Source organism: Paenisporosarcina sp. NPDC076907 (assembly GCF_050269735.1).
Classification (GTDB): Bacteria; Bacillota; Bacilli; order Bacillales_A; family Planococcaceae; genus Paenisporosarcina.
The window spans coordinates 461,372-576,714 of sequence record NZ_JBNNIX010000002.1; the positions used below are offsets into that span (position 1 = coordinate 461,372).

A 115,343-nucleotide genomic window follows, 5' to 3' on the forward strand; every position below is an offset into this window, starting at 1 on the left:
TCCCGTATTTTGGATGCTGTTTAATTTGGCCTGTAAAGCGGTATGTTTCTTCATTCATCAAAGGAGGGAAATAACCGGTTACAATGATTTCTTTATCTTCATATGTAGAGTTTGTTTCGTTGATTTTAAGTTTTACGATGGTGAATAAGTTAGAGGAATTATGAAAAATGGTGACGACAGGTTTGCCTGTAATATACATCGGTTCTTGTTGAAATAAATCGATTTGATTTGGCAAAGCTGTCGCCTCCTGAATTGGTTAATTTCTTAATGCAATCATGTCATACACATAACGTGCTTGATCAAAATTAGGTTGCAGCGTATACGCCTGTTTTAAATGATACAACGCATCATCCGTACGTTCAGTGGAAACAGCGTATAACACACCCAAATTATAGTGAGCATCTGCATTGTTCAAGTCTTCATGAATGACATACATAAATTCTGGTTCAGCTTCCTTGAACATTTCAAGAGCTGCTAACCCAATGCCGTAAGACAGACGAATTTGAACGTCTGTTGACTCTAGTTCCGCTGCACGTTGTAAATAAGGCAATGCAAGTTTAGGATTTCCTAAACGTTCGAAACATTTTCCTAACATAAAGTAAGCGTCGGCACCTTGAATACCAAACTGAATTGATTTCTCATAAAGCTTCGCCGCTTCTTCATAACGTTCCTGCTCGTAATATAAATTAGCTAATCCATAGAATGCTGTCGCCGCTTGATCATCCAATGTAATGGCTTTTTGGAAGAAGCGTTCAGCACGTTCTGTTTCATTCATGCGTGCCAATAGGTTTCCAAAGTTAATATAGCCAAGAGGGTTATTTGGTTCCTCTTCAATTGCATTATTGAAATGCACCACTGCTTGTTCGTAATCTTTATTTTGAATGGCTGCAATGCCAAGTTCTAGTTCTTTCATCTTCTCACTCCTTGTTCATTAGCCGACGTATGTCAATTTCTCGCCGTTTTTAATGACTTCGTCAATTGTTCCGCCACCAAGACACACATCCCCGTCATATAAAACAACAGCTTGACCAGGTGTGATTGCACGTACAGGCTCTGCGAAAGTAATAATCGCTCCGTTATTTCCCGTCAATTCTACTTCAACTTTAACGTCTTCCTGACGGTATCTGAATTTCGCTGTACATGAAAATGTTTTGTCTTTTTGTGCATTCGTTGTAAAGCTCATATTTACTGCTGTTAATTGATCAGAAAATAGCGCTTCGTGATGGATGTTTTGACCCACTAGCAATTCGTTATTCTCAAGATTTTTCCCAAGAACAAACCAAGGGTCTCCAGCTCCACCAATGCCCAATCCATGACGTTGGCCGATTGTATAATACATTAGACCATCATGACGGCCCATGACTTCCCCGCCCATTGTCACCATATTACCAGGCTGTGCCGGTAAGTATTGGCTCAAAAATTCCTTGAAGTTCCGTTCGCCGATAAAACAAATGCCTGTTGAATCTTTTTTCGTTGCGGTTGCTAATCCAGCTTCAGCAGCGATTTCACGCACCAATTTCTTTTCGAGATGACCAATTGGGAACATCACTTTCGATAATTGCTCCTGATTCAATTGATTCAAGAAATATGTTTGGTCTTTATTGTTATCGAGTCCGCGAAGAAGTTGAGTTTCTCCATCCACATCTTTGACCTGTGCGTAATGTCCGGTTGCCAAATAATCGGCACCTAAACTGATCGCATGCTCGAGGAATGCCTTGAATTTAATTTCTTTATTGCACATTACATCAGGATTTGGGGTTCTGCCTGCTTTGTATTCTTCCAAAAAGTAAGTGAACACTTTATCCCAGTATTGTTTTTCAAAATTCACTGCGTAGTACGGAATACCGATCTGATTGCAGACCTTGATTACATCGTCATAATCTTCAGTCGCTGTACACACACCGTTTTCATCGGTGTCATCCCAGTTTTTCATGAAAATCCCGATGACGTCGTACCCTTGTTCTTTCAATAAATATGCTGCAACGGACGAATCAACGCCGCCCGACATGCCGACAACGACACGTGTTTCTGCAGGGCTTTTTAGTTGTTGCATTTCTTTCACCTTTTTCTACATTTATTTCACAAGTCTATTTAATACGGTAGCAGTTTTCGTCGCAGCTTCCGTTATATCTTCTTCTGTTACACCATAGCCAAAACTGAAGCGGATCGAATTACGAAGTTCATCTGCATTTTCGCCGAACATTGCAACCAGAACATGAGATGGGTCAATTGAACCTGCTGTACAGGCGGAGCCGCTTGATACAGAAAGTCCGGCCATGTCCAAATTGACCAAAAGTGCTTCTACATCTGTTCCTTTAAAGCTAACGTTTAAAATATGCGGAAGAGTCGATTGTACATTGCCGTTAAACTGGAATGCAATTCCTTTGTCTTTCCAAATGGAAATCATGATTTCTTTGAAATGGTGGTACAATTTTTGTTTTTCATCCATTGTCTGTTGCGCAATCGATACTGCCTCAGCGAATGCCAGTACACTTGGAACATTTTCCGTACCAGCACGGCGTTTGCGTTCCTGTTGTCCACCAAATAGTTGTGGTGACAATTTTGTTCCTTTTCGCTGATAAAGGAATCCGATTCCTTTAGGTCCGTTGATTTTATGCGATGAAACAGACAATAAATCCACATGAAGATCTTCAACAGAAATCGGCATCAAACCGTATGCTTGTACAGCATCTGTATGGAATGTTGCCTGGTGATTTTTCAACAAATGACCGATTTCTTCGATCGGTTGAATGGAGCCAACTTCATTATTACCTAGCATAATCGTCACTAAAATGGTGTCGTCACGTAATGCTTGTTTAAAGTCTTCGATCGACACTTGCCCTTGTTTATTGACAGGTAAATAAGTTACGTCAAAACCTTCTTTTTCAAGCTTTTCACAGGCATGTAAAACGGCATGATGCTCAATTTGAGACGTAATAATATGTGACCCAAGATTTTTGCGTGCGTAAGCCGTACCGAAAATCGCCAAATTATCCGCTTCCGTCCCACCACTCGTCAAAATGATATCCTGATCTTTTGCGCCAATGCTGTTTGCTAATACTGTACGGGCATGGTCCAACTCTTTTCGGGCTTCCCGACCAGTTGCATGGATGCTTGAAGGATTACCGTAAGCTTTCTCCATCGTTTCGACCAACTTATTGATCACTTGCGGATGCACAGGCGAAGTCGCTGCGTGGTCTAAATAAATTCTATTCATGTCGAACTCCTTTATAAAGGATGTTCAAAGAACCTTTAATGTTGAGATTTTTTGAACAGCACTTAAATGTAGTACATGTAGCCATCATCAGTTGACGTATCACTATATTTGGCTAAATCTTCAATAGTAGTTGTATCTAACACCGTTTTAACGGCATCACGAATACGGAGCCATAATTCCCGTTGCGGAGGTGCTTCGTTTTCAATGCCTTCGACCGGTTGAATCGGCCCTTCCAGCACACGGATTACATCCCCTGCAGATATTAAATGAGGTGGTTTTGAAAGCATGTATCCACCATGTGCTCCACGGACACTTTTAACGAGACCCGAATTACGGAGTGGAGAAACCAATTGTTCTAAATAAGCTTCTGATAAATCATTGTCTGCTGCTATTTGACGGAGAGGTACTGGTCCTTCTCCAAATTGTTTCGCTAACTCTATCATAATCGTTAAGCCGTAACGACCTTTTGTCGAAATTCTCACGTTATTCACCCCGTATAATCCTTAAAATTCATCTACATAGTATATCACATTTCCGACCAATCGCCTGTGAAATGACTTTTCATACAGCAACACGTATACTAGAGAACAAATGTACGAATTTAGGAGGTACTCATGATGCAAAACGAACCCCTTGCTTATCGAATGAGACCGCAAAAATTGGATGAAATCGCAGGTCAGCAAGACATCATCGGAAAACATACACCTTTATATAAAATGATTACAAATGGCCACGTTCCCTCCATGTTGTTATACGGTGAGCCGGGAATTGGCAAAACTTCTCTAGCTTATGCCATTGCCGGAACGTGCAATCTTCCGTTCATCGCACTCAATGCGACACGCTCAGGCAAGAAAGATGTCGAAGACGTTGTGGCAGAATCACGTGTAACTGGAAAAGTGCTGTTATTTTTAGATGAGATCCATCGATTCAATAAATTGCAGCAGGACGCACTGCTCCCCCATGTGGAAAGCGGCGCAATTGTATTGATCGGAGCAACAACGGAAAACCCGTTTCATGATGTCAATCCCGCCATCCGTTCACGTTGCGGTGAAATTAAACAATTAAAACGTTTAACCGCTGAGGATTTAATGGTGCTGATTCAACGCGCTTTGCAGGATGAAAAGAGAGGTCTCGGTCGACAGAAGATTGAGATGTCTGAACAACAGCAACTAAAAATTGCGGAAGCCGCTAACGGAGATGCACGAAAAGCACTCACGATTCTCGAGTCGGTCGTTTCAGCTTCCGATGAAGAAGATGGCGTCACTATTGTGGATGATGCAATGGTACAAAACCTGGTCGATCGTATCGGCGTTTTCGGGGATAAGAAAGGCTCGCATTTTTATAATTTATTGTCGGCATTACAAAAATCCGTGCGCGGCAGTGATGTCAATGCAGCCATGTATTATTTAGCCCACTTACTTGAAAATGGCGATCTGGTTGCCGTCTCAAGACGCCTTCTCGTCATGGCGTACGAAGATATCGGCGTTGCGAACCCCTCTGTTGGTCCACATGTCCTTGCTAGCATTCAGGCTGCCGAGCGACTGGGCTTACCTGAAGCACGCATCCCTTTGGCAAACGCCGTCGTGGAAATGTGTTTATCAGAGAAATCCAATTCAGCGTATAAAGCGATTGACGCTGCCATTGCTTCGATACACGCTGGAAAAGTTGGCGATATCCCGAGCCATTTGAGAGATACCCATTACGCTGGAGCTGCCGCACTCGGACACGAAGGCTATTTGTATCCACATAATACGCCGATCGGATCATTTGGTGGTTGGGTTAATCAAACGTATTTACCGGACAATTTAATCGGTACGAAGTTTTATGACCCAGTGCTTGCGGGAGAAGAAAAGAAACTCGCGGGAATTTATCAGAAGCTGGAATCATTTAAAGGAAAGAAGACCTGAATCGCCGGTGAGCGTTTCAGGTCTTTTTTATGTGGTGAGTTGCCCGCAAACAGGAAAGTTGCTACAATATCCAGAAAAGTTGCTACAATCATAATGAAAGTTGCTACAATATCAGGAAAAGTTGCCACTATCGAACGAATTGTTGCCACAATCACTTCCCCCTCCACAACAAACCCATCAAAAAAACAACCCCTCATTCTTTCAAAGGGTTGCCTTCACTCATTTATTAAGAACGTACACGTTTTACCGGAATTTCTTTTGTAATATCATTAATGACCCAGCTTGCTGCCACTAAACCGGCAACGGACGGCACGAATGCATTTGATGATGGTGGCATTTTTGTCTTGCGAATCTTCGCGTCAGGCTTGCCGACCGTTTCGACGACATCTTCTCTGACCACGATTGGACTTTCATCCGAAAAGACAACTGGAATGCCTTTATATATTCCTTCTTTACGCAGTTTCGTACGAATCACTTTTGCCAAAGGATCTGTATGCGTTTTTGAAATATCCGCGATTTTAAAACGTGTCGGATCGGTTTTGTTTGCTGCACCCATACTTGAAATAACTTTAACGCCACGAGCTAAACATTCTTTCATCAAATGGATTTTGTAGATGATGGTGTCGGATGCATCAATGACATAATCCAAGTTGTGGCTGAAAAATTCTTCATACGTTTCTTCTGTGTAGAACATGTGTAAATCATGAACTTCACAGGCAGGGTTAATATCCAGAATTCGTTCCTTCATAACCTCGGACTTCGAGCGTCCTACAGTTGATGTATAAGCGACTAATTGACGATTGATATTTGTAATATCCACATTGTCTTTATCGACCAAAATAATCTTGCCGATGCCGCTTCTCGCGCATGCTTCAGCTGCAAACGAACCTACGCCTCCAACACCTAATATGGCAACGGTGGTGTTCTTTAAAAGTTCGACGCCTTCAGTGCCGATCGCTAATTCATTTCGTGAAAATTGGTGTAACATTTGATGTCCTCGCAATCTATATCGTTTTAGTAGGAATTAGACTCATTAAAAACCCTCTAGCCTAAAACAAGCTAGAGGGGTTATACGTAAGGTATGACGAATCCCAATCGTGCCGTCATTATGAAGCGTATCGTTTTGAACCCGCACACAGCAGGTGGGTATCCACTTTACAACTTATAACGTCCCCTGGGGGCATGTTAGCCATTATAAAAGGAGGATTCCCGACGATTTTATTGTTCGGTCAAAAGCGATTGGCAATTAACGAACACATCAGGATTCGTGTTACAAGTATCCTATCATATCTATTTTAGAATTTCAAGCCTCTTACTCTTCCGATTTTAGATTTTTCTGAATACTGATAGCCAATGATAAATCTTTTAATTGTTCTTCCGAAACAGGACTTGGAGCCTTCGTCAAAATGTCGCTGGCACTAGCTGTTTTCGGGAAGGCAATTGTGTCACGCAAGTTTGTGCGACCAGCCAATAACATGACTAATCGGTCCAATCCTAACGCAATACCGCCGTGTGGTGGTGTCCCATATTCAAATGCTTCCAGTAAGAATCCGAACTGTGCTGTCGCTTCTTCCTGAGAGAAACCAAGAATACTGAACATTTTTTCTTGTACGTCACGTGCATAAATTCGCAGTGATCCTCCGCCGAGCTCATAACCATTTAACACTAAGTCATAGGCCTGCGCACGAACGTTTGCAGGATCCGTATCCATTAATTCAATGTCTTCCACGAAAGGCATTGTAAATGGATGATGAGCTGCATAGTATCGACCATCCTGCTCGTCATATTCAAATAAAGGCCAGTCAATAATCCATAAGAATGCAAATTGACTTTCGTCAATCAGTTGTAGTTCTTTTCCTAACTTCATGCGAAGAGCTCCTAAAGAATCTGCAACAACCGATTTTTTATCAGCAACAAACAATAGTAAATCTCCCGCTTCAGCTTCAAGCGTTTGCGCTAACTTCTCGCCTGCTTCTCCTTCAAAGAATTTCGCAATCGGACCTTTAAATCCTTCAGCGTCCACTTTTAACCAAGCAAGACCTTTTGCACCGTAACGACCCGCAAATTCGCCTAACGCATCGATGTCTTTTCGTGAGTAGTTGTCAGCTGAACCTTTGACATTTATTGCCTTTACTTGGCCGCCATTTTCAACTGCACTTGCAAAAACTTTGAATGAAGAATCAGCGACTAAAGCTGACACATCTTGCAACTCAAGACCAAAACGAACATCTGGTTTATCTGAGCCAAAACGCTCCATCGCTTCTGTATATTTCATACGTCGGAAAGGCGTTTCAATCTCAATGCCTTTGACGTCTTTCATCATTTTTTTCATCATTCGTTCATTCATTTCCAGAATATCTTCCATTGACATGAAACTCATTTCCATGTCAATTTGAGTGAACTCAGGTTGACGGTCCGCACGTAAATCTTCATCGCGGAAACAACGAGCAATCTGGTAGTATTTTTCGAATCCTGACACCATCAACATTTGTTTGAATAATTGAGGTGATTGAGGCAATGCATAAAATTCCCCATCATGTACGCGACTTGGTACCAAATAGTCACGTGCTCCTTCAGGTGTCGATTTCGTAAGAATCGGTGTTTCTACTTCTAGGAATGTTTCTTCATCCAAGAAACGACGTATGGACTTAGTTACTTCAGAGCGCATTTTAAACGTTTCATACATAACCGGACGACGAAGGTCAAGATAACGATATTTCAAGCGTAAGTCTTCGCTTACATCCGTTTGGTTTTCAATTGCAAATGGTGGATTTTTTGCTTCATTTATAATCGTCACTTGAGATGCCTGTACTTCGATGCGTCCCGTTTTCATGTTCGGATTTACTTGTGATTCTTGACGTTCGACGACTTCCCCGATTAATTCAACAACAAACTCGTTACGCAATTTGTCTGCGACAGCCAATGCTTCTTGTGAAATATCCGGGTTGAAAACAATTTGTACAATTCCAGAACGGTCGCGAAGGTCCACGAAAATCAATCCGCCCAAGTCACGTCTTTTTTGTACCCATCCTTTTAATACCACTTGTTGACCAATTGCTTGTTCTGCTACTTCTCCACATGGATGTGTACGTTTTGTCATGCTAATTCCTCCATTGCTCTAGTTGCGATTTCTTCAAACTGTTCAACGATTTCTTCAAATGTTAGTTCCTGCTGGGACCCATTAGTTAAATACTTTAAAGATACTTTGCCCGTTTCCAGTTCATTATCACCGATAACGACTGAGAATTTAGCGTTCAAGCGATCTGCCGATTTCATTTGTGCTTTTACTTTACGGTCCAAGTAGTCCATTTCAGCTGTAATGCCATTTTGACGAAGTTGCGAGACAAACGAGACTGCCTTGTCTTTCGCTGCTTCACCCATAGCTACGACGTAAACATCTAGCGAATCTACATTTGTGAATGTCTGTCCTTCTGCTTCTAACGCAAGCAATAATCGTTCTATACTCATTGCAAAGCCGATTCCCGGCGCATCTGGTCCACCAAGATCCTCAACGAGACCATTGTATCGTCCTCCGCCGGCCAAAGTTGTGATGGCGCCAAAACCTTCGCCTTCACTCATGATTTCAAATGCCGTGTGATTGTAATAATCAAGACCACGCACTAAATTTGGATCGACTTCATATTTAATAGCTAAGATCTCTAAGTAATGTTTTACTTTTTCAAAATAAGCTGCTGATTCTTCATTTAAGTAATCAGGTAACTTAGGAGCTGTCCCCATTAAAGGATTTTCCCGGTCCACTTTACAGTCAAGAATTCGAAGAGGATTCTTTTGTAGACGATTTTGACAGTCTTTGCAAAACTCTTCGATGTGCGGAGCGAAGTGGGCGATTAGTGCATCGCGGTGAGCTTGACGGCTTTCCGTATCTCCTAAAGAGTTGATGACCAATTTAATTTTCTTCAACCCTGCTTTTTTATACACATTCATCGCAAGCGCCATGACTTCTGCATCAATCGCAGGATCTTTACTGCCGATTGCCTCAATGCCGAACTGGACAAATTGGCGATAGCGACCAGCCTGTTGACGTTCGTATCGGAACATTGGCCCCATGTAATATAATTTAACCGGTTGATTTGGCAACCCGAATAACTTGTTTTCTACAAATGAACGTACGACTGATGCTGTTCCTTCAGGGCGCAAAGTTAATGAGCGGTCGCCTCTGTCGGTAAATGTGTACATTTCTTTTTGTACGATATCCGTTGTATCCCCAACGCTTCGTGTGAACAGTTCGGTATGTTCAAAAATAGGTGTACGTATTTCTTTGTATTGAAACAATCTGCAAGTGTCACGAATTAATTCTTCGACAGCTTGCCACTTTTCCGTTTCACCTGGCAGTAAATCTTTTGTTCCTCTTGGCACATTAATCGACATATTAATGGCTCCTTTCATTAACAATATAAAAAGCTCCCGCCCCTTGCGCATAAACGCAAGGGACGAGAGCTAATGTTAGCTTCCGCGGTTCCACCCTAATTGACACGAAAATCATGTGTCCTCTCAAGTCCGGATAACGACCGGTTCCGTTTTCGCCTACTGCACCGCATGGGTATTTCGACGAAAAACCTATCAAGTGTTGTTCACTGAGTGCTTCTGTAGGAAAGATTTCAGCCACGTCTTTCCCTCTCTTAACAGCGTTTTAAACAGCTACTTTCTTGGTCATTGGCAATTTGTTTGATTCAGATTATACCTTATCTTAATGACTGTCGTTTGAGATGTCAACCTTTTTTCAGAAAGGTATAGTTTTTTCTGTCAACAGTCTTTACAATGTACAAAAGGAGGGGTTTTATGAGAAAATTTCAACTTCGACAAAATGGGCAAATACTTGTAGCACTATTTTTATTATTATCTCTTATACTACCTTCATCTATACAAGCTGAAGGTCAAAATGTCCAGTCGATTGTATCAAACTTACATTTGCGTTCTGGTCCGGGACTTGCCTATCCGATTATTGCTTCATTGAAAATGGGCGATCAAATGTTGGTGCTTGAAGAGCAAGGTGATTGGTTAAAAGTCCGTCGAGGGACGACTGAGGGCTGGGTAGCATCTTGGTATACAAAACAATTGGGCGAGAAGAAGAAGCAAACGGGACAACTTGTCATTTCCAAGGTTGACAGGCTGAATATCCGATCTCAACCTTCCATTGATGCCGCGGTCCTTACTAAGCTTTCTGCGGGCGATCAAGCAACTTTATTGTCTGAACAAGGAAAATGGGCAGAAATTTCATTTAATCAAGTTAAAGGTTTTGTATCAAAAGAATACATAACGGTTCAAGCTAACTCTTCTAAACCATCTAAACAAAGTGCGAAGAATGGCGATCACTTCGAAGTTTCTGTCAATAGTTTAAATGTCCGTTCCAAACCGGACTTAACGGCAAAAAAAGTTGTCACAGTCAATAAAGGAGAACGTTATAAAATTGTAGAAAAACAGCACAATTGGGTTAAAATTGAACTTTCATCCAAAAAACATGGTTGGGTCTATTCGTTTTATGGGACTTTAACTGCAGCTGCTGCAACTTCAGAAAAACCGAAAACTGAACAACAAAGTAAAAAAACATCTACGAAAAATATCTTTATTGTGTACAACGGTACAAATTTGCGTTCCACACCTTCCACTTCAGGTGGAGTCGTGTATAGAGCAAATGCTGGCGAATCATTTGAAACGATTGGACAATCTGGTGACTGGTACGAAGTAAATACCCCAAATGGCAAAAAAGGTTATGTGGCCAATTGGGTTGTCTCGACTGATGCAACAGAAAAAGAAACACAGCAACAACAGGCGAAGGCTAAACGTAAAAAAGGTACATTAAATGGACTCACTGTAGTTGTTGACCCTGGACATGGTGGAAATGACCATGGAACAACAGGTGCACGAGGAACTGACGAAAAAGGCATAACACTTCGAACTTCTGAATTACTGGCTAGCAAGCTACGTGCTGCAGGAGCAAATGTCGTGATGACACGTGACTCTGATGTTTATGTTGACTTAAGGAAACGCGTGGCAATCGGGCATCAGCTGGCTGCGGATGCTTTTATCAGTGTTCATTATGATGCAACTGACAGCAGCTCAATCAATGGTTTCACTACGTATTACATGCATGGCTACCAAAAAGGGCTTGCACAAAGTGTTCATCGAGCACTTGGAAATAAAATTTCCTTGCGAGACCGCGGTGCCCAGCCTGGAAACTATCTCGTGTTGCGCGAAAATCGTCAACAAGCCATCTTGATAGAACTTGGATTCCTCAGCAATCCTTCCGAGGAACGTGCCATGACGACTGAACATTTTAGGGAACAAGCTTCACTCGGCATCTACAATGGCGTCGTCAATTATTTCGACGATCAATTATAAAAACAAGAAGCTCGTCCAATTTTTCTTGGACGAGCTTCTTGTTTTTATTAATTTCTTATAAAACACTGATATTTTTGACGCTTTTCGAACATGAAAGTCGTTTGATGATTTCATGGTCCACGATAATCCTTTTTACGGGTTCATTTGGATTTTCCAAAAGTTGAATCATGCTCTTTGCTGCCTGATAGCCAATTTCAAAAATATTGATTTCGACTGATGTCAAAGGCGGATGAGACAGTTCTGTGAAAAGCACATTATTGAAGCTGATAATCGACATATCTTCAGGGACGGAAATATTCATTTCCAATAATGTATTCAGAACACCCAGTGCAATTAAATCATCAGCCACTACCAAAGCAGTAGGCGGTTCTTTCAAGTTGATGAGCTTCCCTATTGCCTCTTGTCCACCTTCACGTAAAAACTGACTGTGAATAATGTAATCGTCGTTGCTTTGCAACCCAGCTTCACGCAAAGCTTTTTCAAATCCGAGTAATCGTTCGACCGTTACTACGAAGTTCAAATCTCCACCAATAAAGCCAATTTGTTTATGCCCTAAGCTCAGCAAGTATCGCGTCGCTTCTTTTGTCGCTTTATAGTTATCGTTATCGACATATGTAATTTGATCAACATCCTTAAACGGTTTCCCTATTACGACAAAAGGAAATTTTCTTTCTCTCAAATAATTCAAGACCTTATCTTCAATACGTGAATACAAAAGAATGACTCCGTCTACTCGGCCGCCCTGAACCATTTGGACAACCCCGTCATAAATTTCTTCATCTGTATTTCCAGTATTGATTTGCAAAGCATAATGCCGCTCATTAGCACCATCACTTAACCCACGTAATACTGTTGGAAAAAATGGATTCTGGAAGAATACATCTGTTGAGTTTGGCAAAACCAATCCAATGACTCTCGTTGATTGATTGGCTAAACTTCGCGCAATAAAGTTTGGATGATAACCAAGCTCATCCATTGCTGCTCTTACTTTAATTTTTGTTTTTTCACTGATTCGAGGGTTATTCGCGATGACCCTCGACACGGTTGATGGTGCCACATTTGATAGTTTGGCAACGTCTTTGATTGTGATGGCCAAAGCTCCTCATCCTCTCTTTAAGAACTTCTTAACCAACATTTCATATAAATCTATTATAACGATTATTTGCGTATTAATTTACTCAATAATGAAAATTCAATTGGTTATTTTTCTTTTGGAACGTCTTAATACGTAAAACGCTAATAGACTTACCAAAATCACACATGCTGCAATGACAATCGGATACATTCCCATTCCACTTTTCTCTGAAACTGTAAATATTTCCGAGGTCTCTGCATCAATCGTCAGTTGATATTGGCCACTTTTCTCTTTGATCTGCATGTCACTCAATAACCCTGTCAATTGTTTATCGTCAGCAATGTCTTTACTATTGATTTTCACCGTTTGCGATTTAGATGTATTGTTAATGGCAACGACAATTGTTTCATCTTGATAAATGCGTTTGTAAACAGCCATTCCACTCGCTTCATGCAACTGAACAAGCTCTCCTCTAGTAAGGGCAGAGTGTTCATTGCGCAATTTCCCAAGTTTCGAAAGATACGTGATCAACTCTTTGTCACCATCAAACTCCATCATTCTTCGGTTATCAGGATCTTCCCCACCATCCATGGCAATTTCCGATCCATTGTAGACAATTGGGATGCCAGGAGCAGTATAAATATAAGTAAGGGCCAATTTCCACCTAGTAACGGGATTCTGCTTATTTTGTAAAACGTCCCGAGTGAATCTACTCATGTCATGGTTATCCATGAAATTACCTAATAGCTCTGGTCGTTTGTAAAAAGCTTTATTGCGATCCAATGAAGTGAATAACCAACCGAGACTTTGATCTGGTTTGGCAAAAGTCGTTCGCAATTGTTCATTTTGCGGGAAATCTACAAACCCATCGATCCCTGTTTCTTCATAAGCTGCAACCACTCGAAGGTCATTATGCCAAACTTCCCCCATCAGATAGAAATCGTCTTTAACAGACTTTACTTCTTTGGAGAAATCAGTCCAGAAATCTTTTGGTACATGCTTGACTGTATCCAATCGGTATCCATCCACGTCTGTTTCTTCAATCCACCATTTTGCGGTATCCAAAAGATATTTTCGCGTTTCTTCGTTTTCCTGATTAAAATCGGGTAAGTCGTATAACCAATTATTCTCGACTTCCTCTTGGTTGTCCCAGTTCAGTATTGGCTGCTTTTCATGAAACCAATCTTTTTTTTGCTCATCCTCGGCCCAAGGATGGTTAGGTCCCACATGGTTGACCACAAAATCCAGGATGACTTTCATATCCCGTTTATGCGCTTCATCCACTAGTGTCTTAAATTCTTCCATCGTGCCGAAGTGTTCTTCGGTTTTATAAAAGTCGTTTATCCAATATCCATGGTAACCTTTTGCTTCATTATCAAAAACCGGTGTCAGCCAGATTGTCGTGAAACCCATGTCTTGAATGTAATCGAGCTTGTCGGTAATTCCTTTGAAATCACCCCCATGATATTCCCTAAGGTCAGCGGTATTCACTTCAAAATCGTTTGCAGTATCTCCATTATTGAAGCGATCAACCATAATGAAATAAATGGACTCATCCTGCCACTTTCGTTCTTCTTTTTCAACAGCACTTACAGGAAATGCGCAAAAAAGAAGAAACGGAATTAAAATGAGTGAGTGTAATACTTTCCTCATTCCCCGCTCCCCCTTTAAATTAAGGCTTTAATGTTTTTGATTGTGGAAGAATGTGCTCCCGTGTTGCCTCGAATTATCATTTTGCGATGACTAACTGCAGGAGTCTAGCAGATTCCAACACTATTAATTAACAATCTTCATTAACAGTGACAAAACGTATTGGTAAAAACTTGTTTATTACCCTTTTGTCCCGCCCGCTGTCAATCCAGATACAAAATACTTTTGGAACATTAAGAACAGAATCGCGATTGGGATTGCTACTAATACTGCCCCTGCTGCGAACTTAGTGAATTCATTACCAAATTGCTTGGCAACCAATTCGTATAATCCGACCGCAAGAGTGAATTTCTGATCATCACGCAGTAAGATTCGTGCAAGAATGAAATCACCCAATGGTGCAATGAAAGAGAACAATGCAACAACCGCAATTATTGGTTTAGCAAGTGGCATCACAATCTGGAAGAAAATGCGCATATGCCCTGCACCATCCATTTTTGCCGATTCATCCAATTCTCTTGGAATGGTGTCCAAATAACCTTTCATCAAATAGGTATTCATCGGTATTTGCCCACCAACATATACAAGAATCAATCCTAAATGTGTATCGATCAATCCTGTACGAATCGCTAATACGAAAATCGCGATCAAAGCTGCAAAGTTAGGAATCATTTGCAAGATTAAGAATGTCAGCAAGCCGTTCTTTCTTCCATAGAAACGGTAACGTGAAAAGGCATACGCTGTAAATGACACTGAGATAACGGTCAAAACCATTGTAATAACACTGATTTTCATGGAATTCCAATACCAAAGAAGGTAATTGGATTTCTCTGTATCAAACAAGAAAGCGTAATGTTTAAATGTTGGATTCTCCGGGAACATTTTTGACCCAGATAAACTTTGTCCTGGATTAAAAGATGACCCAATAACCCAAAGCAATGGATACACTACGATGGCAACCATCGCTAAAATAGCTAAATAGGATAACGTGAGTCGGATGATTCTGCTTTTTTTATTACTCATGCTACATCATATCCTCCTCTTGGAAAGATTTCGTTCGTTTAAATTGCCATAACGCAACGGAAATGACAATGATTGAAAGAATCATAGTTACCGCAGCCGCTTTTCCGTATTGTGCACTGGTCATAGTCAGACGATAGATCCAAGAAATGAGGATATCAGTACCCCCCGCATTCTGACTCGGAATCGCAGGACCTCCTCCATTGAATAGGAAAATAACGTTAAAGTTATTGAAGTTGAACGTATACTGCGTAATGATAATTGGTGCCGTCGCATACAACACTAACGGCAATGTAATTGAAAAGAACTTTTGCATAATGGACGCACCGTCAACATTTGCCGCTTCATACAATTCATCTGGAATTGATTGCAATACTCCTGTTGTCATGGCAAATATGAACGGGAATCCTAACCACGTCTGAATCATAATTAACGCTAATCTCGTCCAAAGTTCATTCGTCATCCACGGCAGACCGCTTTCGAGCCCGATTAAAGGAAGGATCGATTTATTGATGACACCGAATGATTCATTGAACATTCCTGAGAAAATCAAAATCGTGATAAACGATGGAACCGCCCAAGGTAAAATCATGATGGTACGGATCATTGCTTTACCTTTTAAATCCTTTTGATTAACAAGGATTGCAAGGAAAATCCCTAAAGCTACTTGGAAAGTGGTAGCACCAAAAGTCCAAACAATCGTCCAAGCTAATACAGCAAAGAATGTTTTTCTCCAAATATCCAACTTATAGATATCGATAAAGTTCTGGAATCCAACCCAGTCAACTAGATTGCCTGGAGGTGAATGATAAAGATCATAATTTGTAAATGCCAAAAGGATAACAAATAAGATTGGGAAAATGACGACAAAAATTAAGAGGAAGAATCCTGGTGAAATCATTAAGTAAGGGAATCCGTTGTTAATTAAATTATGGTATTGCTGACGAACGGAATTTACGGATTCACCTAAATCACGTTTCTTCCCGTTTTGGTATGCATCATACAAATTAAACGCATACACGCACAGGCCCATGATTGTGATGATCAATGCGATGATGCCATCGATTAGCAGGAACACTGAATTGTCGAGTCCAGGAATTTCACCTAACGTGACAATGCCCCAATAGCCCACTCCTAAAAATTCGGAAAAGACGATGGCAAAAGATGCCGCTAATATTAAAAAGACCATTCCCTTAATGAATTGCTTGTTATAGAATTGACCGAATCCAGGAATGATGGAGAGCAGAGTGGCATTTCTTCGATGATGAGTAGCAGTTGTTAAACCTTCCATTCGGGCTTGTGCCTCCTTTTTTCAGCATAGAAGAAAGTGTTGAGTATGTATCACAATCGGTAATTGTTGTTTTCAATACTTATAGTATGCTTTCTGTAAAACTGAAATTATTAGTATAAATAAAAGGATAGGCCATACCCTCCATGATAGAGGGTACCGCCCATGACTTTTTCCAGCATCTTGATATCAGCGTGATACGTTACTCAAGTCTCAACCAAACCCACTGAAGCGGATCTGGCAGGTGGTTGTAACCGGCGCGAGTTTCAAGCATCGGTGTATAACTTGAGTGACGAATTCAGCAAAAATTATTTCGCTGGGTGATTTGTTTCGATGTTCGTTTTGATTGATTTAACTGCTTCGTCCAAAGCTGCTTGTGGTTCAGATTTACCTGTTGCCACAGTTTGAAGTGCAGAAGCCATTGGTCCCCATACTTCGCCCATTTCTGGAATGTTTGGCATTGGAACAGCGTATTGAGATTGAACAGCTACAGCTTTAGCGCCTTCATTGTCAGCAATGATTGGATCTTCAACTAATGCTACGTTAGCTGGAATTTCAGATACTGCTTCGAAACGAGCTTTCGAGTTTTCATCGTTAGACAAGTGTTCGATAAGTTTTGTTGCCCAGTAAGGATTTTTCGTGAATTTCGTTACATGCCATCCTTTAACACCCATGAATGTTTTAACAGGCTCTCCGTTTGGAAGTGTTGGCATTGGAGCAATTCCGATGTCAACTCCTGCGTCTCTCATTCCTTGGAATGCCCAAGGTCCGTTCATAACAGCAGCAACTTTACCTTCGTTAAACAATCCGTCCATTGCAGCGCCGCCAGTTTCACCGATGATACCTTTAGGGAATAATCCTTCTGTGTACCATTTTTGAATGTAAGCAGCACCTTCTACTGCGCCTTCATTGTTAAGACCGATATCATCACGGTCAAGACCTTCAGCACCTTCGTTGAAAACATATCCACCCATACCTGCAATTGCACCATGTGCAAAGTAGAAGTTATCCCAAAGTGCTAGGAAGCCGTAGTTTCCATCTTTTGTGAAATCTTTAGAGAATGTATAAAGCTCATCCATTGTTTCAGGAGCTTTTTCCATTAAAGCTTTGTTATAAATAAGTACTGGTGTTTCTGTTGCTTTTGGTAAACCGTAAAGTTTTCCATCATACATTTGAGCAGTAATTGAAGATTCGCTGTATGTTTTCAATACTGAATCATCTACATTAATTTCTTGAAGAAGTCCTTCAGTTACAACTTGACCGATTTGGTCATGTGGAAGAGTTACTACGTCTGGAGCATTTCCTGTTGGACCGTCAAGACGTAATTGATCACGGATTTTGTCAGCCATGTTCAACTCTTTAAATTCAACTTTGATTCCATACTCTTTTTCGAAAGATTCGATTGCAGCTGGTAACCAATCTTTACTCTTATCTACATCTTCCCAGATAACAAGTTTCTCTGGTTTTGGCTCTTCAGCTACGTCTTTACCGTCAGATGGTTTTGGTTCTTCTGCACGATCAGGTGCACAAGCAGCTAGCATAGCTAACAAAAGAACAAGCATCATTAATAATAAATTTTTCTTCATCATGACCCTCCTAATATCTTTTTGAACACTCACTTATACAACCGTTTGCACAAAACTAAAAACTCGTAAAATGAAAACGCTATCATTATTTAATAAAAAATAACAATCGTGTTTTTGACCTTTTTCGAATCTTTTAAACTTGTGAAAGCGATTGCACAAATATATTCTTAATTATAATGATTGTTTCTAATTTTACAATAACTATTTTTTGCAATCATTGAAGGAAATTTTTTTATTTTATGTAGATTTCCTTTTTAAGATGAAAAAATTAGACAGGGATTGAATTGGTTAAATTGTTTTGTTAATCTGAATCGAAGTTTTTAATTAAAAATACTTAAAAGGTGGTGCTCTAATGGAACGTTCGGCTATTTTTCACCGTCCGGGGAATAATTACTCTTTTATTATGGAAAAGAACACGCTTTGCATCAGATTACGTACCAAAAAAGAGGACATCCAAAAGATTGAGCTAATCTATGGCGATCCATATATTTGGGAAAACGAGAAATGGATTGTTCAACGAGCTGATCTTTCCTTAAGCGCAACAGATGCATTATTCGATTACTGGGAAGTAAAAATTAATCCTCCCCACCGAAGAATTCGATATGGATTTGAACTTTTTTCAAATGATGAACGTGTTATCTTCACTGAAAAAGGATTTTATGAAGATATCATTTATGATTCTGGCTATTATTTTTGTTTTCCCTACCTTCATGACTCTGAGCTATTTAACCCTCCAGAATGGGTGAAAGATACAGTATGGTATCAAATTTTTCCAGATCGTTTTTTCAACGGAAATAAATTAAACGATCCGAAAAACGTTCAGCCATGGGGGAAAGTTGAACCATCTGCAAACAATTTCTTTGGTGGTGATTTGCAAGGAATTGAGCAAAAACTTGATTACTTGGAAAGTCTCGGTATCAACGGCATCTACCTCACACCGATTTTTACTGCACCAACCAACCATAAATATGACACGATCGATTACTTTTCAATTGATCCTCAATTTGGTACGAAAGAGGATTTAAAGAGTTTGGTAGATTCGTGCCATGCTCGTGGGATAAAAGTGATGTTGGACGCTGTATTTAATCATTGTGGTTTTTATTTCCCTCCATTCCAAGACGTGTTAGAAAAAGGGAGTGAGTCGGAATTCGTTGATTGGTTTTATCCACACAGCCTACCTTTGCAGAATGGTGAACGTCCAAATTACGAAGCATTTGCATTTGTCTCTCAAATGCCAAAGCTGAATACACAAAACACACAAGTCAAAAAATATTTACTGGATGTTGCTGCCTATTGGATAAAAGAATTCAATATTGATGGCTGGCGCTTAGATGTAGCAAATGAAGTGGATCACCAATTTTGGCGGGAGTTTCGCCACGTTGTCCGTAATGAAAAACCTGATGTTTACATTTTAGGCGAAGTATGGCACGATTCCATGCCATGGCTATACGGTGATCAATTTGATGCTGTAATGAACTATCCCTTTACTACTAATGTATTGCAATTGTTTGCCAGTCAGAATATGTCCGCTATCGATTTCATGGATGCAATGTCTTCTGTGGTCCAAAGCTACCCGAATAACGTGATGGACGTCACTTTTAACTTAGTCGGTAGCCACGACACGCCTAGAATCCTCACAGAGTGTCAGGACGACATAAGACGGGTGAAACTAATTTATTTATTAATGTACACTTTCATCGGTTCTCCATGTATGTATTACGGAGATGAGGTTGGCATGACCGGTGGAAAAGATCCTGGCTGTAGAGCTTGCATGGAATGGGACGAAGAGAAGCAGAATACGGATCTTCTCTCCCATTTGACAAAGTGTATTTCTTTACGAAAACAACATCCACTGCTCGCGAATAATGGTCAGTTCCAGTTCATGAACTGGGTTGACACGAATCTTGTCATTTTCCGAAAGTATTTGGACAACCGCAATATATTCGTTTTGCTCAACCCAACAAATACAACGCAGAGCTACGAAGTTCCCTTTGAGATCAAAAACAACACATTGAAAAATCTTTGGACAGATGAAGAAATAGTGAGCGAACCATTCCCACTGATTCAACTAGAGCCCTATGATTTTAAGATAGTGGAATTCCATACTGTTTAATAATATATAAGGTAAGAAAAAACACCCTTTTCTTCTACGAACCATATAATATGGTTTCGTTTAGAAAAAGGGTGTTTTAACTTTATTTAGATTCTACAATCAATGTTACTGGTCCGTCATTCGTTAATGATACATCCATCATTGCGCCAAATACGCCAGTTTCGACATGGAGATTCAGATTACGAAGTTCTTCGTTAAATAAATCCCAGAGGGGTTTCGCAATTTCTGGTTTGGCTGCTTCACTAAAGCTCGGACGTCTGCCTTTTCGCGTATCCCCGTATAACGTAAATTGGGAAACGGATAAAACCGAGCCACCCGCTTCAAATATGGATAGGTTCATTTTGCCACTCTCATCTTCAAATAAACGAAGATTCGCGACTTTTTCGGCGACATAGCGCACATCTTCTTTAGTATCTTCGTGGGTGATGCCCACGAGCAAAACGAAACCTTTATCGATTTGCCCGGTGACTTCCCCATTCACTTCAACTTTTGCTTCTAAACTTCGCTGTAGTACGACTTTCAAAACTGAACCCTCAATTCGTCATTCGTTGCACGGAATGAATATCCGGAATTTGTTTTATCCGCTCAACAATTTTGTGCAAATGTCCAATATTTGTAATCATAATCGTCATATTAATTGTTGCGATCTTATCGCGATCCGCTTTACCGCTGACTGCTGAGATATTTGTTTTGGCCTCATTTACCACTTGCATGACTTCGTTTAATAAACCAGGTCGATCGAACGCAGAAATTTCAATATCTACTTGATATTCTTTGCGATTTGACGTCAGTGGCTGACCCCACTCCACATCAATCAAGCGTTCGTTGCCAGTTGCATCCTGCACATTCGGACAATCGTCTCGATGAACCGAAACGCCACGACCTTTTGTAATAAAGCCAATGATTTCGTCTCCCGGAACCGGACTGCAACAACGGGACAAGCGAATCAGCAAGTTGTCTATTCCTTTGACAATTACGCCAGATTCGGTCGCTTTACGGATGGTCGGCGTATGCATTTCTTTCGTGATTTTCTCTAAAGCTTCTTCCTGATCACGGATTTTGCGCATTTTTTCTGCCAGACGGTTCACGACCTGTTGAGCAGTAATGCCATTAAACCCAACCGCTGCATACATATCTTCTTCGCTCGTGAAATTGAATTTTTCACATACACGTTTAATATTTTCATTCGTTAATACTTCTTTAATATCAAACTCTTGCGCTTTTATTTCTTTTTCGATCATTTCATGACCTTTGTGGACATTATCATCACGAACTTGCTTTTTGAAGAATTGTTTAATTTTATTTTTGGCTTGTGATGATTGGGCGATTTTAAGCCAATCTCGACTTGGACCAAATGACTGCTTAGAAGTTAATATTTCTACAATATCTCCTGTTTGAAGCTTCGTATCCAGCGGTACCATTTTACCGTTAACTTTCGCTCCAATGGTCTTGTTGCCGATTTCGGAATGCACGCGGAAAGCAAAATCGATTGGAACCGAACCTGCCGGTAACTCCATAACATCCCCTTTTGGAGAAAATACATAAACCATATCAGAGAATAAGTCGAATTTAAGTGATTCCATAAATTCTTCCGCATTCGAAGATTCATTCTGGTACTCCAAAATCTCTCTGAACCAAGTCAGCTTCGAATCAACTGATTTATTCGTAGACTCCACTGTTTTGCCTTCTTTGTAAGCCCAGTGTGCAGCGACCCCGAATTCAGCGATGCGATGCATTTCTTCTGTGCGAATCTGCACTTCCAAAGGATCGCCCTGAGGACCAATCACGGTTGTATGAAGTGACTGGTATAAGTTTTGTTTGGGCATTGCAATATAATCCTTGAAACGTCCAGGCATCGGCTTCCATAGCGTATGGATTATACCGAGAACAGCGTAACAGTCTTTAATACTTTCGACTGTTATTCGTACGGCGAGCAAATCATAGATTTCGTTAAATTGCTTATTTTGCAAAACCATTTTTTTATAGATACTGTAAATATGTTTCGGTCGACCATACAAATCAGCTTCGATTTCAACATCTTCGAGCTCGCTTTTTATGTCAACCATTACATTGTTCAAATAATCTTCACGCTCATTGCGTTTTCGTTTCATCAAATTCACGATGCGGTAGTATTGCTGGGGATTTAAATAGCGCAACGAAATGTCTTCAAGTTCCCATTTAATTGTGGAAATCCCAAGTCGATGTGCCAGGGGAGCGAAAATTTCCAGCGTTTCACTTGCTTTAAGCCTTTGCTTTTCCACTGGTTGGAATTTCAATGTGCGCATATTGTGCAGTCGATCCGCCAATTTAATTAAAATGACCCGGATATCCTGCGCCATAGCCACGAACATTTTACGGTGATTTTCCGCTTGCTGTTCTTCTTTAGACATAAATTTAATTTTACTTAACTTGGTGACACCTTCTACCAGCATCGCCACTTCTTCACTGAATTCGCGAACGATGTCATCTCTATGGATGTCAGTATCTTCTACGACATCATGTAAAAAACCTGCAGCAACTGTTGCAGGATCCATTTGTAGTTGTGCCAGTATCCCCGCTACTTGAATCGGATGAATAATATAAGGCTCTCCTGATTTTCTGAACTGTTCTCGGTGAGCATACTCCGCCATTTCATACGACTTTTGGACAAATTTCACGTTTTTGTCGTTCATGTACGTAGCGACAATTGCGAACACTTCTTCAGATGTAAATATTTGGTCTTTCGCCATGTCGAATCACCAGACTCCATTCACTTTCGAATATATGTAAAGACTATTGTATATTAGAAAAACACATCTTGCACCCTAAAAGCTACAAGATGTTGTCTTTTATTATATGGTCATTCAAAAAATCAACACACTTTTTAAAAAAGAAAAGCGCAAAGCGTCACTCTAGGGTCGACACCGTTCTGTAAGGATGAAAGGCGAAACTTCTCGTTTCTGACCCTTGGAGCTAAATATAGAAAATCTAAAGGATATGAAAAACTTTTAATTTCTTATCGTATAAAAAAAAGATGAACTCGGCAAGTTCATCTTTTTTCAACCTTAATATTGCATTAAAGTGCAAATATCGTAGCCTTTTAATTTTTCGCGTCCATCAAGATAAGTCAACTCGATTAAGAATGCACAACCTGCAACTACTCCACCCATCTCTTCGACGAGTTTAATTGTTGCTTCCACAGTTCCACCAGTAGCAAGCAAGTCGTCACAAATCATAACTCGTTGACCTGGTTTGATAGAATCTCTATGCATTGTTAAAACGTTTGTTCCATACTCTAGGTCATATTCTGCGCGAATCACTTCGCGAGGCAATTTCCCTTCTTTACGAACAGGAGCAAACCCTTTCCCCATTGCATAAGCGACTGGACACCCGATAATAAATCCACGTGCTTCAGGACCAACAATCATATCTATGTTCTTTTCTTTCGCGTATTCCACGATTTGATCTGTTGCATATTTGTAAGCTTCACCATTATCCATGATTGTTGAGATATCTTTAAAACGGATACCTGGTTTCGGCCAATCTTCCACGATTGTTACATATTGCTTTAAATCCATACTTGCTCCTCCTCAGGAACGGTCTGCTCGACTAAGCGGGCATCAAACCATTGTCTTAATTCCATATATGGCGCGTATAAAAGCTTTTGTTCAAGCTGCATTTGTTGCTCGCGCATTTTATATACCGTCGACTCCGTAAGATCGCGTTTCTCTGCTGTCTCCTGCAAGTCAATTCGTCCATTGTTTATTTTAACAAAACCAAGGTCAAAAAACACCTCTGTCATGAAAAATAGTGTACTTTCGCTCCAACCTTTGTGTTTGGCAAGCTCTTTCGCATGCTGTTGCAAATCAAATGATGGCCGTTTTGCTAAAAATCCATAATACCATTTAAAGTGATCGCGACTAGGCATCCCCTCAAAATACGTTGATTCTGGCGCATAAAAATGAGCATAGATTCGTTTCGATAGTACATGTGTCAAAACTGTTTCCAACAGTTGTTCCTTTTGCGGAATATCAAGCAGAACAATATAGGATTTTGGATTTGGTAATGTTTGACCTTCGGATATCAATGTAATGTCAACGTTTAGTAACGATTGAAAATGCTGAACTGTCGATTGATGGAATGCTAGGTAAAGAGCATTGTCAGGTTGGATCATCTGATTCCAGCGGTTGACTTGTCGAATCCCCCGAATATCATACAGTTGCCACTCATCTGTTTTCGCATCTTCAATCATAAATTGGGGTTTCTTGCGACCATTCCACTCATTAATTTGCAAATCACCTATAAACGACACAGCGACACCAGGTGTCATTTCATCAGCCAGATGTCCTTTACTGAATCCGACCGCATCGAGCGTCAATGGACCATCCGCAAGTTCCATTTTCACATGATTTTGATTGGCACCTATTTTTCTCATAGAAGCGATATTGACGTTTTCAATGCAATACATCGGCTTCGGAAAGTCCATACCGAATGGCCCGAGTTGTTTCAACGACTCAATGGTCGTCAAATCTATTTCTTCAAGATTGATGGAAATATCGATTTGCTGAATCGGTTGTAAGTCTTCTTCTGTTAATGCCTCATTGGCTTGTTGTAGTAACCTACTACGTAAATCTCCGACTTTCTCCAAAGGCAAAGTCATTCCCGCCGCCATAGGATGTCCACCAAAATGAGGCAAAATATCACGGTTTTTAGCAAGTTCATTGTATAAGTGGAACCCTTCAATACTGCGCGCGGATCCTTTTGCAATCCCTTTTTCTGGATCCATTCCAAGAACGATGGTCGGTCGATAATACTTTTCAACTAAACGGGACGCCACAATTCCGACGACGCCAGGATTCCAGCCTTCTTTTGCCACAACAATCACCCGTGGGTCTTTGCCTAATTCGCCTGATTCAACCATGGCGATCGCTTCTTCCGTCATCAGGCTGACAATGCCTTGACGTTCTTTATTATGCGTATCTAAAACTTTAGCAAGCGAAGCCGCTTCAATTGCATCTTCCGTTAAAAACATCTCAACACCAGGGCCGGCATCAGCCAAGCGACCAAGGGCATTAATGCGTGGACCAAATAAGAAACCAATCGTCTCTTCGTTGATTTGATCTTGTTCGGTGCCTGCAATCTGGCACAGTGCCTTTATTGCCGGTCTTTTCGATATGCGCATCTGTTTGACGCCAGCCTGCACAAAATAACGGTTTTCATCATGCAAAGAGACAAGATCGGCTACGGTGCCAATCGCAACGAGTTCTAACAATTCTTTCGGTGCTTCCCCGAGTAATGCGTGCGCTACTTTGAACGCAACCCCAACACCAGCCAGTTCACCGAAAGGGTAGCTTCCTTGAGGGTGTCTTGGATGGATAATGGCATCTGCAGGTGGCAAAATTTCACCAGCTTCATGGTGATCGGTTACGATAACATCCATCCCGAGATCCTTAGCCATTTGTATTTCATCAATCCCTGATATTCCGTTATCCACTGTAATGATCAGACTTACACCATCTTCGAATGCTTCTTTAAATAGTCGTTCACTTGGACCATAGCCGTCCACGAATCGATTCGGAATGGCAAATGTGACATGGGCATTCAGTTGTTGAAGAGCAGACATCATTACTGTAGTACTCGTCACACCATCCGCATCGTAATCACCGTACACTAAAATCATTTCCTCATCGGCAATTGCTTTTTTGATGCGAGCCACCGCTTTATCCATGTCATGCATTAAAAATGGATCGTGCATCGATGATTCGTCCATATTTAAGAACGCTTTTGTTTTATTTATATCAGAAAATCCGCGAGACGCTAGAAGTTTCGCAGATACGGTTGGTATATTTAATGCTTCTTTTAAATGTTGAACGATTTGTTCATCCGGTCTTTCCAGACGCCATCTTTTTTTAGATTCAATCATTTTTTAGTCACTTCCTCATACATACCATTATAACGTATCTAGGCTTCTATGTAATTCATAGAGTCTAATATCATTTTGGAGTTCGCTACAAGCCTACTAAATTTGCATTTCCAACTAAAAGGGCGATTCGTCCAACTAAACCTCTCTTTTGTCCAACTAAATGTCCATATTGTCCAACTAAATCTGCGAATTGTACAACTGAGCCACCATTCATATTTTGCCCACAAAAAAAGCACTCGCTAGGAGCGCTTCGTTTATCTTAACTTGTTGAACGGACATTAGCATTTGTATCATTTTTAATATCTTTCTTGCTTAATGGTGTATCGACAACTGTTTCACCATTCTGCTTAGCTTGAGTAGCCAAATGTGCGTCCTGGTAACGAATAGGTTCATTTTTGTTCAAAGCCGAGATTTCGTTTTGTTGTGCTGCAATCAGCGACTCTTTTGCTGTGTTATCTTTTTCAAGTTGTCTGACTCTACGTTGCAAAACGAACGAACGGAAAATGGCAACGGATCCACTTACTAAAGCTCCGAGTAAGGCTGATCCTAAAATAACTAAAATAAGAGGCAATGATGCAGTGCCGAATACGTAATTGACAGGAACTTCATCCACATTTACTACGGCAAAAATGGCAACAATCACTGCGAAAATAAGTGCGAATAATAAAGACCATTGTAATTTCATCAGTTTCCCCCCTTAATTGTTGAAACGTGGTTGTTTCATAATACTCAAAAAAAGGAACAGAGTATAGTTTATCTATACCCTGTTCCTCATTATTTATAAACTATTATACGACAGGCTCGTCAGAACCCCATTTTTTCTTGTTCTCATCTTCTTCAACATCAATTGCTCCACGTTTTTTCAATTCACGTTTTTTGAACACGAACCAAAGCTGTGCCGCGATGAAGATTGAAGAATACGTACCGGAAATTAATCCGATAAGTAAAGCGAGCGAGAAATTTCGAATGGATTCTGCACCGAATAACAATAATGCGACTACAACCATGACAACGGTTAAAACCGTATTAACGGATCGTCCAAGTGTTTGGCGAAGTGACTTATTAACAATCGTTGCAAGTTCTTCCTCTGTCTCGATTTTCTTCGAACGTTTCATGTTTTCACGAATCCGGTCGAATGTAACGATGGTATCGTTAATCGAGTAACCCACAATAGTCAAGATTGCTGCGATAAAGGTAATATCTACTTCTAAACGGAAAATACTGAATACCGCCACCATGAAGAAGGCATCATATAAAAGAGTTAATATCGCAGATATCCCCATTTTCCATTCAAAGCGGAATGCCGTGTAGATGATGATTCCTATTGAAGCAAATATTAATGCATATACTGCATTTTTCGCTAGTTCTTTTCCGACAGTCGGAGAAACCGTGCTGATGTTAGGTTCAGCACCATATTCATCCCTGATCGACGCTTTCAATTTATTAATTTCTTGCTGTGAAAATTCTTCTTTAAATCGAATAACGCCAATTTCTTTTTTATCACCTGAAATGACAACATCTTCAGAAGGATGATCAATCGACTCCAAATAAGTGATTAATTCCTCTTTTGTCAATGCATCTTCAGACAGGATTTCAACTCGTGTACCACTTGAGAAATCAATTCCTAAATTCAAGCGGAAAATCCCAAGTAAAATCAACCCAAGCGCAAGGAAAGCTATGGACGCTGTAAAGAATTTTTTACGTGATTTAACAAAATCAAATCGATCAAATTTTGTTGGCAAATCCAATGCACTATAATTTTCATCCGCATGATGTATCGTTGATTTATTAACCCCAAATAACCAAGGCTTGCCATTGAAGAATCCACTATTTACAAGTAAGCCTAAAAGTATGCGTGATCCCCATACAGCGGTTAGGAAACTAACTAAAATACTGATGATTAATGTAATCGCAAAGCCTTTAACTGAACTTGTCCCAAAATAGAACAATACGGCAGATGCCAATAATGAAGTGATATGGGAGTCAAAAATAGCAGAAAACGAATCTTTTGCACCGTTTCTAAATGCTGCATTAATAGACCTACCAATACGTATTTCTTCTTTTATTCGTTCAGCTGTGATGATGTTTGCATCTACTGCAATACCAATACCCAGTATAATTGCTGCGATACCTGGCAATGTCAAAACACCATTAATTAGTTCAAAGACTAGTAAGTTTAGATAAACGAAGACTCCTAATGTAACAACTGCAACCAAACCTGGCAAACGATAATAAAGTAGCATAAATAAAGCAACTAGTATCGTCCCTACTACTCCAGCAAAAATCGTAGATGTCAAGGCTTTTTCACCGAACTGAGCACCGACTGAAGTAGAATACTCTTCTTCCAATTTAACCGGTAATGCCCCTGCATTTAAAACGCCGGCTAAACTTTTTGTCTCTTCAACTGTGAATGAACCACTAATTTGAACATTATTAGAGTTAATTCTTGCATCTACCTTAGGACTTGAAACAAATTTAGGTTTCTCTTTTGACATTTCAGCAGCGAAAGAATCCACGCCTTCTTCAAAATCCAACCAGATAACCAATAAATTTGAACCATATGGTTTTTGAGAAATTTCTTGAGTCACATCTGCAAATTTAGATGGATCTTTCAGTTCAAGCGTGACCATCGGACGACTCTTATCATCAAATGTCGCTTTTGCCCCACCTTCTTTTAAATCAGATCCATCCAACATTAATTTGTCTTCAACGTCGCGGAAAGATAAATTTGCCTGTGTTGACAACAATTCACGAGCGGATTCTTGATCTTCCACTCCCGCAAGTTGCACACGAATACGATTATCGCCTTCAACCTGGATGACTGGCTCACTGACGCCAAGTACATTAATACGGTTTAAAAGAGCTTCTGCTGTATCAGCAAGCACATCTTCTGTAATTTTCTGTCCATCCTTCAATGGTTGAACTTCATAGAGAACTTCAAAACCACCTTGTAAATCTAAACCTAGTTTAATATCTTTGACAACCGATTGAGCGGTTGTGCTGATGGAAGCCGCAAATACTACGATAAGTAATAAAAATGCGATAATTCGGCCTCTGGTTTTCATATGTAAACTTCCTCCTCAACTAGTCAAATGGCAATCTAAAATTACCATTCTCGAAAAAAAGCGCAACATGGTTATTATGAAACACGTCACGCTACGTGTCAAATGTCCTTAAGATTCTGACGATTTAACAAAAACAAACTTTGGCATTGATGCTTTAACATTCGTATTCATTAGGTCTCGAAGTTCGCCCTGATTGAGTTCCGAGAACCAATTTGAGGTTCTGAAGTCTTCAATTTGAGTGTGTGTCATGTACTGTGCTGGTGAAGTTTCCAAAATATCATTTACCATTTCAGAGACTCGCATTTCCTGAATGTCACGTTTTCGCCATTTTTTGTTAATACAATAATTCCAGATGTCCCCCTCCGTGACAGAGTTGTAATTGTACACCTTAAATTCGGCTACTTTACTTTCCAATGCTGGTCGCACAAGTTCAAATAATTCTTCATACTTAACACTCATCGAAACACTTCCCTCTTCTTCGGTTTTAAGCATCGTTATTTTCGCATACGAATATTGTATACGAATTTCTTTGACTTGAGAAGGAAGTGGCAGAATTGTCGACATTTTTACGTGGAACGATGGTATTAATGGGCGCTGTTTTTTTATCCAAATTGTTTGGCTTTGTTTTTCGCATTCAATTTGTGCGAATCGCTGGTGAAGAAGCGGTTGGTATTTACTCAGCAGCCTACCCCGCTTTTATTTTCTTCTTATCCTTGATCCAGCTTGGATTGCCAATTGCCGTCGCCAAAATAACAGCAGAACTGTATGCAGGGAAAAAACATGCAGAAATACAAGCCCTCATGCGCAAAGTGTGGAAACTGACTTGGCTGTCCATTATCTTTTTTGGACCACCGTTATATTTCACAATTCCATTTGTCGCAACAAATTTACTTGAAAATGAAGCGATTGCCCAGACGCTCATTATCGGTTTGATTACGATTCCAATCTCCGCTTATGCAGGAATATTAAAAGGCTACTTTCAAGGTCTTGCCAAAGTGGAGGAAACTGCCTGGTCGTCATTGATTGAGCAATTTTTCCGTATAGGACTGGTCACGTGGCTATTGCCATACGTGGTCAATCAATCTAGTCCGGCTGCAACTGCAGCGGCAGCCATGACCATGGCGCTGATTGCTGAAATCGTCGCGTTCCTTTATTTATGGTGGAAGTACAAGCGAGTGAAAACAATAAAAGAAAAAGAAGTCGATTATCCTATTTCACCTATCTTGCAAGTGGCATTGCCTTCTGCAGGCAGTCGATTGTTCGGCTCGTTTACATGGTTCCTGGAACCGATTGTCTTTATTAAGGCACTTTCTGTGGCAGGAATCGGGGCAGTTGCAGCGACCAATTTATACGGTCTAATCTCTGCCGTTTTTATTCCTCTATTGTTATTCCCGGCGTTTATACCCTACGCCCTGTCCATCGTATTAGTCCCAGCTGTCAGTGACGCGAGAGCCCGCTCCAACAAAGGAATGCTTCAGGAACGCGTATCACTTGCCATGCGCGTGTCGGCCATAACGGGTTGTTTTGCCGCTACTATTTTTTACTTGCACGGTGAACACATTGTCCGCGTGCTTTTCCATGTAACAGAAGGAAAAGGGTATATGGCTTTGCTTGCACCAGTATTCTTTTTCTATTACATCCAAAGTCCTCTCCATGCGATTCTTCAAGCCATGCATGAGGCAAAAGCCGCGATGATGAATTCAATCTACGGCGGGCTCGGTAAATTATTCGTGATGTTTGTGTTAGCTTCCCAACCTGGAGTGGAAGAAAAAGGTGCGATTTTAGCGATCGGGTTCGGTGTATGTTTAACATCTTTTTTACATATGGCTACACTCAGACAAAAAAAAGAAGCCGGAATTGGCTTCACATTTTTCGCACTTCCCTATTTACTGTTTATTGTCGTCACAATTCTTCGTCCAGTCATTTGGCCTTTAGGTGAAATGCCGTGGGTGGCAGATAGTATGGTTACTGCAACATTGTTATTCCTCGGCCTGCTGGTATTTGGACAGCTACGTTTCTCAGATGTCCGACTCCTTCGCAAGTTGATCAAGAAGACTTAAAACGTTCTCTCATTTGAACATATAATTTCTCCCGTTCATAGCTGCAGTAGAATACGGTTTTGGGATCGTAAATATGGATTTTCTTCAGTTCATCGAGCAGCCACTCTTTATCTTGTTGGATTAAGTCCAGATGGGATTCCTGTACATCCCCATCTACAATAAGCGGCAATACTGGATGATCTCCATCGTTTTTGAACACGGATAAGTTTCCCGATGGCTCTAGAAATGCATAAGACACATCCTGGATGGAGCCTATTTGCTGCTCTCGAAGCTGTTGAAACAAGTCATCTAAATTGTAACGTTGTTTGCGCATCTCGGATTCAATGATTTCTCCGTTACGGATAATGACGGATGGATCACCATCGATTAAATCACGGATTTTCTTACTTTTCAAGGACCAAAAGGATGTCCCGAGCTGAATCAAAAGTAAAAGAATCATGGGAAGAATGGATTCAAACAACTGACGTTGTGGATTATCAATCGCAAATGAGGCAACTTCTGCAATCATGACGAAAATGACTAGGTCCATCAAGCTCAGTTCGCCGACTTCCCGCTTGCCCATGATTCTGAAAATAAACAGAATTAATAGGTAGAGAAAGATGGTTCTCCATGCTACAACTAATAGTTCACTCATACGCATCCCCTTTTTCTATTAAGTATGAGAGAAAAAACAACGCAATATACAAAAAAACCTGTTTTCCTTTTACGGAAAACAGGTTTTGATTTTCTTATAGTGCTGGAGAAGCGTCCAATACGCGAGCAACTGCTGCACGCTCGAATTGAAGGCGAGTGCCGTCTGCAACTGTCACAAATACAGTTGCGTCATCCACTGCGTCTACCAACGCGTGAAGGCCACCTACTGTTACAATACGATCCCCACGTTTTAAACTAGATTGCATAGAAGCTGTAGTTTTTTGACGTTTTTGTGCTGGACGGATGATGAAAAACCACATCACCACGAACATCAAAATAATAGGCAATAAGCCGATTAATGTATCCATTCTTTAATTTCCCCCTTTCTCTATATAAGCGCATGTCCAAAAAGAAGCATCTAAATACATACTTTTCAAACAACCTTTACATCAAGTATACAAGAATCAGAAATTTTTTGCATTCGGTTTATTGTATCCGTACTGTTCGAAGAATTCTTCGCGGAAATCTCCAAGACGATCTTCAAGGATGGCTTGACGAACTTGTTTCATCAAATTCATCAAGAAATGCAAATTGTGGTACGAAGTTAAACGAATACCAAATGTTTCTTCCGCTTTGATTAAATGGCGAATATATGCACGTGAGTAGTTTTTACATACGTAGCAATCACAGTTTTCATCGATTGGTCCGAAGTCACGGGCATATTTAGCACTTTTGACGACCAAACGACCGTTACTCGTCATCAATGTACCATTTCGTGCAATACGTGTTGGCAATACACAATCAAACATATCGACGCCGCGGATCGCTCCGTCGATTAGAGAATCTGGAGATCCGACACCCATTAAGTAACGCGGTTTATTGGAAGGCATGAATGGTGTTGTGAATTCAAGCACACGATTCATAATGTCTTTCGGCTCCCCTACAGACAATCCACCGATTGCGTAACCCGGGAAATCCATTGAAACAAGGTCTGCAGCACTTTGACGGCGAAGATCTTCATATTCCCCACCTTGGATAATCCCGAATAATCCTTGGTCTTCAGGACGCGCGTGTGCGTTCAGGCAACGTTCAGCCCATCGTGACGTACGTTCCACACTTGATTTCATGTATTCACGTGTCGCAGGGAAAGGCGGGCACTCATCAAATGCCATCATAATATCCGAGCCCAATGCATTTTGAATTTCCATCGCTTTTTCAGGACTCAAGAATAGCTTATCGCCGTTCATATGGTTACGGAAATGAACGCCTTCTTCTTCAATTTTACGGAATTCGCTTAAACTGAACACTTGGAAGCCACCAGAATCCGTTAATATTGCACGATCCCAGTTCATGAATTTATGCAAACCGCCTGCTTCTTTGATGATTTCGTGGCCTGGACGCAGCCATAAATGGTACGTGTTGCTCAAAATGATGCCGGCTTCCATCGTTTTTAATTCTTCAGGTGCCATTGTTTTGACTGTCGCTTGTGTACCGACTGGCATAAATGTTGGTGTCTCAAATGAACCATGCGGTGTATGCACAATGCCTAAACGTGCTCCTGTTTGTTTACAAGTTTTTATTAGTTCGTATCGTATCGCTGTCATGCACGAACTCCTTTCTGATTAGCGGAGGGGCGAATAAACATCGCATCTCCAAAACTGAAAAATCGGTATTTCTGGTTCACTGCCTGCTCATAAGCATGCAGAATTTTATCGCGGGATGTCAGTGCACTGACCAACATCACGAGTGTTGATTTCGGTAAATGGAAGTTCGTAATCAAGCCGTCAATGCATTTGAATTCGTACCCTGGGAAAATGAAAATGGATGTCCAACCGCTATCTTCCTGCAATTTGCCATCAAATTTATTCGCTACCGTTTCAAGTGTACGTGTGGACGTCGTTCCGACTGAAATGATGCGTCCGCCAGACTCTTTCACTCGGTTGATTGTATCAGCCGTTTCCTGAGAAAGACGGTAAAATTCAGAATGCATTTCATGGTCATCGATTGAATCGACACTGACAGGTCTGAAAGTTCCAAGACCAACATGAAGCGTAATGAACACCACTTCCACACCTTTTGCACGTATTTCATCCAGTAAGCCATCCGTAAAATGAAGGCCCGCTGTTGGTGCTGCTGCAGAACCACGTTCTTTTGCGAAAACGGTTTGATATCTGTCTTTGTCATCCAATTTTTCGCGAATGTATGGAGGCAATGGCATATCACCAAGTTGATCCAGGATTTCATAGAAAATGCCGTCATAAGTGAACTTGAACAGTCTTCCCCCATGATTGGCTTCCCCAACACATTCCGCACGCAATAAACCTTCACCAAAAGATACGACGGTGCCGATTTTGACGCGTTTTGCTGGTTTTACAAGGGATTCCCATACATCTTCTTCCGTCTGTTTCAATAACAGCAGCTCGATGTTTGCACCCGTTTCTTCCTTGACGCCCATCAGACGTGCTGGTAGCACACGTGTGTCATTCAGGACTAGGCAATCTCCTGCCTGAAATTCATCGACAATATGCTTGAAAGTATGATGCGTCACTTCCCCGCTGTCTTTATCCAAAACTAAAAGCTTGCTCGAAGTTCGGTCGGCAAGCGGTGTTTGTGCAATTAATTCTTCTGGTAAATGAAAATCAAAATCTTCTACTTGCATTCTTATACTTCCTTTAATCATTATTCCTCAAAGTAAGGGAGGTTAAAATGGTCATAAGCGAGTTTCGTAACGACACGGCCACGAGGTGTACGCTGTAAGAATCCGATTTGCAATAAGTACGGTTCATACACGTCTTCGATTGTCGTCGATTCTTCACCAATACTAGCAGCGATGGTGTCGAGTCCAACTGGGCCGCCACGAAAACGATCGATCATCCCCAAAATCAATTTATGGTCGATGTGATCCAGTCCCAATGCATCCACTTGCAACAATTCGAGTGCTTCTTGAGCGGTTTCAAGCGAAATGGTACCATTTCCTCTGACTTGGGCAAAGTCGCGGACCCGCTTCAGCAGACGGTTAGCAATTCGTGGGGTTCCACGTGAACGGCTGGCAATCTCACCGGCAGAAGGATAGTCTATTTCCGCATCAAATAATTTCGCACTGCGGGAAACGATTTCAGTCAATGCCTGATTGTCATAATAATCCAGTCTCAACAGTACGCCGAATCGATCCCTTAACGGGGCTGATAAAGCGCCAGCTCTTGTCGTGGCACCGATTAACGTAAACGGCGGTAAATCGAGCCTTACAGAACGTGCAGTTGGCCCTTTCCCAACGACAATATCCAGACAAAAATCTTCCATCGCCGGATATAAAACTTCTTCGATTGAGCGATTCAGACGATGGATTTCATCAATGAAAAGCACATCTCCTGGTTCTAGCGAGCTGACAATTGCCGCAAGGTCACCTGGTCTTTCAATTGCCGGTCCGCTCGTCATGCGAATATTAACGCTCATTTCATTCGCAATGACGGCAGCCAATGTGGTTTTACCAAGTCCTGGAGGTCCATACAGAAGGACATGATCCAAGCTCTCTTCACGCATTTTGGCCGCTTTTACAAAAATGTCTAAATTGTTCTTAACTTTATCTTGTCCAATGTACTGAGACAAATACTGCGGACGCAACGATTGTTCAAAACGTTCATCAAACTCTGAGACACCGCTCGAAATCACCCGTTCTTGCATGACGTTGACCTCCTTTCATCAGCTGAGTTTCAACAACAACTGCAATGCTTTTTTCATATAGCCTTCCGTATCCAATACTTCTGGCAATGCCTCTAATTGCGGACGCACTTTGGTTAATTCACGTTCTGAATAGCCGAGTGCCGCAAGGGCTAATAATGCTTCTTCAATTTCGTGTTTTCCTGACGTTTCCGGGAATAATTGAAGTTCATTTTCTGCGCTTGGCATGTCGAAATCGATCGATAAATCACCAAGTTTCCCTTTTAGATCCAAAATCATTTGGCGTGCCGTTTTTTTTCCGACACCCGGAAATTTCACTAAAAATGATTCATCTTCACGTTCAATCGCCTGAACGACCTGTGATGGTTGTCCACTTGCCAGAATAGCCAATGCGCCTTTTGGACCGATGCCTGATACTTGAATCAGCTTGCGAAACAGTTCACGCTGATCAAGCGAAACGAATCCGAAAAGCAGTTGTGCATCTTCACGAACATGTAAGTGCGTAAATATTTGTTGCGGCTCTGATGATACACGGAACGCATAAGGATTAGGCGTGAAAATCTGCCACCCTATTGACTGTTGTTCGAGAGTCATATATTCCGGTGTCACACGGGTAACCAAACCTTTTATGTAATCGTACATTTAAAGTCTCTCCTCACATTCAACGTACTGATTATAGCATATAAAACGGATGTTCGCAGGAAGAAACAGAGGAATCAAAAACGTTATTCCCTGCTTCTATTTAAGTTCTTTGCCCTGAATGGTTGAAAGAAAATGTTTCAATCTAATTGTGGATGGGAAAAGAAGTTCAACATCTTAAAATACTAAACTTGGAGGCGTTAACGATGGAGAAAAATAATAATACGTTCACACATCAAAACAATCAGCAAAACAATCAAAACGAACAAGGTGAAATAAACGAATTGAACAGCAAAACATTGCAATACAACCAATTGCACAGTAACCATGATGAAGATAAAAAAACGGAGGAAATCCAAGAGGAACAAGGCGCAGAATACGAAAAAGAATAAAACAAAAACAGCACCCCTGATGACGTCATCAATGGTGCTGTTTTTTTGTGAAGTTCTCTTACGTCAAACGGTCACAATCTTCCCATAGCTGCGGCATCCGCTTCAATGCACTGTTTGTGAATTTTTTCAACTTCGGTAAGAATCCTTGTAGTTGAAGATCTGACAAAGTCGTCGCATACAGCCACTCGCGCATCAATTCATTCGGAAATAATAAATAGTTCCAATCGATATTGGCAAGAGAAGGATGTTCATTAATAAGTGCATTTAAATCATAATCAAAGTGCGGTAATACCCGGTGAGACCATAGAATAAGTTCCACCTCAGCTGGTCCTATGCAGGCCAGATCAAAATCAATGATGTACATCTGGTTTTTATGATCACGCACAAAATTATGATGAACAACATCTCCATGCAGCAGAGTTACGTTTTCACGTTTGATTGGCTTCAGCTGAGCTAAAGAATCTTTGGCAAGCTTCGTAATTCTCTGGGTTTTGGAAGAACCGAGTTTTTGTATCAGAAAGGGCTCAACTTGTTTCCATTTTTCCAAACGATGAGCCCACTTCCGATTCAAATCAATCTCTTGAAATAGACCGGACTTCTGCCAGGCTACCTGATTTCTAGTAGCGTGCAGTTGATGGAGCACTTCAATTGATTTTTTTCGATCCTCCGTTTGATTGAATTGAACTTTCTTACCACCTTCAATCCACGGCTGCTGAATTACGAATGCGTCTGGATATGGTTCGATTGGAACCATGAAATCCGCACCCGCTTTTGTTAATTGTTCATGTATATATCGAATCTTGTCTGCATCTATTTCATATTCATATTTTTTTAATGAATACGCATGAGGTCCAATTTGCCATTTCCACACATTTGGCTTTAATTGAACGTAATGCCCTTTTTCCACTCTTTAATAGTAGCGAACGGGATTCGGATAACCCCTATGCCCTTGTGGAGCGGGCCACATATGACACGGCATGCAAGCCATGAATGGAGACATATGCTGAGGCATCATTTGTTGCGGCATCATCATGTTCTGAGGCATCATTTGATTATTTTCCTGTGCACCTAGCATTTGATTCGGATATGGGTATTGCCCATATCCCGGCTGATGCCCAAAATTCTGTCTACCACAACCACATGGCTTAGGCATTCCGCATCCACATGGTGGTGGCGGCGGTGCCCCACAGCCACAAGGTGGCTGTGGATAGAACTGAGGTGGCAGTGGCGGTACTTCAAGTGATGATTCAGTCAAGGAACTGGAATCTAGTAATTGCCAACCATGTGCCTCAGGAACTTCCGATGCCTTTGGTACTGGAACCGGTGCTGGCATTGGCATCGCTTTTGGAGGCGGTACTGGTGCTGGCATCGCTTTAGGAGGTGGCACTGGTGCAGGCGCTGGTGCTGCTTGCGGTGGTAAATGCACTTGCAGATGAACATCCATATCAGGTACTGGAATCCATCCGTATGGAATGCCCATATATGGAGGCATCATTTGATTCGTTAAATGTTGATTGATTGGTTGATTGATTGGTTGTGGCATTGGCTGCGGTTGTGGCATCGGAAGAGGTGCTGGTTTCATGGTAGGTTTTTGAATAGGTGGTGCTGGTTGAGGAATCGCTTTCGGAGCAGGCTCCTTCGTGTATTCCTCCTTCATTTTCTTAACAGGTCGATTATTGTTGTACGGATGCTCCATCATTTCCTGTGTTTTTGCCGTCTTCGTTGGCACGAAAATCTTCATGCCGGGGACGATATAATCAGGATTTGCCAAATGCGCGTTCAAACGTTTCACTTCATCAAAAGATACACCATATTGCTTTGCAATTTTCCACAGTGTATCTCCTTTTTGCACAACATGTACGTGCAAAATAATTCCCCCTTTCATCTATGTATCCTATGAATCACATTTTGATTTGGTCACATTATTGCTGTACATGATAAACTATGAGTACACGTGCTATAGATATGCATGAAAAGGACGGGATCGCGTTGAAGAAATTATTAGGAGAAGAACGACGTCATCAATTATTGGACTTGCTAAAAGCAGCTTCTGAGCCAATCAAAGGCACCGAATTAGCAAAACAGGCAGGGGTCAGCCGCCAAGTGATCGTTGGGGACATGACTTTATTAAAAGCACGGAATGAACCGATTTTGGCAACGAGTCAAGGATACGTATATATGAAGAATTCAAGTGAAAACCATGCGTCTGAACGCCAAATCGCCTGCGTCCATTCACCTGCGGATGCGCAGGATGAATTGTACACATTGGTTGATGCGGGTGTTACAGTCAAAAATGTCACAGTCGAACACTCTGTTTACGGAGAAATTACTGCCTCCATCATGGTTTCGAACCGACACGAAGTCGATTTATTTTTGGCACGCGTAAAAGAAACTGGCGCAAGTTATTTATCTGAATTGACGGACGGGATTCATTTACATTTGATAGCTGCCTCTTCTGACGAATTTTTGGAAGCTGCTGTTGAAGGAATGCGGAGTAAGGGCTATTTGGCGGATGAAGGTTGACATTAATTAGGTGGAAATCGGTTATTTGCTCCCAAATCGTTAAAGTTGCTCCCAAATTCGAAAAGTTGCTCCAAAACCAGTGAAAGTTGATCCCATTTTCGAAAAGTTGCTCCAAAACTCATCTGCTACGTTAAAAAAAGGAATGACTGCGTGATCCGCGGTCATTCCTTTTTGTATGTAAAATAAGTACCAAGAGATTTCACTTCGCACCCTAAAGCACGCAGTTCTTCTTTTGCACCTTGCATCATGACGGATTGTTCATCATCGAGAACATCCATGATAAAGAAGTAGTTGCCAAGTCCTGTTTTTAAAGGGCGAGACTCAATTTTGCTTAAATTCAACTGTCGCCATGAAAATACTGACAAGACTTGATGCAGCGCACCTGATCTATCGTCTACAGGCAATTTAATCATGAGTGTTGTTTTTGGCGAGTTGTCATGACCTTTTTTATCAAGTTTGATGTTGTTTTTTTGAAGAACAAAAAACCGTGTATGATTGAAATGAAGATCATGAATATTCGGTTCCACTATGGTCAATCCATATTTCTTGGCAGCAAACTCATTGCCGATTGCCGCAATTGTACGCTCTGGATTTTCAGCTACATATTTCGCTGCGGCTGCAGTGGATGTCGTCTGTTCCAAAGGTACTCCACGGAATCGATAATACAAATATTTATGGCACTGTGCCAGGGCATGTGGATGTGAATAAACCATTTCGATATCATGTCCATTCCCCACTTGCGCCGGATGCACCATAAAATGTTGTTCGATCGGGGACAAAATTTCTGCCGAAACATGCAATTCCACATCGTGAAACAAATAATCAATTGTTAAAGGTACCGAGCCTTCGAGTGCATTTTCCAGTGGCACTACGGCAAATTCAACTTCCCCATTTGCCACTGCCTCAATGCATTCCGGGATGGTCGCGTAAGGCATAAGCCATTCCCCTGCAAAGACAGTTCCTGCCGCTAGATGTGTAAACGATGCTTCTGGCCCCAAATAGGCCACACGAGATTCCCAATCTTTGATTACCATGCAAGACACTCCTTAAGATGCGCCGGAACTGATGACTTCTGCTGATTCCACAAAGTCCAGTCGTTTCAGTTGTTGAATAAAATCATCCAATTGCATATTCATTGCGGTTACATCAAGCGACAACGTCACATTGGCACGACCTTGAATCGGAATTGTCTGATGGATCGTCAACACATTACACTGTGCTTCAGCTACTGTATTTAATAGCGTGGCAAGCGTTCCTTTGCGATCTTCCAGTTGTAAAAACACTGTTAAAATACGTTCACGAACAATGGAGTGGAAAGGAAAGACGGCATCCCGATATTTATAAAATGCGCTCCGTGATAAGTCGACTTTTTTTACCGCGTCCCAAATCGAAGCGACTTCTCCACTTTGCAATAACTGCTTGGCATCAAGTGTTTTTTGCATCGCTTCCGTCAACACATCTTCACGCACTAAATAATATCGTTGTTCAGATACGTCTTTCATATGTCCATCCTCACTTTCTATTCGATGAATTCAAATTCGAACTCAAGAAGTCTTACTGTATCGCCATTTTCCGCACCACGTTCACGCAATGCTTCATCAACACCCATACCACGAAGTTGACGAGCGAAACGACGAATTGAGTCTTCACGAGAGAAGTCGGTTATCTTGAATAAGCGTTCGATTGATGAACCACTTAAAACATAAGCGCCATCATCATCACGTGAAATCTCGAAACCATCACGTTCAGATTGGTGTTTGTATAGAACCGTTTTGTCTGATTCTTCTGCTGCCATTTCATGAATCAAGAATTCTTCTGTCACTTCCAATAAATCAGCTACAGCGAATAATAGTTCATTCAAGCCTTTACGTGAAAGTGCTGAAATTGGGAAGATCTTCACATCTTCCGGTAATTTCTTACGGAATTCTGCCAAGTTTTCTTCTGCATCAGGCATGTCCATTTTGTTCGCTACAATCAATTGTGGACGTTCTGTCAAACGTAAGTTGTATTGACGAAGCTCTTCATTGATCGTTATATAGTCATCATAAGGATCGCGTCCTTCAATACCTGACATATCAATAACATGTACGATTACGCGTGTACGTTCGATATGACGAAGGAATTGATGACCAAGACCTACACCTTGGCTTGCGCCTTCAATAAGACCTGGCAAATCGGCCATTGCAAAGCTACGGCCATCCGTTGTTTCAACCATTCCAAGATTCGGAACGATTGTTGTAAAATGATAAGCTGCAATTTTTGGTTTCGCTGCTGATACGACAGATAGCAAAGTAGATTTTCCAACACTCGGGAATCCAACCAAACCTACGTCAGCCAAAACTTTAAGCTCTAAAACCACTTCAATTTCTTGTCCTGGTTCACCTTTTTCAGAAATCTCTGGTGCCGGATTTTGAGGTGTTGCAAAGCGGATGTTTCCGCGTCCTCCACGTCCACCTTTTGCAATAACCGCTCTTTGACCATGCTCAACTAAATCAGCTAATACTGGTCCGCCTTCTTCAGCCATTACGACTGTGCCCGGTGGAACTTTAACGATTAAATCGCCCGCTCCGCGTCCGTGCATTCCTTTACTTTGTCCGTGATCGCCACGGTCTGCTTTGAAATGACGTTTGTAACGGAAATCCATTAACGTACGCAATCCTTCTTCCACTTCAAAGATTACATTCCCTCCACGGCCGCCATCGCCACCTGCAGGACCACCATCGGGTACATACTTCTCACGACGGAACGCGACCATACCATCGCCGCCATCTCCGCCTTTAATGAATATCTTTACGTGATCGACAAACATTGACTATCCCTCCTTGCTTTCTTCTATATGAAAACGCCAGTTCTTGGTCGTTTTGCATTCATGGGTCAGTGAAACTTGTGGTACTTTCGAAAGTTCTTTCTGAATAGGATGCCATTTACCGCTCGCATCAAACGTCAGTTTAAATGTGGTCGGGTTACACACAATATGAATGTGCAAAAGCTGTTCTGTAAACGGATCTAACTGTCGATGTAACAGGTTCGTTGCTTCTTCGAGTACATGTTGGATTTGTTCATCAAACAATGTATCGCATTTGGAATCAATAGTGTTTGTAATACTCACTTGAAATCCAGGAAAACGCCAATTGGCCGTTTGTAGCCATTCAGTTGTGAATGGTAAATTCAACTTAGAAAGTTCATAAAAAGCTTTAACTTCTGTCGTGTAGTGATCTATTGCCGCCTTCGCGTCTTCCAGTCGTGCAAGATCAATATTCATTTTGATCAGTTGCAACTGATTCAAAAAATCATGGCGTGCGAATCGCAATGCCTCATTTACTGAAAACGGTTTTCCGGTCATACGTCACACACTCTCCATTATGCTAGTCTCATTTCCTAAGTATACCAAGAAATGAAGTGATTTTGTTGCATTTAAGTTAAGCGTAATACGCTTGAAATCAATCCGTTGTAGTTTTCAACATTTAAGAGGCAACATATTTGATTGAATACGCTTTTTGTACAGTTTTTTGAGAAAAAGAAAAAGGACTGCAGTTATGCAGTCCTTTGGCTGTTTGAATTAAGCTTCTTGAGCTACAGGATATACACTAACTTTTTTCTTGTCGCGGCCATAACGCTCGAAGCGTACGATTCCGTCAACTTTCGCAAAAAGTGTGTCATCTCCACCACGGCCTACGTTTTCACCTGGATAAATTTTAGTACCGCGTTGACGGTATAAAATTGAACCACCTGAAACCATTTGACCATCAGCACGTTTAGCGCCAAGGCGTTTTGATTGTGAGTCACGTCCGTTACGAGTCGAACCTACTCCTTTTTTCGATGCGAAAAACTGAAGATCTAATCTTAACATCATTTGTTTCACCCCCTACTTTTTGAAGGTTATTTTTATATATTGTCCATAATCTTGTTCAATCGTTTGTAAAGAAACAATCATCGCTTGTACAATTAATTGCACTTGTTCATTCGAAGTTGAAACCAGATCCTGCGGAAACGAGACTTTGAGAAACCCGCCGTCTTGTCCTTGCTTCACGTTTGGAATGACTTTTGTAAGTTCAGCTATTGCATTGACTGCTCCAAAAGAAACAGCGGTTGCGGCTGCACAAACTAAATCTTTTCCATGCTCAGCAAATTCTGCATGGCCTTTCATTTCAAAAGAATGAATGTGATTGGATTGATCTTTTTCAATCGTTACAGTTATCATCGGTCACACATCTTATAGGTTGATTGAATCAATCACAAGTTTTGTGTATGGTTGACGATGACCTTGTTTTTTACGGTAGTTCTTTTTCGCTTTGTATTTGAAAACTGTGATTTTTTTACCGCGGCCGTTTTTCACGACTGTAGCTTTTACTGTTGCTCCTTCAACGAAAGGAACTCCAACTTTCACGTTGTCTCCACCTACGAATAATACTTTGTCAAATGTGAAAACGTCTTCAGCATCAACACCTAATTTTTCGATGAAGATTTCTTGACCTTTTTCAACTTTGATTTGCTTACCACCAGTTTCGATAATTGCGTACATTTTACTGCACCTCCTCTTAGACTCAGACTCGCCTTAAATGAGGTGATCTTTGCAGATGCTTAAACCTCTTCAGAGCGGTTGTAGTAGCACGGGTGCTACAAACAATAACATTAAAACTTTACCATAATGCTAAGGCAGCGTCAACTGCTTCGTTACAATTTTATAGAAAGCTTCTTCATACTTTCGGTATTGCCAAGAACGAATATTTTGTAAGACGATGAATGTGAAAATCAAGGCCAGGTGAAGTTTTTCAAATGTCACCAAAATCAAGAGCGTTGAAATGCTGATAGACAGCGCTAATAACGTCTCATGATAACGTTTTGACAATATGGCTTTCAATGCCTGTCCGCCGTCCAGCGGCAAAATTGGAATCAAATTCAATGCTAATATGGTCAACTGGACCTCATTAAAAAAAGCCTGTCCAGGAAATTGGAAAGGTTGGGCAAGTAAATAAAGAACCGCGGTTGCCAGTGGCCCAGCAATCGCAATGAGCCACTGATGATGAGTAGGAGCCAAATGAAGATTCTTAATTTTTATTTCGCCACCATACGGGAGAATGGTGCAACTGGTCATTTTAAGGCCCGTACATTTTGCCACCGCAATATGCCCCAACTCATGAATCAGTAAGGAGCCAAAAATGATGCTGTAATGCGCGAGTTGCGCAGTAGCAATCAGATAAATAATAATCGGGATCATAATGGGATGCATGCGAATTTTATTGAAGTACATCGTTCATCCATTCTTTAATCGCTGTCGGTTCAAGAAATTCTCCGTCACGTTCCACTTTCACAAACATGGAACCCGGCTTCACTTCCGCTATTAAATCATTGGCCGCCACCGCTGTATAAGGTAGATTAGAAAAGTTTTCAACAAATCCATATGTTACAGTATCCCCACTATCATAAAGGACTGTCATCGTTTTTCCTGTATGTGGGGTATGACCTGTAAAAAGAATGATCCCATCTTCGCGAGCGACAACCTCAATCAAGGTATCATAGGAAACAAGCACGCCTTCTTCATACGGTTGCATAGATTCGTAGGAAGCCATTGTTGGAATCATAGGGTCTCTTTGGGGAGTAGCACTTACTGGTATAATTTCTGGTTGCGAGCTTGTTGGAAACTGAGCGAGTACGAACTCGCGAACCATTTGGATGTCTTTCCCTTCCGTAAATAGAGTGCGAAGTTGTGAAGTTTGGTCATTTCGTTCCTGTATTTGTATTGTTGCGATAATACCAATGGTAAATATGCATGCGATGATCCATTTACTTGTAGATTTCATGCTGCAGCCCCCCTTTTCGGGTAGTATATGCAGGGCTTGTTCGGTTTATTTCTACTAATCTGGGGATTTTGGAGCAACAATGGAGATTTGGGAGCGACTTTTGTGATTTGGGAGCAACTCTTGATAGTTTTGGAGCAACTTTCTCAATTTGGGAGCAACTCACCAAAATCCGTTAACGCTTACTCATTTCGGAAGCTAAAAACTGCTCCAATCTCCATGGTTCAAACTTCAATAAATATAATCTATTCTTCGGACCGAATTGATATGATTCATGTGCATGGTTCAAAATTCGCAATCCTAGAAAACGGTCATCAATACCTAGCCACCATTTCAATTCTTTACTGGTAATTTCCCGTCCGAATAACAGTTGATACTCTTGCAAACTAGCAAAATGTGCATCTTTGTCACGACATCCACATCTAACACAAATCCACGTCGAATATGTACGATTCATTCCAATGCTGAAACACTCTGTACACCTCACACCACGTCGTAAATTTCGAACATCAATGTTCAGTCTTTCGAATATCTGACGATCTTGAACTTTGACCGCTTCTCTCTTCATCATCTTCCTTACTATCTTCAAGTCATCATTACTTAATAAATCGACACTCGTCGCTTCCATATTCTCTAATCTATCTGTCAGTGCATCTATCGGAATGGCAGGGAATAATTGAGGGGATTCAACAACGATCCCGGATCGACTCGCTAGAATAATCATTCCCCGCACTCGTAAATCAACCGCTTTACTGTGGAGACGCCTTTGCAGTACGTTGACTGCACGCTGCAGTTGCAACTCTGGATTACGCATTCCTTCCTTCTGGCCATCTCTATTCAAGCGATAAAATTGCTTGTTGACTACACTGAAGAATAATTCACCCGTTATATTTTTCACTTCCAAGACGCAAATGAATTTTGGATTAACCACAAGAATATCTATTTGGGTTCCGTCCATTAACACATTCCGAAAAACAAGCGTTTCCTTAGACAAACGAGCTTCTTTTAAAAACTGGATGACTTTTTCTTCTCCAGCAAAACCCGCTTTAGTTGTCCTATATTCACCTTCCGTTATTCTTACCTCACCAGCTCTCGAATGCAGCACACACATTCTCAAAACACTCAATTGATACGTTTTCAAATTATTCAGTCTTATCTCCCCCTAAAAAAATCCCCCACTCGATATGAAAGTGGGGGATTCAGATAATTTATTTAGCAAAAATGGATTTGATTTTCGAGAACATGCCTTTGCGTTCTTGTTCCAATGACATTAATGGAACAGATTCGCCAAGAATACGGCGGGCAATGTTGCGGTAGCCTAGAGCTGCACGGTTTGTTGGGTCCATGACAACTGGCTCCCCTTTGTTGGAAGAGGTGATGACATTTTCGTCATCCATGATGATACCCAGCAAATCGATAGATAGATGCGTCGTGATTTCATTGACATCGAGAGCATCACCGGATTTCATCAAATGTTGACGAATACGGTTAATGATCAATTTAGGCGGTGCAATATCTTCTTGCTCAAGCAAGCCGATGATACGGTCCGCGTCACGCACTGCTGAAATTTCAGGAGTTGTGACAACGATTGCACGATCGGCTCCGGCAACTGCGTTTTTGTATCCTTGTTCAATACCTGCTGGACAGTCAATCACGACATAGTCGTAATCACGTTTTAATTCCGTCACAAGCTCTTTCATTTGTTCCGGGTTAATCGCGTTTTTGTCCGTCGTTTGAGCTGCAGGCAACAGGAATAACTTATCGTCAAAACGTTTATCTTTTACTAAAGCTTGATGGACTTTACAACGTCCTTCAATAACATCCACCAAATCATAAATAATACGGTTTTCTAAACCAAGCACAACGTCAAGGTTTCGTAAGCCGATATCGGTATCGATTAAACAAACTTTCTTGCCTTGAAGTGCCAATGCAGTCCCGAGGTTAGCAGTTGTCGTTGTTTTACCAACGCCTCCCTTACCTGAAGTAATTACGATAGCTTCTCCCACATTAGCTTCCTCCTTTAAATGTAGATAATTGCGGTCTTAATAACCGCAGATCTTGCAATCTATCAATGGCGATAAAGCCATTGGCATGTAAATATGCGCATTCCATTTCTGGTTGTTCTGAAAGAATGGTCAATTCATCGGTCATAATTTCAAGTGCTTCATGAATCATCAGATGGGTTGCTTCCAACCAAGAGGCAGCAATTACTGCTTCTTTATTACCATTCGCCCCCGCATGGGCAATTCCCTTTAAACGGCCGAGAACAAAAATATTTCCTCCAGCAATTACTTTGCCGTTCGGATTAACATCTCCAACAACGACTAAGTCGCCTTCCGCCCGAACAACTTGTCCAGAACGAACGATGCCAACATATGTTTCAGATTGACGCTCTAATATGCGACGGTTGCTTTCTTCTACTGAAATAACGTCACTTTGCACTCGTGAAACACGTAAATGCGGAGACGTGTGCACGCTCGCAATCAGTTCTTTCGTTTGCTCTTCTGAACAATAGCGGTTGCCGAGTTGCAGCAATACCTCTGCTTGTCCATCAATGCCTTCGTCCGATACTTTGCGTTTTAGTTCTTCCACCAGTTCGGCATATGCGCTTTGATCATCAAGCCGAAGCACTAGACCGTCTTTTGTTCCTTTTATGTAGACTAGTTGCTTTTTCGTCGTCAAATGCGTCACCTCACGCGTAGAATCAATTTGGCTGATTTAATCGCTGCAACAAGCGTGCATTGATTACGTATTTAAATGCCCAGCCGAGCACCACTAAGAAAATTGAATTTGCAATCATTGTTGGTATTAACCGTTCGCGTACAAATACGGCAAGCGAAATATCCGTTAACCCGATCAATGAAAAGAATTGATAAAGTGCGAATTCAAGACCGGCAACCAATACTAGCGACAAAGTAGTTGTCACGATCAGATGCTGATGAATGAATTTCACAATAAAACTAGCAATTAAACAAATTAATGGATATAAAAAAGAATACAATCCAATAATATCAATGAAGAACACATCATACAAGAGCCCAAAAAGTAATGCATACAACATCGCGCGATTGCGACTATAGTAGATGGAAATGAATATTAAATACATGATGAGAAAACGAGGGATTAAAAAACGATACTCCCCACTGATATCGAGGGGAGAAAACAATCCGAACACCGGTTCAAGATAAAACAGCACGACCGCAATGGCTGGAATGATCATTCGCTTCATGAGGCATCCTCATCTTCGTCCGCCGTACTGTTATCACCGTCTGTACCATCTACTGTTGTCATCGTTCGTTTTGCAATCATGACATGATCAAGCAAGGCAAAATCTGCCGCTGGTTTGATGTATGCCATTTTAGTCAGCCCGAAATCGTCTGTCGAAACTTCAGTAATTTCCCCGATTAAAATCCCTTTAGGAAAAATCCCGCCTAGTCCAGATGACATGATTTTCTGACCTTTTTCAATTTTAATATTGGAATCGATTCGTTTTAAAATAAGTTCTTTACGTTCATCATCGTACCCTTCTATTAAACCGAATACTTCTGTGTCACCCGTAACCATTGCAGATACACGATAGTTCGGATTTTGAGTGGATAAAAGTTCTACGGTTGAAGTGAATGGTGTTGTCAAAACGACTTTCCCAATCAACCCTTGTGCCGTAAGGATGGCCATGTTTTTTTTAACTCCATGGACTTCCCCTTTATCGAGAATTACTTTTTCTTCCCACTGATCAGGATTTCTTGCGATTACAGTTGCCTGAATCGGTTCATACTCCCTGAGATCGTCCTGCTTGCCTACGATGTCTCGAAGCCTAGAATTCTCGGATGCCAAATCGTTGACTTCCGCTTGCAATTTCGCGAATTCTTCCAAACGATCTTTCAATCGTTTGTTTTCATCGTAAGTATTTAACAAAGCATCGACATTATCGAAAACACCTGTTATGTACTGTGTTGGTTTTGAGAAAATCGATTGCCCAAAACCAACGACATCTTTAATAATTTGTTCAGGTAACGACGCATTATCACGATCTCTGAGAGAGAAGCTGATCAATGCCACAAGAAAAATCACCCCGACAAGCAATAATATCAAACGCTTATTCGAAAAAAAATGTGGCATTGGAACGGTCCTCCTTAGTGTTTAGAATGTTGGCGAATCGTGTTCATATGATCTAGCGCCATTCCAGTACCAATTGCGACGCAATCCAATGGATTCTCTGCAATGAAGACAGGCATGCTTGTCTCATCACTAATTACTTTGTCCAAGTTTTTAAGTAAAGCCCCACCACCAGTTAACACAATTCCGCGTTCCATTACGTCTGCAGATAATTCTGGAGGAGTTTGTTCTAATGTTTTTTTCACGCCGTCAATAATCGCTGCGATTGACTCACGAAGTGCTTCTGCAATTTCTTCAGAAGAAATTTCGATTGTTTTTGGAAGACCTGTCACTAAATCGCGTCCACGGATTTCCATTTTTTCAACGTTATCTATTACTCTAGCTGAACCGATTTCCATTTTGATTGCTTCAGCCGTACGTTCACCAATCGTTAAGTTGTACATTTTACGGATGTAACTTGTAATTGCATGATCCATTGCGTCTCCAGCAACACGAACTGATTCGCTTGTTACAATCCCACCAAGGGAAATAACTGCGACTTCAGTTGTACCACCACCGATATCAACGACCATACTGCCTGTTGGTTCCCAAACTGGCAAGTTCGAACCGATTGCCGCTGCAAATGGTTCTTCGATTGTCACTGCATCACGTGCGCCTGCTTGACGAGCTGCATCAATAACTGCGCGACGTTCTACTGAAGTAATCCCGTAAGGAACACAAATCATGACATTCGGCTTTTTCCATGAACCGCCTGAAGCTTTCATTGCTTCTTTTAAATAATATTGAATCATTGATGTTGTAATATCGAAGTCCGCAATTACGCCATCTTTCATCGGGCGAATCGCCACGATCGAACCTGGTGTACGACCAATCATATTTTTAGCATCGTTACCGACTGCAACGATGTCACCATTATTCGTATTTCTAGCGACTACTGAAGGTTCGCGTAAAACGATCCCTTTTCCTTTAATAAATACCAAAGTATTTGCTGTGCCAAGGTCAATCCCGACATCTTTTGCTCCAAATCCAAACACGTTATGTTCTTCCTTTCTATCCTTAGCCAGTTAATCTTAGCTTAGTTTAAACCATAACTTTGATTATAACGGATAAAAAGAGAAAATCACAGTGTCACATGTAACCCTTTTCTTTCAAACTGATAAATTGATGGTCCCCGATAATCACATGGTCGAGTAATTCAATCCCCATTATGTGTCCAGCTTCCTGAATTCGCTTGGTCACTTCAATGTCTTCCGGTGAAGGTGACGGGTTTCCGGAAGGATGGTTATGCGCACAAATAATCGCGGCAGCCGAACGTTTTACGGCTTCCCTAAAAATTTCCCTTGGGTGTACAATACTCGCATTCAGACTGCCAATGAAAATGGTTTGTTTATGTAACACTTGATTCTTGACATTCATGAAAAGCACGACAAAATTTTCTTGTTTAAGAGATGTCATATCCGCCATTAAAAATGTAGCAGCGTCTTTTGGTGAACGTACCGTAAACTTTCCATCTGTTTGCTGTTGCGCAAGCCTTCTTCCAAGTTCGACCGCTGCAAGTAACTGAACTGCCTTTGCTTCACCGATACCTTTTACAGACATGATTTCTTCGATTGTGGCATTTTTCAACTCATGCAATTGCTCAAAAAACGTCAATACCCGATTCGCTAGATGCAGGACGGATTCCTGCTTCGTGCCCGTTCTAAGTAAAATAGCAATCAGTTCTTGATTGGACAGTGCAGCGGCACCTTGGTTCATCAATCGTTCACGTGGACGGTCAGAGGCATGGACATCACGAATCATTAATGATGGTTTCATTTCAGTGATCATGGCGCGCTCCCGCTGATTTCAAATCAATCAACTGTAGGTTTTTCAGTTCGCGATACAGTTCCGCCACCGGCAAGCCCACTACATTATTGTAATCACCATTAATATGTTCCACCATCAAAGCACCGACAGTTTGGATTCCGTAACCTCCTGCTTTGTCAAAACAATCCCCACTCGCTACATAACTGTCGATCCATTCGTCCGACAGTCGATAAAAAGTGACTTTCGTCTTTTCGAAAAACACACTGCAAATATCTTCGAAATAAATAGCCACTCCGGTAATCACAGTATGTGTTCGACCGGACAATCGGCGTAAATATAGTTTTGCCATTTCTGCACTCTCAGGTTTTCCAAGGGGCTCATCATCAATAAAAACCATGGTATCGGCACTGATGACGATGGCGTGTTGATTACGTTCAGCGACGGACAAGCCTTTCTCCATGGCAATATTGCAAACGAGTTCAGATGGCGATCCTCCGTAAATGGCGTTCTCGTCCACTTCCATCGTTTTCACTTCGAATGGTACGCCAATCAGTGAGAGCAGTTCTTTTCTCCTTGGTGAAGCAGATGCTAAAATAAGCGGTTTTGTCGTTTTAAATTCCAATGAAATCAGCTCCTTTTTGACATCATACAGAACGAAGCCATAGTTGAAAAATGTGTCGAAAGGGCAATAATTTCATTTTAACCATTTTAAGACGGCGATAATTCAATTTTCAAGCAGTCATTTTGTGCGAAATAATGTGATAACAATTGAACCCGAATGACATTAAAATCCTTCGAAAGGGTTGATATAGCAGTGATATTGGAATCCCAGTCCTTCGGTTTTGCCCCTTCATTTTCAGTGCCCGCAAAATTAAATTTTGCCGGGTCTTGATTTGCCAGAAAAACGGGAAATTTTTGCATCGACTGTTCGGTACAAGCGGATGAATTGATCTTGAACGGTTTTACGAATGATTCAGTGCTTCCCTCCACTTTCACTTCACTTTCCACAGTGCTCGCGGCAGACCATACATAATATTTGCCGTCCGTAATGACAATGGCTGCAGATTTCATGGCTGGGTTCGACTGAAGCAATGCAGTGGCACCATCTGCTGAAGTAAATACACCGTGTTGCTTCGCATAAAATTGAGTCGGTGTCGTTACATCTGCCGGTGCCGTCACTTCCACTTTGTCAGGCTTCTCAGTCGTTGCAGGTGTCACTGGCGTTTCAGCTGTAGTTGAAATGTCTTGCCACTGAATAAAAATCGCGAATATGCCAATCGAAACAGCCCCGATAAGAAAACCATGTATGATTGCCAATGTGTATGAAAACTTTGAGAATGTTTTTGAAAAACGCACTTGATCACCCCGTTTTTCTTTAAAGCTACCATGTGGGCAATAAAAAAAGACAAGACCGGTGTCGGCTTGTCCAAAAAAGTTTTCGAGTTAAAATAACAAATTCATATACCAGTCGAGTATTTCCTGGCCATAAAAATAGACAATGATTGCAGCGAGTGCAATGGACGGTCCAAAAGGCACTGGCGTTTTTCGTCCTTGTTTTGAACGACGTAAATGAATGACTCCAACGATGGCGCCGATAAAAGCAGCCAAGAATAATGTTAACAGTGTCGGCAACATCCCAAGAACGAGACCGATCACAGCAAACAATTTGATGTCACCTCCACCCATGCCGCCTTTCGACAATATGGCAATCAGCAACAAGATCCCGAACCCTCCTGCCGCCCCAATGATACTGTCCCACCAAGGCTCAAGTGGCGATAAGAATCTTGCAACAATTAATAGTACGCTAAAAAATAAGAGAACCTTATCTGGAATGAGCATATAAGCAAAATCCGAAACCGTGATGATTACAAGCATGGAAATAAACAAGATTGCTACGATTAATTCCATTGAGAAACCGAGTTTATAGAACGCGAAAGCAAACAATAACCCCGTTACTAATTCCATCACTGGATAAATCCAACTGATTTTCGTGCCACAACCACGGCATTTTCCTTTTAGGAATACATATGAAAATACCGGTACCAAATCTTTAATCGTCAAGCGTCGATCACATATCGTGCAGTGTGAAGGTGGCGAGACGATTGATTCATTTTTAGGCACACGCAATCCAACGACATTGAAAAATGAACCAAATATAAGTCCGTATATGAAAAATAAAGTTGTATATAAAATGACCATAAATGCCTCTCAATCAAACAAAAACTGGAGGCAACGTACGCTCTCCAGTTTTGTCAGGTTATTTTGGAATGATAAGTGTAGAATTTGCCAATACTTTATCTGTCTTTAGTCCATTTGCTTGTTTGATTAACTCTTCGCCAAAACGATCACCGTAGTATTTTATCGAAATGGAGTATAAAGTATCACCAGGTTGAACCGTGTAGGTTTGAGTTTCAAAGTTACTGGTTACAGAGTTTGACTCGGTTGTCGTTTCTTCCTCAGCGTCATTTTCAGTAGTTTGTCCTTCAATGCTTGTCGTTTCAGTTTCACTTGTTACAACTACTTCACCTGTGTCAATGCCATTGTTCGCAGGAAGCGGATTCACTTTATCTGCAGGTGCTGGCGTATCGACTTTCGGACTTTCTTCGAGAAGCTCGGTTAGGTCAGGTCGGTAAAATGCCGAGAATGTTAGGTTCAATTGCAGTTTCTCATCTTCTTGATCAGCCGTTGTCACTTCACCTAAAGAGCTAAACTGAATGGAGTCAATGATTAAAATCCGATCCAATCGTTCAAGTTCGGCAATGAAAGACTCTAACGTGGTATAAGTAGGAGTTTCAATCGACAAACTCACAAGTAATTCTTGAAGTGTTTCTACCCCTTCCGGAGGAGCTTCAATGACAAATGGTCCTTCTGTAAAGCCTACAGATTGGACTAATGATTGCGAGACCACTTCCGCCTTCTCAATTTGCAGTAACACAAGTTCAGTTAATGAATCAACAGGCACTTTCTTTTGCAATTCAAGCGAACTGGCGACTGGAATTTCTGGCTGATCCGCAAGTTGTTGTTCCAATGCAAACAATACTTGACGATCTGTTGTTAGCGTCGTTTCAGCAACAGCTAAACTTTCCTTATTAGGAGAAAAGAAAGTGAAATATGAATAGGCAATAATTGCGATACAAAATAAACTGGATAATACAATCAAGCCGATTTCTTTTTGTTTACGGGTCAGACTACTCATTGGGATCATCTCCTTGTGCATCATCTGCAGGAGGCTGTGTTTCCGTTGCAGGAGTTCCAGTTGGCTGTTCTTCCACAGGTGCTTCGCCTTCTGTTGGAGTTTCCCCTTCCACAGGAGGTGCATTTGGATCAACTGGAACCGCAGTTCCTTCTGCTGGCATCCTAGTATCTAAGAAAGTAATTGAGTAGGAAGCCAAATAACGTGGCATAACCGGTTCAACCGGCTCAACTGTTGTTGCAGTACCATCAGCTTCTGCGTCCGCTCCCTCTTCCAACGGTTGATATGTAAGAGTCGATAATGTCACAGCTGTGATCAAGTCTGACGATTTTAACTGAGTTAAATAAAATGCAGCTTCACGGGATGTATCAAACTGAACATCGATCAGAGCTTCACTTGGAGATGTGAATGAAAAGTTCATGAAAAAGCCACGTTCAGGAAGAAGTGAAGTAAGTTCTCGAATTAACGGTAACGTATCGTATTGATATGCTTCTGCCCAATCAACAGTTTTTTGGAGCTTTTGAATATCATTCAGTGCTTCCGTCGTCAGCATCTGTTCTTGTATGACAGCTTGCTGACTAGCAACTTTTTGGCTTTGGGCTATAAAAACTTGTTGTTTGTTCTCATAAGAATTTCCTAGGAAATATAAGACAAGCCCTACGACCAATCCGATGAAAATAAGTAAGATGCCAGCCACGATAAAGGCAGGACGGTCCCGTTCTTTTTCGGACAGTAAATTAATATCGACTAACATCTTTACACCTCTTTCAACGCAAGACCGAGTGCTCGATTAAAGCGTATCGGGATGGCTTTTCCATCTTCTAAATAAATCGTTTCACGAACTACTGTCGAAGTAAGAACATCAAAACGGTTTTCCATTTTCCGCAACAACTCTTCCCAACCAACCATTTCACCGTTAAGCAAAATATGGGTGATCCCTTCATTTCCTTGGTTCATATTGTAGCGATAGAAATTGATGAGCTTTTCGATTTCAGAAATGAGCGAATCCATTTTAGATGTTTGTGCACCACTAAAGAAATTCGAATCATCAGGCTCCGCGACTTCTACTGGACGCATAAATAGAGGGAAATGTTGATGGAAAATCGATACAGTATAATTTTCGTTTTTGATATCCAATAGCAGAATATGTTCTTCACCAGTGTAGGGGTTTTGAGAATATGCCAAACGATATAGAGCGAGTGGTCCAATATCAGCTACAATGGGTTTCATTTTAACTTCTTCAAAAACGTCTTCATATGTATTTAAAATGCTTTCTTTTGAAGCAATTAATATCGCTTCTTTCGTGTCAGTTGATGCAGTATAAGGGACTACATCGAAAACGGGGTCTTCGAACGGTAAATAAAGCGTCGAACCAATTTCAATAAAGAAGTGGCCTTTCAACTCATCCCTTCGAACGTCGGGAGGATATGAGAGTTTGCGGATGATCACATATTCGTCAGGTGCTAAGAACCGAACAGATTTGCGGGAAAGTTTCCATTCTTCCACGGCCTCGCCTAAAATCGACATCAGCGTATCCGCGTCCACAATTTTGCCATCCGTCACAACGCCGGAAGGCAAAGAACGCTCCTCTGCACATACTACATGCAAAGGAGTCGTTGACTTCACTTCCACCATTCGGATCGCATCTTCTTCAATTGTAACCGTCGCCACGCGTGAGCGTTTGTTTAGGAACGAAGGTGTGAAATTCATAGAATCAGCTCCATGATATTATTGTGTTGCTGTTTTAGTTCCAATAAAACTAGAATTAGAAATTTTACTAATTTGAGTATTAGTTAGTCCTTTAAAAGTTGTTGCTATTGTATATTCAGGATTTGTACCATCGCCATCCAAATCTGCAGAACCGGAGATTCTGTTTCCACCTTGTACCTTTTCAATAACAACATTATCTAATAACTTACCTTGATCTTCTAAATATGAAGTTGAAGGAGCTGCGATGGCAGGAGTAGTCATAGCCTTCCCAGCCAATGTACCAACATAAACAATTGTTCCATTAGGACTGTTATTTTCAGTGAAGTAAACATTTGCAGCTGCTAATGCATTTTGATAATCAGATTTTACAGCACCATTTCTACTATTCTGAATAACATTCCCAATTGCCGGAATAGCAATTGCCGCAATAATCGCCAAAATAACGATTACTGCTAGAAGCTCAATTAATGTTAAACCTTTTTGTTCTTTTAATTTGTTTTGAATGAATTTTCTCATTCTGTAAGCCTCCCTTTTTTCTATTAAATGGTACTTATACCAGTACCATTTTATAATAGCACCTTTATATGTCGAAATATATAGAAAAATAGACTTTCTACTCATTTTTAATATATTAATTTTAACTTTTTACATATTGTCCACATTCTCAAAAAGTCCAAACATAGGCAATAAGATTGCCAAAACAATAGTACCAACAAGTCCCGCTAATAAAACAATCATTAAAGGTTCAATCATCGCTTTTAGCTTGTCGGTTTCCGCGTCGACTTCTTTTTCATAGAATTCCGCTACCCGCTCTAACATGTGATCAAGAGCCCCGGTTTGTTCTCCAATTGAAATCATATGGGGAATTAACGGTGGAAAAGCCCAATGGCCCATCATCGGTCCCGTCATCGATTCTCCTCTTTCAAGTCCATCACGAGATTTAATAATCACTTTCCCAATCACTTCGTTACCTACTACTCGTTCAACCATAGTTAGTGCAGTCAAAATAGGAACTGAACTAGAATATAGCGAACTCAATGTTCTGGTCATTCGCGCCAGGGCGGCTTTTTTCAAGATGTTACCGAAAATTGGCATACGCAATAATAGAGAGTCGAGCATATAACGCCCCTTTTCATCTCTTCGCACAAGCCATAATCCACTTGCGAATATCACAACAATAGCAATCAATACATACCAATAATTTTGTACAAAATCACTCGCGCCCATAACAAATCTAGTGATGAGAGGTAATTCCCCTCCAAAATCACTAAACATATCAACGAACATTGGAACGATAGACGTTAACAAAAAGATGACAACACCTATTGCCAAAACCGCAACAATAACCGGATAGGTCATTGCGGAAACTACTTTTTGACGGGTCGCATATGCTTTTTCAAAATGCGTAGCTAACCGATCCAAGGATTCATCAATCGACCCCGTTAATTCACCAGCTTGCAATAAATTGATTACTAAAGGTTCGAATATTCTTGGGAATTTTCTAGCCGCTTCAGACAGCGATTTACCGCTTTTTAATTCATCAGCAATTTCAACCAATGCACGACGTAAAGCTTTTGACTCTACTTGTTGAGATAGAATGCCAACAGAATCAACAATCGTTACACCTGCGCGCATCAATGTGGCGAATTGACGAAGAAACATAATGAATTGTTCACGTTTGACGGGATTTCCTATGACGATATCTTTTTGTAGAGTCGTTTCTGCCATTTGTTTTATTTCAGTGATTCGGATGCCGTCATCTCTAAGTTTCATGATCGCTTCTCGTTGGTTGGCAGCTTGGACAATTCCTTTTCGGACGGCTTTACGGTCACGACCTATATATTGAAAGCGTGCCATTAATGCTCGTCCCCTTCAAGATACGGTTGTGCCGCTTCTTGTGTAATTTGACCCGACTCTACCAATTCTTTTACGGAAGTTGCCATCATGTGCATACCAGCAGCACGATTTGTTAGAATAACGTTCGGAATTTGATGAACTTTCGCCGTGCGAATTAAGTTCGAAATGGCTGGATTCGTAATTAAAATTTCAGTTGCCGCTCGACGACCTTTACCATCTGCAGTTTTAATCAATCGTTGACTAATGACAGCTTTCAACACGCCACCAAGCTGCGTACGAACTTGTGCTTGTTGTTCGGGCGAAAACACGTCAATAATACGTTCAATCGTGGATGCGGCACTGGATGTATGTAAAGTACCTAAAACTAAGTGACCAGTTTCAGCAGCCGTTATTGCAATACTGATTGTTTCCAAGTCACGCATTTCCCCAACGAGAATAACGTCTGGATCTTGACGCAATGCTGCGCGTAGACCATTTGAGAATGATTTTGTATCGAAACCGACTTCTCGCTGATCGATAATGCTTGTCCCATGCTCGTGCATATATTCAATCGGATCTTCCAGTGTGATGATATGCAAGTTCATATCCGTGTTCATATGTTTGATCATCGAAGCTAATGTCGTGGATTTCCCCGACCCGGTTGGACCTGTCACTAAAATAAGTCCTTGCTTTGTTTCAGCTAATTTCTTCAACGTGTTCGGCATTTGTAATTGCTCTACTGTTGGAATAATTTGCGGAATAGTTCGGAAAGCAATGGATATTTTTCCTTTTTGATGGAAGGCATTTACACGAAAACGTGCTACATTTTCAACTACGTGTGAGTAATCCAATTCGCCTAGTTCAAGAAATGTATCCCATAATTTATCAGGGGTAATTGCTTTCGCCATTTCCCTAGACATTTCCGGAGTGATAGGCGTGGATCCGAACTTTACAAGTTCCCCTTGTACACGAAATACAGGAGGTACGCCAACGGTTATATGAATATCCGATGCTTTTTGTTGAAACGCATTTGTCAATAAAATATCTACTGATTCTCTCATTTTCTCACCTAATCTTGGAGGGCAACACGCAGAATTTCTTCCGTTGTCGTTTTGCCTTCTCTTACTTTCATTAGTCCGTCGTCAATTAAGAAGATCGTGTCGTTAGCTTGGGCAATTTCGCGAATTTCCGCTGCAGTACCACCACAGTTGATGACATTTTTGATTTTATCGTCAACGATTAACACTTCATGAATGGCCATCCGACCACGGTAGCCCGTCATACCACACGATGGACATCCTTTTCCTCGTGAAACGGTTTGGATATCGAGTCCACGTTTCTGGAAAATATCAATTTCACGAATCGTCGGCTCTTGTTTTTCTGCACAATCACGACAAACTCGACGCACAAGACGTTGTGCTACAACAGCATTAACCGAACTTGTTACTAAAAACGGTTCCACACCCATATCCATCAAGCGTGTGACGGAAGCGATTGAGTCATTTGTATGTATTGTACTTAATACTAAGTGACCAGTTAAAGAAGCTCGTATTGCAATCTCGACGGTTTCTTTGTCTCGAATTTCACCAACCATGACGATATCTGGATCTTGTCGAAGAATCGAACGAAGACCAGCCGCAAACGTTAAACCGACATTCGAGTTTACTTGAATCTGATTGATTCCTTCGAGTTGATACTCAACCGGATCTTCTACCGTAATGATGTTCACTTCTTCATCATTCAAGTAGCTGAGCGCTGCATATAAAGTGGAGGACTTACCAGAACCTGTTGGCCCTGAAATCAGGACAATCCCATTTGGTTTGGCAATTTCTTTCATGAATCGTTCATAATTCTTTTCATTGAAACCAAGTTTGGAAATATCGGTAAGATTGTTGGATAAATCCAAAATACGCATAACAATTTTCTCACCATAAACCGTTGGTAATGTAGAGACACGTAAATCGATTGGACGGAAATCCACATTGGTTTTGATACGACCATCTTGAGGCACTCTATGCTCGGTAATATCGAGTTTTGACATGATTTTTACACGTGCGGTGACCATGCCTTGCATTAACTTCGGAAGTGTCCGTTCGTCATGTAATACTCCGTCTATTCGGAAACGAACCAATAATCTTGTTTCTTGAGGATCGAAATGAATATCACTCGCTTTTTGAGTAACGGCAGCAGATAAAATTTGATTTACGATTCTTACAACTGGTGCATCGATATCCAACAGTTCTTCCTGTTTATCAACGGCAGAAGCTTGATCTATTAGGAAATCGTCAAACGATTCTTCTTCGTAATATTTATTGATGGTTTTTAATATATCTTCCTTAGATGCAATCGCAGGTATGATCTGAAATCCGGTAATGAGACGCAAATCATCCATCGTAATGAAATCCATCGGGTCTTTCATGGCTACATATAATTTGTCTCCTTCTACTTTCAGAGGGACGATCAAACTGCGTTTGGCCACGTCTTTCGGAATCATATTAAATAACTTTGCTTCAAATGGGTAGTGATATAGCTGAACCTGCGGAATACCTAGTTGAATTTCAAGTACTTCGAGCAATTGTTGTTCGGTGATAATTCCTTGTTGCAAAAGTGCGTCCCCAAGTTTCTCTTCACGTGGTTTTTTTTGCAACACATTCGTTAATTGGTCTTCTGTGATCAAACCATTTTCAACTAGTAAGTCACCCAGTCTTTTTCGAATCAAGTTGCACGCCCCCTATTACTTGCTTGGTGGAATGATATTTCCACCTTTGTCGTATTGTGGTTCAGAATCATCTTCGCTTCCAGAACCAGTAGAAGACCCATTATTAGTATCTGGTGAACTACCTGTCGAAGATCCATCTCCCGTTGTCCCTGTTCCTCCACTACTTGTGCCAGTGCCTGTTCCAGCTCCTGTAGAAGGTATTGAACCACCTGCCGTCGTACCAGAATTACCTGATGTACCCGTTGATCCATCGGAAGGAATCCCAGACCCATCGGTCGATGTACCATCTCCTGGGCTAGCTTCAGATGCCGTGACTGTCAACGGATGAATTTCTACTTTATGAACAGGTGGATAAAAATCCATCGAAACTTCTTTCGTTTCAATTATGGCAGAACCTGAACTTATGTTTTTAAGTACTGCAACTTGCACACCATTTTCACCTTGCGTTTTTACACGAACCGTATTTGGTTCAACGAATGAGCTGAATTGTTTAATAGTTTTCGGTAGGAATTCTTGTTTGTCACTGATTGTCGTTTCATATTGATAAACAAAAGGAAATCCTGTAAGGCTCGCATTCAGACCTGTCCCTACTCCATTAAGATTAATTGTAAAGCCAGTTGCGTTTGGGTTTGTAAATACAAAGTCAACTCCAAGTTCGCGGTTGATAGAGGCTTCAAAACCAAGTGGCACGACGGTAGGGATAATAGGCCCAATACTACGTTCATCCACCCCGAAATTCGTTTGCAGAACTGAGGCATATAGAATTGATGCGACAGTCGTTAAATCTTGTTCCGTTAAAATCCCTAAATCATTCATTTCGATAAATTCCAGCATTGAAAAAGTAGACTTTGGATTGATTGTGTATCCATTGAGCGCAGTCATTAAATTACGAATACCTGCTGACGATTCAATATTGTTGAACGTCACATTAGTCACAGCCGTCTCGACAGTTGAACTTGTCAATAACGTGCTTGTGATATCGATGGTTTGATTTTTAAGTCCAGCAGCAAGTTGTTCACGAATTGTCTTAGTGACAGTAGAAATTTGTTCATCATTGAAAACCATAGGAGAAAATTGTTGATTCAGGAATGTACCTACGGATTCTTCCGTCACATCAAATTGTAGTTCATTTTTCGCACCATCTTGAGCGTCTGTCAACGTTTGATCCGTATTGAATTGAACAGCTTCCAACGGGAAAGGAACAACTGCGTCTTGCAATTTTATTTGAACAATCGCTTGATCGAACCAACCTTTAACACCTGTCTGCACGGTTACAGCAGCTTTGTTTTCAGGCAAATTTGAAACATCATATGGACCTATGTAAGTTTGTTCCCCAAATTCTTCTGAAGAGAAGACCAATTCATTAATGACATATGTTCCCGCTTGAGTTACACCAAAAAATAAAACAGTTGAGCCAAGAAGAGCTGCAAAAGTCGTACCAAATAATTTATTGTTCATTTATTGGTCCTCCTTTTTCGCAGGTTTTAACCAGTCTTCAACTTGAGAATCAGTTCCAGATTGACCATTCGGTGTTGGTAAAGTTGCTGCAACATATGCTTCCGAAGGTTTTTCTATTGCTTCTTTAATAGTTTTGGGCACATATAAATGTAACTCTTCGTCTTTCAATTTTTCATTCTCTAATCGTTTTGTTAACACAACCGATCCTGCAAACAGTAAACCTAGCATAATTAATACAGAATAATAGAGACTAAGCGTTGATTGTGCCAATAAGCCAAATAGCGCTATGACGAAACCACCAACAAGAAACATTAGCTTAGTTTTTATATCTACTTTCAAGACTAATATGACGATTGGAAACACGATGAATGCGAGCAGAATAAGAATAAGAAATTTAATCATGTTTCACCTCTTATGGTTTGTACTTAACGTTCATTTTTAAATCACTGTGTTTTTCAATATAAGTTGCCTTAATTTCCTTTACCGGTGGAGGTATAGGAATATTGATAGTTCCAATACAATAATCCACGAAATCTTTATACGTCCCTGAAAATCTTTGGGCGTCAGGAACCTGCCTGTAGGAATTAGAAGTATAATAATAAACATTATCATGCTTGGAATTCCCGTTTTTCACTTCAAAAGAGCTATTTGCAACGTCTATCCCGTCTAAATTAATGCACAACTTACCAAATTTTGCATCCGTATGTTTGTCAATTTTGATTGGGATCGGATACTTGTTATCTCCTGTTATAAAAACAGTACCACGAATATTTTTGAAGTGATTTTCTGAGTTTACACCTTTGATAACTGCTGTACCTCCATAATTATTACCGTTCGTATCAATATTGATTATTCCATTTAAAAATAATGATATTTGACTTAATGGTTTGATTTGATCGATTGAAATATCCTTACTCGAAAACACTTTCAGATTAGGATATCCTGATATACAACTACCTCCTGGACAAAAAGATGCCTGAATATCATCTGCGATAATTGTAATTTTGCTGTAATCAATTGAAGCTTGTGAATTTCCTAAAACAGATGAAATCGACTTTGACCCAAATAAACGACAAATCGTCCCTTCTTTTAAAGGCTTAATAATATCCGTACAATTAATTTCTGAAGCTGGCGGTGTAAATAAATAGTTATTTAACTCTGAAGAGTTGGATGCCTCAGGTACCGGTATTGGATTATTAATAGATGTAATACTGGACACAAAGGTTGGCATAGGAAGCAGAAGTTCATTTTTTAGTACAGCAGGCTTTTGATTTGTATTTCCTTCTACTGAAAAAGGTAATTTATAATACGTTACACCTTCAATCTCAGTTGATTCTAGTACCGAGCCAATTGAAGCATCTAAAATGGAATAGTCCACTTTGTTTTCAATAATTTCCTTATCCATTGTCTTGAAAGATTGATAATAAGACGCTAGATCCACTTGATACTTTGCTATTTGTTGAGAAATTAACGAATCAATTGTTGATTGGGTTTTGCAATTACTATTTTGGAAATTCCCATTGCAATTTTTCAAATTATTTACAGCAGTTTTTAATTCACTTAAATGCTTTTTATATAAAATTTCAGCTTGATTCTGCATATGACTATCCACATATTTAATCCCGAGCTCTGCAGCTACTACCGCTTGATTATTTTTATCAACCGTCTGCTCTTGAGTAACATGGTTCAGTGAAGCACCCATGAATACTGCTGACATGCTTAAGAATATTATAATGGTAAATAAAACTATTAAAAGAGCATATCCTCTTTCATTCAACATTTTTTTCATTTTTCCGACAACCTCCGAAGAGCCTTTTGGTATAACGTTTTAATACCGATTGATTCTATTATCATACTTATTAAGTAATTTGTCATGCCTTATAGTATAAAAAGCACAAAAAGAAGAGAGTCGAGCTATTCGACTCTCTTCTTTTAATTTCCATAATCCACTGTCGCTTCAATTTCAGTCGTGCTGTCAATAAATTGTTTCATTGAATGTCCTTCTGGCAAACCTGCAGTATTTACATTGCATTCATTTAGGAAAGCTACAAAATCATTCATGTAAATAATTTTCCCTTCAACGGCTGCAGGTAATTTAACCATATCAATTCGCCCTGGATATAGAATTAGTTTTCCATTGCCGCTTAATATAGAAGGATTCGTTAAATCAGAAGAATTCGCCAAGCTTATTCCATTCAAATTTATACACATCTTAGAGTTTGTTGAGACAGTTACACTTTTCCCCGTTGATTTCCAGTCTATAAAACCGGTTTTGTCCTCATTGCCCAAAACAACTAGATTACTATTCGTCAAATTCATGCTGACGTGGAATGAGTAGGATCGGCTTACGATTGTGTTGTTGTTGGCTGAGTTACTATTTTTAATAATCAAATCGCCATCTACGTACATGGAAATGTCCTGCAAATTATTCAAGTTATCTACATTGAGTGTTTGATTTGAAGGTTTGATGTATACCGTCCCTCCACTACCATCTAAACTGTTTAAATTACACTTGGTCTTATCTTCCACTGCATAACATAAATCATCTACTTTGATACTTACCTTCGAAGGATCTGGTAGACTGGCTAAATAACTTTCAAGATGGGTCCCCGTATATTTGCAGACACCTGACATCATTGCGCTTGCTTGCGCTGGACAAATGGACGTACTGTCATTAGGGGGAATGAATATACGGTCCACTGTTTCTTTTTCACTTAAAATCGTTTTGATTACAATATCATTTGTTTCGGAAGTATGATCTGGAATGGTGATGATCAATGTAGCATTCAATGTTTTAGCGGAAGTATTCTGTTTACCTAAGACAGCCAGAGGAATTACAATTTGCCTACTTGCCTCATTAAAAACTGGATTTATTGCAAGTGGCATCAATTCATATTTCGTTTTTGAATCTATTTTATTTTCTTGAGGAGCTAAGTCTGTATAAACACGGTTTACTTCAGATGTATACATCTCTATTCCTGCATTTTCAATTTCTTTTGTTTCGCAATCAATCCAGGCATTAATGTGGACACTGGAATAAAACACATTACATGCTGCAGTAGACATTCCTGTAGGCAGTGGCAAGTTGTTATCTTTTGCAGTGGTAACTTCCGTTGCTTTATCTACTAATGTATTCAGACTGGAATTCATGAAATTCTTATAATCCTGATTCAATATTTTTATTTCATTCAATAGATTATTGATATTATATTTCACACCCATTTCAGCTGCGACCACCGACTGGTTTCGGACGTCAACGGTCGTTTCCTGCTTGGCATTATTAAAAGATGCGGCAACAAAAACTGTTGATAAACCAACAAAAAAAACAACTAATAAGAGAACAAGTAACAAAGCATAACCTTTATGGTTGTTTACATACTTCATTCTACCCCTCCTCTTCAATTAGTTGTTTTATATCTTGTGAGTTTTGTATTTACTTGATAGACAGCTTTTTCATAAGCTATTTCGGCGACCAATGTATAATCATCTCGAGTCGGTTGAACTAATTGTTCTGGACTGCTAATTGAAACAGTAAACTTCGAATCTGAAATGGGGTTAAAAGTTAGGGCGGACTGATCAACTGGACTTGTACATAAATCATTAGAGACAGGAGCAATTTCTATTCTACCTGAGTTGTCTCGAATAAAATAACAATCCCCTGTACGGTGGGTATTCAACAATTTGGAAACAATCAAATTTGCTTCCTGTTGTGTCGAAGTTTTATTAGCTTCAGCAATAGAATGCTTGAACCCAATACCCAAGGTGGTCATGATTAATATCGCAACCATAGAAACTAGAGCAAGAGCTGCAATTAACTCTACTAAGGTTATTCCCTGGTTATTCTTAAAATAGTTTCTCATGGAGTCACCTCGATATAGCCATACGTTTCACTACTCAATTGACCTTGAAGAGTGTAAATTTTAAGAATGGTTTTATATAAAGAAATTGTTCCTGCAAGATCAGGCACATCGAATACTTGAATTTCGAATTTAAATTCTTGTCCTGCATTAACCGTACTATTAAAAATAAATGAAGTGTAATCATCTGTGTTGGTTGTTGTATCATCCATTAAGACACGGTTTTTACTTATAGTCGTTCCTGGAAATTGCAATTTAATCACGGATTCGATTTGGTCAACGGGTATTGTAAGGTATGGAGGCACATTAGGATTAGGGTCAGAATCTGGAACAAGAGTTAATGCCCCTTTACTAATTTCAATAAACTCCGACATTTCCTGTCTTGCAATATTCATCGTGTCTAACTTCGTTTCCGTTTTCGCATTAAATAACGTCATTTGCGGAAATACAGTCATGATTCCTATGAAAACGATTCCCATTATAACAAGTGCTGCCAAAACTTCGACGAGTGTCAAACCAGATTGTTTTGAAAGATTTGGAGAAATTTTCATATAAATCTACTCATTTCATGTTCTTTATACGTATTATGTATTGTTTTAATAGAATTGTCATTATATTTATACTATAATAACTCTCTTATTAAAGCCCACGAAAAAAAGAGCTGATTTTCTCAGCCCTTTTTCTATTTCACATATTCCGCAACACGATTTCGACCTTCGCGTTTTGCTCCGATATATAATGCTCTGTCTGCATTTCGTATCAATGCCATGGCATCGTCGCAGTCTTCTGGTGCAGTAGAGACGCCAATGCTTATTGTGATATTTACTAATGATAATAGCGGTTGATCAGCTAAATCTGTTTGAATTTCGAATGGCGTTGATTCTATTTTCTCGCGTAACTCTTCAGCCAATTCCAAAGATTGTTGTTTGGAGTAGTTTGGCAGGATGACGACAAATTCTTCACCGCCATATCTTGCAATAATACCAGAGTCACCCAGTTCTTTTTCCAACAGTCTGGCCAATCCAAAGAGGATATCGTTTCCGCTCTGATGACCATATGCGTCATTAATAGATTTGAAGTGGTCAATGTCCATCATCAGTAAAGACAATTGACGCAGTTCACCATTGAGCAATTGATTCATATTCATTTCGAGTTGCTGATCTAAGTAACGGTAATTATATAACTTAGTTAAGCCACATCGTTCACTTTTTGAAACAGCATCTTGTACGTAGCGTGCTTTTTCAAGTGATACTGCAAAATACGAACATAGCAAACTGATAATTTGCAACTGATAGGTTTCAAATGCATATTTCTTCCTTGATGCAATAACGAAAATGCCTTCCATTTTTTGATTCCTACTGATTGGAACAGATATGATGCTTTCTGCATCCATTGGAAGAAAATCCGAACTTGATTTACGCCATTCCTTTTGTTTATTAAATAAAATGGACTTGTCCTTTTTATAAACGATTCCAGCAATACTTTTCAATAATTCCTCGTGTGATTGATAGATATCAACGTTAATATCTTTTTCCATCGACTTCAAGAAGTACATATTGCCTTGGTCTATATCAATGATGTAGGAATAATCAACGGGCAACATTTTACTGATTCTCGATAAAAACAAATCCTTAATTGCTTCTACACTGAGTCGATCCGCGAGTTCATGACCGATTTCAGTTGCTTGATTCAAATCCTCATTGACGCGTTCGGAATTACTGTATAACCGAACAAGGAACGTCATGATCAGGAATGGAATGCCTAAAAGCAAGAATGCAACAGGACCCACATATTCAATTAATAAGTAAAGCATAATGCCAAATGGGAATGTGATAATCAGTCCTGCGTAATCCCAAATAGAATCTTGCCCAAAAAAACCTTCATGTTCTTGCTTTGTTAAAATTAAGTAAAAGTGCAAAATGACATGGTTAGTAAACGTATTTAAAATTTGATAGATACAGCCAAATAAAATAATATCTTGAAAGTTTAATGTACCGACCTGATAGCCCATTAATAGGATCGAAACTCCACTGATGGCAGATACCATGAAAAACATAAACGAGTTAAAGAGTGCGCGATAAAAGTCACTGTACCCGATCTTCAGTTGCATAATCAAAGGAATAATGGCCAGTTGCATGACGATAGCATCAACGAAAACTCCATATTTCAGGAATATGGCGAGGTTGATCCATTGAACTAAAAATAAGGTCGTCCCAGCTACTTTAAACGGAAAGTAAGTCGTTATAATGGCTAACGCAGTGTACCCCAATAAGACAGGCCAATTGATTTCACTGGGTGTCGCAAATTGATAAAGAGAGTATAGTCCAAATGGAACAACAAGAACCCATATGGCCCAAATTAATCGTTGTGTTCGTTTAGAAATGTCCATATGCGCCCCCTTATCTATGGTTCAATTTATCTAGTACGATTTACATCGTATCAAAATTAGAAAGTTTTGTCATCTTTTATCTTCAAATAATTTTAAACATTTCAATAGCCCTTAAACGCACGCCAGACAAGAGATAAAGCGAACCCGATACTATAGTCACTTGTTTTTCTGAAATTGTATTTGAGAGCGAACGGAGTAGGTCTTTTGTCTCTGATACATTATTTGATTCGCTTATTTTCGACAATGCGTTTGAAGGCATTGCGCGCTCATCATCGAAATCCACAAATGTAAAATTCGATGAAATTTCTTCAAAAATTCGCAGTATTTTTTCACTATCTTTTCCTTTGATCATGCCAATATAAAAATGAATGGGTGTATTAGGAAAATTTTCTTTAATCGTCTCAACAAGAGCTCGAGCGCTGGCAGGATTGTGAGCCCCATCAAAATATAAATACTCCGTTATTTTTTCAAATCTTCCAGGAATAAATGTTTCACTCAAACCTTTACGTAAAGTTCTTTCATCGATACTCACTTCAAGCTTTTCTGCAACATAAAGCACAGTTCGAATGGCAAGAGCTGCGTTGTTCATCTGATGTGGTCCTTTTAGCGGGACGGCTAGATTCGTGAAATGATGACCCTCATTGTCCTCATACAGCCCATTCTTAAATGAAAAATCTTTATTTATACTCCAAACTAGAGATTGGGTTCTCTTCGCTTCTTCCTCAAGTACTTCTTCAGCTTTAACTTCCATAGGACCAATAACAACCGGACTGCCAGTTTTGATGATTCCTGCTTTGTGAGTAGCCACTTTCTCAATTGTGTTTCCTAAAAATTGTTCGTGCTCCAGTGCAATGCTTGGAATCACGGAAATGAGTGGTGAAATGACATTTGTACTGTCATACCTGCCCCCCATCCCTGTCTCTAGCAACACGATATCAGGTTGGAAGTTTTCAAAAGCTAGAAATGCAAGGACTGTTAAAAGTTCGAAATCCGTCAACATTCCGCTCAGTCCTGCTTCTTTTGCTCGCCCAAAAGCTTCATCCAATTGACTGGATGAGATAAACTCGCCATTCAGTTGAATCTGATCATGCACATCCATGAAACAAGGCGAATAAAAGCATCCCGTTTTAATGCCCTGGGCTTGGAGCATTGCATTCATCATGCTAATGGTAGAACCTTTGCCATTTGTGCCTGCAACATGAACAAATTTGAGTTTCAGATGTGGATTCCCTACTTTATCAAGCGCATTTGTAATGGCAGCAAGTCCAGGCTCTATCGTATTTTTGCTTTCTATTCGAAAGCGTTCTTTGTATTCATTAAATTTCGGAATCATTTTGCTTCTCCTTCCTAAACGAGAAAAGAACCCCACCTTCACAATAAAGGCAGGGTCACATATTAAAGTACTTTCATTTGTGCTTTTTGTTTTAAATAAGGGCGTGCAAGTGACATAAAGTACAGAGAGCCGGTAACAAGGACGACGTTTGAATCATCTACTTTTAGTAAGGCTTCTTCCAGCGCTTCCTGCCAGTTTAATGTTAATTGCTTTTCAGCATGATTTGTCTGTTCAAAGATATCTTTACCTGCTGCAGCATTTTTCACATGAATTTCCGTGACTGTTATGCTTGCTGCAATTTCATCCAGCATATTAAGGACGGAAGAAATGTCTTTATCCTGCAGAGCCGTGAAAACGACGTGAATATTTTTTGTTTCGTAGCGTTGCTGAATGGTTTTAATGAGCACTTCCATACCAGCCGGGTTATGTGCACCATCAATAATGACGTTTGGCAATACTTCTTCAAAACGTGCTGCCCAACTAGAAATGTTTAGCCCTTGACGGATGCTTTCTTCAGAAATCGTGAAGCCGTAGTACTGGTTTAATAATAAAGCAGCTGTAACAGCAAGCGATGCATTTTCAACTTGATGATGGCCCATCATTTTTAGGGAAAGATCATTCAGTTTTACAGTGTTCAATTGATAAGAAAAACTTTGTTGGTTGATTTCCTGCGTGACATTTTCAACTAGGAAATCTTTATATAATTGATAGATCGGCGCTTGCTCCAACTCGGCTTTTTTCTCAATTACCGCAACTGCCTGTTTGTCTTTTACTGCACTGATTACAGGTACAAGCTGTTTGATGATTCCTGCTTTTTCTTCAGCAATGGCTTCAACCGTGTCACCAAGTATTTGTGTGTGGTCAAGCGAAATCGACGTTAAAACAGAAATTAATGGTGTCAGTACGTTCGTTGAATCGAACTTTCCGCCGATTCCTGTCTCGATTAAAGCTATATCCACTTTCATGTCTTTGTAGTACATAAACGCAATAACCGTCAAGATTTCGAAGAAGTTCGACCCATCTCCCACTTGACCTTTTTGCAATAATGGATAGATTTCGTTCATATATTGGATAAATTGTTCATCTGTAATCATTACATCATTCATCATGATGCGTTCGTTCACTTTCTCAAGGTGAGGAGATATGAAGCTTCCAACTTGCAGTCCTTCAGCAATCAATATTTCTTTAAGGGCATTCAAAGTTGAACCTTTACCGTTTGACCCTGCAATGTGAACAGAACGGAATCCTTGATGTGGATTTCCGAGGACTTCTAAAATTGCCGTAATACGGCTCAATCGACCATTTCGCTCCGTTTTCTGATCCATGGAATATATGTATTCAATTACTTTATCAACTGATGTAAACACATTTGGTCACTCCTCAAACTCAATACTCTCAGAACATCTGAGAATTCACTCTATTCTATCATGTTCAATTACAGAAAAGATATGAAATTATTTCTAGCGACTAATGAAATTTTTTTGTCTGAAAAGCTTTTCATTATTGAATATATTATCAACTTCCAATCATAACTCTCTCCAAATAAAAATGTCCCAAAAGCCTAAGCTTTTGAGACATTCAAATTATAGATTCTTCAATTCAGCCAAACGTTTTTCAACGGTTGCGTGTTTTTCAATATAATCCAGTTGTTTCGCGCGTTCTTCAGCAACAACTGCTTCAGGAGCTTTTGAAACGAAACGTTCGTTTGAAAGTTTGCCTGTTACGAGCTTCACTTCTTTTGCCCATTTCTCCAGCTCTTTCTCTAATCGTGCAGTTTCAGCTGCTACGTCGATTAAGCCTTCTAATGGTAAGAACAGTTCTGCACCCGAAACGACACTCGACATCGATTGTCCTGGCGCTTCAATTCCTTGACCCAATACCAATGGTTCCGGGTTACAGAATTTCTCTAAATACATTGCATTTTCTTCTAGTACTGCTAAAGTTTCTGTGTCTTTAGCCGAGATGTATAACGGTACTTTTTTGCTCATCGGCGTTTGAACTTCTGCGCGGATTGCGCGTACAGAACGGATGATGTCCGAAAGCAATTTCATGCTTGAAGCTTTTTGGCTATCTGTCAATGATTCATTAACTGTTGGCCATGCTGCAATCGTAATAGATTCGCCTTCGTGTGGCAGGCTCTGCCAGATCTCTTCCGTGATGAATGGCATGAATGGATGTAATAGACGCATTGTGTTGTCTAAAACGTATGCCAATACTGAACGCGTCATTTTCTTCGCGTCTTCGTCTTCACCGTGTAATGGAAGTTTTGCCATTTCAATGTACCAGTCACAGAAATCATCCCAGATGAAGTTGTAAAGAGAGCGACCTACTTCACCGAACTCATATTTCTCTGCTTGTTTCGTTACTTGATCAATCGTTTCATTTAAACGAGTCAAAATCCATGCATCTGCAACTGATTTTTCCCCACTTAAATCGATGTCTTCGAACTTCATGCCTTCCATGTTCATCATGGCAAAACGTGAAGCATTCCAGATCTTGTTGGCAAAGTTCCAAACGGACTCCACTTTCTCGATTGAGAAACGTAAATCTTGCCCTGGTGATGAACCAGTCGATAAGAAGTAACGCAGTGCATCGGCACCATATTTATCGATAACATCCATCGGGTCAATCCCGTTACCTAAAGACTTCGACATTTTTCGGCCATCTTCTGCTCTTACTAATCCATGAATTAATACATCATCAAATGGACGTTTTCCTGTGAATTCAAGTCCTTGGAAAATCATACGTGAAACCCAGAACGCAATAATGTCGTAACCTGTAACTAATGCATTTGTTGGGTAATAACGTTTAAATTCTTCATTCGTTTCGTCCGGCCAACCCATTGTTGAAAACGGCCATAATGCAGATGAGAACCACGTATCCAGTACATCATCATCTTGTTTCCAGTTTTCAATGTCAGCAGGAGCTTCATGTCCAACATAAATTTCACCTGTTTCAATGTGGTACCAAGCAGGAATTCGATGACCCCACCATAATTGACGTGAAATACACCAGTCGTGAATGTTTTCCATCCATCGTAAATAAGTGTTTTCAAAACGTTCTGGTACGAATTCAATTTTGTCTTCACCTTGTTGCGCTTTAATCGCTTCATCAGCAAGTGGCTGCATTTTCACGAACCATTGAGTTGAAAGGTATGGTTCAACAACCGCACCACTACGCTCAGAATGTCCAACTGAATGCGAATGTTCTTCAATTTTGAAAAGAACATCAGCTTGTTGAAGATCAGCAACAATTTGCTTACGACATTCAAAACGATCCATGCCCTCATATTTGCCAGCTAGTTTATTCATGGTGCCGTCTTCATTCATCACTAACACGCGTTCTAAGTCGTGACGGTTACCGATTTCAAAGTCATTCGGGTCATGGGCTGGCGTTATTTTAACCGCACCACTTCCAAAATCCATTTCCACATAATCATCAGCAACAATTTTTATTTCACGGCCTACGATTGGTAACGTTACAGTTTTGCCGATTAAGTGTTTGTAACGATCGTCTTCAGGATGAACGGCAACTGCTGTATCCCCAAGCATCGTTTCCGGACGGGTCGTTGCAACTTCGATGTGACCCGTGCCATCCGTTAGCGGGTATCGCATATGATAGAAAGCACCCTGTACATCTTGATGGATTACTTCGATATCTGATAAAGCGGTTTTCGTAGCCGGATCCCAGTTGATGATACGCTCGCCGCGGTAAATTAGCCCTTTGTTGTAAAGCTTCACGAATACTTCTTTAACGGCATTTGATAAGCCTTCATCGAGTGTGAAACGTTCACGAGAGTAGTCTAGACCTAAACCAAGTTTTGACCATTGCGTACGAATATGACCTGCATATTCTTCTTTCCACTTCCAAGTTTCTTTCACAAATTCATCACGCCCTAAGTCGTAACGTGATTTACCTTCAGAACGAAGTTTCTCTTCCACTTTCGCCTGTGTTGCGATTCCTGCATGGTCCATTCCTGGCAACCAAAGTGCATCATAGCCTTGCATGCGTTTCATGCGGATTAAAATGTCCTGCAGTGTCGTATCCCATGCATGGCCCAAGTGTAATTTACCCGTTACGTTTGGTGGTGGAATTACGATGGTGTAAGGTTCTTTCCCGCTCTCAGGTTGTGCTTCGAAAAATTTCCCTTTTAGCCACCATTCGTAGCGTCCTTGTTCAATGGACTTCGGATCATATTTCGTTGGAAGTTGTGTGGTTTGTTGTTCAGTCATCCTCTATTCCTCCTTTTTTGAATACAAAAAAACTCCAGTCGTCACAAAAAGGACGAAGGAGTTGTTCGCGGTACCACCTTTATTCGCAGATGACAAAATAATCATCACGCTCTCAAGTTTATATAACGGCTTTTAACCGGTTTCTGCTACTGGATCGTTCACAGAAACTGCTCATGGGCGACATTCAAATGTGTGTTAACGGAAACTCTCACCAAATGTTCCCTCTCTTGTGAAAACAGCACCATTTTACTCTTCCCAATCAATGCATCATTATTTAGTTTTGTAACATATTGTATTTCCAAGATGAGATTATTGTATAGGACTGCACGACAACCCGTCAAGTATTTTTGAAAGGAGGAATTTCAATGAGAAGAGGATATAATCCCTATCTGCTTCCACCATGGCTGCGAAGAACCCGCTTCTACTGCAAAGACATCATTTTGCCAATCACGGTTTTTGAATTAATCCGAACCATCTTCATCCCAACGACCTTCGATTTCTTGCTGCTATGCTTGCTGATTGGGATCTTATTTTTATTTCAAAAAGACATCATTTAACTTCGTAAACGGAATAGGCGTCTTTTAAATCACGTAAGAAGAAGGGCAGATTTTCTTTAACTTCAGGATTTTCCTCGGAAGTGGAATTGGCAGGCGCCGTAATAACTTCTACTGAAGAGGATTCCTGTGGTTCAGTAAATTCATACGTGCAAGTAACATTCCATTCAACTTTTAATGCATTTTCATCCGTAACAAAGGCATTAACGTCAGACAAATGGATTTCCGGTTTTACTTTGCCATGCACGTAGGTTGGTGGCAATTCAACGAATAAAGGCACTGCATATTCAAAATATCCGTTTTCCCCATTCATATCCAAGTCCTCGATTGAAACCCATTCTGATGTGCCGTGATGTGCACCTTCACCTGGTTGGAAAGCTACGTGTGCCGAGATATGGTAAATACCATATAAACTACTTACGCCATTAACTTGCTGAAACTCTACTTGTGGCTTGACCTCAATACGTGCAGCATTTGTCGGTACCCCAAAACTTTCTGGGAAATAAAAAACTTCTTGAAGCTTCCAGTTAACTTGATTCACTTCTTGTCCTCCTTCACAAAGCTATGTGAAAGATTTTATGCAAGAGAACGAGCCTTTATGATTGGAAACAAATGAGTTCAAGTGTCCATACACTGATTAAGAGTCTTGTGCTTGTCTCATCTAGTTAACTAGTTTAGTGAAACGTGTATGATCTAAAAAAACCATTTGTGAAATATTTATCGCTCATACTGGTGATTTATCGCTCATTCTGACGGTTTATCGCTCATACAAAAGCATTTATCGCTCAAACACGTTTCAATGACAAGTTAACTTATTGAGCCAGTAAAATTAATAAACTAACACACTAAGCTTTCATCCATTTTTTCAAGACGTACGTCATCACAGGTCCTGCAATTAACAAAATAAAGAATATCCTGAATAAATGAAAACTCGTGACGGTCGACAAATCCGCGCCTGTTTCCAGTGCGGTAATGGACATTTCGGCTATGCCTCCAGGCGCAGCGCTAATAAAGAAATCTAAAAACGTGTTAACTGAATGAATTCTTGTTAGTATGTACGCGATAAATCCACAAAATGCAATGAGAGCCAAGTTTGTCAGCACAATAGCACTGAACAATCGTATAGACAATTGATCTCGAACTTTTTCGAGTTGCAACCCTAAATGTGCACCTACAAAGATTTGAGAAAGAATCAACACAATAGCAGGCACTTCGACAACTGGATGATCTGTCACGAACTGCACAATGGCCATCGATAAAATAGGTGCCATCAGTTCAGGTAATGGAAAATGTGTTTTTTTCATCACTATAAAAAAGAAAGTGCCGAGTAAGACTGCTATAACAAAATGCATGACATTAAATGTCGGCAACACAGCCATTGTCCCTTCATTCAAATGACTCCCTTTCGGAATCCAAGCCGTCAGAAAAGGGACAACCGTTACGACAACAAAAATCCGGAACGTTTGCATCAACGTCACGATGGTTGAATTCGCCGATTTCACTTCTTCACTCAGCAATACCATTTGGGACAACCCGCCTGGCAGTGAACCTAACACACTTGTGGCAATAGACTCCCCTGATATTTTCAAAAATAGGTAACTTAGCAGTAACGCAACACCTACGATAGAAAACGTCATTAGAACCATTAACGGAAAATCAAACCACATGAGTTCTATCGATGTTTTGGTAAACGAAGAGCCGATTTGAATTCCAAGAAAAATTAAACCTACTTGTCGATAGATTCTCGGCCACTCAAATTCCAATTTTGTGTACTGCCGCAATAGCAGCAATGACACCATCGGCCCGAGCAACCACGGCAAAAAGATGCCGACCGAGTCAAATAAAAACCCAGCTGATGCCGCGATAATAAATGTACGTAATACAATCCAAGACTTTTGCAACAAGACCACACCTTTCTCCATTGAAAAAAGCCCTGATACTCGTTTGAGTACCAGGACAGTTACATTAAGCTAGTTGCTTGAAAACTTTATGGAATGCTTCCACCGTTTTTGCAATGTCTTCAGTCGTATGAGCAGCTGATAGGAACATGCCTTCAAATTGTGAAGGTGGCAAGAAAATGCCTTCCTCAGCCATCAAACGATAATATTTAGCGAATAATTGAAGATCAGACGTTTTCGCCACGTCATAGTTCGTAACCGTTTCATCCGTGAAGAAGAAGCCAATCATAGAACCCGCACGATTTACTGTGTGTGGAATGTGATATTTTGATGCAGCTTCGCGGAAGCCAGCTTCCAATTGATCCGCTAATCTGTTGAAGTGTTCATACGTTTCAGGTGTTAAACGGGACAATGTTTCCAGTCCTGCTGTCATCGCTAACGGGTTTCCTGAAAGTGTACCTGCCTGATAAATCGGACCACTTGGTGCGATTTGAGACATAATTTCAAGTTTCCCACCGTATGCACCTACAGGCAGTCCCCCGCCGATTACTTTCCCTAGGCAAGTCAAATCCGGTGTAACGTTGAAGTGTCCTTGTGCACAATTGTAGCCGACACGGAAGCCTGTCATGACTTCATCAAAAATAAGAACCGTTCCGTTTTCAGTCGACAGTTCACGTAGACCTTCCAGGAAGCCAGGTTGTGGACCTACGACGCCCATATTTCCTGCCACTGGTTCTACGATAATCGCCGCTAAGTCATCGCCATGCTGCTTAAATGCCGCACGTACGCTTTCTAAGTCATTGTAAGCGACCGTAATCGTGTTTTTCGCAACCGATTCAGGAACGCCTGGGCTATCAGGTAAACCTAGTGTAGCAACGCCTGAACCCGCTTTAATCAACAAGCTGTCGCCGTGGCCATGGTAACAACCTTCGAATTTCAGAATTTTATTGCGACCAGTATAGCCACGTGCTGCTCGAAGTGCACTCATCGTTGCTTCCGTACCCGAAGAAACCATACGTACCATTTCGATTGAAGGTACGCGTTCCATCACTAATTTAGCCAAATCATTTTCAACCACTGTAGGCGCACCGAAACTTGTACCAGTTTCAGCCACTTTTTGAATAGCAGACACGACGTCAGGATGAGAGTGACCCAAAATCAATGGTCCCCATGAAAGTACATAATCGATATAATCGTTGCCATCGATATCCGTAATGGTTGCGCCTTTTCCACTTGCCATGAAAATAGGATCCATATCAACCGATTTGAATGCACGAACCGGACTGTTAACGCCACCTGGCATTAATTTCACCGCTTCACTGAATGCTTGTTTTGATTTTTCATAAGAACGTCCCATTATTTCGCCCCCAACCAACGAGCCACATCTTTCGCGTGGTACGTCATGATTAAATCCGCGCCTGCGCGCTTCATGCTTGTAAGTGTTTCAATGACGATTCTTTCTTCGTCAATCCAGCCGTTTTGAGCTGCCGCTTTGACCATTGCATACTCGCCACTTACATTGTAAGCAACAACTGGTAAGTCAAAGTTATTTTTTACGTCACGTACGATATCCAAATAAGATAGTGCCGGTTTTACAATTAAGAAGTCTGCGCCTTCTTCGACGTCAGAAGTTGCTTCACGCATTGCTTCATTGCGGTTCGCAAAATCCATTTGATACGACTTGCGGTCACCGAATTGAGGTGTGCTGTTTGCCGCATCACGGAATGGTCCGTAATAAGCCGAAGCATATTTCACTGCATAGGACATGATTGGGAGATGTGAAAAGCCTGCTTCATCCAATCCGTAACGAATTGCCGCTACGAATCCATCCATCATATTTGACGGTGCAATAATGTCCGCTCCTGCTTTCGCTTGCGCAATTGCCGTGCGAGCTAATAAATCCAGTGTCGGATCGTTCAGAACTTTCCCGTTTTCGATAATGCCGCAATGACCGTGATCGGTATATTCACACAAGCAAGTATCGGCAATAACAACCAATTGTGGATGGCGTTCTTTTACAAAACGAATTGCTTCCTGGATGATGCCATGATCATGGTAAGCTTGCGTTCCTTCTGCATCTTTCTCAAGTGGAATACCGAATAAAATAACCGAAGGAATGCCAAGTGATACTACTTCATCCACTTCTGCTCCCAATTGGTCTATTGAGAACTGAAAAACACCCGGCATTGAAGCGATTGGATTTTTGATATTTTCGCCTTCTGCTACGAAAATCGGATAAATTAAATCATCAGTATGTAATTTTGTTTCACGTACCATAGCACGCAATGTTTCACTGTGACGCAAGCGTCGGTGTCTGTTAAATTGAAGTTCTTTCATTTCTGTTTCTCATCCTTTCAAATTGCAATTTCTTGAACGAGTGCAAGCCAAGTGTACGTTGTTGGCATGATATGAACAGGTGCACCTTGTTTCTTTAATGCAGATGCAGTCACATGGCCAATTGCCGCGATCGTCAGTTGGTTCCAATCGGTTTTCGGAGCAATCTCACGTGCGAAAACCGCTACTGATGATGGACTCGCAAATGCAACAATAACATTCGGTTGTAGTATTAAATAGTCACTTAAATCTTTAGCGTTAGTCAGATCCGGCAGGGTTTCATATACGGTCCATTCGTCCAAATTTTGAGACAAGCCGTCTTTAATCGTAGCTTTAGCCAGTGATCCTCGTAAAAACAAACAAGAATCTGAATGACCAGCTACCAACGGAAATTGTTGAACGAATGCGTCTGCACTGAACGTCGTTGGCATGAAGCTCACCTGAAATCCGATGCGCTCCAATGCACGAGAAGTTTTACTGCCGACTGCCGCAATTTTATTCTGCAAAACATCTATACGAATACCATTTCGCATTAATTTTTGTTCGAATGCAACCACAGCATTTTGACTAGTGAAAATCAGCCATTCATATGTGTGGAGCTTTTTGATAAATAATTCATCTTGAAGCGATACTTCTTGCGTCCGAATGAGCGGGAATACGACTGATTCCCCTCCCAATCTCTCGACTTCAAGAAGCACCTCTTCTGACTTAGGCTGACCTGTAAAGACTATCGTTCGTCCTTGCAAATCACCTTTATTAGACATTTAAATCGCGTCTTACTTGCTGAATCAAATCATAAGCACCTTGCTCGCTTAATATCTTCGCCACTTCTTTCCCTGCAGTTTCAGGTTCAACGTTTGTTGAAGACTGTTTAAAAACTTGATCAGCATCTGGTGAAGCGACCAAACCTGTAAATTGAACGTCTCCGTTTTCAACAGTTGCAAAACCGGCAATCGGCACTTGGCAACCGCCATCCATCGCATGTAAAAATGCTCGTTCCGCATAAACCGCTCTCCACGTTTCTTCGTGTGTCAGTTTGCCAAGTTCCCCTAACAACTCCACGTCATCTCCACGACATTCAATTGCTAAAGCACCTTGACCAACGGCAGGAAGACAATCTTCAGTAGATAAGTATTCCGTTACGACATCTTCGCTCCATCCAAGACGTTTCAGGCCAGCTGCAGCTAAAATAATCGCATCGTATTCTTCTGTTTCAAGTTTCGCTAAACGTGTATCTACATTACCGCGAATCCATTTGATTTCAAGGTCTGGACGTAACATTAATAGTTGAGCCGAACGACGTAAACTGCTTGTCCCAACTATAGCTCCAACAGGTAAATCCATGAATTTCACATGACCCGTTGAAATGAATGCATCGCGTGCATCTTCGCGTGGAGGAATACAACCGATGACAAGTCCTTCCGGCAATTCCGAAGGCATATCTTTCATGCTGTGCACTGCAAAGTCGATTTCTTTATCATATAAAGCTTGTTCTATTTCTTTTACGAACAATCCTTTACCACCAACTTTTGAAAGTTGAACATCCAAAATTTGATCGCCTTTCGTGACGATTTCTTTTACTTCGAATTCAAATGGTGCTCCTGCTTGTTTCATTTGGTCAATAAACCAGTTTGTCTGTGTCAAAGCCAGTTTACTTCTACGTGAACCTACAATAATTTTTCTCATCAATAACAACCCCATTTATTCGATTAGTTTAATTTTAGTTCCAGAAATGAAACTCGGACAATCGACTTCCCAGGAAGAAATTCACCAATACAAGAAGGAATGCATAAACATGACCCCATGCATAACTTGTACCATGAAGTGTTCCTTTTTTCCGTCGATAAAATAAATAGCCGTATACAAATAATAAAATGAACGATCCAACGATTTTCACATCAAATAGCGAGAATTCATTGAGTGTAACGTACCCCCACTGCAGACCAAGAATCAGACTGACAAGCAGGAATGGAATGCCTGTGACGATTGAAATCGTCATCCCTTTCTCCGTTTGATCAAGAGAAGGCAGTTTCCCGAATTGTTTTGTCCATTTCTTTCTCTTCAATAATCGATACAAAATATGATACAACGTCGAAAAGACGAATGATAACGAGAAACCCACGTATGATAGAATCGCAAAAGTCACATGGATGAATAACAACTCTGATATCAGTGTTTCCCCAACTGGTGAGCGTTCAATCTGAACCGGTGCAAATGTATGAATCGTCATGAAAATGAAACCGATGACATTCAAGAAAAACACGGGCACCATCACTCGGTATGTAAGATGAAGCACGATGGATAACGAGATCAATAACCAGGCATAAAAATAAATGCCTTCAAATAAAGTCAAAATCGGAAACCTTTTCGTTTCAACTATATAAAGGACTAAAAAAACCGTCTGCAATAGCCACACAATGCCGAGTAGCCAAAATGCAATGCGGTGAGCTTTTGAATCTTTATCTAAATAATCAATGAAGTAAAATACAAGACTGATTGCGTAGAGGATAACCATTCCTTCATGCAGCCTTGTCATGGTCAAATCCGCCACTACCTTACCCCTTTTCGCTTGAGACGTAAAAAAGCGTTTTCGCATGTATAGTTTACCATACAGATACGAAAACGCCTCCTAACATGAACTAATATGAATACTCTGGATTAACTACCTGCTTTTTTTCTTCAACAACTTCTAGCTGTTGTTTGGCAGCCATCATTTGACGTTGTTTTTCTTGTTGTACTTCTTCTTCAATTCCAAAGATTTGCTGGAATAATTGCAGTTGTTCTTGTGAATTTGATGAAGCCGCAAGTTCTTTTGCCTGCAGGATCGGATCTTTTAACAATTGATTAATAATCGATTTAGTATGTTTGCTTAAAATCTTGCGTTCACGATCTGTTAGGTCAGGCATTTTGTTTTCGATGCTGAGCATTGTATCCGATTGAATTTGCAATGCTTTTTGACGAAGTGCTGAAATGACAGGTACGACACCCAATGTGCCAAGCCAATTGTTGAACTGGACAAGTTCCTGTTCAATCATCAACATAATGTCATTAGCTGCACGCTGGCGTTCTGCTAAGTTCGCTTCAACAATGCCTTGCAAGTCATCGATATCATATAAGAATACATTCGGGAGCTCGCCAATGCGCGGATCCATATCACGCGGTACCGCAATATCCACCATGAACAATGGTTTTCCTTTACGAAGACGTTCCACAAATTGCATCAACTCTAAGTCGATGACGAAATCCGTAGATCCTGTAGAACTAATCAAAATGTCTGCTTCTAGCAATGCACATTGAAGTTCTTGCATGGATTTAGCTTGACCATCAAATTTCTCAGCAAGTAATTGTGCTTTTTCGAAAGTACGGTTGATGACAGTGATTTTCCCCGCTCCACTTCCATGAAGGTTCTTAATCGCCAGTTCACCCATTTTCCCTGCACCTAAAATAACCACATGCTTTTGCTTCAATGAACCAAATATTTTCTTTCCGAGTTCAACCGCAGCATAAGAAACGGAAACGGCATTTTCACCGATTGCTGTTTCAGCATGCGCACGCTTAGCAAGTGTCACCGATTGCTTGAACAATTGGTTGAACACAGTTCCAGTAGTTCCGCGCTCTTGAGCTTCCAGGAAGCTTTTACGAACTTGTCCAAGAATTTGCGTTTCTCCAAGAACCATTGAATCGATACCAGCTGTTACGCGGAATAAATGCTCCATTGCCCCATCATTTTCGTATATGAATAGGTACGATGAAAACGATTCAATCGGAAGCTTGAACCAAGTGGCTAAAAATTGTTTTATATAATAACGTCCCGTATGTAACTGATCGACAATCGCATAGATTTCGGTGCGGTTACATGTAGAGACAATCACGTTTTCCAATATGCTTTTCTGCTCTTGCAGTGCTTGCATCGCCTGCGGTAATTCGGACTCTACGAAGGACAATCGTTCGCGAATCTCTACCGGCGCTGTACGATAATTAACACCCACTACGATGGTATGCATGGCTTCATGACACCTCTCACGTTCTATTTCATGCCTTTTATTATAGCATAACGGTTTTAAAATCAAGGTTCTAAATGTGAACAAGCTATGAAATCAAGGCTGATTGGTTCGCTACTTTGTAATAATTATAATGTAAGTGTAACAAAACGCCAGGTAGCATACAATGGATTTGCTCGTAGGCGAAATTATCTGAGAATGGTGATGTGAATTGGAGAGAATGTTGCTCCAGGTTGACAGAATCGCGTTTTAGGTAGACAGTTTGCGGTTCCAGGTAGACAGAATCGACTGCCAGGTAGACAGTTTGCCAATCTAGGTTGCACAAAATCTCAACAACCTTAATTATACCTCTTAGATTGTTTGTTCAATCCTCCAATTGTCCTTTCCAATTAGTTTTGAAAAATTTATCGCTCATACGGAGGATAATTCGCTCAAACACATCTCACCGCCAAGTTAACTTGTAGAAACTATGTAGTACCCGTCACTCACAGAAAAGAGCCTGGAGCGAATTAGCGGAACGGCTCCCATTCAGGTTTAAAGAATTAATGGTTTTGTTTTCGCTGCGCTACTGTTTGGATAGTAGACACCGTTTCATTGGCTAGTCTACTTGGATAATGAAACGCATTTTATGCCTCGATAGGGTTTGTGAGAAATTTAACGCTCATATTGGGTTTATCGCTCACTCCAGAGATTTATCGCTCATTCTGACAATTGATCGCTCAGAAGGGTTTATCGCTCAAACACGTCTCAGGCGTTAGTTAACTTGTTGAAACATGTCCTCCATACAAAATTCAAATAAAAAAACTCCCTAAAAAGCTCAACGCTTTCTAGAGAGTGTAACCGTTCTATTCTGTTTCTAATACCATACGACGCTCGATTTCTGCCCATGCCGCATCAAATCCGAGACCTGTTTCAGAAGAAAATAGAATCATCGTATCATGTGCTTCCATGTCAAGTTCGTCACGAACCATTTTCTTGTGCTTCTCCCATTTGCCTTTCGGGATTTTGTCCGCTTTTGTGGCAATGACAATACAAGGAATGTTGTGATACTTAAGGAAATCATACATCATGCAATCATCATCGGATGGTGGATGACGAAGATCCACAATCTGAATAACTGCTTTCAATAATTCACGACTCGTAATATACGTTTCGATCATTTTGCCCCATGCTTCACGTTCGCTTTTCGATACTTTTGCATAGCCGTATCCTGGGACATCGACGAAAAATAATTGCTCTTCAATTTTATAGAAGTTCAATGTTTGTGTTTTCCCCGGTTTTGATGAAATACGCGCCATACTCTTGCGGCCTATCATTTTATTAATAAATGAAGATTTTCCTACATTAGAACGACCAGCAAGAGCAAACTCCGGAAAACCATCTTCCGGATATTGCTCTGGTCGTACTGCACTGATTACCAATTCTACGTTATGCACTTTCATTGCACGCCGCCTCCTTCTAGTGCTATTTTCAGCACTTCGTCAGCATGCGAGACAAATTTAAATGTTAAGTCCTCGCGCACACTTTCCGGTATATCTTCTATATCTCGTTCATTGTCTTTCGGTAAAATAATGGTGGTTAATCCAGCACGGTGAGCACTTAATGTTTTTTCTTTCACGCCACCGATTGGCAACACACGGCCTCGCAATGTAATTTCTCCCGTCATGCCCACTTCACGTCGAATCGGTTGTTTTGACAACGCAGATACAAGTGCCGTGGCAATTGTAATTCCAGCTGAAGGACCGTCTTTTGGAACGGCACCTTCAGGCACGTGAATATGAATATCGTGAGCTTCATGGAAATTCGCATCGAGTCCTAATGACTCGGTTTTCGATCGAACGAAAGACAAAGCTGTCTGAGCAGATTCTTTCATGACATCGCCTAATTTACCTGTCAAAATCAACTTGCCTTTCCCTGGTGAAAGCGATACTTCAATTTGAAGTGTATCTCCGCCCACTGTGGTGTAAGCCAGTCCGGTCGCGACACCTACTTGATTTTCCGTTTCGGCTTGTCCATAACGGAATTTGTGCTTGCCGATTAAATCTTCCAAAGAAGAGGCTTTGATGACAATGCGTTTTTTATCAGTAGATACGACTTGTTTGGCAGCTTTACGGCAAATCGCAGCAATTTGACGTTCTAGACTACGAACACCAGCTTCACGTGTATAGTAGCGAATCAAGTCAAGAATCGCATCGTCTTTAAGCTGTAACTGGGACTTTGTCAATCCATGCTCTTTTAATTGTTTCGGCAATAAATGGTTTTTCGCAATCGATTGCTTTTCCATTTCCGTATAGCCCGCAATCGATATAATTTCCATGCGGTCTCGAAGTGGTCCAGGAATCGTACTCAAATCATTTGCTGTTGCAATAAATAACACGTTCGATAGGTCGTACGTTTCTTCGATGTAATGATCGCTGAAATTATGGTTTTGTTCAGGATCCAATACTTCAAGCATTGCTGCAGAAGGGTCGCCACGGAAATCATTCGACATTTTATCGATCTCATCCAGCAAGAATACTGGGTTGATTTTCCCAGCTTTCTTCATTCCTTGAATGATACGTCCAGGCATTGCGCCTACATACGTACGACGATGTCCACGGATTTCTGATTCATCACGAACTCCACCAAGGGATATGCGCACGAACTGACGACCTAATGATTCTGCAATCGAACGGGCAAGCGAAGTTTTCCCTACACCAGGAGGTCCAGCCAAACAAAGAATCGGTCCGCGCAATGACTTCGTCAATTGGCGAACTGCTAAGTATTCAAGCACACGCTCTTTTACTGATTCCAGTCCATCATGATCACGGTTTAAGATGATTTCTGCGTGGTTAATGTCCAATCGATCTGCAGTAGCATCTGTCCATGGAATAGCGACCAACCAATCCAAATAATTGCGGATAACGCCACTTTCAGCTGCGGCAGCTGGTAGTTTCTCATACCGATCCAATTCTTTTAATGCCACATTCAACGTGGACTCTGGCATTCCTGACTCATCAATTTTCTTGCGAAGGTCGGCAACTTCTCCTGTTTTCCCTTCACGATCGCCAAGTTCAGTTTGAATCGCTTTCATCTGCTCCCGCAAGTAGAATTCTTTCTGCGTACGTTCCATCGCCTGTTTCACACGTGCAGATATTTTCTTTTCCATATCCAGCACTTCTTGCTCATTGTGCAGTCGATTGACTAACCATTCCAGACGTTCTTTTACGTCGAACATTTCCAGTACTTCTTGCTTTCCGCTTATTTTAAGTGGCAAGTAAGACGCAATCATATCCGCTAGACGACCAGGCTCTTCAATGTCTGATACCGTGTCATATGTTTCTGACGTAACTTTTTTCGAGAGCTTGGAGTATTTTTCAAAATACTGAAGAAGCATACGCATTAACGCTTCATGTTCTGGCGTTTTTTCGGTGTCGTCAGGTGCAGATTCAACGGCCACAGTTGCGTAATTGTCGCCTTCTGTGTAACTTGACCACGTAGCACGTTCCAAACCTTCAACTAAGACACGAATTGTACCATTAGGCAGCTTAATCATTTGATTGACATGAGCTAACGTCCCGATTCCATAAAGATCATCTTCAACAGGTTGTTCGACGTTCATTTCTTTTTGGGTAGCCAGGAAGACGATGTTATCCGTCAACAAAGCCTGTTCCAATGCTGCAACAGAACGTTCACGACCTACATCAATATGTAACACCATCGTCGGAAATACTAACAAACCACGTAAAGGTAATAATGGAACAATTTTTTCTTCATTTTTCTTTGACATGTGGAAAGTCACCTCCGTCCAATTTTGTCCGTTTTCACCATAAATCAAACATATGGAAGAAAAAGCTGACATCCGAGCTGCGCGTATGCATACGCACGATCGAAGCCAGCTTTTCTTTATAACTCAATTTATGCTGAAGTTTTCTCATCGTTTTGATCGAGTACAGTACCGTCTTCCAAAACCAATTTAGGACTTGAAGTCTCAGTTACTGTTTCTTTCGTAATGACACACTCTATAATATCTTCACGTGAAGGTAATTCATACATCACATCTAACATTAAAGATTCAATAATTGAACGAAGTCCACGTGCACCTGTTTTACGCTCGATTGCAAGTTTCGCAATTTCGACCAATGCGTCATCTTCGAATGTCAATTTCACATTATCCAATTCAATCATTTTTTGATATTGCTTCACTAATGCATTTTTAGGTTCAGTTAAAATTTGCACTAAAGCGCTCTCGTTTAACTGTTCCAAGCTTGCCAATACCGGTAAACGACCGATGAATTCCGGGATTAATCCGAATTTCAATAAATCTTCAGGAATCAATTGTGATAATAATGAAGATTCATCAGGATCTTTTTTGTTCGGATCCGAACCGAATCCAATCACTTTTTGACCTAAACGACGTTTAATGATCTGGTCAATACCATCAAATGCTCCACCGACAATGAACAAAATGTTTGTCGTGTCGATTTGAATGAATTCCTGATGAGGGTGTTTACGTCCACCTTGAGGAGGAACGCTTGCAACTGTGCCTTCTAATATTTTCAGAAGTGCTTGTTGTACACCTTCACCTGAAACATCACGCGTAATTGATGGGTTTTCTGATTTACGGGCAACTTTATCAATTTCATCGATATAAATAATGCCTTTTTCAGCTTTCTCAACATCGTAATCAGCAGATTGAATCAATTTCAAAAGAATGTTCTCAACATCTTCCCCAACATATCCAGCTTCAGTCAATGATGTCGCGTCCGCAATTGCGAATGGTACATTAAGAATGCGTGCAAGAGTTTGAGCTAGTAACGTTTTACCGCTACCAGTTGGTCCCAAAATCACGATATTCGATTTAGATAATTCAACATCATCTATTTTGCTGTTGGAATTGATGCGTTTGTAATGATTATAAACAGCTACAGCGAGTGATTTTTTTGCTCGCTCCTGACCAATTACATATTCATCAAGAATGGAAAGGATTTCTTTTGGTTTTGGAACTTCTTTAAACTCAGTTTCTTCTTCTGTACCGAGTTCTTCTTCTACGATTTCTGTACATAATTCAATACATTCATCGCAAATATATACACCAGGTCCTGCGACCAGTTTACGAACTTGTTCTTGGGATTTTCCACAGAAGGAACACTTTAAATTCCCTTTTTCATCATTAAATTTGAACAAAATATTCACCCCTATTCAAGCCACAATCTTACAAGATTCTCCTACTAGAATCAACTAATAAGATTAATGAAAACTTAGATCATTATTTTTCATCATGAACATAAATCTTTTGGTTCAATCACCAGACATTACCTATGTATGAGACAAAACAAGGCACGGGCAATATGTCCGCGCCTTGTTTTAAAAAAGCAGGTATAAAAATTATTCTGTAACTTTAGCGTTTTCAACTAAGAAGTCGATTGTTTTTTGCATACGGATATCGTTTTCAAGTGCGCCAGTTCCACCAAGTGCTGTACGAATTTGTTCAGCAGTCATGTTGAATTGACCAGACATTTTTTCGATTTCAGTATTCACTTCTTCTTCAGAAGCTGTTAAGCCTTCTGCTTCAGCGATTGCTTCAAGTGTTAATGAAACTTTCACACGCTTGTTCGCATCTTCGATCATTTGTGTACGAAGTGCTTTTTCATCTTGACCTGAGAATTGGTAGTAAAGGTCAAGGTTCATGCCTTGTGATTGTAAACGTTGAGCGAAGTCATTCAACATACGATCTACTTCAGCGTCGATCATAGCTTGAGGAATATCGATTGTTGCGTTTTCAGCAACTTTCTCAACTAACTCATCTTTGAATCCAGCTTCAGAAGCGTTTTTCTTTTCTTCAACTGCTTGTTCTTTTAATTTCGTACGTAGAGCTTCGATACCTTCAACTTCGCTATCGATTTCTTTTGCGAAATCATCGTTTAGTTCAGGAAGTTCTTTTCCTTTTACTTCTTTCACCGTTACTTTGAAAGTAGCTTCTTTACCAGCAAGTTCAGCTGCATGGTATTCTTCAGGGAAAGTAACAACTACATCTTTTTGTTCGCCAGCTTTTAAGCCAACCAATTGCTCTTCGAATCCTGGAATGAATGAACCAGAACCAATTTCAAGTGCGTGGTCTTCACCAGCGCCGCCTTCAAATGCTTCTTCTCCAAGGAATCCTTCGAAGTCGATTACAGCAGTATCGCCTTCAACGATTGCTTCTTCTTCTTTAACAACTAGTTCAGCTAAACGAGTTTGTTGTTCTTTTAATTGAGCTTCGATATCTTCGTCAGTTACGTTAGCGTCTTGTTTAGTAACTTCGATGCCTTTGTAATCTCCAAGAGTTACTTCAGGGCGTACTGTAACAGTCGCTTTGAAGATCAAGTTTTCGCCTTGCTCCATTTTTTCGATGTCGATTTCAGGACGATCAACAGGATCGATTCCCGCTTCTTCAACAGCTGCAGCGTATGCATCTGGAAGAATGAAATCTAAAGCATCTTGGTATAAAGATTCAGCACCAAAACGTTGCTCGAACATTTTACGTGGCATTTTCCCTTTACGGAAACCTGGTACGTTAATTTGCTTAACAACCTTGTTGAAAGCTTTGTCTAAACCTTCTTTTACTTTTGCTGCTTCTACTTCTACAGTTAGAATACCTGTGTTACCTTCTTGTTTTTCCCATTTCACTGACATATATTCAACCTCCATCATTAATTTCAATTGTTAGTATCATTCTTATCTATGATTTTGACAACCATTCTAGTATAGCACACCCGCTCATACTTTCAACTTTTTTCACATGCTTCGCAATTCAAAGAGGACATCAATCTTGACAAGCAAGTCGTACAACTCCCCTTCACAAGTCACTTCTTCACCCAACATACCAGCGACATAGTTTATGTAAGCTTCAGCCACTTCCTGCTCATCGAACGAAAACCATTCAAACGGATACGTTGCAAATGAGTGACGAATGATCAAATCATGGACCATTTCCAACTTGGTTGGATTTTGAACAAGTTCCTCTTCCGTGAACTTCAGGACAGACTCGACCTTTGATGTTTGTGAAGGATCCACAAGTTCATTAGGACTAACTACCGTTTGGTAACCGAACTTTTCAATAGATATATTTCGATTGATCCCTTTATGCACCATTAACAACAAAGCGAAGGATTTCGTTATCGGTGAAATTAAATCATCTTCAATAATCGTTACCAGTTCATTTTCAATTGACGTCAGATCTTCCCCATCCAGTTCAACCAAAAGTTGCTGTTGCTTGTCCTCAGGAAATCTTGAAAACGTGTCATATTGAAACAAACGGGCATCAATCTGGTTGTTATGCGGCACATCTTCTAATAGTTTTTCACCTTTTTGTTTAGCCACACGTTCATTCAATTTCAGAAGTTGCTCAAATTTATCGAGTTTATCGACAGGAACAACGCCTTCGTCAAGCAATGATTCAACAATTTCTTTTACCTCACCAAATTGACGGAGCTCCATGAGAATCGTGACATACAACTCCATCGTTTCAAAGTAATAAGTAGGACCCAATTTCAAAAGTTCTTCACAAACGGTCTTAGCCTCTGCAAATTCCCGGATTTCATACAACGAGTATGCATATACACCTAGCGTTTGTTCGTCAGCTTCTATGTAAGTCAATGCTTGTCTAATTGAATCCACCGCTAAATCATATTGAAAATCTTCAGCATGTTTGAGTCCTTCAGATATGAGCCTGTCCACCATGCCCGGAAAGACAATGATGTTTTCTTTTTTTTGAAGTTTTCCGTACTTTTTTCGCAATGTGGATTCCGCCTTTCTCTTGCGTATATAGTAGCACAAAATGAAAAAAGGATGCGCCTCTCAGCACATCCTTTCTTCATAAGCTTTATTCATTTTGAATGACGTAAACTCAAACTGGAATGGTAATTGTAAATGTTGTTCCTATTCCTTTTTTACTATCCACATCTATTTTCCCTTTTACTTTACTGATTGTTCCGTATACCATCAGCATGCCTAGCCCCGTACCTTCTTTTTTCGTTGAGTAGTATGGTTTCCCGAGTTTTTGAATCTCATCGTTAGTCATTCCTACCCCACTATCTTTTACGGTAATGATGATATTTTGCTCGAGATCAAAGACTTCAATATGTAAAGTTCCACTTTTTTCTTTCATCGATTCGATGCCATTTTTAAATAAATTTAAAAGACATTGCTGCATTTGATTTTTATCGTATTTCAAATTAAGCGTGTTAGTAAATTCACATTGAATATCAACCTGATTCATTCTCGCGTACGGCATAAGAATATTCTTTACATAGCTAAATTCTTCATACAAATTCGAATACACCATGTTTTCAGATTGTGGTTTGGCAAATGCCAAGAAATCACTGACAATTTGCTCGGCCCGTTCCAATTCTTTCAATGAATAATCAATGTACATTTTTTCATCTGAAGTAACCGTCTTTGATCCCTTCAAAAGTTGCAAAAAGCCATTGGTCACCGTAAGCGGATTCCTGATTTCGTGAGAAACACTTGCTGAAAGCTCACTCATGACATGAAGACGTTCTGCATGCAGGAAATTTTCGCGGTTTTTAATATTGTCCAATACTTTTTCTACCATCAACAAATTCAAGATAATGACGCACACATGCGTGGAAACGGAAAAGAACGATAACAACCAGAATTCCTTCGTTAACTCATCAAAAAATGTGCTGAGCGTCGTCAAATATAGACCCATTGTAAATAATGCAGCCAAAATGCCAATGAGTATGCGCTTTTGCGTGTTTACTCGAAGGAATTTTTTGCTGATTAAAGGCACGATCATGAAGATTGCTGTTGAAAATAAAAGGGATTGAATCGTCCCCTCTCCACCAATCATAAAACGATAAACATTCAAAACGATATATAAAGGAAGTACCTTCAAATAACCACCGTAAAGAGCGACGATAATAAACGGTATGTATCTTAAATCAAAAATAAATCCTATTTCCAGATGGATCGGATACACCATACACAAGATCATTGAGACTGCGGAAAAGGCAATGAGAAACGCCGTATTATAAAAATGTCTGCGATTATCAAAGAAAATGACGAATAACAGAAGAGGAAAAATTAAGAATAAGATATTTAGTAACAAAGTTTCTAACACAAAATTCCCTCCTTTTCTTTAACCATAAAGCATCTAGGGAGAATTATACTTCTTCTTCGTTTGTCTCGACAATGCCGATTTGTCGAATTTTGCAATAAAAAACCTTCTTTACCAAAGTGAAGTCACTTTGCCTTTAAGATAAAAGACTTTTATGTGACCATTTCACTGCTTGATAAGAAGGGATTTAACGACAACGTAAAGTTATAAGCGAACTTTTCTATATCAAAGAAATTAACGTGAAGCTTTAACTTCAGAACAATTTGGACATTTCTTCTGATTACTACCTTTAAATTTAGTCAAAGTTTTTTCGAAATTATTTCCACATGAACATTTAAACAATAGTTTTTGAGAGTATCCTACATACTCTTTAGAAAGTAATGCACACTCTGAATTGTTCTTAACATAATCTCTAATATTTTCAATCGTCCATTTTTTATTCATATTAACACCTCCGATATTGATTTCGTATTTACACACAGATTTCTCGTCTCGCTATTATACCATCATCCAATTGTGGAAAATCCTTAAATAACAAGTCTACCTATTTTCGCATTAAAAAATGTGGAAATTATTTTGGACACATCTAAAGGAATTATAATAGCATAACACCTATTGCTATCCTACTTTACCTTTAATCTTGGAAAAGTTGTTATCCAAATTAATATTTGTATTCTTTTTAGTTAAGCTAGGTTCAAGTAGACATCAATAGGTTTGAATTTCAATGAGTAGATCACGAATCATTTTTATATACTTCATTGATATTGAAAACAAAAAGAAAAACACTTCAACTCCTTATCAAGGAATGAGTGTTTTTCTTTTTTACTAAACTAAATTGAATTAGTAGTCTCGTTTTTGGATTTTGATAATTTAATTCCTGCCATATTAAACCTAATACCTTTTCATTATCTATAAAAAATGTAACTAAGAAATACTAATACATCTATTAATATTATTTTCAATTTACTTAAGAAAATTTTTGGTTAAAGAATAAACAGCCCAATAATAGACAATAAATATAGTATATTGGAGGGGAAGTTAAGAATGTTTATAAAAAGTGATGATAAAGTAATTTATTGCTACAGTTGTCGTAAAAGCACTTTATTTATACGTAAAGATTGGAACAATAATAGTGGTGTAGATTCGCATTGTAGTGAATGTGAATTTGTGTGGTTTGAATGGCAAAATCGTGCAGTAGATCGAGAAAAAGAAAAATGGGTTGAATATAATGGAGGAGCATTAAATAAAACAAAAGATCACTATCAAATTAGTCATACATGATATATTACTAGAACTGATGGGAAAGAAAAGAAGAACCTTTGAATAGGTTTCGACAAACATTCGTTTAACTAAATATAGCAAAACGTGAATGGAAAGATCCAAAAAGTCAATTTGCTGGCGAAGGAACACCAGAACACACAAACCGCCGCTTCCAATTACCAGAGACTAATTAATCAATATTCGATTCAAAGCGAAGAGCCAACTGAGTATATCCAGTTGCTCTTATTTAATGCCCATATATAATTATTCATTTAAGCACTCTATTTTCCTATTGATTAACAAAAATCACCTTATTTTCAGATCCTCATCCCCCTTATAATGTTCCACTCCTTTTATTGAAACAGCACCCATGACTAATACCATAATTAAAAATACAATTGTCCAATCCAATAAGCCAAAATTATTTAACATGTTATTACCTCTTTTTTACAATAAACATAACAAAATACCTTTGTAACTTGTTGTCGATATCACATTACTTACTAAAAAAACATTTCGACTTTTTCAAACAATTCCACTCAATCGTTGCTGGTGTTTTGCTCTTAATGTCGTACAGCACGCTGTTGATGTTCGGCACTTCTGAATAATGCTTCGTGATTGTCTCCATGGATTTATAATTTACTACAGCTCTGTTTTACAATGGTAGCAAGGTCTGATCTGAACGATTAGGTCACGCAACAATTGATATTACGACTTCTACTTATGCTCACTTGTTAAAAGAGCTATTCAGAGCAAACATCTCGCATCTTTGAGGAGCTCACTTCTGTATTAAAACAATAGCTTGTGTAAATCTTGTGTAAAATCCTACTCTAAGCTTTTTTATAACTATCACATGATTCCTCCTAAACATAAAAAAACGCCACAAACCCTGTAATACATAGGTTTGAAGCGATTCCCTTCGGTTATTAATATATTCAATTATAACCTTTATACGTCCCAGGAGGGATTCGAACCCCCGACCGACGCCTTAGAAGGGCGTTGCTCTATCCAGCTGAGCTACTGAGACTTGTGTGTTTCAGTTCTCTTCAGAAATGAAAGACAATACTTATTATAGAAATGCTACCACCAAAAGTCAACGTTATTTTTCATTAATTTTAAAAGTTACTTGTTCTAGCGTTTCATGTTTATCCGAAAAGAATGTCACAGTCCATTTCACTGGGGACTTTTCAATGATTCCATAACTTTTTTCCTTGCGCCCTCTAGGCAATTCTAAGCTTCCTGGATTGACAAATACTGTGCCACAAACCTGCTCTGCACCCAGTAAATGCGAATGACCGAACAATACCAAGTCAGCGTCATATTCCTGAGCACGATAACTGATTGGCAGCATGGTCGATTTTACTTGGTATAAATGACCATGCGCCATAAAAATTTTCACACCGTTTATTTCAGTAAATACTTCTTCGGGAAACGAGGAATCCCAATCGCAATTCCCTTGAACAACAAAAGCCGAATCCAGTGATGCATGACTTGCATCTAGTTCGCTATCCCCGCAATGAAAGATTGCATCTACTGGGCCGACGTGTTGCCTTACCTGATCAATTGACTTTGTTTCACCATGAGTATCACTCATTACTAAAATACGCATGTACTCGCCACCTTATTTCAACAAGTTGGGTAATTCAGCTTTAATTTTTTTAATGGCATTTCCACGATGTGAAATCGCCGCTTTTTCTGAAGGCTGTAACTCAGCCATCATTTTGCCAAGTGTCGGCACAAAGAAGATTGGGTCATAACCAAAGCCATTCTCGCCCTTCTTCTCATGAGCAATAACGCCTTCACACGTTCCGAATGCAGTCTTCGTCTCCATATTAGGTCCTGCCAGTGCAATCGCGCAGCAAAAACGAGCAGTCCGATTTTCGTCTTCTACACCTTCAAGTTCAGTTAACACTTTGCGCATGTTGGCTTCATCACTTTTTTCTTCTCCTGCGTAACGAGCAGAATAGACGCCTGGCGAGCCATTTAAGGCGTCAATTGCTAGACCGCTGTCATCAGCAATGACGAATGTTTGTAAGCGCTCAGCAAGCGCCTCCGCTTTTAGAACAGCATTTTCTTCAAACGTTGTGCCGGTTTCTTCAACGTCCATGTCATTTGCCACATCATGGAGCGTTAAAACTTCAAAACCAAACGGGTTGAAAATTGCTTCGAAGTCTTTCGCTTTGCCTTTATTTTTCGTTGCAATAATTACTTGTTTCATGACAATGCCCCTAGCTTCGGGCTGATTCGGTCAGCCATTTCACCAAGCACTTCTTTCTGGATGGCAATTAACTGCTGAATGCCTTCATCCCCAAGATCGAGCAGTTCATTCAATTGTTGTCTTGTAAACGTTGCTTCTTCACCGGTACCTTGTAGTTCCACAAATTGACCAGAACCAGTCTGGATAATATTCATATCGACATTTGCGGATGAATCTTCAATGTAGTTCAAATCAAGAATCGCTCCAAGTTCACCATCAATTCCTACGCTCGTCGCAGCAAGAAAATCCGTTACAGGAAATTCAGGAAGTTGTTTGTCATCTTGTAACTTAGCAATCGCCATCGTCATCGCAACAAATGCACCTGTAATCGATGCTGTACGTGTCCCGCCGTCAGCCTGGATCACGTCACAGTCAATCCACAATGTGCGCTCACCTAAAGCTTCTAGATTAACGACTGCTCGCAAAGCTCGTCCAATGAGACGTTGAATTTCCATCGTACGTCCACCAATTTTGCCTTTTGACGCTTCACGTTGTGTTCGTGAACCTGTGGCTCTTGGAAGCATCGAATATTCAGCCGTGATCCATCCTTTGCCTTGTCCACGTAAGAAATGTGGTACGCGTTCTTCAATCGTTGCCGTACAAATTACTTTTGTTTGTCCTACTGTTATTAATACGGAACCTTCCGGATGTACCAAATAATCCGTCTCGATTGTTACTGGTCTCAGTTGTTTAGTATTTCGTCCATCATGTCTCATTTGTTAATTGCCTCCTTATATACCTTCGCGCACTTATCGTATCACATATGCTTTAAACGAATCAAAACCCGGAAATTCCTCTTTCAAGGAATTCCAGGTTTTTATTGAAATGATATTTGTTGAATCTTTGGGTTTTCGATTTCAAGCCATTTCGTAATAATGGTCTTGAACATCGGTATGGAACCTGTTGTATAAAATATGTGCGGCTGCCCGCTTGGGTGTTCTCTTTGCTTCTGGTAATAGTTGAGGATCGCGTCCACTTCGTCTGCCGTTTCTTCGGCTGATGAAAGAACTTTCACATGTGGACCAACCGCCCGTTCAATATGATCCTGTAATAACGGGTAATGTGTACACCCTAAAATTAACGTATCAAATGATTCATTCTGCAGTGGTTCAAGTGTTTTTTCAACTAAAGCTTTCGCAAAGTCACCTTCATATTCGCCACTTTCTACAAGTGGTACGAATGCGGGGCAAGCAAGTGGAACAGTATGACATGAAGACGACAAAGCCTTTAAAGCCAACTCGTAAGCACCACTTTGAATAGTACCTACTGTACCTAAAATACAGACTTCAGAACGTCTTGTAGCTTTTATAGCTGCTCGGGCCCCGGGGAAAATAACTCCTACGACAGGGAACGGGCAATATTTTTGTAAGGATTCAAGTGCGACCGCTGTTGCTGTATTACACGCGACAACGAGCATTTTTATGGATTGCGCTTTTAGTGCTTCCGCCAATTGCCATGTGAATTTCCGCACTTCAGTTGCTGAACGCGGTCCATATGGGCATCTCGCTGTATCTCCAATGTAGAGGAATTGTTCATTGGGCAATCGTCGCATTAGTTCTTTGACAACCGTTAAGCCGCCAACACCTGAATCGATCACGCCGATGGGTGCATTCACGAGATTCGCCTCAATCCTCTTTCATTTCTACATGAAGTTTTTGAAGAAGGCTCGACAACTTCTGCACTTCTGAAGCATCAAAATCAGAGAGAATATCTTGCAAATAATCTTGACGTTTTTGAATAACTTCTTCAATCACGCGTTCGCCTTCTTTTAATAAATGAATGCGAACGACGCGTCGATCTTGCTCATCACGTACACGCATGACAAGTTGGTTCTTTTCCATTCGGTCGACCAAATCCGTCGTCGTACTGAATGCCAAATACATTTTTGTCGAAAGATCACCAATCGTCATGTCCCCATGTTCAAACAACCATTGCAATGCAACGAATTGAGGTGGGGTTACCGTATAGTTACTTAAAATCTGACGACCTTTTTGTTTGATAATGCCTGATATATAACGAAGTTCTTTTTCCAGGAAAGCTACTTGTTCCTGGTTATGGTGAAGTTCTTTGTTCGAAATTTGCTCTGTCATGTGCTAAATCCACTCCCTGAATACGGTTACTTGTGTATTCATTGTGACGTCTTTTGTGGAAATTGGCAAGACCTACTCAGTCTAGTGCTAATTCGCCAAGTCGTAAAAGTTCGAGTATTGCTTGTGATCTCCCGGATACGCCCAACTTCTGGATGGTATTCGAGATGTGATTTCTCACAGTTTTCTCACTGATTTTGAGTTGAATGGAAATATCTTTCGTTGAATAATCACGCACTAACAATTGAAAAATTTCTCTTTCTCGTCCGGTCAATAATGAACGATGATGTGCTCGTTCTGACAAAATACGCCCCTCCTATCCACTCTTCCTTGTAACGTATGTCAGAAGATAAAAGGCGGTGACGGCTAATTGGGTAGGAATAACGATTTTTCTTCTTCCGTCCACGGAAAACCCTTGCCAGTTGCCTTGCTTATTTGGACAATTGTTCCTCTACCCGTGAAAACAGTTTGCCCTTTTTCGTTTGTTGCATGGTAATGAATATCCACTGAAGAAGAACCCACTGAATCTGCCTTTACATGAATCTGAAGCTTTTCATCAAAGAAAACCTGTTTAACATAATCGCACTGCAAGTCCGCGACGACCGGAATCGTCGTCCCTTTTGGATCCAGCCAATCATTCATCAAGCCAATGTGTTTCAGATATTCAATTCTCGCAAACTCGAAATAAGAAAAGTTATATGTATTGTTCAGATGTCCATACATATCCGTTTCACTGAAACGCACTTGAACCGGTACTGAAAATTGGAACCCACTTGCCCATTGCTCTGGGTCTTGGATGTAAGATGCACGCATAATGAATAACTCCTTTGATTTATATATTTTATGAATGGCGATTCATTGTTGATGTTATTGTAACAAAGTTTCTTTACAAGAGGAAAGAATTTAATGGATAGAAATGGAGAAATTTGTATAGGGATTGGTGTGGATAGGGGCAACTATGAGATATTGAGGCAACTTCTACCATGATTGGGGCAACTTCTTCCTTCATAGGGGTAACTAACCATTTATCTCCTAATTCTGGCGGAATTACTGGATTGAAAAAATGGCTACGCTTCGATTTCGAAGCTGTTTCAGCAACTTAACGCCCCCCGCACACTTCTTTAAACAAAAAAGCAGCCTCCCGAAAAATGCGGGAGGCTGACAAATTAAGTTCTTCTTAGTCAACCATGTGGTCGCTTCCGAAGAAGTTTTTGAACATTTGAACCGTTGTGTCACGGTTTAGAGCTGCGATAGAAGTTGTCAAAGGAATTCCTTTTGGACATGCTACAACACAGTTTTGAGAGTTACCACAGTTTGCAAGTCCACCATCACCCATGATGGCATTTAGACGCTCGTCTCTATTCATGGCACCCGTTGGATGCGCATTCATAAGACGTACTTGTGATAACGGTGCTGGGCCCATGAAATCTGAATTTGTGTTTACGTTTGGACAAGCCTCCAAACAAACGCCACAAGTCATACATTTAGATAGTTCATATGCCCATTGACGTTTACGTTCAGGCATACGTGGTCCATCGCCTAGATCATAAGATCCATCAATTGGAACCCAAGCTTTAACTTTTTTCAATGAATCAAACATACGTGTACGGTCAACTATAAGATCGCGTACAACTGGGAATGTTTTCATTGGTTCTAAGCGAATAGGTTGCTCCAATTTGTCAACTAGAGCTGTACATGATTGACGTGGACGGCCATTAATGACCATCGAACATGCTCCACATACTTCTTCCAAACAGTTCATATCCCAGTTTACAGGGGTTGTGTGTTTGCCATCTGTATTTACTGGATTACGACGAATTTCCATTAATCCAGAAATAACGTTCATATTTGGACGATAATCTAACTCGAATTTTTCCCAATAAGGTGTAGAATCCGTTGAATCTTGACGAAGGATCTCAAAAACGACGGTTTTAGTTGCTGTTGCGTTCATGATTATTAATCCCCTTTCGATGAATAGTCACGTTTACGTGGTGGAATTAATGAAACATCTATTTCTTCATAATGAATGACTGGCGCTCCAGTAGCTGGATCAAAATTCGCCATAGTTGTTTTCATGAATTGCTCATCATCTCGTTCTGGGAAATCTGGCTTGTAGTGAGCACCACGACTTTCATCACGTAACAATGCACCTTGAGTAATAACGCGAGCTAAGTATAGCATATTTTTCAATTGACGCGCGAAAGTAGCACCTTGATTGGACCACTTTTGAGTGTCATTAATGTTGATATTATTAAATCGCTCAAGAAGTTCTTGAATTTTTTCATCAGTTGCTTGTAAACGGTCGTTATAACGAACAACTGTTACGTTATCTGTCATCCATTCGCCAAGCTCTTTATGCAAGACATATGCATTTTCAGTACCGTCAAGAGACATAATTTCATCCCATTTTTGTTGCTCTGCAGCCGTGTGTGCATCAAAAATTGTTGAAGGCATATCTTCAGCATGAGTTTTTAGTCCACTCATATATTTAACTGCGTTAGGACCTGCAACCATTCCGCCATAAATTGCAGAAAGTAATGAGTTTGCTCCAAGTCGGTTTGCACCATGTTGAGAGTAATCACACTCACCTGCAGCAAATAAACCAGGAATAGTTGTCATTTGATCGTAGTCAACCCATAGTCCGCCCATTGAATAATGGACTGCCGGGAAGATTTTCATTGGAAGTTTACGGGGATCTTCACCTGTGAATTTCTCATAAATTTCAATGATTCCGCCTAGCTTGATATCCAATTCTTTCGGGTCTTTGTGAGAAAGATCCAAGAATACCATGTTTTCGCCGTTAACCCCAAGTTTTTGGTTAACACACACATCAAAAATTTCGCGAGTTGCGATATCACGAGGTACCAAGTTCCCATAACTAGGATATTTTTCTTCAAGGAAGTACCAAGGTTTACCGTCTTTATATGTCCAAATACGCCCACCTTCACCACGCGCTGATTCGGACATTAAACGAAGTTTGTCATCTCCTGGAATCGCTGTCGGGTGAATTTGAATGAATTCGCCATTTGCGTAGGTTGCACCTTGTTGATATACAATTGAAGCTGCAGAGCCTGTATTGATTATAGAGTTTGTTGATTTACCGAAAATAATACCAGGACCACCTGTTGCCATGATGACAGCGTCACCACGGAAAGGACGAATTTCCATAGTTTTCAAGTCTTGAGCCATGATTCCACGACATACGCCGTCGTCATCTAAGATTGCACCTAGGAATTCCCAGTTTTCGTATTTCGTTACAAGACCGTCAACTTCGTAGCGACGTACTTGTTCATCAAGTGCATAAAGCAATTGTTGACCAGTTGTAGCGCCGGCGAAAGCTGTACGATGGAACATTGTTCCCCCGAAACGACGGAAATCTAATAACCCTTCAGGTGTACGGTTGAACATAACACCCATACGATCGAATAATCGAATGATACCAGGTGCTGCTTCTGCCAATGCTTTTACTGGTGGTTGATTTGCAAGGAAATCCCCGCCGTATACTGTATCATCAAAGTGATTGTCAGTTGAATCGCCTTCACCTTTTGTATTTAATGCTCCGTTAATTCCGCCCTGTGCACACACTGAGTGTGAGCGTTTAACAGGAACTAATGAGAATAATTCTACTGTTGTTCCTTGTTCTGCTGCTTTCATTGTTGCCATTAAACCAGCTAGACCACCGCCGACAACAATCAATTTACTTTTTGCCATGATTCATCTCACTCCTCTTTTTAATAGTAATCAAGCAATTTCAGAAACTTATTACATGAATGCAAGAAGTGCACGAACGCCGATTACTGTCAATGCTAAGAAGATACCCATCGTCACGTAAGTTGAAATTCGTTGTGACCTAGGTGATTGAGTGATACCCCAGCTTACCAAGAATGACCAAATACCGTTAGCTAAATGGAATGTTGCAGACACAACACCAACCACGTAGAATACAAACATTAATGGATTTGCTAAAATATCAGCCATCATGTCAAAGTTAACTTCATCAGCACCAATTGCTTTTTGGAATCTTGTCTCGAATATATGCCATGCAATAAACACGACAAGAATAACTCCTGTTACACGTTGTAAAACAAACATCCAGTTACGGAATGTGCCATAACGCTGTGTGTTACTTTTTGCTGTAAAAGATATGTACACACCATAGAATGCATGGAACATTAAAGGAATGTAAATGACAAACCATTCCAAAAATAAAACGAATGGTAAACTTTCCATAAAGTGCGAAGCTTTGTTAAATGCCTCTGGTCCCTGCGTAGCAAAATGGTTAATAACCAAATGCTGTGCCACGAACAAACCTATTGGAATAATTCCAAGTAGAGAATGCAACCGGCGTAAATAAAATTCACTATCTTTCGACAAGACTGTTACCCCCCTCATTACTTTAAAATAGACAGACAAATTTAGACCTTCGTGTAGAACGAAAGCAACATTGACTGCATATCTCATCATGGTACAATATTATGACATGTTTATTGTACTCCCATCATAAGGGAGCGTCAAGGCAAGGTAGCCCACTACATAAGGCATTTATATGCAGGTAAATTCTCGATTCTGCAGTATTTTCACTACCTCGTCCATGGAAATTCTTATATTAAAAAAGTTTGAAGGCAATTTAGCCAGAAAGCGGGATTCATATGACAATAACAGAGGCAAATAAGGTACCCACTTTTGGTTACGAATTAATTCGAGATCATGTACTTTCGACAATTTTAGGCAAACATGAAGAAGATATCTTATATTGGGCAGGAAAAGATCTAGCCCGCAAGTTCCAGATGTTTTCCATGGAAGAAACGGTTTCTTTTTTCGAGGAAGCTGGATGGGGACAATTGAAGATAGAACAACTTTCGAAGGGTGAAGCCTTTTATGTCTTAACTGGCGACCCGGATGCTCTTCAAATCGAAAAACGTTGTTTCCGTCTTGAAGCTGGATTTCTTGCTCAACAGCAACAAAAATTGGGTGGCTTTATGACTGAATGCTTTGAAGAAAAACAACTGAAGAAAAACGCCGTTCAATTCCACGTTAAATGGGACTTGAAAGAAAAAGTTAACTGCTAAAACAGCATGCACCTTTTGTGGTGCATGCTGTTTTTGAGCTTTTTCAGACGTGAACTCTGTTTTTTCAGACGTCACTGCGTTTTTTTCAGACGTCGTGTCACTTTTTTCAGACGTCAACGTAAAAAATTCCGACTGAGCGACCATTCAGTGACTTCAAGGTTACACTTTTCCAACGGTTTCAACCAAGAAAGCGGGCAGACACTTCTAATTGGAGTGTCTGCCCGCTTTTTTCAATCCCACTTTAAACGATTGTTTAATTCGGTTTGATATTGTTTAAAGGCACTGCTATTTGTTTTCATTCCTTTTTTCGATAACATACGGTTCAGTTGTGTAAGTCTTTGATTATACTGCTGTTCCAGCTCTGTTTTTTCACGTTGTGTGGCTTTTTTCATTTGATGCTGCAATTCGCTCATTTCTTCTTTTACGAATTGAGCTTCATCGTCATGCCCTGAGTTCTTCAAAATGCGCATTACCATACGAATATCTTCTGGGTAATGGGCAAATTCATCTGGTGGCAGCGGCTTTCCCGCTCCCGGCAAATTGTCAAACTGCCCATCACGTTGTGCTTTTTTGATTAAATCCTCCACGATATGCCAGTTCATTTCTTTCACTGCCTCTCATGATGATCATGAAACTATTAACCTACTTCCATCATATCATGAAATGTTTTTACACTCGAACTGCAGCTAATCCAAATTCGTCATGCAATGCATTTGTTGCTTGCAACATGACATTTTCAGGCACAACAACCGAAACTTTAATTTCCGAAGTACTGACCATTTTCACCGGAATTCCTTCTTTCCGAAGGCGATCGAACATTTGGGCAGCAACCCCTGGATTTGAAACCATCCCTGAACCCACGATCGAAACTTTGGCCAAGCCTACTTCAAAATTAGTGGACTGGTATCCGAGCTCAGTTTTCTTACTTTCCAATACTTGAACGGTTTCTGCAAAATCCTCTTTTTTAATGGAGAATGAAACGCTTGGTTGCACGCCTTCCATAATACTTTGAACAATAATATCTACGTTTACATGATGTTTTGCAAGTGTAGTGAAAATTTTAGCGAGTGAGCCGTTAAAAGGCACTTCATATCCAACGGTAATCCTTACGATTTCCGGTTCAAATGCCACACCACGCACAACTAAGTTTTTTTCCATCGTTGGTTCCTCCAATAATATGGTCCCTGTATCTTCACTTAAGCTCGAGCGGACACTAAGTGGCATGCAATAATTTTTAGCGAATTCAACTGCACGAGGATGCAAAACCCCTGCTCCTAAGTTAGCAAGTTCCAACATTTCGTCATAGGAAAGCTCCTGCAGTTTTCGTGCACCATCCACATATCGTGGGTCTGATGTATAAATTCCATCAACATCGGTATAAATATCGCATTGGTCTGCGCTTAGTGCTGCTGCAATTGCAACAGCTGTCGTATCCGAGCCACCACGTCCAAGTGTCGTAATCTCTCCATACGCATCCAATCCCTGGAATCCGGCAACAACTACCACTTTTCCGTCCGATAAAGCCTGTTCCATGCGAATCGTATCGATATGTTCAATACGTGCGTTGCGATGAACGGATTCCGTTCCGACTCCTGCCTGCCAACCTGTAAACGATACCGCATCCTGTCCCATATGTTGAAGTGCCATTGTCAACAAAGCAATCGTTACTTGTTCCCCTGTCGACAACAACATGTCCATTTCACGTTTTGATGGTTCAGCTGATAAATCGCCAGCCAGACTCATTAACTCATCTGTCGTTTTGCCCATGGCCGAAACCACTACAACGATTTCATGGCCTTTTGCAGTTTCTCCGATAATTCGTTTTGCAACGTTTCGGATTCTTTCCGTATTTCCGACTGATGTTCCACCAAATTTCATAACAATACGACTCAATGTAAACTCTCCCTTATTTCCAAAGAAGCTAAAAAAAGACAGACTATCCACGAGTAATCGGGAAAGGCTGTCTCCATGCATGTACGTTCAAAAGAAGCGTCCATGTGAGATAGCCCTCCAGAATCGATTAGATTCTGACAATCCTGCATTTGTTCAATGCAAAACCAGCGCGACATCAGAAACAGTATGTCGAACTTCGGCGAATTTCCCTTTCGCTTTCCTTCAAAGGATCTGTTCATCCTCGAGAAAGTTACTGTTGATTTTCGCGCCTCTATCACCACTTATTATTGGTTGTTCAACAAAAGCAGAAGCTCTTTGTCGAACAATCGTTTTAGTGATTCAATTTCAGTGAGTCAACAATATCATATACTCACTCTTTTGACAATGACTCATTTTGAAAATAAGCGGACATGGTTTCCGCGATTTGCAATGGTAAACCTGATTGTTTCAGCTCTTCCACGGAAGCTTCCTTAATACGTTTTACAGAACCGAAATGTTTCAATAACATTTTTTTTCGTTTCGGACCGATTCCTTCGAAACCATCCAAAGCAGACGCAATGGTTTGTTTTCCACGCTGTTGGCGATGGAATGTAATCGCAAATCGATGGACTTCATCCTGTATCCGCTGGAGTAAATAAAAACCTTCACTCGTTCTTTTCAAAGGAATGATTTGTGGTGGTTCGCCATATAACAACGAAGATGTCTGATGCTTCGCGTCTTTAGCCAATCCCGCAATCGGTATGGATAAACCGAGTTCATCTTCAATTACTTCGCGCGCGATTTCCATCTGTCCTTTCCCTCCGTCAATGACGATTAGGTCGGGCAGTGGTAATTCGTCTCTTAATACCCGAGTATAACGTCTGCGAATAACTTCCCGCATCGCCCCGTAGTCATCATGAGCGGCAGCGGTTTTCGTTTTATATTTACGGTAGTCTTTTTTGTTTGGCCTTCCGTCAATAAACGATACCATCGCCGAAACTGCATCTGCTCCGTAAATATGTGAATTATCGAATGCCTCAATTCGTAGAGGCGGTGCAATATCCATTGCTTTTCCAAGCTCTTCAACCGCCCCAATCGTCCGTTGTTCTTGTCGATCAATAAGCTGGAACTTTTCACGGATGGCGATTTCGGCGTTCTTCGTCGCCAAATCGATCATTTGTTTTTTCTTGCCTCGGCTTGGTGAAGCTACTTTTATCTCAAGGAGTTGATTTGCCAGTTGCAAGTCGACGGTGCTTGGTAAAAACACTTCTTTAGGCTTGATATGATGGGGTTTATCATAAAACTGACCAAGGAATGTCAGAAATTCATCGTCAGGATCTTGATATAACGGAAATACAGATACATCGCGTTCGATTAACTTGCCTTGGCGGACAAAGAATACTTGAACACACATCCAACCTTTAGCTACTGCAAAGCCAAAAATATCACGGTCGGTAAAATCATTCGTCGTCATTTTTTGTTTTTCCATAACGGTTTCAATATGTGTGATTTGGTCACGGTATTCCTTTGCTCTCTCAAACTCTAAGTTTTCTGCAGCTGATGACATTTTTTCCGTCAATTCATGTTTCACTTGTTGGTATCCACCATTTAGGAAACGGGTAATTTCATCAATAATTTTCCGATAAGCATCTTGTTCGATTGTTTTTACACATGGTGCAAGACACTGGCCTAAGTGGTAATACAAGCATACGCGATCTGGCAAAGTCGGACATTTCCGCAATGGGTAAAGCCGATCGAGTAATTTTTTCGTTTCACTCGCTGCATAAGCGTTCGGGTAAGGGCCGAAATATTTCCCTTTATCCTTTTTAACAATCCTTGTTGTAATCAATTTCGGATGTTTCTCACCTGTTATTTTAATATAAGGATATGTTTTATCATCTTTGAGCATGATGTTATATTTCGGATCATGCTTTTTGATTAAATTCAGTTCCAAAATCAACGCTTCAATATCTGAAGACGTAACGATATACTCAAAATCTTCTATTTCCTGAACGAGGCGTTGCGTTTTGCCATCATGACTTCCAGTAAAATAAGAACGGACCCGATTTTTCAAAACTTTTGCCTTGCCCACGTAAATAATGGTTCCTTGTCGGTCTTTCATTAAATAAACACCGGGCTGGTCAGGTAGAATCGCACATTTCTGTTGTATTAAGTCATTCATCATTATCATCACCTGTTGAAAAAAACCGGGTGCCCATGGGTACCCGGTTTTAATAATATGTCTTTTACACTATAAAAATTAAAAGCTATAAATTATGCGTGTTTGTTAACTAATTCAGCTAAAGCTTCTTTCGGGTTGAAACCAACAACTTTATCGACAGGTTGCCCGTCTTTGAAAAGTACTAACGTCGGAATTGACATAATGCCGAAATTGCTAGCTGTTTCTTGGTTTTCATCTACATCAACTTTTACGATTTTCACTTTACCATCCATGTCAGCATCTAATTCTTCAAGAACTGGAGCGATCATTTTACAAGGTCCACACCAAGGTGCCCAAAAATCGACTAATACTAAGCCGTCTGAAATTTCACTTGAAAAGCTTTGATCTGTTCCGTGTACAATTGCCATATTAAAACATCCTCCTCTAAATACAAACTCTAAACGTAGTATAGCATGTGGTAAATACTGCTTCTACTTTTTTGCTCAACCTTTTGATAGCCAAAATGAACAAGATGAACACTAAGCAATGAAGCTGAAGCGATATTTATCATGTACCCGTTTTTGTTCAATTTCAAAACAAATATTTGCAACACTTACTCTGTTTTTACACACATTTACGCTGGTCGCACGATTTACGTGTGATAACAAGTATGTAAAAAACATACTTGTGGAATTCACTGTTCAAAGAATACGTGCTCCTGCGGTTACTTGTCGCATAAAAGATTGCTCCAGCGGTTACTTGTCACAAAGAATTCGACCAAACTCCCTTTGGACGTATTCTTTCTTGTGGCATGCAGGAGCAAATGTCCTCTTTTTTAAGCAACTTCCGACTTTTGGAGCAACTCTTCGAAAATAGGAGCAACTTTCAATAATTTGGGAGCAACTTTTCAAATTTGGGAGCAACTTTCGCGATTTTGGAGCAACTCACATAAACACAAAAAAACTCCGCAAGCTTTCGCTTGGCGGAGTCAATTTCACGATTAGTTAGCTTTCAATTTCTTGAATTCTTCAGTCAACATTGGGATGACTTCGAACAAGTCACCGACAATCCCATAGTCTGCTACTTTGAAAATGTTTGCTTCAGGATCTTTGTTGATTGCAACGATGATTTTTGAGTTAGACATACCAGCTAAATGCTGGATCGCTCCAGAAATACCTGCTGCAATGTAAAGATCCGGTGTTACAACTTTACCTGTTTGACCAATTTGAAGTGAGTAATCACAGTAGTCAGCGTCACATGCACCACGAGATGCACCAACAGCGCCGCCTAAAAGATTTGCAAGTTCTTTTAATGGTTCAAAACCATCTTCGCTCTTCACGCCACGACCACCAGCAACAATTACTTTCGCTTCTGATAAATCTACGCCTTCAGTTGATTTACGTACAACTTCTTTAATGACAGTGCGCAGGTTTGTGATGTCCACAGATAATGATGATACATCGCCAGTTCGGCTAGCATCGTGAGCTAAAGGCTCAATATTGTTAGGACGAATTGTGATGAAATCAATACCGTCTTTGATTTTCACTTTTTCAAATGCTTTACCAGAGAAGATCGGGCGGATAAATACTACGTCTGCGCCTTCTCCTTCGATATCAGTTACATCAGAAACAAGACCTGATTTTAATTTACTTGCTACTTTTGGTGATAAGTCTTTCCCTAATGCTGTGTGTCCGAAAACAACTGCATCCGGGCTTTCACTTTCAACAACAGCCATAAATGCTTGGCTGAAGCCGTCAGATGTATATGATTTCAAATGTGGGTGCTCGACAGTGATAGCACGGTCAGCTCCATAATGAATCATTTCAGTTGCTAGAGATTGAACAGAGTCTCCTAAAAGAACTGCTACTACTTCTCCGCCGCCTGAAATTTTCTTAGCAGCAGCGATAGTTTCAAAAGATACATTACGTAAAGCACCTTCACGTGCTTCTCCCAGTACGATTACTTTTTTTGTCATGATGTGTTTCCCTCCAATTACAAATCTTCAGATTCGATTAAACGACTTTTGCTTCTGTGCGAAGTAATTGCACCAATTCTTGTACTTGGTTTGAAAGATCGCCTTGCAGTACGCGACCTGCTTCTTTTTTAGGAGGCAAGTAAATTTCGATTGTCTCCGTTTTCGCTTCTACATCATCCTCATCGATATCCAAATCATCCAATTCCACTTCTTCAAGTGGTTTCTTTTTCGCTTTCATAATACCCGGTAAAGATGGATAACGAGGTTCGTTCAAACCTTGTTGAGCTGTAACTAGTAATGGCAATGAAGTTTCAAGAACTTCGGAATCGCCTTCCACATCACGTACGATATTGACTTGTGTTCCATTGATTTCTAATTTCGTAATTGTTGTTACATAATTGATGTCCAATAAGTCAGCAACACGTGGTCCAACTTGACCAGATCCACCATCAATTGCAACGTTACCAGCTAAAATTAAATCTGGGTTTTTATCTTTTAAGTAATCTGCCAATATTTGAGCAGCAGTAAATTGGTCCATTTCATCCAAATCATCTTCTGTGTTGATTAGAACAGCTTTATCAGCGCCCATTGCAAGAGCTGTACGAAGTTGCTTTTCAGCGTCTTCCCCACCCATTGTCAATACCGTCACTTCGCCGCCGTGAGCGTCGCGGACTTGGATCGCTTCTTCAATTGCATATTCATCGTAAGGATTAATGATGAATTCAGCGCCGTCTTCCTGAATTTTGCCACCAGAAACGACAATCTTTTCTTCTGTATCAAATGTACGTTTTACCAACACATAAATATTCATGTTGCAGGCCTCCCAATACTTTTCATTATTTTCCTTTGAACGATGGTTCGCGTTTTTCGATAAATGCTGAAATGCCTTCTTGAGCATCTTCCGAAACGAAAACGGTTCCAAAAGATTGCGCTTCAGCTTTCACACCTTCATCATAAGCGTACGTTTTTGCAAATTGTAACATGTCTATTGCTGCTTTCATTGCAACTGGGCTCTTCTTCGCAATTTTACTTGCTAGTTCCATAGTTTTGGCTAATAATTCATCTTCCGCATATGCACGGTTTGCCAATCCCCATTGAACCGCTTCCAATCCGCTGATTGGTTCGCTTGTTAGCAACATTTCTGCTGCTTTCGGCATTCCAACTAAACGTGGTAAACGTTGAGTGCCCGCAAAACCTGGAATCAGGCCAAGCTGTAGTTCCGGCAGTCCAAGTTTAGCATTTTCAGATACGATGCGCATGTGACAGCTCATCGCAAGTTCAAGTCCTCCACCAAGTGCCGCTCCATGAATGGAAGCAATCACAGGTTTTGAGAATCTTTCAACGCGTTCAAAAATTTCTTGACCGCTTGCAGCTAATGCAGAAAACTCTTCCCCAGTTTTTATTGAAGTAAACTCTTTAATATCTGCGCCTGCTGAGAAGAAACGTCCTTCCCCGTGCAAAACGATGACACGAACGCTGTCATCATGCTCGACAACACTCAGCAATTCGTTTACTTCGAGAATAAGTGCTCGTGATAACGCATTTGCCGGCGGTCGATTAATCGTTACTTTCGCAACGTAATTTTCTACAGTCCAACTCAAAAACTCCATACAAGCCCATCCCTTCACTTATGATTTCATACCACTCATTAATAAACGATGAACTTTAGGTGCCAATTTCATCAAATCGTACTTCTGTTCATTCATCACCCAAGTAGTAATCGTCTCATCAATTGTACCAAAGACCATGTGTCTCGCAAGACGAATATCTAATTCTTCTTGAAATTCACCATTTTCCAATCCTTCAATTAAAATATCATCAAGCAACATTAAGTACTCTTTTAACACTTCATTGATTTTCATGCGAATTTCTTTATTGGATTGTCTCAGTTCCAATTGAGTGACGATGGCTAAATGATGATCTGTAGCTAATACACGAAAATGATTTTCCACCATTTTCAATAGTTTTTCGGATGATGTTGATCCATCACTTATGATTTTTTTTAGGTTCTCAACAAATAAACCCATTTTTTCTTGGAAGACAGAAATTAAGATATCTTCCTTGTTTTTAAAGTACAGATAAATGGTTCCATCAGCGACGCCTGCTTGTTTCGCGATTTTAGAAACTTGTGCTTGGTGATACCCATTTTCTGCAATCACTACTACGGCTGCGTCGATTATTTGTTTAAATTTCGGTTTGTCTCGTTTCATAGATACCACCACCAAAAAAGATGAAATTATGAATGAGTGTTCATTCACAATTTCATCTTAAACTGAAGTACAAACGTTGTCAAGAATTGTTACGACGTTGCACTTGCTTCTCTATATTTTTCTTTTTCTTCTTCAACTAAAGAGCGTCGAAGAATTTTACCTACTGCTGTTTTCGGTAACTCTTTTCTGAATTCGTAAATTCTAGGAACTTTAAATGCTGCGAGGTGTTCTCTGCAGAAAGCGTTCAATTCTTCTTCTGTAACATGTTGGTCTTCTTTTAATACAACATATGCTTTGACGGTTTCTCCACGATATGGATCAGGTACACCGACAGCGACACATTCCTGGATAGCTGGATGTTCGTAAAGAACTTCTTCAATTTCTCGAGGATAGATATTGAATCCACCTGCAATAATCATATCTTTTTTACGGTCTACAACGTAAAAGAATCCTTTTTCATCCATATACCCTAAGTCACCGGTCAATAACCATCCATCGCGCATTGTATTTTCAGTATCTTCTGGACGGTTCCAATAACCTTTCATGATTTGTGGTCCGCGTACACAAATTTCTCCTATTTCTCTAGAAGGCATTGGCTCTGTAGAATCCACTTGGAAAATCGCCGCTTCTGTATCTGGCCAAGGAACACCGACAGAACCTTTAATTCGTTCATTATCCCAAACAAAATTTGCATGTGTCACAGGAGAAGATTCAGTCAAACCATATCCTTCAACAAGTTTCCCACCAGTTATTTTCTCAAACTTTTCCTGAATTTCCACTGGCAATGGTGCCGAACCACTCAAACATGCTTGAATGGAGGATAAATCATATTTAGCAATATCCGGATGATTTAATAGGCCGATATAAATGGTAGGTGCTCCTGGGAACAACGTCGGTTTCTGTTTATCTATCGTTTTCAAAGCAGAATCTACATCAAATTTCGGTAATAATACCATTCGGTTACCTAGCATGACAGAAAGAATCATAACGGTTGTCATACCATACACATGGAAAAATGGCAGGATACCCAAAATCGTTTCTTCACCTTTTTTACATCGATACAACCAAGCATCACACATCGAAGCGTTGGAAATCAGGTTTTTATGGGACAACATAACGCCTTTCGGGAATCCGGTTGTACCTCCTGTGTATTGCAAAATCGCAATATCTTCTTCAAAGTCAAAAGGTACTTCTATTTTTTGTGCTTTGCCGACCTTCATCACTTCCGGGAACAAGTGATTCATGCCTCTATGTTCGACTTTTACGGAGAATCCGTATTGTTTCTTTTGAATGAACGGATAAATTAAATTCTTTGGGAAAGGCAAGTAATCTTTTATTCCGGTAATAATGATGTTTTCTAAATTTGTTTCCTTAATTACTTTTGAAATACGAGGGAATAAAATATCGAGTGACAAGATTGCTTTAGCGCCAGAATCTTTCATTTGATAAGCAATTTCTCTCTCTGTATAAAGCGGATTTGTTTGGACGACGATACCACCTGCATAAAGAATGCCATAGTACCCAATCACATTTTGAGGACAGTTCGGCAACATGATAGCCACTCTGTCACCTTTTTGAATTCCGAGTGAACGTAAATAGTTAGCAAACTTCAACGCAGATTCGTAGAGTTCTTGGTACGTCAAATCTTTCCCAAGAAAATGAATCGCAACTTTTTCCGGATAATCACGGTAGGCTCTTGTCAGATATTCCTGAACCGGAATAGGATCGTACGAAAGCGTATGAGGAATCTCTGGTGGATACTGAGACAACCATGGTTTTGCCGTCATTTTATTTTCCCCCTTTTTAATCGTTTGAATATTCCTATTCTTTATTATAGAGAAAAATGAATCCGCTTACAATAAAATGAGAAAAAAGCATGGGACATTTTACACATCCCATGCTACTAAAGTTATTGTAAATATAAATAAACGATGCCCACGATGAAAAAAACAACGCAGACCCCGAGCAAAATTTTCGCTAATTTTTCCAAATCAATCCGCTCCTAAGAAATACTTGCGCCAATAACAAATGACAGACCTACTGAAATAGATAATGAAATGAACCCAACGGATCGATTGTCATTTTCAATTTCACGGTCGATATTAAATTTTGGCGTTAAAAATTCAAACAAAAAGTATGCTACGACGAGCAATCCGAAACCGTATAAACCCCAACCCATCATTTCAGGCAAAGAATTATGATTTTCAATGGAATAACGAAAAATATTAGCAACTCCAAATATTTTCCCGCCTGTCGCCATTGCAACTGCGACATTTCCTTTTTGAATCTCTTCCCAGTTTTTATATTTCGTGACGATTTCAAATACGACCATTGTCAAAATTAAACACAACACGACCACACTGAAATAACCTGCTGTCTCTACTAATGGGTGTTGCCAAAAATCCATACCTAACATATGTTAACTCCTTTAAACGTTTGTAGCTTGTACGTTTGAAACGGATTATGGTTTCAAAAACTTATTTCACAACTTGAAGAAAAGTCGGTCAATCAACCACCGACGCTTATTTTAATTCCACAACTGTCACTCCGTGTCCACCTTCGCCGGCTTCCCCAAATCGGTAACTTTTCACGCGGGAGTGATTCTTCAAAAACTGCTGAATTCCTTGTCTTAATGCCCCCGTGCCTTTTCCGTGAATGATGGATACTTGATGATAACTGGATAATACAGCGTCATCAATGTATTTCTCTGCCCGCAGGATGGCGTCTTCGTAACGTTCTCCACGTAAATCCAGTTCCAGTTTTACATACGTGTCGCGACCTTTGACATGTGTCATCGCTACGGTTTGTTTCGGTTTTTCCGGCTTGATGTATTCCAGGTCAGTTTCAGGCAACTTCATTTTCAAAATGCCGATTTGCACACTCCACTCAGAGTCTGAGACTTTATCAAGCAAAATTCCTTTTTGTCCGTAACTCAACACTTTGACCTCGTCACCTTGTGTCAGCGTCATCTCACGTTCTTTAATTTGCTTTTGCTTTTTCAGTACTGAGTTTTCCGGCGCAGCTTTTTCAAGTCGTTTGCGCACATCGATCAATTCATGGTCTTTAATGACGTGTTGTGCATTTTTTTGCATATGGCGAAGTTCAGTGATAATGCTTTCGGCTTCTCGTTTCGCTTCGTCTACAATTTTCCGTGCTTTGTCTTTCGCTTTTTGTTCAAGTTTTTCTTTTTGTTCTTCCAACTCTTTCAGCTGGGTTGTCAGATCCGCTTGAATTTTTTCTGATTCCACGAGCAAGGCATGCGACTGTTCCGCATCTTTTTCCGATTGCTTACGACTCACTTCAAGTGAGGCAATCATTGACTCCACTTCGTGACGATCTGTACCAGTAAATGATTGCGCATGCTTAATAATGTGCTGTGGCAAACCAAGTCGTTTCGAAATCTCGAAAGCATTACTGCGTCCGGGAACACCGATCAACAATTTGTAAGTCGGACTTAAAGATTCAACGTCAAATTCAACGCTGGCGTTTGCGACACCTGGTCGGTTATATCCGTAGGCTTTCAGTTCAGGGTAATGCGTCGTGGCCATCACGCGTGCACCTCTGCCGTGCACTTCATCCAAAATGGAAATGGCTAAGGCCGCACCTTCCTGAGGATCTGTTCCTGCACCAAGTTCATCAAATAATACGAGGCTACAATCATCAAACTTAGATAAAATATCCACAATGTTTACCATGTGGGATGAGAATGTACTCAAACTTTGTTCAATCGATTGTTCGTCTCCGATATCTGCGAAGATTTGATCAAAGACGGTTATTTCTGAACCATCCAATACAGGAATCGGCAATCCTGCCTGAGCCATTAATGTACATAACCCCACTGTTTTCAGGGTGACTGTTTTACCACCAGTATTCGGTCCAGTAATAACAATCGCAGTAATATCGTCGCCGAATTCTATCGTGTTGGCTACCGCTTCCTCCATTTTTAACAATGGATGGCGAGCCTTCACCAATCGAATCACGCCAGTGTCATTGACACTAGGCTTTGTACATTTGTTGGCTTGTCCATATTTTGCTTTCGCTAAGATCACATCGATTTCACCCAGAATCTGGACCAGCACAAATATATCGTGAGCAACAGCCTGCACTTCCAGGGACAATGCCAACAAGATGCGTTCGATTTCTTCTTGCTCTTTCATTTTCAGTCTACGAATTTCGTTGTTTGCCTGCACAACAGCATCTGGTTCAATAAACAACGTTTGCCCGGAAGATGACTGATCATGGACGATCCCACCATAATTCCCACGGTACTCCTGTTTTACAGGGATAACGAATCGATCGTTACGAATCGTTATGATGGAATCTGATAACATTTTGGATGCATTTTTCCCACGTGTGTAACTTTCCAACTTTTCGCGAACACGGCTTTCTTGTGCACGCAATTGCTGACGGATTGTGCGAAGCTGAGTGCTGGCACTGTCTAGTACAGCACCATTGTCATCAATACAAGCAATGATTTCATGTTCTAATGCTGTAAGAATCGGCAACGCTTGTTTGCGTTCTAAGAAGTATGGAATTTTAATATCTTCTGATTCCTCTACTGCTTCAAAAAATTGGCGTAATATACGGCTAGCTCGAATTGTGCTGGCAATTTCCATCAATTCAGTCGGACTTAGCATACCGCCTATTTGAGCTCGTTTGGCATGTCCACGCACGTCAAAAATACCGCCCATCGGTACATTTCCCCGCACACGTAGTACAGAAAGCCCTTCATCCATTTCGTCCAGAAGTTTAACCACAGTATCTAAATCTATGGAAGGTTCAAGTAAATCCAAATGTGTACGGCCAAGTGATGATGTACAAAAGCTTGCCACTTGCTCTCTCACTTTATCAAATTCAAGTGTTTTCAATGCGCGTTTGGCGATCATTAAAAAACACCTCCATTACTTCAAGTATTTTATCAATTTCTCATAGGACCATGTATTGACGATCATATCTTTTTTCAACCATGCTTTTTGTGCATATTTCACGCCGATGTCCATAAATCGCAAT

At 40.4% G+C, this 115,343-nt stretch carries 113 protein-coding genes, 1 tRNA gene, 1 other RNA gene, 1 pseudogene, 1 riboswitch and 3 other annotated features (2 of these 120 running past the window's edge); of the genes and pseudogenes, 9 read left to right on the plus strand and 107 right to left on the minus strand.

What is annotated here, in order from left to right; genetic code table 11:
• The 5 genes from recD2 to cymR all read right to left on the minus strand — a co-directional run.
• Positions 1–235, minus strand: the start of a protein-coding gene (gene recD2 / locus ACQKEV_RS10025; RefSeq protein ID WP_427445459.1) for an SF1B family DNA helicase RecD2. 2,207 nt of this gene lie to the left of the window's left edge; only the first 235 of its 2,442 coding nucleotides appear in the window; the start codon lies at positions 233–235; its stop codon lies beyond the left edge, outside the window.
• Positions 236–256: 21 nt separating this feature from the next.
• Positions 257–913 carry a tetratricopeptide repeat protein gene (locus ACQKEV_RS10030; protein WP_427445457.1) on the minus strand — a complete coding sequence of 219 codons (657 nt, stop codon included), beginning with the start codon at positions 911–913 and terminating at the stop codon, positions 257–259.
• 18 nt (positions 914–931) lie between these two features.
• A complete protein-coding gene (gene mnmA / locus ACQKEV_RS10035) occupies positions 932–2,053 on the minus strand; it encodes a tRNA 2-thiouridine(34) synthase MnmA (RefSeq protein ID WP_427445455.1) in 1,122 nt (373 codons plus the stop codon).
• A gap of 21 nt (positions 2,054–2,074) precedes the next feature.
• Positions 2,075–3,217 carry a cysteine desulfurase family protein gene (locus ACQKEV_RS10040; protein WP_427445454.1) on the minus strand — a complete coding sequence of 381 codons (1,143 nt, stop codon included), beginning with the start codon at positions 3,215–3,217 and terminating at the stop codon, positions 2,075–2,077.
• 62 nt (positions 3,218–3,279) lie between these two features.
• Entirely contained in the window at positions 3,280–3,699 is a 420-nt protein-coding gene (gene cymR, locus ACQKEV_RS10045) for a cysteine metabolism transcriptional regulator CymR (RefSeq protein ID WP_427446240.1), read from the minus strand.
• 135 nt (positions 3,700–3,834) lie between these two features.
• Between cymR and ACQKEV_RS10050 the strand changes: the two genes are divergently transcribed.
• A complete protein-coding gene (locus ACQKEV_RS10050) occupies positions 3,835–5,124 on the plus strand; it encodes a replication-associated recombination protein A (protein WP_427445451.1) in 1,290 nt (429 codons plus the stop codon).
• On the opposite strand, the gene ACQKEV_RS10055 is transcribed toward ACQKEV_RS10050, so the two are convergent.
• The 5 genes from ACQKEV_RS10055 to hisS all read right to left on the minus strand — a co-directional run bounded on the left by ACQKEV_RS10055 (position 5,088) and on the right by hisS (position 9,513).
• A complete protein-coding gene (locus ACQKEV_RS10055) occupies positions 5,088–5,273 on the minus strand; it encodes a hypothetical protein (protein WP_427445449.1) in 186 nt (61 codons plus the stop codon). The genes ACQKEV_RS10050 and ACQKEV_RS10055 overlap by 37 nt on opposite strands.
• Positions 5,274–5,350: 77 nt before the next feature.
• Positions 5,351–6,112: a tRNA threonylcarbamoyladenosine dehydratase gene (locus ACQKEV_RS10060; RefSeq protein WP_427445447.1), complete on the minus strand. Its 762-nt coding sequence runs from the start codon at positions 6,110–6,112 to the stop codon at positions 5,351–5,353.
• A gap of 96 nt (positions 6,113–6,208) precedes the next feature.
• Positions 6,209–6,392: non-coding RNA, 6S RNA (gene ssrS, locus ACQKEV_RS10065), on the minus strand.
• A 44-nt stretch (positions 6,393–6,436) separates the two neighbouring features.
• A complete protein-coding gene (aspS, locus tag ACQKEV_RS10070; RefSeq protein ID WP_427445444.1) occupies positions 6,437–8,224 on the minus strand; it encodes an aspartate--tRNA ligase in 1,788 nt (595 codons plus the stop codon).
• Complete coding sequence (hisS, locus tag ACQKEV_RS10075) at positions 8,221–9,513, minus strand: histidine--tRNA ligase (protein WP_427445441.1); 1,293 nt, start codon at positions 9,511–9,513, stop codon at positions 8,221–8,223. The genes aspS and hisS overlap by 4 nt, the downstream gene beginning before the upstream one ends.
• A 55-nt stretch (positions 9,514–9,568) precedes the next feature.
• Positions 9,569–9,808: a binding site (T-box leader), on the minus strand.
• A 116-nt stretch (positions 9,809–9,924) separates the two neighbouring features.
• Here hisS and ACQKEV_RS10080 point away from each other — a divergent pair.
• The gene (locus ACQKEV_RS10080; RefSeq protein WP_427445438.1) at positions 9,925–11,484 is read left to right on the plus strand and encodes an SH3 domain-containing protein; all 1,560 of its coding nucleotides are present in this window, start codon (positions 9,925–9,927) and stop codon (positions 11,482–11,484) included.
• Between the two features lie 55 nt (positions 11,485–11,539).
• Here ACQKEV_RS10080 and ACQKEV_RS10085 read toward each other — a convergent pair whose 3' ends face one another.
• The 5 genes from ACQKEV_RS10085 to ACQKEV_RS10105 form a co-directional block, all read right to left on the minus strand.
• The gene (locus tag ACQKEV_RS10085; protein ID WP_427445435.1) at positions 11,540–12,580 is read right to left on the minus strand and encodes a LacI family DNA-binding transcriptional regulator; all 1,041 of its coding nucleotides are present in this window, start codon (positions 12,578–12,580) and stop codon (positions 11,540–11,542) included.
• Positions 12,581–12,676: 96 nt separating this feature from the next.
• Positions 12,677–14,212, minus strand: coding sequence for an alpha-amylase family glycosyl hydrolase (locus ACQKEV_RS10090; protein ID WP_427445432.1), 1,536 nt, complete (start codon positions 14,210–14,212; stop codon positions 12,677–12,679).
• A gap of 177 nt (positions 14,213–14,389) precedes the next feature.
• Positions 14,390–15,232 carry a sugar ABC transporter permease gene (locus ACQKEV_RS10095; protein WP_269925239.1) on the minus strand — a complete coding sequence of 281 codons (843 nt, stop codon included), beginning with the start codon at positions 15,230–15,232 and terminating at the stop codon, positions 14,390–14,392.
• A 1-nt stretch (position 15,233) separates the two neighbouring features.
• A complete protein-coding gene (locus tag ACQKEV_RS10100) occupies positions 15,234–16,520 on the minus strand; it encodes a carbohydrate ABC transporter permease (RefSeq protein WP_427445429.1) in 1,287 nt (428 codons plus the stop codon).
• Positions 16,521–16,825: 305 nt separating this feature from the next.
• Complete coding sequence (locus ACQKEV_RS10105) at positions 16,826–18,103, minus strand: extracellular solute-binding protein (protein ID WP_427445427.1); 1,278 nt, start codon at positions 18,101–18,103, stop codon at positions 16,826–16,828.
• Between the two features lie 352 nt (positions 18,104–18,455).
• Here ACQKEV_RS10105 and ACQKEV_RS10110 point away from each other — a divergent pair, with 352 nt between their 5' ends.
• On the plus strand, positions 18,456–20,216 hold the full coding sequence (locus tag ACQKEV_RS10110) for a glycoside hydrolase family 13 protein (protein ID WP_427445424.1): 1,761 nt from the start codon (positions 18,456–18,458) through the stop codon (positions 20,214–20,216).
• An 82-nt stretch (positions 20,217–20,298) separates the two neighbouring features.
• Here ACQKEV_RS10110 and dtd read toward each other — a convergent pair whose 3' ends face one another.
• The 8 genes from dtd to ACQKEV_RS10150 all read right to left on the minus strand — a co-directional run bounded on the left by dtd (position 20,299) and on the right by ACQKEV_RS10150 (position 29,642).
• Entirely contained in the window at positions 20,299–20,739 is a 441-nt protein-coding gene (gene dtd / locus ACQKEV_RS10115; RefSeq protein WP_427445422.1) for a D-aminoacyl-tRNA deacylase, read from the minus strand.
• A 10-nt stretch (positions 20,740–20,749) separates the two neighbouring features.
• The gene (locus tag ACQKEV_RS10120; RefSeq protein ID WP_427445420.1) at positions 20,750–22,945 is read right to left on the minus strand and encodes a RelA/SpoT family protein; all 2,196 of its coding nucleotides are present in this window, start codon (positions 22,943–22,945) and stop codon (positions 20,750–20,752) included.
• Between the two features lie 315 nt (positions 22,946–23,260).
• Positions 23,261–23,773 carry an adenine phosphoribosyltransferase gene (locus tag ACQKEV_RS10125; protein ID WP_427445418.1) on the minus strand — a complete coding sequence of 171 codons (513 nt, stop codon included), beginning with the start codon at positions 23,771–23,773 and terminating at the stop codon, positions 23,261–23,263.
• Entirely contained in the window at positions 23,764–26,118 is a 2,355-nt protein-coding gene (gene recJ, locus ACQKEV_RS10130; protein WP_427445416.1) for a single-stranded-DNA-specific exonuclease RecJ, read from the minus strand. The genes ACQKEV_RS10125 and recJ overlap by 10 nt, the downstream gene beginning before the upstream one ends.
• Positions 26,119–26,203: 85 nt before the next feature.
• A complete protein-coding gene (locus ACQKEV_RS10135) occupies positions 26,204–26,332 on the minus strand; it encodes a hypothetical protein (RefSeq protein ID WP_427445414.1) in 129 nt (42 codons plus the stop codon).
• A 45-nt stretch (positions 26,333–26,377) separates the two neighbouring features.
• Positions 26,378–26,803 carry a LapA family protein gene (locus tag ACQKEV_RS10140; protein ID WP_427445411.1) on the minus strand — a complete coding sequence of 142 codons (426 nt, stop codon included), beginning with the start codon at positions 26,801–26,803 and terminating at the stop codon, positions 26,378–26,380.
• Positions 26,804–26,906: 103 nt separating this feature from the next.
• Entirely contained in the window at positions 26,907–29,183 is a 2,277-nt protein-coding gene (gene secDF / locus ACQKEV_RS10145) for a protein translocase subunit SecDF (protein ID WP_427445408.1), read from the minus strand.
• A 108-nt stretch (positions 29,184–29,291) separates the two neighbouring features.
• A complete protein-coding gene (locus tag ACQKEV_RS10150; protein ID WP_427457860.1) occupies positions 29,292–29,642 on the minus strand; it encodes a post-transcriptional regulator in 351 nt (116 codons plus the stop codon).
• Between the two features lie 95 nt (positions 29,643–29,737).
• Between ACQKEV_RS10150 and ACQKEV_RS10155 the strand changes: the two genes are divergently transcribed.
• Positions 29,738–31,243 (plus strand): putative polysaccharide biosynthesis protein, encoded by a 1,506-nt coding sequence (locus ACQKEV_RS10155; protein WP_427445404.1) that lies wholly within the window; start codon positions 29,738–29,740, stop codon positions 31,241–31,243.
• On the opposite strand, the gene ACQKEV_RS10160 is transcribed toward ACQKEV_RS10155, so the two are convergent.
• The 6 genes from ACQKEV_RS10160 to ruvA all read right to left on the minus strand — a co-directional run bounded on the left by ACQKEV_RS10160 (position 31,230) and on the right by ruvA (position 36,196).
• On the minus strand, positions 31,230–31,877 hold the full coding sequence (locus tag ACQKEV_RS10160; protein WP_427445402.1) for a DUF421 domain-containing protein: 648 nt from the start codon (positions 31,875–31,877) through the stop codon (positions 31,230–31,232). The genes ACQKEV_RS10155 and ACQKEV_RS10160 overlap by 14 nt on opposite strands.
• A gap of 94 nt (positions 31,878–31,971) precedes the next feature.
• On the minus strand, positions 31,972–32,244 hold the full coding sequence (yajC, locus tag ACQKEV_RS10165) for a preprotein translocase subunit YajC (protein ID WP_427445400.1): 273 nt from the start codon (positions 32,242–32,244) through the stop codon (positions 31,972–31,974).
• 96 nt (positions 32,245–32,340) lie between these two features.
• Positions 32,341–33,480, minus strand: coding sequence for a tRNA guanosine(34) transglycosylase Tgt (gene tgt / locus ACQKEV_RS10170; protein WP_427445398.1), 1,140 nt, complete (start codon positions 33,478–33,480; stop codon positions 32,341–32,343).
• Positions 33,477–34,535 carry a tRNA preQ1(34) S-adenosylmethionine ribosyltransferase-isomerase QueA gene (gene queA / locus ACQKEV_RS10175; RefSeq protein ID WP_427445396.1) on the minus strand — a complete coding sequence of 353 codons (1,059 nt, stop codon included), beginning with the start codon at positions 34,533–34,535 and terminating at the stop codon, positions 33,477–33,479. Before queA ends, tgt begins: the two co-directional genes overlap by 4 nt.
• A 20-nt stretch (positions 34,536–34,555) precedes the next feature.
• Positions 34,556–35,557 carry a Holliday junction branch migration DNA helicase RuvB gene (gene ruvB / locus ACQKEV_RS10180; RefSeq protein WP_427445393.1) on the minus strand — a complete coding sequence of 334 codons (1,002 nt, stop codon included), beginning with the start codon at positions 35,555–35,557 and terminating at the stop codon, positions 34,556–34,558.
• A gap of 18 nt (positions 35,558–35,575) precedes the next feature.
• A complete protein-coding gene (gene ruvA, locus ACQKEV_RS10185; protein WP_427445391.1) occupies positions 35,576–36,196 on the minus strand; it encodes a Holliday junction branch migration protein RuvA in 621 nt (206 codons plus the stop codon).
• Positions 36,197–36,399: 203 nt separating this feature from the next.
• Between ruvA and ACQKEV_RS10190 the strand changes: the two genes are divergently transcribed.
• Entirely contained in the window at positions 36,400–36,585 is a 186-nt protein-coding gene (locus ACQKEV_RS10190) for a hypothetical protein (protein ID WP_427445389.1), read from the plus strand.
• Between the two features lie 58 nt (positions 36,586–36,643).
• On the opposite strand, the gene ACQKEV_RS10195 is transcribed toward ACQKEV_RS10190, so the two are convergent.
• A complete protein-coding gene (locus tag ACQKEV_RS10195) occupies positions 36,644–37,456 on the minus strand; it encodes a phosphotransferase (protein WP_427457863.1) in 813 nt (270 codons plus the stop codon).
• Positions 37,457–37,495: 39 nt separating this feature from the next.
• Positions 37,496–38,452 carry a LysM peptidoglycan-binding domain-containing protein gene (locus ACQKEV_RS10200; protein WP_427445383.1) on the minus strand — a complete coding sequence of 319 codons (957 nt, stop codon included), beginning with the start codon at positions 38,450–38,452 and terminating at the stop codon, positions 37,496–37,498.
• A gap of 122 nt (positions 38,453–38,574) precedes the next feature.
• On the opposite strand from ACQKEV_RS10200, the gene ACQKEV_RS10205 reads away from it, so the two are divergent.
• Positions 38,575–39,108: a transcription repressor NadR gene (locus ACQKEV_RS10205; protein ID WP_427445380.1), complete on the plus strand. Its 534-nt coding sequence runs from the start codon at positions 38,575–38,577 to the stop codon at positions 39,106–39,108.
• A 161-nt stretch (positions 39,109–39,269) separates the two neighbouring features.
• Here the strand turns inward: ACQKEV_RS10205 and pheA are convergent, their stop codons facing one another.
• From pheA to ACQKEV_RS10385, 36 genes are all read right to left on the minus strand, one after another.
• On the minus strand, positions 39,270–40,142 hold the full coding sequence (gene pheA, locus ACQKEV_RS10210) for a prephenate dehydratase (protein WP_427445378.1): 873 nt from the start codon (positions 40,140–40,142) through the stop codon (positions 39,270–39,272).
• Positions 40,143–40,154: 12 nt separating this feature from the next.
• A complete protein-coding gene (locus tag ACQKEV_RS10215; protein WP_427445376.1) occupies positions 40,155–40,610 on the minus strand; it encodes an ACT domain-containing protein in 456 nt (151 codons plus the stop codon).
• A 17-nt stretch (positions 40,611–40,627) separates the two neighbouring features.
• Complete coding sequence (gene obgE / locus ACQKEV_RS10220) at positions 40,628–41,917, minus strand: GTPase ObgE (protein WP_427445374.1); 1,290 nt, start codon at positions 41,915–41,917, stop codon at positions 40,628–40,630.
• 3 nt (positions 41,918–41,920) lie between these two features.
• Positions 41,921–42,451 (minus strand): Spo0B domain-containing protein, encoded by a 531-nt coding sequence (locus ACQKEV_RS10225; RefSeq protein ID WP_427445371.1) that lies wholly within the window; start codon positions 42,449–42,451, stop codon positions 41,921–41,923.
• Positions 42,452–42,667: 216 nt separating this feature from the next.
• On the minus strand, positions 42,668–42,958 hold the full coding sequence (gene rpmA / locus ACQKEV_RS10230; protein ID WP_269925482.1) for a 50S ribosomal protein L27: 291 nt from the start codon (positions 42,956–42,958) through the stop codon (positions 42,668–42,670).
• 15 nt (positions 42,959–42,973) lie between these two features.
• Positions 42,974–43,309 carry a ribosomal-processing cysteine protease Prp gene (locus ACQKEV_RS10235; RefSeq protein ID WP_427445369.1) on the minus strand — a complete coding sequence of 112 codons (336 nt, stop codon included), beginning with the start codon at positions 43,307–43,309 and terminating at the stop codon, positions 42,974–42,976.
• A gap of 12 nt (positions 43,310–43,321) precedes the next feature.
• Complete coding sequence (gene rplU, locus ACQKEV_RS10240; RefSeq protein ID WP_427445368.1) at positions 43,322–43,630, minus strand: 50S ribosomal protein L21; 309 nt, start codon at positions 43,628–43,630, stop codon at positions 43,322–43,324.
• Between the two features lie 14 nt (positions 43,631–43,644).
• Positions 43,645–43,720: a sequence feature (ribosomal protein L21 leader region), on the minus strand.
• A gap of 39 nt (positions 43,721–43,759) precedes the next feature.
• Positions 43,760–44,359 carry a metalloprotease gene (locus tag ACQKEV_RS10245; protein WP_427445366.1) on the minus strand — a complete coding sequence of 200 codons (600 nt, stop codon included), beginning with the start codon at positions 44,357–44,359 and terminating at the stop codon, positions 43,760–43,762.
• Entirely contained in the window at positions 44,346–44,909 is a 564-nt protein-coding gene (locus ACQKEV_RS10250) for a hypothetical protein (RefSeq protein ID WP_427445363.1), read from the minus strand. Before ACQKEV_RS10250 ends, ACQKEV_RS10245 begins: the two co-directional genes overlap by 14 nt.
• 172 nt (positions 44,910–45,081) lie before the next feature.
• Positions 45,082–46,047: a nuclease-related domain-containing protein gene (locus ACQKEV_RS10255; protein ID WP_427445361.1), complete on the minus strand. Its 966-nt coding sequence runs from the start codon at positions 46,045–46,047 to the stop codon at positions 45,082–45,084.
• Between the two features lie 67 nt (positions 46,048–46,114).
• Complete coding sequence (gene minD / locus ACQKEV_RS10260) at positions 46,115–46,912, minus strand: septum site-determining protein MinD (RefSeq protein WP_427445359.1); 798 nt, start codon at positions 46,910–46,912, stop codon at positions 46,115–46,117.
• Position 46,913: 1 nt separating this feature from the next.
• Positions 46,914–47,588, minus strand: a complete 675-nt coding sequence (gene minC / locus ACQKEV_RS10265) for a septum site-determining protein MinC (protein WP_427445357.1) — start codon at positions 47,586–47,588, stop codon at positions 46,914–46,916.
• Between the two features lie 22 nt (positions 47,589–47,610).
• Complete coding sequence (mreD, locus tag ACQKEV_RS10270) at positions 47,611–48,135, minus strand: rod shape-determining protein MreD (RefSeq protein WP_427445355.1); 525 nt, start codon at positions 48,133–48,135, stop codon at positions 47,611–47,613.
• A complete protein-coding gene (mreC, locus tag ACQKEV_RS10275; protein ID WP_427445353.1) occupies positions 48,132–49,025 on the minus strand; it encodes a rod shape-determining protein MreC in 894 nt (297 codons plus the stop codon). The genes mreD and mreC overlap by 4 nt, the downstream gene beginning before the upstream one ends.
• Before the next feature lie 14 nt (positions 49,026–49,039).
• Positions 49,040–50,056, minus strand: a complete 1,017-nt coding sequence (locus ACQKEV_RS10280) for a rod shape-determining protein (RefSeq protein WP_427445350.1) — start codon at positions 50,054–50,056, stop codon at positions 49,040–49,042.
• 94 nt (positions 50,057–50,150) lie between these two features.
• A complete protein-coding gene (gene radC / locus ACQKEV_RS10285; protein WP_269925274.1) occupies positions 50,151–50,849 on the minus strand; it encodes a RadC family protein in 699 nt (232 codons plus the stop codon).
• Positions 50,839–51,450: a Maf family protein gene (locus tag ACQKEV_RS10290; protein ID WP_427445347.1), complete on the minus strand. Its 612-nt coding sequence runs from the start codon at positions 51,448–51,450 to the stop codon at positions 50,839–50,841. The genes radC and ACQKEV_RS10290 overlap by 11 nt, the downstream gene beginning before the upstream one ends.
• A gap of 86 nt (positions 51,451–51,536) precedes the next feature.
• Positions 51,537–52,184, minus strand: a complete 648-nt coding sequence (locus tag ACQKEV_RS10295; RefSeq protein ID WP_427445345.1) for a hypothetical protein — start codon at positions 52,182–52,184, stop codon at positions 51,537–51,539.
• Positions 52,185–52,271: 87 nt separating this feature from the next.
• On the minus strand, positions 52,272–53,027 hold the full coding sequence (locus ACQKEV_RS10300; protein ID WP_427445343.1) for a prepilin peptidase: 756 nt from the start codon (positions 53,025–53,027) through the stop codon (positions 52,272–52,274).
• A gap of 58 nt (positions 53,028–53,085) precedes the next feature.
• Positions 53,086–54,024: a LysM peptidoglycan-binding domain-containing protein gene (locus ACQKEV_RS10305; RefSeq protein ID WP_427445341.1), complete on the minus strand. Its 939-nt coding sequence runs from the start codon at positions 54,022–54,024 to the stop codon at positions 53,086–53,088.
• Positions 54,017–54,775 carry a hypothetical protein gene (locus ACQKEV_RS10310; RefSeq protein ID WP_427445340.1) on the minus strand — a complete coding sequence of 253 codons (759 nt, stop codon included), beginning with the start codon at positions 54,773–54,775 and terminating at the stop codon, positions 54,017–54,019. Before ACQKEV_RS10310 ends, ACQKEV_RS10305 begins: the two co-directional genes overlap by 8 nt.
• Before the next feature lie 2 nt (positions 54,776–54,777).
• A complete protein-coding gene (gene pilM / locus ACQKEV_RS10315) occupies positions 54,778–55,731 on the minus strand; it encodes a type IV pilus biogenesis protein PilM (RefSeq protein WP_427445338.1) in 954 nt (317 codons plus the stop codon).
• Between the two features lie 18 nt (positions 55,732–55,749).
• On the minus strand, positions 55,750–56,247 hold the full coding sequence (locus tag ACQKEV_RS10320; RefSeq protein WP_427445337.1) for a prepilin-type N-terminal cleavage/methylation domain-containing protein: 498 nt from the start codon (positions 56,245–56,247) through the stop codon (positions 55,750–55,752).
• Positions 56,248–56,376: 129 nt separating this feature from the next.
• On the minus strand, positions 56,377–57,588 hold the full coding sequence (locus ACQKEV_RS10325; RefSeq protein WP_427445335.1) for a type II secretion system F family protein: 1,212 nt from the start codon (positions 57,586–57,588) through the stop codon (positions 56,377–56,379).
• Complete coding sequence (locus ACQKEV_RS10330; RefSeq protein ID WP_427445333.1) at positions 57,588–58,628, minus strand: type IV pilus twitching motility protein PilT; 1,041 nt, start codon at positions 58,626–58,628, stop codon at positions 57,588–57,590. Before ACQKEV_RS10330 ends, ACQKEV_RS10325 begins: the two co-directional genes overlap by 1 nt.
• Before the next feature lie 8 nt (positions 58,629–58,636).
• Entirely contained in the window at positions 58,637–60,286 is a 1,650-nt protein-coding gene (locus ACQKEV_RS10335; protein WP_427445331.1) for a GspE/PulE family protein, read from the minus strand.
• A 15-nt stretch (positions 60,287–60,301) separates the two neighbouring features.
• A complete protein-coding gene (locus ACQKEV_RS10340; RefSeq protein WP_427445329.1) occupies positions 60,302–61,744 on the minus strand; it encodes a hypothetical protein in 1,443 nt (480 codons plus the stop codon).
• Positions 61,745–62,146, minus strand: coding sequence for a hypothetical protein (locus ACQKEV_RS10345; protein ID WP_427445327.1), 402 nt, complete (start codon positions 62,144–62,146; stop codon positions 61,745–61,747).
• Positions 62,147–62,156: 10 nt separating this feature from the next.
• Positions 62,157–63,533 (minus strand): hypothetical protein, encoded by a 1,377-nt coding sequence (locus ACQKEV_RS10350; RefSeq protein WP_427445324.1) that lies wholly within the window; start codon positions 63,531–63,533, stop codon positions 62,157–62,159.
• A gap of 143 nt (positions 63,534–63,676) precedes the next feature.
• The gene (locus ACQKEV_RS10355; RefSeq protein WP_427445322.1) at positions 63,677–65,128 is read right to left on the minus strand and encodes a hypothetical protein; all 1,452 of its coding nucleotides are present in this window, start codon (positions 65,126–65,128) and stop codon (positions 63,677–63,679) included.
• Between the two features lie 14 nt (positions 65,129–65,142).
• Positions 65,143–65,604, minus strand: coding sequence for a type II secretion system protein (locus ACQKEV_RS10360; RefSeq protein WP_427445319.1), 462 nt, complete (start codon positions 65,602–65,604; stop codon positions 65,143–65,145).
• Positions 65,601–66,152, minus strand: coding sequence for a type IV pilus modification PilV family protein (locus tag ACQKEV_RS10365; RefSeq protein WP_427445316.1), 552 nt, complete (start codon positions 66,150–66,152; stop codon positions 65,601–65,603). Before ACQKEV_RS10365 ends, ACQKEV_RS10360 begins: the two co-directional genes overlap by 4 nt.
• 131 nt (positions 66,153–66,283) lie before the next feature.
• Entirely contained in the window at positions 66,284–67,990 is a 1,707-nt protein-coding gene (locus ACQKEV_RS10370) for a sensor domain-containing diguanylate cyclase (protein ID WP_427445313.1), read from the minus strand.
• Between the two features lie 82 nt (positions 67,991–68,072).
• Positions 68,073–69,323 (minus strand): bifunctional folylpolyglutamate synthase/dihydrofolate synthase, encoded by a 1,251-nt coding sequence (locus ACQKEV_RS10375; RefSeq protein ID WP_427445311.1) that lies wholly within the window; start codon positions 69,321–69,323, stop codon positions 68,073–68,075.
• Between the two features lie 62 nt (positions 69,324–69,385).
• A complete protein-coding gene (locus ACQKEV_RS10380) occupies positions 69,386–70,690 on the minus strand; it encodes a bifunctional folylpolyglutamate synthase/dihydrofolate synthase (protein WP_427445308.1) in 1,305 nt (434 codons plus the stop codon).
• A 216-nt stretch (positions 70,691–70,906) separates the two neighbouring features.
• Positions 70,907–73,555: a valine--tRNA ligase gene (locus ACQKEV_RS10385; protein ID WP_427445306.1), complete on the minus strand. Its 2,649-nt coding sequence runs from the start codon at positions 73,553–73,555 to the stop codon at positions 70,907–70,909.
• 45 nt (positions 73,556–73,600) lie between these two features.
• Positions 73,601–73,827, minus strand: a binding site (T-box leader).
• A 93-nt stretch (positions 73,828–73,920) separates the two neighbouring features.
• Here ACQKEV_RS10385 and ACQKEV_RS10390 point away from each other — a divergent pair.
• Complete coding sequence (locus ACQKEV_RS10390) at positions 73,921–74,112, plus strand: hypothetical protein (RefSeq protein ID WP_427445304.1); 192 nt, start codon at positions 73,921–73,923, stop codon at positions 74,110–74,112.
• Here ACQKEV_RS10390 and ACQKEV_RS10395 read toward each other — a convergent pair.
• The 15 genes from ACQKEV_RS10395 to ACQKEV_RS10465 all read right to left on the minus strand — a co-directional run bounded on the left by ACQKEV_RS10395 (position 74,105) and on the right by ACQKEV_RS10465 (position 91,886).
• Positions 74,105–74,650: a hypothetical protein gene (locus ACQKEV_RS10395; protein WP_427445301.1), complete on the minus strand. Its 546-nt coding sequence runs from the start codon at positions 74,648–74,650 to the stop codon at positions 74,105–74,107. The two genes, ACQKEV_RS10390 and ACQKEV_RS10395, sit on opposite strands and share 8 nt — an antisense overlap.
• Positions 74,651–74,954: 304 nt before the next feature.
• The gene (locus ACQKEV_RS10400) at positions 74,955–76,031 is read right to left on the minus strand and encodes an AbrB family transcriptional regulator (RefSeq protein WP_427445298.1); all 1,077 of its coding nucleotides are present in this window, start codon (positions 76,029–76,031) and stop codon (positions 74,955–74,957) included.
• 43 nt (positions 76,032–76,074) lie between these two features.
• Positions 76,075–77,364: a glutamate-1-semialdehyde 2,1-aminomutase gene (gene hemL / locus ACQKEV_RS10405; protein WP_427445295.1), complete on the minus strand. Its 1,290-nt coding sequence runs from the start codon at positions 77,362–77,364 to the stop codon at positions 76,075–76,077.
• Positions 77,364–78,344 carry a porphobilinogen synthase gene (gene hemB, locus ACQKEV_RS10410; protein WP_427445292.1) on the minus strand — a complete coding sequence of 327 codons (981 nt, stop codon included), beginning with the start codon at positions 78,342–78,344 and terminating at the stop codon, positions 77,364–77,366. Before hemB ends, hemL begins: the two co-directional genes overlap by 1 nt.
• A gap of 17 nt (positions 78,345–78,361) precedes the next feature.
• Positions 78,362–79,105 (minus strand): uroporphyrinogen-III synthase, encoded by a 744-nt coding sequence (locus ACQKEV_RS10415; protein ID WP_427445290.1) that lies wholly within the window; start codon positions 79,103–79,105, stop codon positions 78,362–78,364.
• Positions 79,098–80,027, minus strand: a complete 930-nt coding sequence (gene hemC, locus ACQKEV_RS10420; protein WP_427445288.1) for a hydroxymethylbilane synthase — start codon at positions 80,025–80,027, stop codon at positions 79,098–79,100. The genes ACQKEV_RS10415 and hemC overlap by 8 nt, the downstream gene beginning before the upstream one ends.
• Before the next feature lie 34 nt (positions 80,028–80,061).
• A complete protein-coding gene (locus ACQKEV_RS10425) occupies positions 80,062–80,892 on the minus strand; it encodes a cytochrome C assembly family protein (protein WP_427446239.1) in 831 nt (276 codons plus the stop codon).
• An 88-nt stretch (positions 80,893–80,980) separates the two neighbouring features.
• Positions 80,981–82,345, minus strand: coding sequence for a glutamyl-tRNA reductase (gene hemA, locus ACQKEV_RS10430; RefSeq protein ID WP_427445286.1), 1,365 nt, complete (start codon positions 82,343–82,345; stop codon positions 80,981–80,983).
• Between the two features lie 842 nt (positions 82,346–83,187).
• Entirely contained in the window at positions 83,188–83,784 is a 597-nt protein-coding gene (gene yihA, locus ACQKEV_RS10435; RefSeq protein ID WP_427445284.1) for a ribosome biogenesis GTP-binding protein YihA/YsxC, read from the minus strand.
• Positions 83,781–86,111 (minus strand): endopeptidase La, encoded by a 2,331-nt coding sequence (gene lon / locus ACQKEV_RS10440; protein WP_427445282.1) that lies wholly within the window; start codon positions 86,109–86,111, stop codon positions 83,781–83,783. Before lon ends, yihA begins: the two co-directional genes overlap by 4 nt.
• Positions 86,112–86,239: 128 nt before the next feature.
• On the minus strand, positions 86,240–87,508 hold the full coding sequence (gene clpX, locus ACQKEV_RS10445) for an ATP-dependent protease ATP-binding subunit ClpX (RefSeq protein WP_427445279.1): 1,269 nt from the start codon (positions 87,506–87,508) through the stop codon (positions 86,240–86,242).
• A 201-nt stretch (positions 87,509–87,709) separates the two neighbouring features.
• The gene (gene tig, locus ACQKEV_RS10450) at positions 87,710–88,996 is read right to left on the minus strand and encodes a trigger factor (protein ID WP_427445276.1); all 1,287 of its coding nucleotides are present in this window, start codon (positions 88,994–88,996) and stop codon (positions 87,710–87,712) included.
• A gap of 102 nt (positions 88,997–89,098) precedes the next feature.
• Entirely contained in the window at positions 89,099–90,100 is a 1,002-nt protein-coding gene (locus ACQKEV_RS10455; protein ID WP_427445273.1) for a hypothetical protein, read from the minus strand.
• A gap of 109 nt (positions 90,101–90,209) precedes the next feature.
• Positions 90,210–91,445 carry an ATP-binding protein gene (locus tag ACQKEV_RS10460; protein ID WP_427445271.1) on the minus strand — a complete coding sequence of 412 codons (1,236 nt, stop codon included), beginning with the start codon at positions 91,443–91,445 and terminating at the stop codon, positions 90,210–90,212.
• A 231-nt stretch (positions 91,446–91,676) separates the two neighbouring features.
• On the minus strand, positions 91,677–91,886 hold the full coding sequence (locus ACQKEV_RS10465; RefSeq protein WP_427445269.1) for a hypothetical protein: 210 nt from the start codon (positions 91,884–91,886) through the stop codon (positions 91,677–91,679).
• Positions 91,887–92,486: 600 nt separating this feature from the next.
• Between ACQKEV_RS10465 and ACQKEV_RS10470 the strand changes: the two genes are divergently transcribed.
• Positions 92,487–92,723, plus strand: a complete 237-nt coding sequence (locus tag ACQKEV_RS10470) for a hypothetical protein (RefSeq protein ID WP_427445267.1) — start codon at positions 92,487–92,489, stop codon at positions 92,721–92,723.
• A 285-nt stretch (positions 92,724–93,008) separates the two neighbouring features.
• Here the strand turns inward: ACQKEV_RS10470 and ACQKEV_RS10475 are convergent, their stop codons facing one another.
• The 13 genes and pseudogenes from ACQKEV_RS10475 to ACQKEV_RS10535 form a co-directional block, all read right to left on the minus strand.
• Complete coding sequence (locus ACQKEV_RS10475; RefSeq protein ID WP_427445264.1) at positions 93,009–93,134, minus strand: hypothetical protein; 126 nt, start codon at positions 93,132–93,134, stop codon at positions 93,009–93,011.
• A 64-nt stretch (positions 93,135–93,198) separates the two neighbouring features.
• Positions 93,199–93,333: pseudogene (locus ACQKEV_RS10480) on the minus strand (hypothetical protein); the annotation flags it as partial.
• Positions 93,334–93,655: 322 nt separating this feature from the next.
• Positions 93,656–93,729, minus strand: a tRNA-Arg gene (locus ACQKEV_RS10485).
• Between the two features lie 72 nt (positions 93,730–93,801).
• Positions 93,802–94,311 (minus strand): metallophosphoesterase, encoded by a 510-nt coding sequence (locus ACQKEV_RS10490; RefSeq protein ID WP_427445262.1) that lies wholly within the window; start codon positions 94,309–94,311, stop codon positions 93,802–93,804.
• A gap of 12 nt (positions 94,312–94,323) precedes the next feature.
• The gene (locus ACQKEV_RS10495) at positions 94,324–94,920 is read right to left on the minus strand and encodes an XTP/dITP diphosphatase (RefSeq protein ID WP_427445260.1); all 597 of its coding nucleotides are present in this window, start codon (positions 94,918–94,920) and stop codon (positions 94,324–94,326) included.
• Positions 94,917–95,675, minus strand: coding sequence for a ribonuclease PH (rph, locus tag ACQKEV_RS10500; protein ID WP_427445257.1), 759 nt, complete (start codon positions 95,673–95,675; stop codon positions 94,917–94,919). The genes ACQKEV_RS10495 and rph overlap by 4 nt, the downstream gene beginning before the upstream one ends.
• 101 nt (positions 95,676–95,776) lie before the next feature.
• Positions 95,777–96,574, minus strand: coding sequence for a glutamate racemase (racE, locus tag ACQKEV_RS10505; RefSeq protein WP_427445254.1), 798 nt, complete (start codon positions 96,572–96,574; stop codon positions 95,777–95,779).
• 10 nt (positions 96,575–96,584) lie between these two features.
• Complete coding sequence (locus ACQKEV_RS10510) at positions 96,585–97,049, minus strand: MarR family winged helix-turn-helix transcriptional regulator (protein ID WP_427445251.1); 465 nt, start codon at positions 97,047–97,049, stop codon at positions 96,585–96,587.
• A 76-nt stretch (positions 97,050–97,125) separates the two neighbouring features.
• The gene (locus tag ACQKEV_RS10515; protein ID WP_024534303.1) at positions 97,126–97,350 is read right to left on the minus strand and encodes a helix-turn-helix domain-containing protein; all 225 of its coding nucleotides are present in this window, start codon (positions 97,348–97,350) and stop codon (positions 97,126–97,128) included.
• Between the two features lie 62 nt (positions 97,351–97,412).
• Positions 97,413–97,859 carry an acyl-CoA thioesterase gene (locus ACQKEV_RS10520; RefSeq protein WP_427445248.1) on the minus strand — a complete coding sequence of 149 codons (447 nt, stop codon included), beginning with the start codon at positions 97,857–97,859 and terminating at the stop codon, positions 97,413–97,415.
• Positions 97,860–98,223: 364 nt separating this feature from the next.
• Positions 98,224–98,997, minus strand: coding sequence for a succinate dehydrogenase iron-sulfur subunit (sdhB, locus tag ACQKEV_RS10525; protein ID WP_427445245.1), 774 nt, complete (start codon positions 98,995–98,997; stop codon positions 98,224–98,226).
• A gap of 5 nt (positions 98,998–99,002) precedes the next feature.
• Positions 99,003–100,757 (minus strand): succinate dehydrogenase flavoprotein subunit, encoded by a 1,755-nt coding sequence (sdhA, locus tag ACQKEV_RS10530; protein WP_427445243.1) that lies wholly within the window; start codon positions 100,755–100,757, stop codon positions 99,003–99,005.
• A gap of 51 nt (positions 100,758–100,808) precedes the next feature.
• Complete coding sequence (locus ACQKEV_RS10535) at positions 100,809–101,420, minus strand: succinate dehydrogenase cytochrome b558 subunit (RefSeq protein ID WP_427457867.1); 612 nt, start codon at positions 101,418–101,420, stop codon at positions 100,809–100,811.
• A gap of 275 nt (positions 101,421–101,695) precedes the next feature.
• On the opposite strand from ACQKEV_RS10535, the gene ACQKEV_RS10540 reads away from it, so the two are divergent.
• A complete protein-coding gene (locus ACQKEV_RS10540) occupies positions 101,696–102,115 on the plus strand; it encodes a YslB family protein (RefSeq protein ID WP_427445239.1) in 420 nt (139 codons plus the stop codon).
• 230 nt (positions 102,116–102,345) lie between these two features.
• On the opposite strand, the gene ACQKEV_RS10545 is transcribed toward ACQKEV_RS10540, so the two are convergent.
• The 12 genes from ACQKEV_RS10545 to polX all read right to left on the minus strand — a co-directional run.
• The gene (locus ACQKEV_RS10545; protein WP_427445236.1) at positions 102,346–102,717 is read right to left on the minus strand and encodes a DUF1992 domain-containing protein; all 372 of its coding nucleotides are present in this window, start codon (positions 102,715–102,717) and stop codon (positions 102,346–102,348) included.
• A 67-nt stretch (positions 102,718–102,784) separates the two neighbouring features.
• Positions 102,785–104,008, minus strand: a complete 1,224-nt coding sequence (locus tag ACQKEV_RS10550; RefSeq protein WP_427445234.1) for an aspartate kinase — start codon at positions 104,006–104,008, stop codon at positions 102,785–102,787.
• A gap of 102 nt (positions 104,009–104,110) precedes the next feature.
• Positions 104,111–104,290, minus strand: a riboswitch (Lysine riboswitch).
• 88 nt (positions 104,291–104,378) lie between these two features.
• Entirely contained in the window at positions 104,379–106,169 is a 1,791-nt protein-coding gene (gene uvrC / locus ACQKEV_RS10555; RefSeq protein WP_427445232.1) for an excinuclease ABC subunit UvrC, read from the minus strand.
• Between the two features lie 92 nt (positions 106,170–106,261).
• The gene (gene trxA / locus ACQKEV_RS10560) at positions 106,262–106,576 is read right to left on the minus strand and encodes a thioredoxin (RefSeq protein WP_427445230.1); all 315 of its coding nucleotides are present in this window, start codon (positions 106,574–106,576) and stop codon (positions 106,262–106,264) included.
• A 572-nt stretch (positions 106,577–107,148) separates the two neighbouring features.
• Positions 107,149–108,123, minus strand: a complete 975-nt coding sequence (locus tag ACQKEV_RS10565; RefSeq protein WP_427445228.1) for an electron transfer flavoprotein subunit alpha/FixB family protein — start codon at positions 108,121–108,123, stop codon at positions 107,149–107,151.
• Between the two features lie 37 nt (positions 108,124–108,160).
• Entirely contained in the window at positions 108,161–108,934 is a 774-nt protein-coding gene (locus tag ACQKEV_RS10570; RefSeq protein ID WP_427445226.1) for an electron transfer flavoprotein subunit beta/FixA family protein, read from the minus strand.
• A gap of 25 nt (positions 108,935–108,959) precedes the next feature.
• A complete protein-coding gene (locus ACQKEV_RS10575; RefSeq protein ID WP_427445224.1) occupies positions 108,960–109,733 on the minus strand; it encodes an enoyl-CoA hydratase in 774 nt (257 codons plus the stop codon).
• Positions 109,734–109,751: 18 nt separating this feature from the next.
• Entirely contained in the window at positions 109,752–110,333 is a 582-nt protein-coding gene (locus ACQKEV_RS10580; protein ID WP_427445223.1) for a TetR/AcrR family transcriptional regulator, read from the minus strand.
• A gap of 89 nt (positions 110,334–110,422) precedes the next feature.
• A complete protein-coding gene (locus tag ACQKEV_RS10585) occupies positions 110,423–112,120 on the minus strand; it encodes a long-chain-fatty-acid--CoA ligase (protein WP_427445220.1) in 1,698 nt (565 codons plus the stop codon).
• 215 nt (positions 112,121–112,335) lie between these two features.
• Positions 112,336–112,749, minus strand: coding sequence for a DUF350 domain-containing protein (locus ACQKEV_RS10590; RefSeq protein WP_427445218.1), 414 nt, complete (start codon positions 112,747–112,749; stop codon positions 112,336–112,338).
• A 106-nt stretch (positions 112,750–112,855) separates the two neighbouring features.
• The gene (locus tag ACQKEV_RS10595) at positions 112,856–115,219 is read right to left on the minus strand and encodes an endonuclease MutS2 (protein WP_427445216.1); all 2,364 of its coding nucleotides are present in this window, start codon (positions 115,217–115,219) and stop codon (positions 112,856–112,858) included.
• Positions 115,220–115,234: 15 nt separating this feature from the next.
• On the minus strand, positions 115,235–115,343 hold the 3' end of the coding sequence (gene polX / locus ACQKEV_RS10600; RefSeq protein WP_427445213.1) for a DNA polymerase/3'-5' exonuclease PolX. It continues 1,592 nt past the right edge of the window; 109 of the gene's 1,701 nt are visible here — the last part of the coding sequence; the start codon falls outside the window, past its right edge; its stop codon occupies positions 115,235–115,237.

Excerpts from the sequence above, each read along its gene's own strand:
- ACQKEV_RS10360 (WP_427445319.1), bottom strand. The coding sequence starts at position 65,604 with ATGAGAAACTATTTTAAGAATAACCAGGGAATAACCTTAGTAGAGTTA.
- ACQKEV_RS10540 (WP_427445239.1), top strand. The coding sequence starts at position 101,696 with ATGACAATAACAGAGGCAAATAAGGTACCCACTTTTGGTTACGAATTA.
- hemL (WP_427445295.1), bottom strand. The coding sequence starts at position 77,364 with ATGGGACGTTCTTATGAAAAATCAAAACAAGCATTCAGTGAAGCGGTG.
- ACQKEV_RS10340 (WP_427445329.1), bottom strand. The coding sequence starts at position 61,744 with ATGAACAATAAATTATTTGGTACGACTTTTGCAGCTCTTCTTGGCTCA.
- hemB (WP_427445292.1), bottom strand. The coding sequence starts at position 78,344 with ATGAAAGAACTTCAATTTAACAGACACCGACGCTTGCGTCACAGTGAA.
- ACQKEV_RS10350 (WP_427445324.1), bottom strand. The coding sequence starts at position 63,533 with ATGAAAAAAATGTTGAATGAAAGAGGATATGCTCTTTTAATAGTTTTA.
- aspS (WP_427445444.1), bottom strand. The coding sequence starts at position 8,224 with ATGACAAAACGTACACATCCATGTGGAGAAGTAGCAGAACAAGCAATT.
- yihA (WP_427445284.1), bottom strand. The coding sequence starts at position 83,784 with ATGAAAGTGCATAACGTAGAATTGGTAATCAGTGCAGTACGACCAGAG.
- ACQKEV_RS10235 (WP_427445369.1), bottom strand. The coding sequence starts at position 43,309 with ATGATAACTGTAACGATTGAAAAAGATCAATCCAATCACATTCATTCT.
- ACQKEV_RS10585 (WP_427445220.1), bottom strand. The coding sequence starts at position 112,120 with ATGACGGCAAAACCATGGTTGTCTCAGTATCCACCAGAGATTCCTCAT.
- hemA (WP_427445286.1), bottom strand. The coding sequence starts at position 82,345 with ATGCATACCATCGTAGTGGGTGTTAATTATCGTACAGCGCCGGTAGAG.
- tgt (WP_427445398.1), bottom strand. The coding sequence starts at position 33,480 with ATGACAGCGATACGATACGAACTAATAAAAACTTGTAAACAAACAGGA.
- ACQKEV_RS10580 (WP_427445223.1), bottom strand. The coding sequence starts at position 110,333 with ATGAAACGAGACAAACCGAAATTTAAACAAATAATCGACGCAGCCGTA.
- ACQKEV_RS10245 (WP_427445366.1), bottom strand. The coding sequence starts at position 44,359 with ATGTACTTCAATAAAATTCGCATGCATCCCATTATGATCCCGATTATT.
- ACQKEV_RS10385 (WP_427445306.1), bottom strand. The coding sequence starts at position 73,555 with ATGACTGAACAACAAACCACACAACTTCCAACGAAATATGATCCGAAG.
- ACQKEV_RS10325 (WP_427445335.1), bottom strand. The coding sequence starts at position 57,588 with ATGGCACGCTTTCAATATATAGGTCGTGACCGTAAAGCCGTCCGAAAA.
- ACQKEV_RS10030 (WP_427445457.1), bottom strand. The coding sequence starts at position 913 with ATGAAAGAACTAGAACTTGGCATTGCAGCCATTCAAAATAAAGATTAC.
- hemC (WP_427445288.1), bottom strand. The coding sequence starts at position 80,027 with ATGAGAAAAATTATTGTAGGTTCACGTAGAAGTAAACTGGCTTTGACA.
- ACQKEV_RS10310 (WP_427445340.1), bottom strand. The coding sequence starts at position 54,775 with ATGTTAGTCGATATTAATTTACTGTCCGAAAAAGAACGGGACCGTCCT.
- mreD (WP_427445355.1), bottom strand. The coding sequence starts at position 48,135 with ATGAAGCGAATGATCATTCCAGCCATTGCGGTCGTGCTGTTTTATCTT.
- tig (WP_427445276.1), bottom strand. The coding sequence starts at position 88,996 with ATGTCAGTGAAATGGGAAAAACAAGAAGGTAACACAGGTATTCTAACT.
- ACQKEV_RS10300 (WP_427445343.1), bottom strand. The coding sequence starts at position 53,027 with ATGGTCATTTTATATACAACTTTATTTTTCATATACGGACTTATATTT.
- sdhA (WP_427445243.1), bottom strand. The coding sequence starts at position 100,757 with ATGGCAAAAAGTAAATTGATTGTTGTCGGCGGTGGTCTAGCTGGTTTA.
- ACQKEV_RS10470 (WP_427445267.1), top strand. The coding sequence starts at position 92,487 with ATGTTTATAAAAAGTGATGATAAAGTAATTTATTGCTACAGTTGTCGT.
- ACQKEV_RS10590 (WP_427445218.1), bottom strand. The coding sequence starts at position 112,749 with ATGTTAGGTATGGATTTTTGGCAACACCCATTAGTAGAGACAGCAGGT.
- ACQKEV_RS10595 (WP_427445216.1), bottom strand. The coding sequence starts at position 115,219 with ATGATCGCCAAACGCGCATTGAAAACACTTGAATTTGATAAAGTGAGA.
- obgE (WP_427445374.1), bottom strand. The coding sequence starts at position 41,917 with ATGTTTGTCGATCACGTAAAGATATTCATTAAAGGCGGAGATGGCGGC.
- ACQKEV_RS10060 (WP_427445447.1), bottom strand. The coding sequence starts at position 6,112 with ATGTTACACCAATTTTCACGAAATGAATTAGCGATCGGCACTGAAGGC.
- mnmA (WP_427445455.1), bottom strand. The coding sequence starts at position 2,053 with ATGCAACAACTAAAAAGCCCTGCAGAAACACGTGTCGTTGTCGGCATG.
- ACQKEV_RS10135 (WP_427445414.1), bottom strand. The coding sequence starts at position 26,332 with ATGAATGGTGGCTCAGTTGTACAATTCGCAGATTTAGTTGGACAATAT.
- ACQKEV_RS10345 (WP_427445327.1), bottom strand. The coding sequence starts at position 62,146 with ATGATTAAATTTCTTATTCTTATTCTGCTCGCATTCATCGTGTTTCCA.
- ACQKEV_RS10575 (WP_427445224.1), bottom strand. The coding sequence starts at position 109,733 with ATGGAGTTTTTGAGTTGGACTGTAGAAAATTACGTTGCGAAAGTAACG.
- pheA (WP_427445378.1), bottom strand. The coding sequence starts at position 40,142 with ATGGTAATCAAAGATTGGGAATCTCGTGTGGCCTATTTGGGGCCAGAA.
- ACQKEV_RS10490 (WP_427445262.1), bottom strand. The coding sequence starts at position 94,311 with ATGCGTATTTTAGTAATGAGTGATACTCATGGTGAAACAAAGTCAATT.
- uvrC (WP_427445232.1), bottom strand. The coding sequence starts at position 106,169 with ATGAATGACTTAATACAACAGAAATGTGCGATTCTACCTGACCAGCCC.
- ACQKEV_RS10120 (WP_427445420.1), bottom strand. The coding sequence starts at position 22,945 with ATGGCGAAAGACCAAATATTTACATCTGAAGAAGTGTTCGCAATTGTC.
- pilM (WP_427445338.1), bottom strand. The coding sequence starts at position 55,731 with ATGAATTTCACACCTTCGTTCCTAAACAAACGCTCACGCGTGGCGACG.
- ACQKEV_RS10125 (WP_427445418.1), bottom strand. The coding sequence starts at position 23,773 with ATGGATTTAAAGCAATATGTAACAATCGTGGAAGATTGGCCGAAACCA.
- ACQKEV_RS10475 (WP_427445264.1), bottom strand. The coding sequence starts at position 93,134 with ATGTTAAATAATTTTGGCTTATTGGATTGGACAATTGTATTTTTAATT.
- ACQKEV_RS10510 (WP_427445251.1), bottom strand. The coding sequence starts at position 97,049 with ATGACAGAGCAAATTTCGAACAAAGAACTTCACCATAACCAGGAACAA.
- ACQKEV_RS10305 (WP_427445341.1), bottom strand. The coding sequence starts at position 54,024 with ATGAGTAGTCTGACCCGTAAACAAAAAGAAATCGGCTTGATTGTATTA.
- lon (WP_427445282.1), bottom strand. The coding sequence starts at position 86,111 with ATGTCAAAGAAAAATGAAGAAAAAATTGTTCCATTATTACCTTTACGT.
- hisS (WP_427445441.1), bottom strand. The coding sequence starts at position 9,513 with ATGTCGATTAATGTGCCAAGAGGAACAAAAGATTTACTGCCAGGTGAA.
- ACQKEV_RS10465 (WP_427445269.1), bottom strand. The coding sequence starts at position 91,886 with ATGAATAAAAAATGGACGATTGAAAATATTAGAGATTATGTTAAGAAC.
- rplU (WP_427445368.1), bottom strand. The coding sequence starts at position 43,630 with ATGTACGCAATTATCGAAACTGGTGGTAAGCAAATCAAAGTTGAAAAA.
- ACQKEV_RS10370 (WP_427445313.1), bottom strand. The coding sequence starts at position 67,990 with ATGGACATTTCTAAACGAACACAACGATTAATTTGGGCCATATGGGTT.
- yajC (WP_427445400.1), bottom strand. The coding sequence starts at position 32,244 with ATGGATACATTAATCGGCTTATTGCCTATTATTTTGATGTTCGTGGTG.
- secDF (WP_427445408.1), bottom strand. The coding sequence starts at position 29,183 with ATGAAAACCAGAGGCCGAATTATCGCATTTTTATTACTTATCGTAGTA.
- ACQKEV_RS10080 (WP_427445438.1), top strand. The coding sequence starts at position 9,925 with ATGAGAAAATTTCAACTTCGACAAAATGGGCAAATACTTGTAGCACTA.
- ACQKEV_RS10565 (WP_427445228.1), bottom strand. The coding sequence starts at position 108,123 with ATGACAAAAAAAGTAATCGTACTGGGAGAAGCACGTGAAGGTGCTTTA.
- ACQKEV_RS10375 (WP_427445311.1), bottom strand. The coding sequence starts at position 69,323 with ATGATTCCGAAATTTAATGAATACAAAGAACGCTTTCGAATAGAAAGC.
- ACQKEV_RS10355 (WP_427445322.1), bottom strand. The coding sequence starts at position 65,128 with ATGAAGTATGTAAACAACCATAAAGGTTATGCTTTGTTACTTGTTCTC.
- ACQKEV_RS10520 (WP_427445248.1), bottom strand. The coding sequence starts at position 97,859 with ATGCGTGCATCTTACATCCAAGACCCAGAGCAATGGGCAAGTGGGTTC.
- ACQKEV_RS10100 (WP_427445429.1), bottom strand. The coding sequence starts at position 16,520 with ATGGAAGGTTTAACAACTGCTACTCATCATCGAAGAAATGCCACTCTG.
- ACQKEV_RS10545 (WP_427445236.1), bottom strand. The coding sequence starts at position 102,717 with ATGAACTGGCATATCGTGGAGGATTTAATCAAAAAAGCACAACGTGAT.
- ACQKEV_RS10250 (WP_427445363.1), bottom strand. The coding sequence starts at position 44,909 with ATGAAATCTACAAGTAAATGGATCATCGCATGCATATTTACCATTGGT.
- mreC (WP_427445353.1), bottom strand. The coding sequence starts at position 49,025 with ATGCCACATTTTTTTTCGAATAAGCGTTTGATATTATTGCTTGTCGGG.
- ACQKEV_RS10365 (WP_427445316.1), bottom strand. The coding sequence starts at position 66,152 with ATGAAAATTTCTCCAAATCTTTCAAAACAATCTGGTTTGACACTCGTC.
- rph (WP_427445257.1), bottom strand. The coding sequence starts at position 95,675 with ATGAGACATGATGGACGAAATACTAAACAACTGAGACCAGTAACAATC.
- ACQKEV_RS10150 (WP_427457860.1), bottom strand. The coding sequence starts at position 29,642 with ATGAGTGTTAAGTATGAAGAATTATTTGAACTTGTGCGACCAGCATTG.
- ACQKEV_RS10110 (WP_427445424.1), top strand. The coding sequence starts at position 18,456 with ATGGAACGTTCGGCTATTTTTCACCGTCCGGGGAATAATTACTCTTTT.
- ACQKEV_RS10225 (WP_427445371.1), bottom strand. The coding sequence starts at position 42,451 with ATGACCGGAAAACCGTTTTCAGTAAATGAGGCATTGCGATTCGCACGC.
- ACQKEV_RS10105 (WP_427445427.1), bottom strand. The coding sequence starts at position 18,103 with ATGAAGAAAAATTTATTATTAATGATGCTTGTTCTTTTGTTAGCTATG.
- ACQKEV_RS10495 (WP_427445260.1), bottom strand. The coding sequence starts at position 94,920 with ATGAAACAAGTAATTATTGCAACGAAAAATAAAGGCAAAGCGAAAGAC.
- rpmA (WP_269925482.1), bottom strand. The coding sequence starts at position 42,958 with ATGTTAAGATTAGATCTTCAGTTTTTCGCATCGAAAAAAGGAGTAGGT.
- ACQKEV_RS10090 (WP_427445432.1), bottom strand. The coding sequence starts at position 14,212 with ATGAGGAAAGTATTACACTCACTCATTTTAATTCCGTTTCTTCTTTTT.
- ACQKEV_RS10160 (WP_427445402.1), bottom strand. The coding sequence starts at position 31,877 with ATGAGTGAACTATTAGTTGTAGCATGGAGAACCATCTTTCTCTACCTA.
- ACQKEV_RS10330 (WP_427445333.1), bottom strand. The coding sequence starts at position 58,628 with ATGAGAGAATCAGTAGATATTTTATTGACAAATGCGTTTCAACAAAAA.
- queA (WP_427445396.1), bottom strand. The coding sequence starts at position 34,535 with ATGCAAGTAGAAGATTTTGATTTTCATTTACCAGAAGAATTAATTGCA.
- radC (WP_269925274.1), bottom strand. The coding sequence starts at position 50,849 with ATGATCACTGAAATGAAACCATCATTAATGATTCGTGATGTCCATGCC.
- ACQKEV_RS10320 (WP_427445337.1), bottom strand. The coding sequence starts at position 56,247 with ATGAGAAAATTCATTCAAAACAAATTAAAAGAACAAAAAGGTTTAACA.
- ACQKEV_RS10140 (WP_427445411.1), bottom strand. The coding sequence starts at position 26,803 with ATGAAATTACAATGGTCTTTATTATTCGCACTTATTTTCGCAGTGATT.
- ACQKEV_RS10190 (WP_427445389.1), top strand. The coding sequence starts at position 36,400 with ATGGAGAAAAATAATAATACGTTCACACATCAAAACAATCAGCAAAAC.
- ACQKEV_RS10390 (WP_427445304.1), top strand. The coding sequence starts at position 73,921 with ATGAGAAGAGGATATAATCCCTATCTGCTTCCACCATGGCTGCGAAGA.
- ACQKEV_RS10040 (WP_427445454.1), bottom strand. The coding sequence starts at position 3,217 with ATGAATAGAATTTATTTAGACCACGCAGCGACTTCGCCTGTGCATCCG.
- ACQKEV_RS10215 (WP_427445376.1), bottom strand. The coding sequence starts at position 40,610 with ATGAAAGACGTATCTGAACAACGATATTATTTAGTGCGTGAAGATGTG.
- ACQKEV_RS10095 (WP_269925239.1), bottom strand. The coding sequence starts at position 15,232 with ATGAGTAATAAAAAAAGCAGAATCATCCGACTCACGTTATCCTATTTA.
- ACQKEV_RS10400 (WP_427445298.1), bottom strand. The coding sequence starts at position 76,031 with ATGGAGAAAGGTGTGGTCTTGTTGCAAAAGTCTTGGATTGTATTACGT.
- ACQKEV_RS10570 (WP_427445226.1), bottom strand. The coding sequence starts at position 108,934 with ATGAATATTTATGTGTTGGTAAAACGTACATTTGATACAGAAGAAAAG.
- ruvA (WP_427445391.1), bottom strand. The coding sequence starts at position 36,196 with ATGTACGATTACATAAAAGGTTTGGTTACCCGTGTGACACCGGAATAT.
- trxA (WP_427445230.1), bottom strand. The coding sequence starts at position 106,576 with ATGGCAATTGTACACGGAACAGATCAAAGCTTTTCAAGTGAAATTTCA.
- recJ (WP_427445416.1), bottom strand. The coding sequence starts at position 26,118 with ATGATTGAATCTAAAAAAAGATGGCGTCTGGAAAGACCGGATGAACAA.
- ACQKEV_RS10415 (WP_427445290.1), bottom strand. The coding sequence starts at position 79,105 with ATGTCTAATAAAGGTGATTTGCAAGGACGAACGATAGTCTTTACAGGT.
- sdhB (WP_427445245.1), bottom strand. The coding sequence starts at position 98,997 with ATGAACGCAACAGCAACTAAAACCGTCGTTTTTGAGATCCTTCGTCAA.
- ACQKEV_RS10050 (WP_427445451.1), top strand. The coding sequence starts at position 3,835 with ATGCAAAACGAACCCCTTGCTTATCGAATGAGACCGCAAAAATTGGAT.
- ruvB (WP_427445393.1), bottom strand. The coding sequence starts at position 35,557 with ATGCAAGAACGGGTGATTTCGAGCGGTGTCTCAGAGTTTGATGAACGT.